Origin of the sequence: Wolbachia endosymbiont (group A) of Melieria omissa (genome assembly GCF_964031125.1) — a bacterium.
Classification (GTDB): domain Bacteria; phylum Pseudomonadota; class Alphaproteobacteria; order Rickettsiales; family Anaplasmataceae; genus Wolbachia; species Wolbachia pipientis.
Genome location: NZ_OZ035007.1, coordinates 288,357 through 403,699 on the forward strand (window position 1 = coordinate 288,357; position 115,343 = coordinate 403,699).

Annotated in this window: 85 protein-coding genes, 2 tRNA genes and 12 pseudogenes (1 of these 99 only partly in view); 63 read left to right on the forward strand and 36 right to left on the reverse strand. The window is 35.2% G+C overall.

From position 1 onward, the window contains the following. Window positions 1-212: 212 nt before the first annotated feature. The 3 genes and pseudogenes from ACQH2Q_RS01265 to ACQH2Q_RS01275 form a co-directional block, all read right to left on the reverse strand. Window positions 213-716, reverse strand: coding sequence for a protein-disulfide reductase DsbD domain-containing protein (locus ACQH2Q_RS01265; protein ID WP_155968372.1), 504 nt, complete (start codon window positions 714-716; stop codon window positions 213-215). A gap of 304 nt (window positions 717-1,020) precedes the next feature. Further along, window positions 1,021-1,946: pseudogene (locus tag ACQH2Q_RS01270) on the reverse strand (IS5 family transposase). A 284-nt stretch (window positions 1,947-2,230) separates the two neighbouring features. Next, window positions 2,231-4,321: a hypothetical protein gene (locus ACQH2Q_RS01275; RefSeq protein WP_425383525.1), complete on the reverse strand. Its 2,091-nt coding sequence runs from the start codon at window positions 4,319-4,321 to the stop codon at window positions 2,231-2,233. Between the two features lie 700 nt (window positions 4,322-5,021). Between ACQH2Q_RS01275 and ACQH2Q_RS01280 the strand changes: the two are divergent. Beyond that, window positions 5,022-5,935 (forward strand): annotated as a pseudogene (locus tag ACQH2Q_RS01280) (IS110 family transposase). Window positions 5,936-6,010: 75 nt separating this feature from the next. Continuing rightward, window positions 6,011-7,384, forward strand: a complete 1,374-nt coding sequence (gene lpdA, locus ACQH2Q_RS01285) for a dihydrolipoyl dehydrogenase (protein WP_151807945.1) — start codon at window positions 6,011-6,013, stop codon at window positions 7,382-7,384. A 5-nt stretch (window positions 7,385-7,389) separates the two neighbouring features. Here the strand turns inward: lpdA and ACQH2Q_RS01290 are convergent, their stop codons facing one another. Next, on the reverse strand, window positions 7,390-7,782 hold the full coding sequence (locus ACQH2Q_RS01290; RefSeq protein WP_006279962.1) for a hypothetical protein: 393 nt from the start codon (window positions 7,780-7,782) through the stop codon (window positions 7,390-7,392). 69 nt (window positions 7,783-7,851) lie between these two features. Here ACQH2Q_RS01290 and murG point away from each other — a divergent pair, with 69 nt between their 5' ends. Beyond that, entirely contained in the window at window positions 7,852-8,883 is a 1,032-nt protein-coding gene (gene murG / locus ACQH2Q_RS01295) for an undecaprenyldiphospho-muramoylpentapeptide beta-N-acetylglucosaminyltransferase (protein ID WP_155968867.1), read from the forward strand. On the opposite strand, the gene gshB is transcribed toward murG, so the two are convergent. Together gshB and ACQH2Q_RS01305 are read right to left on the reverse strand one after the other, a co-directional pair. Then, the gene (gshB, locus tag ACQH2Q_RS01300; RefSeq protein ID WP_425383526.1) at window positions 8,868-9,797 is read right to left on the reverse strand and encodes a glutathione synthase; all 930 of its coding nucleotides are present in this window, start codon (window positions 9,795-9,797) and stop codon (window positions 8,868-8,870) included. The genes murG and gshB overlap by 16 nt on opposite strands. A gap of 60 nt (window positions 9,798-9,857) precedes the next feature. Beyond that, window positions 9,858-10,454: a BON domain-containing protein gene (locus ACQH2Q_RS01305; RefSeq protein WP_006279461.1), complete on the reverse strand. Its 597-nt coding sequence runs from the start codon at window positions 10,452-10,454 to the stop codon at window positions 9,858-9,860. A gap of 140 nt (window positions 10,455-10,594) precedes the next feature. Here ACQH2Q_RS01305 and ACQH2Q_RS01310 point away from each other — a divergent pair. The 8 genes and pseudogenes from ACQH2Q_RS01310 to ACQH2Q_RS01345 all read left to right on the forward strand — a co-directional run. Further along, window positions 10,595-10,676, forward strand: a tRNA-Leu gene (locus ACQH2Q_RS01310). A gap of 158 nt (window positions 10,677-10,834) precedes the next feature. Then, entirely contained in the window at window positions 10,835-12,169 is a 1,335-nt protein-coding gene (tig, locus tag ACQH2Q_RS01315) for a trigger factor (protein ID WP_264339575.1), read from the forward strand. An 11-nt stretch (window positions 12,170-12,180) separates the two neighbouring features. Further along, a complete protein-coding gene (clpP, locus tag ACQH2Q_RS01320) occupies window positions 12,181-12,807 on the forward strand; it encodes an ATP-dependent Clp endopeptidase proteolytic subunit ClpP (RefSeq protein WP_006280254.1) in 627 nt (208 codons plus the stop codon). Further along, window positions 12,807-14,084 (forward strand): ATP-dependent Clp protease ATP-binding subunit ClpX, encoded by a 1,278-nt coding sequence (gene clpX / locus ACQH2Q_RS01325; protein WP_425383527.1) that lies wholly within the window; start codon window positions 12,807-12,809, stop codon window positions 14,082-14,084. The genes clpP and clpX overlap by 1 nt, the downstream gene beginning before the upstream one ends. Before the next feature lie 15 nt (window positions 14,085-14,099). Beyond that, window positions 14,100-16,553, forward strand: a complete 2,454-nt coding sequence (gene lon, locus ACQH2Q_RS01330; RefSeq protein WP_338481563.1) for an endopeptidase La — start codon at window positions 14,100-14,102, stop codon at window positions 16,551-16,553. A gap of 284 nt (window positions 16,554-16,837) precedes the next feature. Continuing rightward, window positions 16,838-18,133 carry a Na+/H+ antiporter NhaC family protein gene (locus ACQH2Q_RS01335; protein WP_264339151.1) on the forward strand — a complete coding sequence of 432 codons (1,296 nt, stop codon included), beginning with the start codon at window positions 16,838-16,840 and terminating at the stop codon, window positions 18,131-18,133. 34 nt (window positions 18,134-18,167) lie between these two features. Continuing rightward, window positions 18,168-19,427, forward strand: a complete 1,260-nt coding sequence (locus ACQH2Q_RS01340) for a cbb3-type cytochrome c oxidase subunit I (RefSeq protein ID WP_425383604.1) — start codon at window positions 18,168-18,170, stop codon at window positions 19,425-19,427. A gap of 781 nt (window positions 19,428-20,208) precedes the next feature. Further along, window positions 20,209-20,814, forward strand: a pseudogene (locus ACQH2Q_RS01345) (transposase); the annotation flags it as partial. Here the strand turns inward: ACQH2Q_RS01345 and ACQH2Q_RS01350 are convergent. Then, on the reverse strand, window positions 20,810-22,135 hold the full coding sequence (locus tag ACQH2Q_RS01350) for an IS4 family transposase (protein ID WP_264339118.1): 1,326 nt from the start codon (window positions 22,133-22,135) through the stop codon (window positions 20,810-20,812). The pseudogene ACQH2Q_RS01345 and the gene ACQH2Q_RS01350 overlap by 5 nt on opposite strands. A gap of 80 nt (window positions 22,136-22,215) precedes the next feature. Between ACQH2Q_RS01350 and ACQH2Q_RS01355 the strand changes: the two are divergent. From ACQH2Q_RS01355 to recJ, 3 genes and pseudogenes are all read left to right on the forward strand, one after another. Beyond that, window positions 22,216-22,581: pseudogene (locus ACQH2Q_RS01355) on the forward strand (IS5 family transposase); the annotation flags it as partial. Window positions 22,582-22,717: 136 nt separating this feature from the next. Further along, the gene (locus ACQH2Q_RS01360) at window positions 22,718-22,951 is read left to right on the forward strand and encodes a hypothetical protein (RefSeq protein ID WP_010962507.1); all 234 of its coding nucleotides are present in this window, start codon (window positions 22,718-22,720) and stop codon (window positions 22,949-22,951) included. A gap of 60 nt (window positions 22,952-23,011) precedes the next feature. After that, a complete protein-coding gene (recJ, locus tag ACQH2Q_RS01365) occupies window positions 23,012-24,751 on the forward strand; it encodes a single-stranded-DNA-specific exonuclease RecJ (RefSeq protein ID WP_425383528.1) in 1,740 nt (579 codons plus the stop codon). A gap of 54 nt (window positions 24,752-24,805) precedes the next feature. Here recJ and ACQH2Q_RS01370 read toward each other — a convergent pair. Continuing rightward, window positions 24,806-25,063: pseudogene (locus ACQH2Q_RS01370) on the reverse strand (IS256 family transposase); the annotation flags it as partial. Between the two features lie 79 nt (window positions 25,064-25,142). After that, on the reverse strand, window positions 25,143-26,468 hold the full coding sequence (locus ACQH2Q_RS01375; protein ID WP_264339118.1) for an IS4 family transposase: 1,326 nt from the start codon (window positions 26,466-26,468) through the stop codon (window positions 25,143-25,145). A gap of 87 nt (window positions 26,469-26,555) precedes the next feature. On the opposite strand from ACQH2Q_RS01375, the gene ACQH2Q_RS01380 reads away from it, so the two are divergent. The 4 genes from ACQH2Q_RS01380 (at window position 26,556) to ACQH2Q_RS01395 (ending at window position 29,462) form a co-directional block, all read left to right on the forward strand. Further along, window positions 26,556-27,143 carry a Fic family protein gene (locus tag ACQH2Q_RS01380; RefSeq protein ID WP_425383529.1) on the forward strand — a complete coding sequence of 196 codons (588 nt, stop codon included), beginning with the start codon at window positions 26,556-26,558 and terminating at the stop codon, window positions 27,141-27,143. 406 nt (window positions 27,144-27,549) lie between these two features. Then, window positions 27,550-28,335, forward strand: a complete 786-nt coding sequence (gene dapB / locus ACQH2Q_RS01385) for a 4-hydroxy-tetrahydrodipicolinate reductase (RefSeq protein ID WP_182309436.1) — start codon at window positions 27,550-27,552, stop codon at window positions 28,333-28,335. Continuing rightward, window positions 28,332-29,090: a phosphate ABC transporter ATP-binding protein PstB gene (gene pstB, locus ACQH2Q_RS01390; RefSeq protein WP_425383530.1), complete on the forward strand. Its 759-nt coding sequence runs from the start codon at window positions 28,332-28,334 to the stop codon at window positions 29,088-29,090. Before dapB ends, pstB begins: the two co-directional genes overlap by 4 nt. Before the next feature lie 78 nt (window positions 29,091-29,168). After that, a complete protein-coding gene (locus tag ACQH2Q_RS01395) occupies window positions 29,169-29,462 on the forward strand; it encodes a transposase (protein WP_007548709.1) in 294 nt (97 codons plus the stop codon). 30 nt (window positions 29,463-29,492) lie between these two features. Here the strand turns inward: ACQH2Q_RS01395 and ACQH2Q_RS01400 are convergent. Next, window positions 29,493-30,352 (reverse strand): IS630 family transposase gene (locus ACQH2Q_RS01400; RefSeq protein ID WP_264705388.1). Its coding sequence is split into 2 segments (ribosomal slippage): window positions 29,493-30,028 and window positions 30,028-30,352, totalling 861 coding nucleotides; the frame shifts between segments, so codons are not numbered across the junction. A gap of 63 nt (window positions 30,353-30,415) precedes the next feature. Between ACQH2Q_RS01400 and ACQH2Q_RS01405 the strand changes: the two are divergent. After that, window positions 30,416-31,198: pseudogene (locus ACQH2Q_RS01405) on the forward strand (IS3 family transposase); the annotation flags it as partial. Window positions 31,199-31,334: 136 nt separating this feature from the next. Here ACQH2Q_RS01405 and prfB read toward each other — a convergent pair. Further along, a protein-coding gene (gene prfB / locus ACQH2Q_RS01410; protein ID WP_141456981.1) for a peptide chain release factor 2 occupies window positions 31,335-32,439 on the reverse strand; the annotation gives its coding sequence in 2 pieces (ribosomal slippage) (window positions 31,335-32,363 and window positions 32,365-32,439; 1,104 coding nt in all). Between the two features lie 153 nt (window positions 32,440-32,592). On the opposite strand from prfB, the gene mgtE reads away from it, so the two are divergent. After that, complete coding sequence (gene mgtE / locus ACQH2Q_RS01415) at window positions 32,593-33,963, forward strand: magnesium transporter (protein WP_425383531.1); 1,371 nt, start codon at window positions 32,593-32,595, stop codon at window positions 33,961-33,963. Between the two features lie 255 nt (window positions 33,964-34,218). Here mgtE and ACQH2Q_RS01420 read toward each other — a convergent pair whose 3' ends face one another. After that, on the reverse strand, window positions 34,219-35,679 hold the full coding sequence (locus tag ACQH2Q_RS01420; protein ID WP_209472862.1) for a TrkH family potassium uptake protein: 1,461 nt from the start codon (window positions 35,677-35,679) through the stop codon (window positions 34,219-34,221). Window positions 35,680-35,820: 141 nt separating this feature from the next. On the opposite strand from ACQH2Q_RS01420, the gene ACQH2Q_RS01425 reads away from it, so the two are divergent. The 4 genes and pseudogenes from ACQH2Q_RS01425 (at window position 35,821) to ACQH2Q_RS01440 (ending at window position 38,603) form a co-directional block, all read left to right on the forward strand. Further along, window positions 35,821-36,681 carry a hypothetical protein gene (locus ACQH2Q_RS01425; RefSeq protein ID WP_341824294.1) on the forward strand — a complete coding sequence of 287 codons (861 nt, stop codon included), beginning with the start codon at window positions 35,821-35,823 and terminating at the stop codon, window positions 36,679-36,681. Window positions 36,682-36,746: 65 nt separating this feature from the next. Next, window positions 36,747-36,932 (forward strand): annotated as a pseudogene (locus ACQH2Q_RS01430) (IS4 family transposase); the annotation flags it as partial. Window positions 36,933-37,036: 104 nt separating this feature from the next. After that, window positions 37,037-38,176: pseudogene (locus tag ACQH2Q_RS01435) on the forward strand (IS4 family transposase); the annotation flags it as partial. Between the two features lie 10 nt (window positions 38,177-38,186). Continuing rightward, window positions 38,187-38,603 (forward strand): hypothetical protein, encoded by a 417-nt coding sequence (locus ACQH2Q_RS01440; RefSeq protein ID WP_338481534.1) that lies wholly within the window; start codon window positions 38,187-38,189, stop codon window positions 38,601-38,603. A gap of 79 nt (window positions 38,604-38,682) precedes the next feature. On the opposite strand, the gene ACQH2Q_RS01445 is transcribed toward ACQH2Q_RS01440, so the two are convergent. Continuing rightward, on the reverse strand, window positions 38,683-39,699 hold the full coding sequence (locus ACQH2Q_RS01445) for a substrate-binding domain-containing protein (RefSeq protein ID WP_264339338.1): 1,017 nt from the start codon (window positions 39,697-39,699) through the stop codon (window positions 38,683-38,685). Window positions 39,700-39,839: 140 nt separating this feature from the next. Here ACQH2Q_RS01445 and dcd point away from each other — a divergent pair, with 140 nt between their 5' ends. Then, window positions 39,840-40,397 (forward strand): dCTP deaminase, encoded by a 558-nt coding sequence (gene dcd / locus ACQH2Q_RS01450; RefSeq protein WP_006280485.1) that lies wholly within the window; start codon window positions 39,840-39,842, stop codon window positions 40,395-40,397. A 353-nt stretch (window positions 40,398-40,750) separates the two neighbouring features. After that, the gene (locus tag ACQH2Q_RS01455) at window positions 40,751-43,954 is read left to right on the forward strand and encodes a glycoside hydrolase/phage tail family protein (protein WP_341824271.1); all 3,204 of its coding nucleotides are present in this window, start codon (window positions 40,751-40,753) and stop codon (window positions 43,952-43,954) included. Here ACQH2Q_RS01455 and ACQH2Q_RS01460 read toward each other — a convergent pair. Then, window positions 43,941-45,266: an IS4 family transposase gene (locus ACQH2Q_RS01460; RefSeq protein ID WP_264339118.1), complete on the reverse strand. Its 1,326-nt coding sequence runs from the start codon at window positions 45,264-45,266 to the stop codon at window positions 43,941-43,943. The genes ACQH2Q_RS01455 and ACQH2Q_RS01460 overlap by 14 nt on opposite strands. 225 nt (window positions 45,267-45,491) lie before the next feature. Here ACQH2Q_RS01460 and ACQH2Q_RS01465 point away from each other — a divergent pair. The 5 genes and pseudogenes from ACQH2Q_RS01465 (at window position 45,492) to ACQH2Q_RS01485 (ending at window position 50,606) form a co-directional block, all read left to right on the forward strand. Further along, a protein-coding gene (locus tag ACQH2Q_RS01465; RefSeq protein WP_264705388.1) for an IS630 family transposase occupies window positions 45,492-46,351 on the forward strand; the annotation gives its coding sequence in 2 pieces (ribosomal slippage) (window positions 45,492-45,816 and window positions 45,816-46,351; 861 coding nt in all). Window positions 46,352-46,378: 27 nt separating this feature from the next. After that, window positions 46,379-46,597 (forward strand): annotated as a pseudogene (locus ACQH2Q_RS01470) (hypothetical protein); the annotation flags it as partial. Between the two features lie 183 nt (window positions 46,598-46,780). After that, window positions 46,781-47,944, forward strand: coding sequence for a multidrug effflux MFS transporter (locus ACQH2Q_RS01475; RefSeq protein ID WP_425383532.1), 1,164 nt, complete (start codon window positions 46,781-46,783; stop codon window positions 47,942-47,944). A 133-nt stretch (window positions 47,945-48,077) separates the two neighbouring features. After that, complete coding sequence (locus tag ACQH2Q_RS01480; RefSeq protein WP_264339347.1) at window positions 48,078-49,358, forward strand: ankyrin repeat domain-containing protein; 1,281 nt, start codon at window positions 48,078-48,080, stop codon at window positions 49,356-49,358. A gap of 33 nt (window positions 49,359-49,391) precedes the next feature. Further along, a complete protein-coding gene (locus ACQH2Q_RS01485) occupies window positions 49,392-50,606 on the forward strand; it encodes an ankyrin repeat domain-containing protein (RefSeq protein ID WP_425383605.1) in 1,215 nt (404 codons plus the stop codon). Between the two features lie 259 nt (window positions 50,607-50,865). Here the strand turns inward: ACQH2Q_RS01485 and tkt are convergent, their stop codons facing one another. After that, the gene (gene tkt, locus ACQH2Q_RS01490; protein ID WP_338481528.1) at window positions 50,866-52,917 is read right to left on the reverse strand and encodes a transketolase; all 2,052 of its coding nucleotides are present in this window, start codon (window positions 52,915-52,917) and stop codon (window positions 50,866-50,868) included. A gap of 113 nt (window positions 52,918-53,030) precedes the next feature. Between tkt and rpsD the strand changes: the two genes are divergently transcribed. The 8 genes from rpsD to ACQH2Q_RS01530 all read left to right on the forward strand — a co-directional run bounded on the left by rpsD (window position 53,031) and on the right by ACQH2Q_RS01530 (window position 57,842). Beyond that, the gene (gene rpsD, locus ACQH2Q_RS01495) at window positions 53,031-53,645 is read left to right on the forward strand and encodes a 30S ribosomal protein S4 (protein WP_010962555.1); all 615 of its coding nucleotides are present in this window, start codon (window positions 53,031-53,033) and stop codon (window positions 53,643-53,645) included. 9 nt (window positions 53,646-53,654) lie between these two features. Continuing rightward, window positions 53,655-53,741: transfer RNA gene (locus tag ACQH2Q_RS01500), tRNA-Leu, on the forward strand. Between the two features lie 30 nt (window positions 53,742-53,771). After that, entirely contained in the window at window positions 53,772-53,972 is a 201-nt protein-coding gene (gene iscX, locus ACQH2Q_RS01505) for a Fe-S cluster assembly protein IscX (protein WP_007552114.1), read from the forward strand. Between the two features lie 438 nt (window positions 53,973-54,410). Beyond that, on the forward strand, window positions 54,411-54,752 hold the full coding sequence (locus ACQH2Q_RS01510) for a DUF721 domain-containing protein (protein WP_010082513.1): 342 nt from the start codon (window positions 54,411-54,413) through the stop codon (window positions 54,750-54,752). Between the two features lie 37 nt (window positions 54,753-54,789). Further along, the gene (gene rpmB / locus ACQH2Q_RS01515) at window positions 54,790-55,104 is read left to right on the forward strand and encodes a 50S ribosomal protein L28 (protein WP_006279619.1); all 315 of its coding nucleotides are present in this window, start codon (window positions 54,790-54,792) and stop codon (window positions 55,102-55,104) included. Beyond that, the gene (lipA, locus tag ACQH2Q_RS01520) at window positions 55,097-55,960 is read left to right on the forward strand and encodes a lipoyl synthase (protein ID WP_264339352.1); all 864 of its coding nucleotides are present in this window, start codon (window positions 55,097-55,099) and stop codon (window positions 55,958-55,960) included. The genes rpmB and lipA overlap by 8 nt, the downstream gene beginning before the upstream one ends. 53 nt (window positions 55,961-56,013) lie before the next feature. Next, window positions 56,014-56,730 (forward strand): bifunctional demethylmenaquinone methyltransferase/2-methoxy-6-polyprenyl-1,4-benzoquinol methylase UbiE, encoded by a 717-nt coding sequence (gene ubiE, locus ACQH2Q_RS01525; protein ID WP_264339354.1) that lies wholly within the window; start codon window positions 56,014-56,016, stop codon window positions 56,728-56,730. Further along, the gene (locus tag ACQH2Q_RS01530) at window positions 56,727-57,842 is read left to right on the forward strand and encodes an FtsW/RodA/SpoVE family cell cycle protein (RefSeq protein ID WP_264339356.1); all 1,116 of its coding nucleotides are present in this window, start codon (window positions 56,727-56,729) and stop codon (window positions 57,840-57,842) included. Before ubiE ends, ACQH2Q_RS01530 begins: the two co-directional genes overlap by 4 nt. A gap of 281 nt (window positions 57,843-58,123) precedes the next feature. Here the strand turns inward: ACQH2Q_RS01530 and ACQH2Q_RS01535 are convergent, their stop codons facing one another. Next, complete coding sequence (locus ACQH2Q_RS01535; protein WP_264339357.1) at window positions 58,124-58,987, reverse strand: Rpn family recombination-promoting nuclease/putative transposase; 864 nt, start codon at window positions 58,985-58,987, stop codon at window positions 58,124-58,126. An 811-nt stretch (window positions 58,988-59,798) separates the two neighbouring features. Between ACQH2Q_RS01535 and ACQH2Q_RS01540 the strand changes: the two genes are divergently transcribed. The 5 genes from ACQH2Q_RS01540 (at window position 59,799) to ACQH2Q_RS01560 (ending at window position 64,320) form a co-directional block, all read left to right on the forward strand. Beyond that, on the forward strand, window positions 59,799-61,505 hold the full coding sequence (locus ACQH2Q_RS01540; RefSeq protein WP_338481526.1) for an ABC transporter ATP-binding protein: 1,707 nt from the start codon (window positions 59,799-59,801) through the stop codon (window positions 61,503-61,505). Between the two features lie 195 nt (window positions 61,506-61,700). Continuing rightward, window positions 61,701-61,919 carry a hypothetical protein gene (locus ACQH2Q_RS01545; protein ID WP_010962563.1) on the forward strand — a complete coding sequence of 73 codons (219 nt, stop codon included), beginning with the start codon at window positions 61,701-61,703 and terminating at the stop codon, window positions 61,917-61,919. Window positions 61,920-62,014: 95 nt separating this feature from the next. After that, entirely contained in the window at window positions 62,015-63,721 is a 1,707-nt protein-coding gene (gene argS, locus ACQH2Q_RS01550; protein ID WP_425383533.1) for an arginine--tRNA ligase, read from the forward strand. Window positions 63,722-63,815: 94 nt separating this feature from the next. Then, complete coding sequence (locus tag ACQH2Q_RS01555; RefSeq protein WP_010962565.1) at window positions 63,816-64,040, forward strand: hypothetical protein; 225 nt, start codon at window positions 63,816-63,818, stop codon at window positions 64,038-64,040. Then, a complete protein-coding gene (locus ACQH2Q_RS01560) occupies window positions 64,018-64,320 on the forward strand; it encodes a type II toxin-antitoxin system RelE family toxin (protein WP_233395579.1) in 303 nt (100 codons plus the stop codon). Before ACQH2Q_RS01555 ends, ACQH2Q_RS01560 begins: the two co-directional genes overlap by 23 nt. Before the next feature lie 1,000 nt (window positions 64,321-65,320). Here the strand turns inward: ACQH2Q_RS01560 and ACQH2Q_RS01565 are convergent. The 3 genes from ACQH2Q_RS01565 to ACQH2Q_RS01575 form a co-directional block, all read right to left on the reverse strand. Next, window positions 65,321-66,616 (reverse strand): Na+/H+ antiporter NhaC family protein, encoded by a 1,296-nt coding sequence (locus tag ACQH2Q_RS01565; protein WP_264339364.1) that lies wholly within the window; start codon window positions 66,614-66,616, stop codon window positions 65,321-65,323. 1,097 nt (window positions 66,617-67,713) lie between these two features. Next, entirely contained in the window at window positions 67,714-68,337 is a 624-nt protein-coding gene (ccmA, locus tag ACQH2Q_RS01570; RefSeq protein ID WP_182309299.1) for a heme ABC exporter ATP-binding protein CcmA, read from the reverse strand. Between the two features lie 3 nt (window positions 68,338-68,340). Then, window positions 68,341-68,772 (reverse strand): hypothetical protein, encoded by a 432-nt coding sequence (locus ACQH2Q_RS01575; protein WP_338481519.1) that lies wholly within the window; start codon window positions 68,770-68,772, stop codon window positions 68,341-68,343. Window positions 68,773-68,968: 196 nt separating this feature from the next. On the opposite strand from ACQH2Q_RS01575, the gene aspS reads away from it, so the two are divergent. Both aspS and ACQH2Q_RS01585 read left to right on the forward strand, forming a co-directional pair. After that, entirely contained in the window at window positions 68,969-70,771 is a 1,803-nt protein-coding gene (aspS, locus tag ACQH2Q_RS01580; RefSeq protein ID WP_007548818.1) for an aspartate--tRNA ligase, read from the forward strand. Window positions 70,772-70,832: 61 nt separating this feature from the next. Further along, complete coding sequence (locus ACQH2Q_RS01585; protein ID WP_006280528.1) at window positions 70,833-72,095, forward strand: MFS transporter; 1,263 nt, start codon at window positions 70,833-70,835, stop codon at window positions 72,093-72,095. A gap of 7 nt (window positions 72,096-72,102) precedes the next feature. Here ACQH2Q_RS01585 and ACQH2Q_RS01590 read toward each other — a convergent pair whose 3' ends face one another. Continuing rightward, window positions 72,103-73,026, reverse strand: a complete 924-nt coding sequence (locus tag ACQH2Q_RS01590) for an RluA family pseudouridine synthase (protein WP_155968382.1) — start codon at window positions 73,024-73,026, stop codon at window positions 72,103-72,105. Between the two features lie 408 nt (window positions 73,027-73,434). Then, entirely contained in the window at window positions 73,435-74,415 is a 981-nt protein-coding gene (gene pdhA / locus ACQH2Q_RS01595) for a pyruvate dehydrogenase (acetyl-transferring) E1 component subunit alpha (protein ID WP_425383534.1), read from the reverse strand. A gap of 55 nt (window positions 74,416-74,470) precedes the next feature. On the opposite strand from pdhA, the gene hemJ reads away from it, so the two are divergent. Continuing rightward, window positions 74,471-74,899, forward strand: coding sequence for a protoporphyrinogen oxidase HemJ (gene hemJ / locus ACQH2Q_RS01600; protein ID WP_010082641.1), 429 nt, complete (start codon window positions 74,471-74,473; stop codon window positions 74,897-74,899). Between the two features lie 316 nt (window positions 74,900-75,215). Here the strand turns inward: hemJ and ACQH2Q_RS01605 are convergent. Beyond that, window positions 75,216-76,156 (reverse strand): annotated as a pseudogene (locus tag ACQH2Q_RS01605) (IS5 family transposase). A gap of 770 nt (window positions 76,157-76,926) precedes the next feature. Here ACQH2Q_RS01605 and miaB point away from each other — a divergent pair. Then, window positions 76,927-78,246: a tRNA (N6-isopentenyl adenosine(37)-C2)-methylthiotransferase MiaB gene (miaB, locus tag ACQH2Q_RS01610; protein ID WP_010962578.1), complete on the forward strand. Its 1,320-nt coding sequence runs from the start codon at window positions 76,927-76,929 to the stop codon at window positions 78,244-78,246. Between the two features lie 139 nt (window positions 78,247-78,385). Here the strand turns inward: miaB and ACQH2Q_RS01615 are convergent, their stop codons facing one another. Further along, window positions 78,386-79,852, reverse strand: a complete 1,467-nt coding sequence (locus ACQH2Q_RS01615; RefSeq protein WP_007548626.1) for a peptide MFS transporter — start codon at window positions 79,850-79,852, stop codon at window positions 78,386-78,388. Between the two features lie 117 nt (window positions 79,853-79,969). On the opposite strand from ACQH2Q_RS01615, the gene ACQH2Q_RS01620 reads away from it, so the two are divergent. The 3 genes from ACQH2Q_RS01620 (at window position 79,970) to ACQH2Q_RS01630 (ending at window position 87,024) form a co-directional block, all read left to right on the forward strand. Next, a protein-coding gene (locus tag ACQH2Q_RS01620) for an IS630 family transposase (RefSeq protein ID WP_264705388.1) occupies window positions 79,970-80,829 on the forward strand; the annotation gives its coding sequence in 2 pieces (ribosomal slippage) (window positions 79,970-80,294 and window positions 80,294-80,829; 861 coding nt in all). Between the two features lie 151 nt (window positions 80,830-80,980). After that, window positions 80,981-84,235, forward strand: coding sequence for a class I tRNA ligase family protein (locus ACQH2Q_RS01625; RefSeq protein ID WP_425383535.1), 3,255 nt, complete (start codon window positions 80,981-80,983; stop codon window positions 84,233-84,235). Window positions 84,236-84,303: 68 nt separating this feature from the next. Beyond that, window positions 84,304-87,024, forward strand: a complete 2,721-nt coding sequence (locus ACQH2Q_RS01630) for a hypothetical protein (RefSeq protein WP_264724188.1) — start codon at window positions 84,304-84,306, stop codon at window positions 87,022-87,024. Here ACQH2Q_RS01630 and pheT read toward each other — a convergent pair. Together pheT and ACQH2Q_RS01640 are read right to left on the reverse strand one after the other, a co-directional pair. After that, window positions 87,015-89,354, reverse strand: coding sequence for a phenylalanine--tRNA ligase subunit beta (gene pheT / locus ACQH2Q_RS01635; RefSeq protein WP_264339382.1), 2,340 nt, complete (start codon window positions 89,352-89,354; stop codon window positions 87,015-87,017). The two genes, ACQH2Q_RS01630 and pheT, sit on opposite strands and share 10 nt — an antisense overlap. A 120-nt stretch (window positions 89,355-89,474) precedes the next feature. Beyond that, window positions 89,475-89,762 carry a hypothetical protein gene (locus ACQH2Q_RS01640; RefSeq protein WP_077188073.1) on the reverse strand — a complete coding sequence of 96 codons (288 nt, stop codon included), beginning with the start codon at window positions 89,760-89,762 and terminating at the stop codon, window positions 89,475-89,477. A gap of 229 nt (window positions 89,763-89,991) precedes the next feature. Here ACQH2Q_RS01640 and ACQH2Q_RS01645 point away from each other — a divergent pair, with 229 nt between their 5' ends. Genes ACQH2Q_RS01645 through ACQH2Q_RS01670 form a run of 6 tightly spaced genes read left to right on the forward strand, consistent with a single transcriptional unit; the run spans window position 89,992 to window position 94,817 of the window. Further along, window positions 89,992-90,717 carry a F0F1 ATP synthase subunit A gene (locus ACQH2Q_RS01645; RefSeq protein WP_425383536.1) on the forward strand — a complete coding sequence of 242 codons (726 nt, stop codon included), beginning with the start codon at window positions 89,992-89,994 and terminating at the stop codon, window positions 90,715-90,717. Window positions 90,718-90,776: 59 nt separating this feature from the next. After that, window positions 90,777-91,004, forward strand: coding sequence for a F0F1 ATP synthase subunit C (locus ACQH2Q_RS01650; RefSeq protein ID WP_006014985.1), 228 nt, complete (start codon window positions 90,777-90,779; stop codon window positions 91,002-91,004). Between the two features lie 3 nt (window positions 91,005-91,007). Beyond that, complete coding sequence (locus ACQH2Q_RS01655) at window positions 91,008-91,487, forward strand: hypothetical protein (RefSeq protein WP_425383537.1); 480 nt, start codon at window positions 91,008-91,010, stop codon at window positions 91,485-91,487. A gap of 8 nt (window positions 91,488-91,495) precedes the next feature. Further along, window positions 91,496-91,972: a hypothetical protein gene (locus tag ACQH2Q_RS01660; RefSeq protein ID WP_065094793.1), complete on the forward strand. Its 477-nt coding sequence runs from the start codon at window positions 91,496-91,498 to the stop codon at window positions 91,970-91,972. 14 nt (window positions 91,973-91,986) lie between these two features. Further along, a complete protein-coding gene (locus ACQH2Q_RS01665; RefSeq protein WP_425383606.1) occupies window positions 91,987-93,585 on the forward strand; it encodes a glycosyltransferase family 2 protein in 1,599 nt (532 codons plus the stop codon). Next, a complete protein-coding gene (locus tag ACQH2Q_RS01670) occupies window positions 93,543-94,817 on the forward strand; it encodes a COX15/CtaA family protein (RefSeq protein ID WP_265023896.1) in 1,275 nt (424 codons plus the stop codon). Before ACQH2Q_RS01665 ends, ACQH2Q_RS01670 begins: the two co-directional genes overlap by 43 nt. On the opposite strand, the gene ACQH2Q_RS01675 is transcribed toward ACQH2Q_RS01670, so the two are convergent. Both ACQH2Q_RS01675 and ACQH2Q_RS01680 read right to left on the reverse strand, forming a co-directional pair. Further along, window positions 94,766-96,742: an acetyl-CoA carboxylase biotin carboxylase subunit gene (locus tag ACQH2Q_RS01675; RefSeq protein ID WP_264339386.1), complete on the reverse strand. Its 1,977-nt coding sequence runs from the start codon at window positions 96,740-96,742 to the stop codon at window positions 94,766-94,768. The two genes, ACQH2Q_RS01670 and ACQH2Q_RS01675, sit on opposite strands and share 52 nt — an antisense overlap. Window positions 96,743-96,814: 72 nt before the next feature. After that, a complete protein-coding gene (locus ACQH2Q_RS01680; protein WP_353286438.1) occupies window positions 96,815-97,570 on the reverse strand; it encodes an ankyrin repeat domain-containing protein in 756 nt (251 codons plus the stop codon). Between the two features lie 149 nt (window positions 97,571-97,719). On the opposite strand from ACQH2Q_RS01680, the gene gltX reads away from it, so the two are divergent. Next, complete coding sequence (gene gltX, locus ACQH2Q_RS01685; RefSeq protein WP_264339388.1) at window positions 97,720-99,150, forward strand: glutamate--tRNA ligase; 1,431 nt, start codon at window positions 97,720-97,722, stop codon at window positions 99,148-99,150. An 867-nt stretch (window positions 99,151-100,017) separates the two neighbouring features. Beyond that, window positions 100,018-101,823 (forward strand): succinate dehydrogenase flavoprotein subunit, encoded by a 1,806-nt coding sequence (gene sdhA / locus ACQH2Q_RS01690; protein ID WP_425383538.1) that lies wholly within the window; start codon window positions 100,018-100,020, stop codon window positions 101,821-101,823. On the opposite strand, the gene ACQH2Q_RS01695 is transcribed toward sdhA, so the two are convergent. The 5 genes from ACQH2Q_RS01695 to ychF all read right to left on the reverse strand — a co-directional run bounded on the left by ACQH2Q_RS01695 (window position 101,795) and on the right by ychF (window position 109,560). Beyond that, window positions 101,795-104,332 (reverse strand): ankyrin repeat domain-containing protein, encoded by a 2,538-nt coding sequence (locus ACQH2Q_RS01695; RefSeq protein ID WP_341824300.1) that lies wholly within the window; start codon window positions 104,330-104,332, stop codon window positions 101,795-101,797. The two genes, sdhA and ACQH2Q_RS01695, sit on opposite strands and share 29 nt — an antisense overlap. Before the next feature lie 285 nt (window positions 104,333-104,617). Beyond that, window positions 104,618-105,223, reverse strand: a complete 606-nt coding sequence (gene gmk, locus ACQH2Q_RS01700) for a guanylate kinase (RefSeq protein ID WP_425383607.1) — start codon at window positions 105,221-105,223, stop codon at window positions 104,618-104,620. Continuing rightward, window positions 105,207-107,012 carry a pentapeptide repeat-containing protein gene (locus tag ACQH2Q_RS01705; protein WP_425383608.1) on the reverse strand — a complete coding sequence of 602 codons (1,806 nt, stop codon included), beginning with the start codon at window positions 107,010-107,012 and terminating at the stop codon, window positions 105,207-105,209. Before ACQH2Q_RS01705 ends, gmk begins: the two co-directional genes overlap by 17 nt. Next, entirely contained in the window at window positions 107,005-108,198 is a 1,194-nt protein-coding gene (locus ACQH2Q_RS01710) for an ankyrin repeat domain-containing protein (protein WP_265023891.1), read from the reverse strand. The genes ACQH2Q_RS01705 and ACQH2Q_RS01710 overlap by 8 nt, the downstream gene beginning before the upstream one ends. A gap of 267 nt (window positions 108,199-108,465) precedes the next feature. Next, a complete protein-coding gene (gene ychF / locus ACQH2Q_RS01715) occupies window positions 108,466-109,560 on the reverse strand; it encodes a redox-regulated ATPase YchF (RefSeq protein WP_425383539.1) in 1,095 nt (364 codons plus the stop codon). A 117-nt stretch (window positions 109,561-109,677) separates the two neighbouring features. Here ychF and ACQH2Q_RS01720 point away from each other — a divergent pair, with 117 nt between their 5' ends. Beyond that, window positions 109,678-110,610, forward strand: coding sequence for a hypothetical protein (locus tag ACQH2Q_RS01720; protein WP_341817406.1), 933 nt, complete (start codon window positions 109,678-109,680; stop codon window positions 110,608-110,610). Window positions 110,611-110,685: 75 nt separating this feature from the next. Continuing rightward, on the forward strand, window positions 110,686-111,861 hold the full coding sequence (locus tag ACQH2Q_RS01725) for a CCA tRNA nucleotidyltransferase (protein ID WP_213862916.1): 1,176 nt from the start codon (window positions 110,686-110,688) through the stop codon (window positions 111,859-111,861). Here ACQH2Q_RS01725 and ACQH2Q_RS01730 read toward each other — a convergent pair. Further along, a complete protein-coding gene (locus ACQH2Q_RS01730; RefSeq protein ID WP_425383540.1) occupies window positions 111,845-112,114 on the reverse strand; it encodes a hypothetical protein in 270 nt (89 codons plus the stop codon). The genes ACQH2Q_RS01725 and ACQH2Q_RS01730 overlap by 17 nt on opposite strands. On the opposite strand from ACQH2Q_RS01730, the pseudogene ACQH2Q_RS01735 reads away from it, so the two are divergent. Beyond that, window positions 112,011-112,283: pseudogene (locus ACQH2Q_RS01735) on the forward strand (CCA tRNA nucleotidyltransferase); the annotation flags it as partial. The gene ACQH2Q_RS01730 and the pseudogene ACQH2Q_RS01735 sit on opposite strands and share 104 nt — an antisense overlap. Here ACQH2Q_RS01735 and ACQH2Q_RS01740 read toward each other — a convergent pair. Both ACQH2Q_RS01740 and ACQH2Q_RS01745 read right to left on the reverse strand, forming a co-directional pair. Continuing rightward, window positions 112,267-113,031 carry a hypothetical protein gene (locus ACQH2Q_RS01740; RefSeq protein ID WP_425383541.1) on the reverse strand — a complete coding sequence of 255 codons (765 nt, stop codon included), beginning with the start codon at window positions 113,029-113,031 and terminating at the stop codon, window positions 112,267-112,269. The pseudogene ACQH2Q_RS01735 and the gene ACQH2Q_RS01740 overlap by 17 nt on opposite strands. Next, complete coding sequence (locus ACQH2Q_RS01745; protein ID WP_425383542.1) at window positions 113,028-113,285, reverse strand: hypothetical protein; 258 nt, start codon at window positions 113,283-113,285, stop codon at window positions 113,028-113,030. Before ACQH2Q_RS01745 ends, ACQH2Q_RS01740 begins: the two co-directional genes overlap by 4 nt. A 100-nt stretch (window positions 113,286-113,385) precedes the next feature. Between ACQH2Q_RS01745 and ACQH2Q_RS01750 the strand changes: the two are divergent. Continuing rightward, a pseudogene (locus ACQH2Q_RS01750) lies at window positions 113,386-114,192 on the forward strand (IS4-like element ISWen1 family transposase); the annotation flags it as partial. 14 nt (window positions 114,193-114,206) lie between these two features. On the opposite strand, the gene ACQH2Q_RS01755 reads toward ACQH2Q_RS01750, so the two are convergent. Then, window positions 114,207-115,343 carry the 3' portion of an IS4 family transposase gene (locus tag ACQH2Q_RS01755; RefSeq protein WP_264339118.1) on the reverse strand. It continues 189 nt past the right edge of the window, so only the last 1,137 of its 1,326 coding nucleotides appear in the window; the start codon falls outside the window, past its right edge — the gene reads right to left on this strand; it ends in the stop codon at window positions 114,207-114,209.

A 115,343-nucleotide genomic window follows, 5' to 3' on the forward strand; every position in this document is an offset into this window, starting at 1 on the left:
GAATTTCAATGCTTTAGCTATTTTCAATAGAATTAAATTTATTAATATAAATAACAAATTACTATTCTTAAATTTGATCAGATTGATTGCAAAAAAACAAGATTTTCAATAAGTTGCTTATAATCCTAATTATAGTTAGCCTTTCATAAGTAGCGATGCAACAAAGCCATTCCAGTGTCACGCGCTGGAATGACACCTACCCCATGAGAACTCTATTTTTCATACCACTCATTTATAAGTTTATTGATATCAGAATCTATAAAATCCTTTAATGGTTGCCTGATTTTTATCTCAACATTTTTAGGGATGCACCTATCTTTACATATCGCATAATTTATATGGAAGTTAAGGTCAATATACCCTTGATTTAAAAATATATTCATCTTAAAGGGAAATAATACCATACCCTCATATACGTTACTTACAAACGTCTCTCTCCCTACTTTATCTTTATGTTCCTTTGGAATAGGCCAGTGAATATTTATATCTGATGCATTACCTTTGTAACTAATAGACGTGGGAAGGCCAAAATCTCCAGGATCTTTATAATATATGTGCCAGCCTGGTTCTACTGTAACCTTTATTGCACCTTTAAGAGTGAAGCTTGCTTCATTTATCTCGCCAATAAGTAAATCAAATTTTGCAATTTCCTCGTCAGCATATAGTTGAGTGCAAGAAAAAAATAAAAACAATATTAAATATATATGTATTTTCATTAAGGTAAATTTCTCCTTTTATAGAGAAAGTAATTTAGATTTTAATTATTATATTTAATAGTATTATATAGATTATTTATTAATATAGCATTATGCTATAGCTAAACTGACTTACGACAATCTGAAAAACGACAAATTCGTCATTCCGCTACTTGTTAGCGGAATCTATGCCGAGATACCGCGAATGAATCCACAACTGTACGAACATTGTGATTTTGGCCCATAAGGAGGGTGTCATCCCAGTGCTTGACACTGGGATGGCTTTGTTGCATCACACTTTATGAGATGGTGATTTATGGTAAATTCATGTAACTATCTCAAATTTAGCCATACCAATATCAGTGAATTTATTAAGCAAATAGCATTTAGTTCTTTTTCTCGATTTATCTCAGATTTATTCCTAAAACTAAATCCGAATATTTGCTTTAATCTTGAGAAAAACCCTTCAATATAAGATCTTTTCCCATAATTTACTTCTTTTTTCCATTCTTTCATGCCATCTTCACCGTATAATTTTATTAACCTAATAGCAGCATTCCTGTTAGACATATAATCTATTTCTGGATGTTCTGCCGCATTGTTTATTGGTGGAATTTTTGTCTTTATATCATATTCGTTACACAACTTATAAAACTTGTGCCTATCACATGCTCTATCTGCATATAGTGCTTTTATGGCATGCTGAAAATCAACTTCTTTTAGCAAATCACAAGCTCCATAGTGATCAGCCGTTACTGTATTTTACAGCTATGGCTTTTTTGTTGTTTATATTCAACATTACGTGCAATTTTCTCGTTTGCTCATAGCCACGATATTTTCTGTCAGTGCTATTTTCCTTGCTGTGTGTTGTTGTATATACTAATTCCTGTACTGTCTATAGCAATTTCGATATCTTCCATATTATTTTCTGCAATCATTTATCTTAATATTAAGTTTCTTAAACCTTCTTGATGCTTGTGAATAGCTGATAACTGCCAAATCTCTTCCTATTTGTTACAAATACCCTTTTATAAACCCGACTGTTTGTCTTAAACCAATTCTAAAGAAACTGACGATTATATGCACCAAAATCACAACTTTATCACTATAAATATAGTTGCCGCCCTGCATTTTTGGACAATTCTCGTACCAATTTTCTATGGCGTCATTGATATAACAAAAAATGCTTCCTCTTTCTTGGAGAAATTTGTTATATTCATGGCAGTTACTGACTCTCATTTTTTGTGGCATATTTTTTCTTCAACAGTTAAATGGCTATTTATAATGAATTTTGTCAGTAACTGCCAGTTCTTTTCACTTGAGCGATGCAACAAAGCCCACTGGGATCCAGGAATTTTATTAAGTTGGTAAGCATAAAAATAGCTGTTTTTTGTTAAAATACAATGTTTTGATGATTATGGAAATGCTGGATTCCAGTGTCAAGCACTGGAATGACATCACAGGGGCACTGGAATTTTTGTTTCAATATTTGTACATTAGCCATGCATCTGAACAGATACTGTAAATTAGCTATATTACATTAGCCCATCAGATGAGTTGTAATGGTTATAATTGTCTGATAAGTGATCTCTAACATCGTGACCTAACTCATTGGCATCAGGCCTAACTTCGTGATCTAACTCATTAGCATCGAGCTTAAACAAAGAAGGATTATCATCAGATTGTTGATTAGACTCTTTCTCTTTCGACCCAAATAACCATGAAAAGAGTGATGAGATAGAATCAATAATGGATTTAATTGCTGAAAAAATATTGGATAAGAAATTACTGGGTTGCTGAGTATCCTCTTCGGCTGATTCTGGTTCAGGCTCTTTTCCTGCTCTGTCATCCACATCTTGTTCAGGCTTACTTCTGCTTATGAGTGTCTTATCTAACCATTTGGACATATTCTTGTCTGGATTATGAAAATACATTTTCTCTATGTCCTTGTTTTCATCAACAAAAATTACTACAGTTGCATTCTGACTTAATGACCCTTCATTTAATCTATAACGTTCACTAACGAGCGATTCATGAGAGTTCTTTATATCTTGAATCAATCGAAGTTTTTCTTCTTCTACTAAAAGGTAACCTCTGTGTTGTATAGCATAATTGGTCCCTTTGTACTTAAATTGCAACATTCCTGTAACCTCTGTGTAGTCATCACCTTTTTGTTCTTCTTCTGGCTCTGGATTCGTGCGGTTTTCATTTACCTCTTCTTCAGACTTACTTCTGCTTATAAGTGTCTTATCTAGCTGTTTGAATATATTTTTGTCGGAGTTTCGAAAATACATTCGACTTATCTCCTTATTTTCATCAACGTGAATCGATAAAACTGTATTCTCATTCCCCAATCCATCACATTCACTAACGAGCGATTCATGAGAGTTCTTAATGTCTTTGATAAATTGAAATTTTTCTTCTTCTGAAAAGTACTTGCATCTTACGTTATAAGTGGTGCCTTTGTATTTAAAACTAAATATCCATCCATGGTCTTTATATTCATCTACTAGTTCATGAATATTCTTGACATTTTGTATAGCTTTAAATTTTTCATCTTCTGAAAAGTCCTTGTATCTTACGTTATAAGTGGTGCCTTTGTATTTAAAACTAAATATCCATCCATGGTCTTCATATTCATCTAGTCCAGAATTCTTGACACGTTGTATAATTTGAAATTTTTCATCTTCTGAAAGGTCCTTGAGGTATATACTACCAGTTGTATCTTTATATTTAAATTTAAACATCCATCCATGATCTTCATATTCATCTACTAGTTCACGAATATTCTTGACATTTTGTATAGCTTTAAATTTTTCTTCTTCTGAAAGGTTCTTGTGATATTTATAAAGTGTACCTTTATATTTAAATTTAAACATCCATCCATGGCCTTCATATTCATCTACACCCATCTGCTTGCAAATAGCTTTATAATTTTTTTCTTCTACCTCTCGTCCAATGACATTCGCTATGAGTTCAGTATCCAGAATATTCAAAGTTTGGACTGTTGCCGATGGTGAAAAACGCAATTGAAATATGTGGCCTAGCTCATGACCTAGAACAAAATCCATGGCACTTTGCTTATATGTCAGAATATTCTGACAATCTGTTACTCCTCGTGTAATATATCCTGGACCACCATCTTCATCTATGCCGAGAAGATTGTTATACTTTGTATAATCGCTTCTATTATTAAAAATGTGAACCGTTATATTGTAACTTGCATTACTATTTTTCAAGCAAAACTTTTCTTTAAATGCTTCATAGGCAGTTTTAATGTCTGTTTCTATTTGGTTTTGTTCCTGCTCAGATAAGTTGTCGTATTTTATAGTACAATTTATATACCCGTATTTAACGGTAAAGCTGTTAGACAAAACATCATGTATATTTGTGGAAAAATAATTGAACTGCTTTGACTCAGCTTCCTTATACAATTGATGCCCATATTTATCCCTAGAATACTTTGGTAGTTTAGGTACTTTGGCAATTAAGTTTTTGTTACTATCAAAAAAAGAAATATCAGAATTACCAATCCTAAAATCCTTTATAGATTGCCCGCAAGTGCCATCATTTGCACAATCATGATTATCTTTCTTATTAAACCATGCGTTGGTGTATTTTTCCATTTTGATACCTCACTACCAAACCTTACTATATTATTATCTTGGTAAAAATCATAATAATTCGTTAACTTGTATTTTAAATCTGTATCAAATGTGCTTTTCTCGTAAGGTATCAATTGTGAAGTAATTAACTTTATTTGTTTAAAATTTTGCTAAAATAGCTCTTTTTATACTATGTTTTATATAGCTAAACTGACTTAGATTTACTGACAATTTGAAAAACAAAAATTCGTCATTCCGCTACTATAGTATTTTCTAAAACGAATGATAAACGTCTAAAATGGTATTACCAACTAAAAGGTGTAAGTTTGTACATTGATGCATTAGAGGTCTGAGGCGACTTTTGATGGTGTGCCAACAATGCTCTATCGGATTTAGATCTTACTATTACCCACAAATATAAATGTTTGTTGCATAGCTCTTAATGGCATAACTTTTGCTTGGAATAACTGTTTATATGGTGCAATTTACAGCTTTTAGTTGCTAAAATTATAACTCTTAGTTTAATAATTTTAATCTAATAAGCTTTCAGGTTAATAAAATTAAATTATTTGAGTAAATACAATACTATGTTTTTATTTGTGGGTAATAGTAAGGCTTAAAGCAAAATGTAGTACGAACGGTAGGTGGATCTAAAAGATCGAATTACAATCCTGTATACAGCATTTTGCATTATTGTTTGATTATATTTATAGGTACAAAAATGGCTAGAATAATTTTCATGGGAGTAGATGTTTCCAAGGAAGCATTGGACATCTCAATTAATGGCAAGCATAAGCGCATAGCAAACGTGAGTGATGCTATATCTAAGTTTATAGAAACAAATATAGTCGATTTACCCATCAAGTTATGTGTAAGCTGGTGGCTATGAAAAGCTCATTATAAAATTGTTGCAAGATAACTGTCCATAAAGCTCACCCGAATCGGGTATATGCATTTGCCAAAGCTTGCAATCATTTTGCAAAAACTGACAAGTTAGATGCTAAATTACTGGAAAAATACGCTGAATTTGTCAGTAAAGACGGTGAAGTAAAAGGATGTATAATTTCACAAAAGCAAGAGGAATTAAAGGAGCTGGGGGCAGTTGAGCGTAATTTAAATGATGCAATTCATGCAAACAAGTGTCGCCTGCAAAGTGCGACGGGAAAAGCTAGAGAATACATAGAAAGACAGATAGGGTTTGCTGAAAAACAATTGAAAGAAATTAGGCAAGACATAGAAGACGCAATAGCTGAATTGAAAGGAAAAAATGAGCTTTTAATCAGCTATAAAGGTATTGGATCAAAGACGGCGAGCGTTCTACTGACAGAGGTGCCTGAGCTTGGTAGATTAGAGAATAGAGAAATTGCATGCTTAGTTGGAGTTGCACCTAAAACTAGTGAAAGTGGAAGAAAAGTTGGCAAAGCTCAAATCAAAGGAGGCAGGTTTTATGCAAGGAAAGCACTATACATGTCAGCTCTTGTTGCTATGCGCCACAACAGAAAAATGAAAGCGTTTTATCAGCGTTTGGTTGATTCTGGCAAAGCTGCTAAGGTTGCATTAGTTGCTGTCATGAGAAAAATTATCGTTTGTTTAAATGCCATGATAAAAAATAACAACTTTTATCTTGACTCTTAAGACGGTAGATGACAGACCATTGATTGTATGGGTTCCATCTGTTATATATAATCTTTTTGAATACGAAGAAAACTGATGAATGAGTATGATATTACGGTTATAGGTAGCGGTCCTGGTGGTTATATAGCGGCAATTAGAGCGGCACAGCTTGGGTTTAAAACTGCAATTGTGGAAAAAGAAAAAAATTTAGGCGGTATATGCTTAAATTGGGGATGTATACCAACAAAATCACTGCTTAGAGCATCTGAGGTTTATAGGCTAATAAAAAGATCAAAAGAGTTTGGTATAGAAGTAAAGGGAGCGAATTTTGATATACAATCAATAGTGAAATACTCAAGAAACGTTGTTGATAAATTGTCAAGCGGTGTTGCATATTTGATGAAAAAAAATAATATCAAAGTTCATCAAGGTTTTGGTAAACTTGCAGGCAATGGTACTATAAAAGTCGTTAGCGATAAGGAAGAACAAGAAATTGTTTCCAAGCATATCATTTTAGCAACAGGCGTGAGGGCACGGAATCTGCCTGGAATAGAGGCAGATGGAGATTTAATATGGAATGCGCAGCACGCTATGACTCCAGAGAGATTACCAAAATCGCTACTAATTATAGGGTCTGGTGCAATTGGAATAGAATTTGCAAGTTTTTATAGTACTTTGGGTGTTGATGTAACAATCATAGAGATAAAGAGCACTATTTTGCCGCTGGAGGATAAGGACATTTCAGATTTAGCACAAGAAATATTCACAAAACAGGGGATAGAAATATATACAAGCAGTAGCGTAAAAGCTCTTACTAAAAGTAAAGACTCTGCTCAAGTGCTACTAAGTAGTGGTGAGAGCAAAGAATTTGAGAGGGTGATTGTTGCGGTTGGAATTCAAGCAAATATTGAAAATATAGGTTTAGAAAATACAAAAATTAAATTAAGCCCTTCTGGCTTTATTGAAACGAATGAATGGTATGAAACTAGTGAATCAAATGTGTATGCAATAGGTGATGTAGCTGGCCCACCATGTTTAGCACATAAAGCGAGCCATGAAGCCGTGATCTGCATTGAAAAGATTGCTGGTAAAAATGCTCATGCGTTAAAAAAAGAATGCATACCAAATTGCACTTATTCTCATCCACAAATAGCGAGCATCGGCCTTACTGAGGAACAGGCAATAAAAGGTGGGTATGATATAAAAATAGGAAAATTTCACTCTAACTTTAATGGTAAGTCTGTTGCACTCAGTGAAACTGAAGGGTTAGTGAAAACGATTATAGATAAAAAAACCGGAGAAATTCTGGGTAGCCACATGATAGGTGCAGAAGTAACGGAGTTAATTAGCAATTTTGCTCTTGCAAAGCAACTAGAAGGAACAGACTTCGACATAAAATCTACGATTTTTCCTCATCCAACCATTTCAGAGATGATACATGAATCAGTGCTTGCTGCAGATGTTAAATAGTTGAACTAACGTTCCATCGTTTTAGAGTTGTCAATGTCTTGAGTAGTAGTTTGATTAGGCACTTTAGTTTCAATAGATTGATTACCACCAGCATCAGAATTCTGTAACTCTTCTTTCAATCCCTTAGCTGCTTCTTTAACTTCAAGCTTTGCCTTTGGATGAAGATCTTCTGGGCCTTTTCCTTTAGTATCCAAACCTTGTTGTAGATTAGTGCTTTTCATTTTATTATGCTGCTCGTGCTCAGGTAGGTCAACGACCGAATTGAAAAGAATTTTTATTATATTTTTTAGCAGTTCTAAAAAACCTCCGCTTCTGCCTTCTCTTTGTTCTTGAGGTTTATTTTTCTCATTAGGTTCTTTTTTACTATTACTTTTAGGCATTTTTAACTCAACTATCATAACGCTTAATAAAATTCTACGTGCAAATTGTTAAATAACAGTTAACAATCTAGGATTTATTATTTACAGATGGATATTATTTTAGCAACAGGTGGCACAGGCGGACACATTTTTCCAGCTATAACTTTAGCAAGAGCACTAAAGGCACAAGGATATAGTTGCATAGTATTTACTGATAAAAAAACAAATAAAAATACTGACGTGGGAAACTACACCTTGCCATTATGTAAACCAAGCAGCAACAAATTTAAGTTTTTCCTTTTCTTGATATACAGCTCTATGTTAGCACTGTATCAAGTAAGAAAATTAAAACCAAAATCGGTCATTGGTTTTGGTAGCTATGCTTCTTTTCCAACTCTTCTTGCAGCAAGAGTTCTTTCTATACCTATAATTTTACATGAACAAAACACAGTTTTAGGGAGAGTAAATAGATTCTTTTTCAAGAGTGCAAAATTAATTGCAACCAGCTTTCCGGAGACTAAATATGCAGAGGGCAATAAATGTATTTTTACAGGAAATTTTGTTGATATAAAAGCACAGAGCCATTCTAGCACTGAGAAAATCCTAAATATATTGGTCATAGCAGGCAGCCAAGGTGCAAATTTTTTTGATGATGTAGTAAGCAGCGTAATTTGTGATTTACCTATTAAAATGAAAAAGAAAATTAGAGTGACGCAGCAATGTACGAAGAAAAATGTAAACAAGGTCAAAAGTCTATACAAAAGTGAAAAGATCGATTGTGAATTGAGTGAATTTTTTGATGATATGGAGAATAGACTGGCCAATGCTCACTTGGTAATTAGCAGAGCAGGAGCAACTTCAATAGCAGAGATCACTCTTGCTAGGCGTTCTGCTATATATATTCCTTACCCTTACTCAAAAGATAATCACCAATTTTATAACGCAAAATATATTGAAGACTCGAGAGCAGCTATAATAGTTAAGCAGAATAGTGAAGCAAAAAAAAATCTAACAGAGGTACTATTTGATCTATTAAATAATTCTCAAAAATTGCGTGATATGACCAATAGTACAGAAAAAACAGGGATAAAGAATGGGACTACTGAGTTTGTTAAGGTGATTGTTCACAGGTTTAGTTGATGGCTGCTTGCTTTTTCTTCAAACACGTCCCAAAGATCCTTTTCTAGCGATATATTATACAATTTATTGATATAAACTACTCCCGTGGGTGAAGTTGTGTTAATTTCGAGCAGGAAGTCATCTATAATATCAATACCAACAAATATTAGCCCTCTTTTCTTTAATTCAGGACCAATTTTGTTACATATTTCATTGTTTCTATCGTTCATTTGAGCGGGCTCAAAACTTGCTCCAAGTCGCATGTTTGTTCTGATCTCTCCACTGATTTTTGGAATTCGTTTCATTACACCAATTGGTTGGCCATAAAGTAGCAATATTCTTTTATCTTCATCTATATTTTTACAAAATGATTGTGCAATCACAGGGCATTCGTATTTTGCTATCATGAGATCCACTACTACTTGAATACTATTCTCATCTTGTATTCTTATCACATCGTTTCCTCCATAACTATACAATGGCTTCAGAATAATATCTTGATAGTTGTAGTAGAAATCTCTAATCATTGATATATTTTCAGTAATCAAAGTTGGCGGAATTAGCTCTGGAAATAATGAAGTTATCAATTTTTCAGGACAATTTCTTATTTCTGTTGGATTGTTAATTACCAATGCGCTGGTTTTTTCTAAGATATATGTTGTTGTAATATAACGCATATCAAAGGGTGGATCCTGTCTGATAAATATGATGTCCATTTCATTCAAGTTGATTGCTACATCCTCTTTAGAGATAAAACTAAAATCATCAACGCTGACTTTCTGAGCCAGAGCAATTGGATGGTTTAGCTTTAGTGCTAAATTGTTAGGAGCATAGACAAAAACTTCGTGCTTCCTCCTTTGTGCTTCCTTTATTAGCACGAATGTAGTGTCAGTTTCAAAATTTATATTTTCATCCATCTGAAAGGCAACTTTCATTTATGTTCTCTACCTATTGTCACAATTGTACAAATGTTATAATTTGAAAGCGATTTTTGCCTAATGGCGTAACTTACTGTACCTATATCGTACATAACTTACAACTTGTTTTACTCCCTTTACTTTTCTTGCAATTGCTATTACAGCTTTTAATTCCGCTTTATTTTGGGCTATACCCATCAAATAAACAACTCTATCAACCGTATTAACGCTATAATTAATTGACTTAATATTTCTTTTTCCCAGGAGTCTTGTTCTTATTTCCGCTGTTATCATGCCATCTACAGTGGTGTCTAGCATGGAAGCCATTTGAATTGGTATTACTCTTATTTCATTTATCACTTCTTTAATTTCTTTTTGCTGCCAAGCTATTTTTTCTGCTGTAAGTTGTTTTTCAGGAGTGTCAACACTTCCAATGAGCAATACTCTTCCTTCACTTACTTTAACCTTTATGGATGAAAATAGCCCATGTTTTAAGAGCCCCTTATTAATTCTGATGACCATAGTCGTATCATCAATGATATTTCCCAAGGATTTGTCCTGCATTGTTATTGCTGTTGCTGTCGCTGTAGCCACCACACCACCTATTATAAGGGTTGTGCAACCACTTTGTGTAATCAAAAAAATTGCGAGTAAGAAGCTTGTTATTAATCTCATTATTGATTTTCAGGGTTTAGAGCTTTCATTAAGAAATGTTAATAAGCTTTTTTGATTGTGTAAATACCATAAATTAAGTAAGACTTTAAACCTTGAATATTTTTAATGGAATACCTATAATAGGGTACTGAAAATTTCTTGCGGATATGGCGGAATTGGTAGACGTGCCAGGTTTAGGTCCTGGTGAGCTTGCTCGTGGGGGTTCAAGTCCCTCTATCCGCACTTTAAAGTCATGTAACTTAGGTTTTAAGGGAAAATTTATAATCACTAAATACACTTTTGTTTGTGTAAAAACCTGTTCTTAAGGATTGTGTTTAACTTAAATTCTGGTAAAATGACTCTATTAAGATATGAATTAAAATGTTAATAAATGAATTATGATGTCTAATAATATACCTCAAAATACAGTCGAAGTAAGTAGCGTATATACCTACAAAGAGCTTAGTATAGATAAACTAAAGTATGAGTATGAAATCACAGTTGGTAGTGATTATATAAAACAAAAGGTAAATTCCAGGTTGCAAGAGATAGCAGAAAATGCAAAATCACCTGGATTTAGGGCTGGAAAGATGCCCTATGACCTTGTTGTTGCAAATTATAAAAACGAGGCTTTGGAATATGTGATAAATAATACAATTGATTATTGCTCAAGTGATTTGATGAAAAAAATTGAAGTCAAGTCTCACATTTATCCTAAGGTTGATGTTATATCATTACCAGATCTGGGCAAAGAAAATGAGGAGGGCAATTTTGTATACAAGCTATCTTTTGAGTCGATGCCTGAAGTACCGATGATAGATCTTGACAAAATAAACTTAAAGAAAATTGAAGCAAAGATTGAAGAGGAAGATATAAAAGAATTTATTGATTCTATCAAAACAAAGTTCCCCAATTTTGCCTCTGTTGATGATGCTTCTTATCAAGCGAAAGATGGGGATAAATTGATAATTGATTTTGAAGGGCGGATTAGGAATAAGCTCTTTCAAGGTGGAAGTAGCAAAGATTTTGCCGTTAATTTAGGGTCTGGCACATTTATTAATGGTTTTGAAGATCAATTAACTGGTATGAAAAAGGGAGAAACAAAGAACTTTAAGTTGAAATTTCCTGAAAATTACCAAGCCATTTCCCTTGCAGGACAGGAAGCTGATTTTTCTGTGCGAGTTAATGAGATTCAAATTGCCAAAGATTTTGAAAATGATGATGAAATAGCTAAGAGTATTGGGTTTAAAGATTATTCTTTGCTAATAAATCATGCAAAAAAAATGATTGGTGATCAGTGCACCGAAATGAGAAATCTCTTAATTAAAAAGGAGCTGTTTGATTATTTGGATGCTAATTATAGTTTTGATTTACCCACAGACATAGTAAAACAGGAGCAACAAAGAATGGAAGGAGAATTGGGTGCTCAAAATGATTCTCGTAAAGAAGCTGAAAAACGTGTAAAGCTTGCTATGTTATTTATGAAATTTAGTGCAGAACATAAAATATCATTAACTCAAAATGATGTTTTGAGTGTTCTTGTAAATCAATATGTCAGTAAAGATGTGCAATTTGACAGAGTACTTAAGCATTTTGAATCAAATAAACAATTTCAAGAATTAGTTAGAGGGCAAGCGCTTGAGTATAAAGTGACAGATTATATAATAGAAAAAGTTAGTAAAGAAGAGCAGATTGTTTCTGTGAAAGAATTAAAGGAATTATTTGATAATATTTAATAGGAAAAGGTATGACTCTTATACCAATTGTAGTTGAACAAACTAGTCGCGGTGAGCGCGCTTATGACATATATTCAAGACTAGTGAAAGAAAGAATAATTTTTGTAACAGGTCCTATTGAAGACAATATGGCCAGTGTAATAGTAGCACAGCTTTTATTTTTAGAATCGGAAAATCCCGATAAAGACATTTGTATGTACATCAACTCACCAGGTGGTGTTGTAACTGCTGGTTTGTCGATCTACGATACAATGCAGTATATAAACCCAGACGTTTCAACTTTATGTATAGGTCAAGCTGCGTCTATGGGTTCTTTATTGCTTGCAGCTGGTACAAAAGGTAAGCGCTACTCTCTACCTCATTCAAGAATTATGATACATCAGCCATCTGGTGGTTATCATGGTCAAGCAACTGATATAGAAATACATGCTAATGAAATTTTGCGGGTTAAGAAAAAACTAAATCAAATTTATGAAAAACATACTGGAAATTCACTGAAGAAAATTGAAGGAATGATGGAAAGAGATAAATTCATGGATCCTGAAGAAGCAAGGAAAATTGGCTTAATTGACAGGGTGATAGCTGAGCGTACAGATATTGAAATTGAAAATATTAAAGTTAAACAAAAGGTGGGTTAATGGATAACAATAATGATTTACACTACTGTTCTTTTTGCAACAAGGCGCAAGATGAAGTAGATAAATTGATTACTAACTCTTCGGATGGTTTAAAGGTGTTTATTTGTAATGAGTGCATAGAATTATCCCATAAAGCAATAAGTCAAAAGAAAGATAGATCTTTTAATTCAGATCGTATATCTGATATGAAGCTATTACTAAAGAAACCTGAGGATATAAAAAACTTTCTCAACAAGCATGTTGTAGGTCAAGAACACGCGCAACACGTTTTATCTGTAGCTATGTATAACCATTGTCAATCCATGGTACAATTTCATGCTATAAGTGATATTGAAATCGAGAAGTCAAATATAATGCTTATTGGTCCCACTGGTTCTGGTAAGACTTTGCTAGCCAAAACACTTGCTAAAGTTTCAGATGTGCCATTTGCTATGGCTGATGCGACAACTTTAACTGAGGCAGGTTATGTGGGTGATGATGTAGAAAGCGTGTTGTCGCGTTTATTACAAGCTGCAAATTATGACGTTGTAAAAGCACAGCGTGGTATAGTGTTTATAGATGAAATAGACAAGATTACAAGAAAATCTGAAAGCACTTCAATAACCCGTGACGTTTCAGGTGAAGGGGTCCAGCAAGCTCTGCTTAAGATTATGGAGGGTACAGTTGCTTATGTTCCGCCACAAGGAGGGCGAAAACACCCACAACAAGAGTTTATACAAGTAGATACTAGTAACATACTGTTTATTTGTGGAGGAGCTTTTGAAGGCCTCGATAAAATTATTGAAGCGAGAAAAAAGGGAACGTCAGTTGGCTTTGGAGCAGATATAAGTCAGTCTAAAGAGCAAAAGAAAAAGAATGCTTTACATGATGTTCAACCTGAAGATTTAATCAAATTCGGTTTAATACCCGAATTTGTAGGGCGGGTTCCAATAACTGCTGTTTTAGATGAGCTGGATCATGAAGATTTAATACATGTGTTGACAGAGCCAAGGAATGCACTAATAAAACAGTACAAAGCATTGCTTGCGTTTAGCAAAGTAAACCTTGAGTTTTCAGATGAAGCAATATCAGCTATTGCTAAAAAGGCTATAAGCTACAAAACAGGTGCAAGAATGTTACGTGCTATCTTGGAGTCACTTTTGCTTGACATTATGTATACATCTGGAAACGGAGGCTTTGAAGGTAGCACTATAGTAATCACTAAGAAAATGGTAGAATTAGGAAAAGCAACGGTTAATCATAATAACAATGGCAATGTTATAACGGTTAATGATTAATTTGAGGCATATATTATGAACATTGAACGTGCTGTAAGCTCTAGTTTTACTGCATTGCCAGTATTACCTTTAAGAGATGTAGTAATTTTTCCAAATATAATGGTGCCTTTATTCATAGGCAGAGAAAAATCTGTTAATGCACTAGAGTATGCAATAAGTAGTAGTAATCACCAAAATGAGATTTTTCTTGTAGCACAGAAAGATGGCTCTGTTGATAATCCAGAGCCTGAAGATCTTTATGAAGTAGGTGTGTTAGCAAGCATTGTACAACCGTTAATAAAATTACCTGACAATGCAGTAAAAGTTATAATCCGGGGGATAAGAAGGGGAAGAGTTGTAGAATATATTAGCTCTCATACTTTATTACAAGCCAGGGTAGAGTTAGACAGTCATTATAAAGAAGATGAAGACAATATTGACTTAGAAGCTTTAAGGCGATCTGTTGTAGACGCGTTCGATAGCTGGTGTAAGCTAAACAAGAAAAATCAGCCCGAGGTTGCCATTAACTCCATTGATCAAATCAAAGAAGTTGATCAACTTGTAGACACGGTAGCTTCACATTTAAATATAAAAGTATCAGATAAACAAAGCATACTTGAGGCTTATGACCCAGAAGAGCGTTTAAAAAAAGCTTTTGCTTTTATTGAGAGAGAAATGAGTATTTTGAACGCACAAAACCGTTTATATAAGACAATTAAATCGCAAGTTGAAAGCACTCAGAAAGTTTACTACCTTAACGAGCAATTGAAAGCTATACAGAAAGAATTAGGCGAATTTGAGAATGGTGATGAAGGGAATATACTCAATGAATTTGAAAAAAAGATAAATGAAACAAAGCTTTCTCAGGAAGCAAGAGAGAAAGCTATAACTGATTTGAAGAGATACAAGAAAATGAATCCCATTTCTCCTGAAGCTACAGTTATATCTAGTTACTTGCATTGGTTGCTTGAGTTGCCATGGGGAAAGTACAAAGATGCAAAAATTAACTTAAATGCAGCTAAGAAAATCTTAGATGAAAATCATTATGGCATAGAGAAAGTAAAAGATAGAATAATAGAATTTTTAGCGGTATTAAAAAGAGTAAAAGAGATAAAAGGTCCTATACTTTGCTTAGTTGGACCGCCAGGTGTTGGTAAAACTTCTTTGGCTAAATCTATGGCAAGAGCAGTAGGAAGAGATTTTGTTCGTATAGCTCTTGGTGGTGTGCGTGATGAGTCCGAGATACGAGGGCATAGGAAAACTTATATTGGCTCAATGCCTGGTAAAATCATTCAACACATGAAAAAAGCTAATTCATGCAACCCGCTTTTTCTGCTTGATGAAATAGATAAGATGGGTTCTGATTCGCGTGGCGATCCTGCGTCTGCATTACTTGAGGTTTTAGATACTGAGCACAATAAACACTTTACGGATCATTACTTGGAAGTTGAGTTTGATCTTTCAAGTGTAATGTTTGTAGCTACGGCAAACAGCTTAAATTTACCACATCCTTTGCGTGATAGGATGGAAATTATACAATTGTCCGGGTATACTGAAGATGAAAAAATCAGTATTGCTACACACCACCTTATTCCGAAGTTAAAGAAGGAGCATGGTTTGTATCAGAAGGAATGGGACATAACTAATGAGGCGTTATACGAGTTGATACGTTTATATACACGTGAAAGTGGTGTGCGGAGTATGGAAAGGGAGCTTGCAAAGCTCATGAGAAAGGCAGTTAAAGAAATATTGACTGATAAAAATAAGAAAATATCCGTAGGGGTTGACAATTTACAAGATTATTTAGGGGTACGTAAATATACCTTTGGCATTGCGGAAAATGAGAGTTTAGTAGGAATAGTAACTGGGCTCGCCTATACTGAAACAGGTGGTGATATTTTGATGATAGAATCAGTCCTAATTCCGGGCAAGGGAGAAATAAAATACACAGGAAAGCTTGGAGAGGTTATGCAAGAATCTATAAAAGCTGCGTATAGTTATATTCGATCAAATTGTTTGTTTTTTGGTATAAAGCCCGAAAAATTCCAAAATAATGATATACATTTGCATGTACCTGAGGGTGCTGTACCAAAAGATGGCCCTTCTGCTGGCGGCGCGGTATGTACGTCTATTGTTTCTCTTATGACAAATATACCAGTTAACAAAAATGTTGCTATGACAGGCGAAGTGACATTGCGTGGTAGAGTTTTAGCTATCGGGGGCTTGAGAGAAAAATTGCTTGCAGCGCTCAGAGGATCAATCAAAACTGTGATTATACCAAGTGAAAATGAGAAAGATATGCAAGAAATTCCGGCAAGCATCAAAGAAGGGATCAACGTAGTTTTTGCTAAGAATATTGATGAAGTTATGAAAGTTGCTTTAATGCACCCTACTACTCCAATTAATGGTGATGATAATCAAAATAGTGTGCCTTCCTCTATAGAAAATAAAGATGATACTTTTCCTATGTCGGAAACATTGAAGCATTAGATTAAGAAGGTATTATACAATCTCCACTTCTTTTTTATCCGGCAAAAACCCACCAACTTGTGTGTCCCATAAGGATATGACTTGCTTTGTTGTTATGTCATTCATATTTTTTACTTATTCTATCTCCCAGTTTAATTCAAGTAGATGATATATTATAATAGTCCTTTTCATGGAAACCTTTTCTGGTAGATTGCTTTCTAGAAAAACATTGGTCAAGGTGCCAACTGTGGTTTATAATAATATAAATTATATCATAGTTGATTTGCGTTTATCAGAGCTGAGGTATGTTTTATTTTACAAATTTTTTGCCTATTTTACTGTTCCTATTTCTTTTTGTAGGAAGCGGCATATATTTTACTGTTCTTGGCGTGTCAAATGCTTTTTATCAGTTATCTCCACTAGTAGCCATTGTTCCTGCCATAGCTCTGGGTTGGGTTTTATACAAGGGCAATACTGAAGAAAAAATGTATGCCTTTCTAGATGGGGTAAGAGATCGTAATATTATCACTATGTGCATCATTTTTTTACTTGCAGGTGCATTCAGTGAAGTAACTAAAGCAATCGGTAGTGCTGATGCCACAGTTAATTTGGCTCTTTCATTTATACCAACACAATTTTTACTCATAGGATTATTTTTTGTAGCAGCTTTCATCTCCACTGCTATTGGTACATCAATGGGCACCATTGCAACAATTGCTCCTATTGCAGTTGAACTGACACAAGCTGGGATTTCTCCTTCCTTAGGAGTGGCAACCGTTGTAGGAGGAGCAATGTTTGGCGACAATTTATCTATTATCTCTGATACTACAATTGCATCTGTGATGTCTCAAAAGGCTGATATAAAGAAAAAATTAAAACTGAATGCAAAAGTGGCACTAATTGCTTCTATATTCACAATAATTATATTATTTTATAGCTCAAGCAATAGTGCTGCTATTTCAGTTAAGGAGTATTCTTTATTGCTTGTGGCTCCTTACATCATACTTATATTGCTTGCAAACTTTGGAATCAATGTATTTACGGCATTGGTTTTAAGCATAACTTTTGCTGGAATTATTGGATTTATAAATAACAACAATCATGGTTTATTGTTTTTAAGCCAAAACATCACCAAAGGGTTTATGAGTATGCATGAAATTATGCTACTGTCATTGATGGTTGGCGGGCTTTCAGGACTAGTAGGTAAAAATTCTAAGGAGTTTGCAGATAAACTTTCATCTTGGGTTATGATACAACGTGGTGGACAAAAAACTGCACAGTTATTTATTGCAAAAATAGTCAGCATATTTGATATTTTACTTGCAAATAATACCATCGCTATAATTTTTAGCGGTGAAATTGCTAGAGATATTGCTAAGAAATATGAAATACCGCCTCACTATAGTGCAGCATGGCTAGGCATATTTTCTTGTGTATTTCAAGGATTAATACCGTATGGCGCTCAATTGCTTTTGGCTAGCACTATTGCTGGAGTTTCACCTTTGGCAGTCATGCCACACGTATACTATTGCTATGTTTTAGGTATTATTGCAGTGTTATATATTGTATTGAACAAAATTGAGAAAAAAGATTGTGCTTAATATACAAGACAACGCTCCGCTCTGTAGAAAATGGATGTTCTTGGCAGTATGTGCTCTTGCTTGCTCTGGGTTACTGTCAATAATTGTTATTTTTCTACGATTGCCTTTTATCTCCTCTCTTGTTCCTTCTGCACAATATATTTTTGATAATGCGCTGGTAATACACGTGAACTTGTCAATTTTAGTGTGGATGTGCTCTATAATATCTCTGCTCTTTATCATAAACCTACAAAATACCAATAGTTGGTTTAACTTTTCATGGGTTCTATCAACCCTTTCGATGCTGCTCATGTTTATATCCGCATTCGTTCCAAACACTGAAGTTATCAAAAGTAATTATATTCCCGTGTTACAAAACAAATTATTTTTGTTTGGACTCAGTTTGTTTATTGCCAGTATATTAGTAAATACAATGCTAGCATACACATCAAAAAAAGAGGTTTCATTTCTCTCTGTTGGGCAAATTGGGCTAGTTATTATACTTGTATCGTCATTTCTTTGCTTTGTTTTAGCATATAATAATATGCCTCCAGGTCTATATCACTCAGATAATAATTTATTTTACGAATATCTCTTTTGGGGAGGCGGACATTTATTGCAGTTTGCTTTTACTCAAGGAATGTTTTTAGTCTATTTAATAATGCTAAGTTCCAATGATATTAGTCTAGCTTCAAGCAATAAAATTACTATTTTACCACTATTTATAAACACGATTTTAGCTGTAGGCGCACCGTTTGTATATTTTGTTTATCCAGTTGATAGTGCCAAGTTAATACAGTTTTTTACTTGGCATATGAGGATTGCTGGAGCAGTTTTGCCGTGCTTTTTGATAATATTAGTGTGCTACAACATCAGAACTTTTATTAATGATAAAAGCAACTATTTATTACATTCATTTTTGTTGTTCACTTATGGAGATGTGCTCGGAGTGTTGACTATTGAAGGTAATGTCACGATTCCTGCTCATTATCACGGTTCTGTAGTTGGGATCACTATAGCTTTTATGAATTTCATTTATTGGCTGTTACCCAAATTAAACTTTAAAGAGGTAAAAAACTCCATGGTAAGATTACAGATTTATGCCTACAGTGTAGGGCATTTTCTCCATATTACTGGCCTTGTGTGGCTTGGTGGAGATGGTGCTTTAAGGAAGGTTGCAGATCTGCCAAGCATTTCGTCAATGTTAGCACGCACGTGCTTCATTATAGGTGGCGCTATATCAGTTGTTGGTGGAATGTTGTTCGTAATAATTGTGCTTTTACATCTGTTAAAAGGCAAAGCGCGTACCAACTGACCCATAGAAACGAAAAAACTTCCTTGACAAACTCCGCCAGCGCCCTTATCATGATACTGAAGGTATTCAGTTATCTTCATCTGTGCAGATTAAACAGCAAGAAAACAACGTAGTTGGCGTCTTATTTTTAATTTTTTGCACTATGTGCACCTTATGTCTTCACAACATTTTTAGGTTTTTACCTATAAAAGCTGAAACGCGCTTATAAGTCGTTTAAGACAGTATAGTACGCCAATTTGCAGGATTAGAGAGTGAACACTAATTACCACGGGGTTTCTTTTGCCTTTTTTTCTGCTTAGTAAATTTCTTAAACATTTTAGCTAAAGTTAGTTGCACTTAAAAGCAGCTAAATTGCAGCGTTTAAGACTTAAAAAACGCCAAATACTGAAAATAGACAATGACTAGGGTTTCTTTTGCCTTTTTTTTTGTTTAGTAAATTTCTTAATGTTTATAGCTAAACGACAACCGTCATCCCGCTGCTTGTTAGCTGATGAGATACCGCGGCGGTATGACGTAGGACTGCTGTCATTCCAGTGCTCCTTTTTTTGTCATCCGAGTAGCTGACACTGTCCTCCTTTGTCATCCCAGTGCCCAGACACTGGGATCCAGCATTTCACGCAATCCCATCAAGAACGTTGTATTTTACATAACACTTTTATGCTTACCAACTTAATAAAATTCCTGGATCCCAGTGGGCTTTGTTGCATCGCTCAAGTGAAAAGAACTGGCAGTTACTGACAAAATTCATTATAAATAGCCATTTAACTGTTGAAGAAAAAATATGCCACAAAAAATGAGAGTCAGTAACTGCCATGAATATAACAAATTTCTCCAAGAAAGAGGAAGCATTTTTTGTTATATCAATGACGCCATAGAAAATTGGTACGAGAATTGTCCAAAAATGCAGGGCGGCAACTATATTTATAGTGATAAAGTTGTGATTTTGGTGCATATAATCGTCAGTTTCTTTAGAATTGGTTTAAGACAAACAGTCGGGTTTATAAAAGGGTATTTGTAACAAATAGGAAGAGATTTGGCAGTTATCAGCTATTCACAAGCATCAAGAAGGTTTAAGAAACTTAATATTAAGATAAATGATTGCAGAAAATAATATGGAAGATATCGAAATTGCTATAGACAGTACAGGAATTAGTATATACAACAACACACAGCAAGGAAAATAGCACTGACAGAAAATATCGTGGCTATGAGCAAACGAGAAAATTGCACGTAATGTTGAATATAAACAACAAAAAAGCCATAGCTGTAAAATACAGTAACGGCTGATCACTATGGAGCTTGTGATTTGCTAAAAGAAGTTGATTTTCAGCATTCCATAAAAGCACTATATGCAGATAGAGCATGTGATCATACGCGTCAAGTTAAGAGATTGTGAGCAAATTTAGAGAGGTTAAAGTGGATACTCTAGCCCTTCTACGTTTGTCTTTTAATGAAAATCGCGACCAAGTTATAGTGAGTTTTTTAAGAAATGCTTTTAAACTATTAATTTTGGTTAATACTAAAAATAACTCTCTAACCCGCCTTTTTAGCTCAATAAATGCCTTTGTTAAGCTAAGTTCTGTATTCTTTTTCACTTCTGTGCAACCAACTATGCCGTGAAATATAAGAATTGCGCACAATTTAGCATATAGTTCACATAATACTCTGCATGGCTTTCCTTTTAGCTTATCAAGCCTGATATGGCTTTTATACAATTTAAATAATAACTCAATTTGCCACCTTACTCTGTAAATCGTTAATACTTGCTCAGCACTAATTTTATTTTCTGGAACATTAGTTATAAATATTGACCAGTTCAACAATTTTTGATTTCTTTTAGAGGATGTATATCCCTGCGATCTTGCTAATCTATTAGCTTTCCTTCTTCTGGCCATAGACTGTTCTTCAGTTAGTTTCTGACATATAATTCTTACTCTAATTTTTGCTTCTTTTCCTAACAATACCTCGTTTTCTAAAAATAACTTATCCTCTAAACATTCTAATAACTCCATTTTTTGATTTGTTTCTACATCATATATGTTGGTATCGGATTTATAACGACTTATGAAATAAGCTCCTATTTCATTGATTTGTTTAAAAGAACTTGGCACAAAATAACCGAGATCAGATATTAGCAAATCATTGCTTAATATATTACTTAAATGTTTCCTATATCCCTGGTCTGATCTTACCCCCTCCGTTAAATTAAGTTGGTCTATTATCTGATTCATGTAGTCGAAAACTAATTGTAACTTTATTCCAGACTTAGTATTGCTTTCATAGCCACTGTAGCTAGTACCATAACCTTTATACATCTCTTCCATACTGTTAGGTAGAGTAATATAGCTACTGTCCAATAATTTAACACTATTAAATTGCTGTAAGATTTTGCAATCAACTTGCAAGATATTTTTAAAGAGAATCACAGATTCATTATACATCCTTTTCATAAATTCCACTGCTTCTTCAGTAAATCTAAAATCCAAACCTTGTTTTGTTATATCTATCGAGTCCTCGTTTAGTAATTGACACATTGTTTCTACGCTACAATTATCAACTCCTATATTACCCAAGACCATGGCTTTTACGAATGATGAACCTTTTAGCTTTCTCTTTCTTTTTATAAACCTTGTTGTAATTGAGATTTTCTCTGCTTTTTCATTAAAAAATTCTTTGAGCTTTTTTGATAAGCAAGTTATTTTATTCATTGGTTCTCTCACTAAAAGTATATCTGGGAGAACTTATACCTTATTATTCTATCTCTTTCATACCTTTATTTCCTTAACTTGACGCGTATGGAGCATGTGATAGGCACAAGTTTTATAAGTTGTGTAACGAATATGATATAAAGACAAAAATTCCACCAATAAACAATGCGGCAGAACATCCAGAAATAGATTATATGTCTGACAGGAATGCTGCTATTAGGTTAATAAAATTATACGGTGAAGATGGCATGAAAGAATGGAAAAAAGAAGTAAATTATGGGAAAAGATCTTATATTGAAGGGTTTTTCTCAAGATTAAAGCAAATATTCGGATTTAGTTTTAGGAATAAATCTGAGATAAATCGAGAAAAAGAACTGCTAATCAAATGCTATTTGCTTAATAAATTCACTGATATTGGTATGGCTAAATTTGAGATAGTTACATGAATTTACCATAAATCACCATCTCATAAAGTGTGATGCAACAAAGCCATCCCAGTGTCAGCTACTCGGATGACAAAAAAAGGAGCACTGGGATGACAGGAGAGGGAGGCTACTTGGATGACATCATAGGGGCACTGGGATGACACCATTCTTTTTCCTGGATCCAAATAGTCAAGGCACTGGAATGACAAAAAAAGGAGGCACTGGAACGACAAAGTGGAGTGTCTGCTTCTGTCATCCTATGATAGCTAAAAAGACCTGGTCACGCGCTGGAATGACACCGAAGGGGCTACTGCCCTCTTGGATGGAGACCAGTGTCAGCTACTTAGATGATACCTTTTTTCTACTTAGTTTAGGTTATGCAGAAGTCTAATACAATTATAGAACAAGCTTAAAAATTCTGGTAAAGTAGTTTTATTTACAAAGAAAGAATATGCTACTTGAAATTGAAAAGCGCAGCATAACAAATGCATTGTGGAAGTTGCAAGAAGCAGATCAAAGGCAAATCTTAACTCTTACACAGAGATTTGAGTTACCAGAAATATTAGCAAGAATATTGGTTACTCGTGGTGTTAACATAGAAAATGCAAGCGACTTCTTATATCCACTAATCAGATCGCTATTACCAGATCCCTTTCACCTTCTTGATATGGATAAAGCTGTTTCTCGTATAATACGGGCAATAAAAAATGATGAAAACCTTGCAATATTTGGTGACTATGATGTTGATGGTGCAACGTCGTCAGCATTGATTAACAGGTACCTGAGAGCAATCGATATACACTCTATAATCTACATTCCAGATCGTGTTGATGAGGGTTATGGATTAAACACAGATGCTTTATTACAACTTAAAAAGAATGGAATTGATTTATGTATTTCCGTTGATTGTGGTACGCTTGCATATCAACCAATAGAAGATGCAAAGGCTTTTGGTCTTGATATTATAGTTGTTGACCATCACCTTGGTACGGAAAAATTACCAAGCGCCTTAGCAGTTGTGAATCCAAACCGCCTTGATGAGAGCTCTCCTTATAATAACCTAGCAGCAGTTGGAGTGTCATTTCTGCTAATTGTTGCTCTTAATAAAAGCCTACGTGAGCAAGGATTTTTTACCAACAAAAAAGAACCAGATTTATTTGATCTGTTGGATTTGGTTGCCCTGGGAACTGTCTGTGATGTTATGCAGATCACAGGCCTCAATAGAGCACTTGTCTCACAAGGATTAAAAGTTATGTCAACAAGAAAAAACGTTGGCTTGCGTGTTTTATTTGATGCTTTGGGAATCCTTGAAAAACCAAGTGTTTCTCGATTAGGGTTTAGTATTGGGCCATGCATAAATGCTGGAGGAAGAATTGGAGAAGCATCGCTTGGTGCAAGGTTGCTTTCCACCGATGATGATGAAGAGGCACATTCAATCGCGCTAAAATTAATAGATTTGAATAATGCAAGAAAAGTGTTAGAAAATGAGGCTCTCTTGGAAGCTACAGCACAAGCGGAAAAGTCTGCCCAATCAGGTGCGAATTTTATAATGATAAGTGGCAATTGGCACCAGGGAATAATTGGTATAATTGCATCAAGGCTAAAGGAGCAGTTTCACTTGCCAACAGTAGTGATATCTTTAAATAATGGAATAGGAAAAGCAAGCTGTAGATCAATTTTGGGAGTTGATATCGGTGCTGCAGTCCTTTCCGCAAAGTTTATAAATTTGATTATTGAAGGTGGTGGCCATAGTATGGCGGCAGGATTTTCAATTAAAGAAGACAAAATAAATGATTTGCATGATTTTTTTACTGAAAGATTTTCAAACTCTATAAATGAGAAAACTTTAAAAGCTGATAGTATAGTAACTGCTAAAGCAATAAATTTGTCTTTATGGAATCAATTGCAACGCTTGGGACCATTTGGAGTTGGAAATCCTGAACCAAGGTTTATTATCCAAGGAGCAAAGATAAGAAAGCCTGAAGTTATAGGAGTTGACCATATAAAATGTTTTATTGCTGATGATAATGTTATGGTAAGAGCTATTGCATTTCGTTCTGCAAATACTCATCTTGGCTCTGCTATCATGCAGGGTAATGTTAAAGCTATTTTGGGTAAAATCTCTATGAATTACTGGAATGGCAATGAATTTGTACAATTTTTAATAGAAGATGTATTGACCATTAGTTGAGTGTATCTGTTCAGCAGAGTGGCAAAATAGGTAGACAAGATAAACCAAAAAATCAAGAAGAAGTGAGTGTGCACTTGTCCGTAAAGTCTTTCCATTTCTCCCATTTCTTCGATTATTCTCTTCACTTTCAGCTAATAAGTGATTTTCTATTTCACCTTCCAAACTTGCCTCCAGCAGCTTTTTTATAAGTGGTGTAAATGCTCCATCCCTTCCTGTTAATGGTCTGCCTTCCCTTATTGATGACAGTATATTTGCTTCCAGTTCTTTGTAATCTACCAAACCGGTAGTTCTGTTTACTACTTTCTGACTCATTGTCAAACCTCCATTTTTTTATATCAATTTATTACTTTTTTTTCGGTTTGACACACTTTTTTGAACCATACGCGTCAAGTTAAGAGATTGTGAGCAAATTTAGAGAGGTTAAAGTGGATACTCTAGCCCTTCTACGTTTGTCTTTTAATGAAAATCGCGACCAAGTTATAGTGAGTTTTTTAAGAAATGCTTTTAAACTATTAATTTTGGTTAATACTAAAAATAACTCTCTAACCCGCCTTTTTAGCTCAATAAATGCCTTTGTTAAGCTAAGTTCTGTATTCTTTTTCACTTCTGTGCAACCAACTATGCCGTGAAATATAAGAATTGCGCACAATTTAGCATATAGTTCACATAATACTCTGCATGGCTTTCCTTTTAGCTTATCAAGCCTGATATGGCTTTTATACAATTTAAATAATAACTCAATTTGCCACCTTACTCTGTAAATCGTTAATACTTGCTCAGCACTAATTTTATTTTCTGGAACATTAGTTATAAATATTGACCAGTTCAACAATTTTTGATTTCTTTTAGAGGATGTATATCCCTGCGATCTTGCTAATCTATTAGCTTTCCTTCTTCTGGCCATAGACTGTTCTTCAGTTAGTTTCTGACATATAATTCTTACTCTAATTTTTGCTTCTTTTCCTAACAATACCTCGTTTTCTAAAAATAACTTATCCTCTAAACATTCTAATAACTCCATTTTTTGATTTGTTTCTACATCATATATGTTGGTATCGGATTTATAACGACTTATGAAATAAGCTCCTATTTCATTGATTTGTTTAAAAGAACTTGGCACAAAATAACCGAGATCAGATATTAGCAAATCATTGCTTAATATATTACTTAAATGTTTCCTATATCCCTGGTCTGATCTTACCCCCTCCGTTAAATTAAGTTGGTCTATTATCTGATTCATGTAGTCGAAAACTAATTGTAACTTTATTCCAGACTTAGTATTGCTTTCATAGCCACTGTAGCTAGTACCATAACCTTTATACATCTCTTCCATACTGTTAGGTAGAGTAATATAGCTACTGTCCAATAATTTAACACTATTAAATTGCTGTAAGATTTTGCAATCAACTTGCAAGATATTTTTAAAGAGAATCACAGATTCATTATACATCCTTTTCATAAATTCCACTGCTTCTTCAGTAAATCTAAAATCCAAACCTTGTTTTGTTATATCTATCGAGTCCTCGTTTAGTAATTGACACATTGTTTCTACGCTACAATTATCAACTCCTATATTACCCAAGACCATGGCTTTTACGAATGATGAACCTTTTAGCTTTCTCTTTCTTTTTATAAACCTTGTTGTAATTGAGATTTTCTCTGCTTTTTCATTAAAAAATTCTTTGAGCTTTTTTGATAAGCAAGTTATTTTATTCATTGGTTCTCTCACTAAAAGTATATCTGGGAGAACTTATACCTTATTATTCTATCTCTTTCATACCTTTATTTCCTTAACTTGACGCGTATGGTTTTTGAAACAGCCTCTCCATTTGAGACAGCAACACAAATGCAAGAACTTATTTATTGGACTAGCCAGCAATTAGAGGTGAAATCGTTACACCCTCTATTAATTATTGGCATTTTTATAGTTACTTTTTTAGCTATTCATCCCTTCCAGGATGGAAATGGCAGATTATCACGCATTCTCACAACTTTCTTGTTACTAAAGTTAGGGTATATCTATGTACCTTACAGTTCCCTTGAAAGTAATAAGGAGAGTTACTACTTAGCTTTGCGTCGTACTCAACAATCCTTGAAGACGAGCAGCTATGATTTTAATCCATGGCTTATATTCTTTTTAAGGTCACTACAAAAGCAAAAATTTCATCTCGAACAAAAGGTGTCACATGAAAAAGTGTTAAATCTCTATTTACCACCACTTTCTGCTAAAGTATTAGCACTACTCAGCAAACATGGACGTCTTACAATTAAGGATTTGGAAAATATTACTAAAGCAAACTGCAATACCTTAAAGAAGCACGTATCTAATCTCGTAAAGAGTAATCACATCACTCAGCATGGAAAAGGCAAAGCAACCTGGTATGTAATATAGAGCTCAATAGGATATGTATTCATTTTGAATTGTTAAATTATTCAGCTATAGAATATAGATCACAGCTGTACAAACATTGTAGTTTGAGCCCACTAGATCCCAGTGCCCTATTCTTGTCATCCCAGTGCCTTCTCCTGTCATCCCAGTGCCCAGACACTGGGATCCAGAAAAGTTTGCTTGTAAGCAAGCAAACTAGCATAGAAAGTGGTTACAACGTTTTCGATGAGATTGCAGAAAGGCTAGATTCCAGACTGGAATGACATCGTTCACTATGTACCATATTGCAATAGTTGTGGTCAAGGCACTGGGATCTGAAATTGCAGTGTTCGTACAGCTATAGAATATAGATCAGAAGTGACAGAGCTTAAAAAAAGGCCTAACATTCTTAATAAACGTAAAAAGCTTTATGAAAATCAGAGTTGGAGTAATAGGCTGCTTAGGCAGAATGGGCAAAAAAATACTCAATGAATTAATTACAAATACCAAAGTGGAAATAGCAGGTGCTGTTGCCCGTTCAGGTAGTAAGTACATAGATTCAGATATTGGACCAATTATAGCCAATCTAGGAATTAAAGTTACAAGTTCTATTAGTGGCATATTTGAGTCATCTGACGTTGTAATAGATTTTACAACTAAAGAATGTATGTTAGACTGCCTTAAAGCGGCTGTAAAATTTAAAACACCGCTGGTTAGTGGCACAACTGGAATAGAAGGTGTCGATTTGAAAGAATATGCTGCTGAAGTTCCAATATTATGGTCAGCAAATATGAGTGTTGGGGTTAATGTGTTGCTGAAATTGGTAAAAAAAGCTGCTGAGCTTTTAGGTAATGAATATGACGTTGAGATTTGGGAAATGCATCATAACTTAAAAAAGGATTCACCATCTGGAACAGCTATAGAACTTGGCAAAACAATTGCTAACGCTTCAAAAATGGATTTTCAGTCCAATCAATATTTACATAGTGGTTCAAACATAAGAAAAAAGGGGGGAATAGGTTTTGCAGTATCTCGTGGAGGTGGAGTAATAGGAGATCACAGCGTGATGTTTGTTAATTCTGATGAACGGATAGAACTAAACCACAAAGCAATTGATCGCACAACATTTGCTAGAGGAGCTGTTCAAGCAGCAGTATGGCTATACGAAAATAAAAGAGAAATTCCGGGGCTCTATTCAATGCAGGATGTGATATGAGCAATACACGTGCCTCTGTTAAAGATTTAAATCTCTGGTACGGCTCTAAGCAAGTTTTATTCGATATAAATTTGAATATTTATAAAAGAAAAGTTACTACTTTTATCGGACCATCCGGGTGCAGTAAATCAACATTTTTGCGTTGTTTTAATCGTATGAATGACTATGTACCAGGTTGCAAAACTGTTGGTGAATTAGATATCGATGGGCTGGGTGATATATATTCACGCGATATGGATGTTGTACTACTTAGAGCAAAAGTTGGTATGGTATTTCAAAAGCCAAATCCTTTTCCAAAATCAATATATGATAATGTTGCTTGTGGGCCAAAATTGCATGTTATGGCGAAGGATAAGCAAAAATTGAATGAGATGGTGGAAAATAGTTTAACCAAGGTTGGTTTATGGGAAGAATTGAAGGACAGATTGCAAGATAGCGCACTCAATTTATCCGGTGGCCAACAACAGAGACTATGCATTGCTCGCGCAATTGCAGTGAAGCCAACTATTTTATTAATGGATGAACCGTGCTCCGCTCTTGATCCAATGGCAACCAATGCAATCGAAAATCTTATACAAGAGCTGAAATTAAGATTTACTATAATTATGGTAACTCATTCAATGAAGCAAGCTAAGAAGTTATCTGATAGTGTGATTTTCTTTCATAATGGCAGAATTGTTGAGTCTGGAAGCACTCAAGAAATATTCGAAAATGCTCAATCTCCCTTAACAAAGGAGTATATCCTGGATCATTAAATTTCTGACCTTACCCAGAAAAAGTGGAGAGAAAGAAAAGAGTTTTTTTGGGTAAAATAAAATTTTGGAGGATTAGAAATGGTAAGAGAATATACAGCAGAATTCAAATTGGAAGCTGTTAAACTGGCAAATGAACAAAGAAAGGTAGGTCAACCAGTTGCAAAAGTAGCAAGAGATCTAGGAATAAGGGATAGTGTATTAGGAAAATGGATGAAGAAATATAACGAAAAAAAGTCAGCGGCAAATGCATTTCCAGATGTAGCACCTTATGACAAAGAGAGGTTTGATTTACAAAGCAAGAGTAACAAGGGAAAGAGACATTTAAAAAAAAGCCCTGGCCAGTCAAAAAGAGTAAAATATTTTTTTATATAGTATAGCATTTCTCATAATAGTCCGAACAGGTCATAGGAAGGCAGAATCAACAGCACGACGAAAGGATTCGAATAGAGGAATGTTTTTCCTGGCTCTGTTTTTTATAGCAAACCAATGATGCTCAATTTTGTTGAAATCTGGAGAATAAGGCGGCAGATACAAAATTTCTGCACCAACCCCTTTAGCAAGCTCGATAATCTTATCAGACTTATGAAAAGTAGCATTGTCAAGAATGACAGTCTGTCCAGGTTCCAAGATCGGTGTCAAAAATTGCTCAAACCATCCATTAAAAACATCCATATTACAGTGGCCTTCAAAGGTTAACGGAACAACTATCTTTCTTCCACTTAAGGCTGCAACCATACTGATTCGTTGAGTTTTCTTTCCAGATTTTAAGGCATAAAACCGCTGTCCTTTCTGGCAATATCCGTAGGGGTAGTCTTCGGTGTTATCAATGCCAGACTCATCTATATACACTAAGTTTTTAGGTTCTTTTGTCGCTATAATTTTCAAAAATTCAGCACGTTTTTCTTCGTTTCTTTCCTTGTATCCATATGTCTTTTTTTGCGCGTAAATCCAATTTTTTTAAGGGCTCGATAGATCGTTTGGATACTAACGTTGTTCCAAAGTTTAGCCATTTCCGATAGAGTCTTTCCTCCGTGTTCTCTGGCAAATTTGGCAAAGGTATCCCAGTCGGTAATTTTGTGATTGTAACCCCCATTTCCAAGTTTTTTTGATTGAAAGTCTCCTGTTTCTTTTCTTCTTTGCTGCCACTCCCATAAAGTAGTTCTTCCAATCTTAAATCTTGCTGCCACTGTTTCTCTGCTTTCTCCTTCGTCTAGCGCTTCCATTGCTTTTTTTCTTAAATCATAACTATATGCTGCTGGCATTCAACCTCCTTATCATCATCTACCCTTATCCTATCACATCCGGACTTTTATGGAAAGAGCTATAACTGCTATAAAGTACAGGAATTATGTAGGATTTTCTGCTAGTGGCTACTATAAGTGGACCACAAGAAAAATAAGCAGTAGAGAATCAGCAAATAAAGAGCTACTCGAAGCTATTCAAAAAATATATCAAGTTTCTAAATGTAGATATGGAGCTCCTAAAATTCATGCTGAATTGAAGGCTTTGGGTAAAAGTTGCAATTTGAAAACGGTGCAAAGTATTATGCAGAAAAATGACATCAGGGCTATACTGAGAAGAAAGTTTAAAATTAAAAAACAACAAACAGATAATAGAGCTGTAGCTCCCAATATATTAGACCAAAACTTTATTGTTGATCAACCAAATAAAGTATGGGATTACTTACATCAAAACCAAGGAGGGATGGCTATATTTGGCAGCAATAATTCTCACGTATGGTAGTTAATGAGTAGTGCAATAAATAAACAATTGGTTATGAACTCTTTATTAATGGCCATTAATAGGCGTAAACCTGTTAAAAATCTACTGCTGCACAGTGACCAAGGTTCACAATATACTGCGCAAGGGTATCAATATCTCTTAGCTGTAAAGAATATAGATGAGTAATAAAGGCTGTTGTTACGACAATTCTGTTGCAGAAAGCTTCTTTAGCTCATTGAAAAGAGAAATACTTATTGATACTTCACAACACTCTGCTCAACAAACTAGAACTGCAATATTTGAATACATAGAAATTTTTTATAACAAACAACGTCACTATTAACTATTGCATTCCAGAACAATTTGATGCATCATTCTTTTTGTAAAAAACATTCCAAACTTTCTCTCCACTTTTTCTGGGTAAGGTCACTTTTCCACTGATCATATTTAATCGCCATAACTTTACTCCTACTTTAACAATATTTTAATTATCATATATTATGGCAAGAAAGTCAACCCTACCTAATTTTGCTTAGTAAGCACACTAACTATGAAACAATCTATATTACCATCAAAAACAGAATTTATATTGCCCACTTCATGTCCGGTTCTTAAATCCTTCACCATTTGATATGGATGCATAACGTACGATCTGATCTGATTACCCCAGCCTATATCGCATTTTTTACCATACTCTTCAGCCATTTTCTGTTCTTTTTTTTCCAGTTCAATTTGGTATAAACGTCCTTTAAGTAATTTTAACGCCTCATCTTTATTTCTATGTTGAGAACGACCATTTTGGCATTGAACTACAACACCAGTTGGAATATGCGTAATGCGTACTGCACTTTCAGTTTTGTTCACATGCTGACCGCCTGCTCCAGAAGCTCGGTAGGTGTCGATCTTTAGATCCTTTTCATCCACAGCAATATCAATTGAATCTTCGATCACTGGAGTTACTCCTACACTTGCAAAACTGGTATGACGTTTACCATTTGCATCAAATGGCGATATTCTAACCAGCCTGTGAATTCCACTTTCACTTTTTGCCCACCCATAAGCTTTTTCTCCAACGATTTTTATCATTGCAGACTTTATACCAACTGACTCTCCTTCTAATTTTTCTACAACTTCAACTTTAAAGTTGTGATAAATTTCTGCCCACCTTATATACATGCGCATCAGCATTTCAGCCCAATCATTGCTCTCGGTTCCGCCAGCTCCTGAGTGGATTTCTAAAAAGCAGTTATTATTATCTGCTTCACCAGTAAATAAGGACTCTGTTTCTTTATACTTGATTAATTTCTCTAGCTTAGCTAATTCATTTTCAACTTCAGAGAAAAATTCTTCATCATTTTCATCAATAGCAGACTTCATTAAGCTGATGGCATCGTTGTAATCGCTTTCCAGCTTTAAAAACGACTCTACGTCATTCTTAATTTTAGAACGTTCTTTTAAAACTTCTTGTGCTTTTTGGTTATCTTGCCATAGGTCATCATTCGACGCTTGGGAGTCAAGCTCTTCAAGGCGCAACTTTAATTTTTCTATGTCAAAGACACCTCCTGATAAGAGAAATACTTTTATTTAAGCTTTGAAAGTGTTCAAGAATTTCTGGATAAGTTTTCATTATACTTTAGATTTTAATATATTTACTATCAATAACAATAACAGTAAACAAAATAGAAATTTAACCATATGATAGTTAATTTAAATAATTTCATTATACTTTAATGTTTAAGGAAATCAAGCGCGTATATTTATTAAAAAACAAGGTAAAGTAATGAATATTGAAATAAGTTCCCATTATGGTTTAGACAAAAAGGCTATTGATGACTTAATAGAGTCACTTGATAACGAGGAGCTAGAGAATGTTCGTAATATTGTAAAAACGATAGACAGTGTTCAGTTAGCTTATTTTTTATCTACTTCGATCAGTGATCACAGGGAGAAATTAGTTAATATCCTCGATCAACATTTGTTAAGTGATGCCCTAGTGCATGTAGTGCCAGATTTACAAATAGAGATCATAGAAACATTGGGAATAGAAAATACAGCAAAGTTACTAATGCTCCTTGATGTAGAAGATATAGTAACCATAGTGAAAGATTTAGATAGAAAGTCTGTAGAAAATATACTTTACTATTTGCCCAGCAAAACTCAGAAATCGGTAGAGGAGTTGCTATCATATCCAGAAGAAAGTGCAGGAAGGTTAATACATAAAGATATGGTTATAGCTCCATATTATTGGACAATAAATCAACTGACAGAATTTGTGTGCAACTATAAAAAAATACCAGAAAAATTTCACCAGATATTCATTATCAACTCAAAATTAGAGCTTATAGGCAGTGTTAATTTAAATAAGGTAATATCTCACTCAGGAGACACAATAATAAAAGAGATAATGGATCATGACATAAAAATCATTAAAACTGGAATAGACCAAGAGGAAGTAGCAAGAATATTTAAAGATTACTCTCTATTATCGGCTCCGGTAGTAAATAAGAATGGTAAAATTATTGGTGTGATCTTAATTGAAGATGTAATAAAAGTTGTTCAACAAGAAACAGAAGAGGATGTACTCAAAATAAGCGGTGTATCTTCTAAAGCCGATATAAATGCCCCTATACATAAAACTATAATTAAAAGGCTACCTTGGTTACTGTTTAACCTCTTAGCTGCAACAATGTGTTCCATAGTAGTTGGCTTTTTCGATGATGTAATAAAAAGTTTTATAGTGCTGCCAATAATCATGCCGATAATTGCATCAATGAGCGGAAATGCAGGATCCCAAACAGTAACGCTAACCATCCGGGCAATCGCAACAAAATATCTAACTGAGCAAAATGCAAAAAGAATACTGATGAAAGAATTTTTAATAGGTCTTATAAACGGGGTGATCTTATCTACTATTTCATTAGTAGTGTTAGCAATAAGGTTTCACAACTTCAAAGTGGAGATGATTTTTGTGGTCTCCATGATTATGATGTCAATTATTGCAACGTTCATCGGAACTTTCATTCCTATAATGCTTCACCGTTTAAAGTCTGACCCTGCCGTTTCTTCTTCAATCCTAACATCGGCAACAACTGATATTCTCTCAGCTTTTATATTTCTTGGTTTAGCTACGATCTTTTTATTAAATAGCTAATACTATCTATAGCTATACCGCCGCGAACCGTCATGCCGCGATTCATTCGCGGTATCTCTTAGCATAGATCCCGCTAACAAGTAGCGGGATGACGAGAAAGGGGCTACTTGGATGACATTCTTCCTGGTGTGCCCAAATCACAATGTTCGTACATCTGTGGATTTATTCGCGGTATAGATTCCGCTAACGAGTAGCGGAATGACGGTTTTTCAAATTGTCGTAAGTCAGTTTAGCTATAATATCAAATTTTACCAACTATTTCTTTCTATTAAATAAGAATAAATTGCCTATACAAAAATAGATTGGCAATATTTCAAGTCTGCCAAGCAGCATTAAAAACGATAGAAATAATTTTACTTCATTACTGAAAGAGGAATAATTACCCGAAGGACCTATTAAATTACTAAATCCCGGGCCAGAGTTTGTAAGCGTTGCAGAGACTGAACTGATGCTAGTTATAAAGTCTGCATTGCTTAAGTAAGACATCACTATTGATGAAATGGTAAACGTTAACATGAAAATTGCAAAAAATATAAAGACAGAGTGAACTTCATCATTCTCCAGGGTTTTTCCATTGAATTTTACTCCATTGTCTGCATCAGGGTTTAATAAAAGGTAAAAGTAATTTCTTATAGACCTTAAAAGAACAATCAAGCGGAAGATTTTGACACCACCACTTGAAGAACCACTACATCCACCAACAAAGGTGAGAAAAAAAGCTAAGACTGAAATGAAACTCCAATCTATATGATTACAGATTGCATAACCAGTTGACGTAATCAAGGAAGTGATGGTAAATGTGCTGCATCTAAATGATAATGACACTCCTAAATCAACATTTTTATACAACCAAAAACAAGCAAATAAAGATGAAACAATAGCTATCTTAAAAAAGTAAGAGACCTGCTCATCATAGCAAATGTCTAACCGTCTTATGATTTTTAAATAGCTAAGAAAAGGCAGAGAACCCAAAATCATAAAAACGATCGTTATGGCTTCTAGTATGGGATTATTATAGTGCCCTATAGAATCATTATAGTTAGCAAATCCACCAGTTGATACAGCAGACATTCCGTGACATATTGCATCAAATAGTGGCATACCAGCTAGATAATAGGAAAATATACATAACAAAATTAAGCCATAATATATTGCCGTAACATGAATCACTACGCTTCGCGTATTCGGCAACTTCCTTTTGGTAGCATCTGAATACTCAGAATAAAGTAAATTATTTAGGCTGAGAACCTTAAACATAGGAAAAACTGCAATTCCTAAAGTGATTACACCAAAACCCCCCATGCCATGTAGCATTGCTCTCCATAGCAGTATTCCTGGAGATTGTTTTTCAATATCATTAAATATAGTTGCTCCTGTGGTTGTGATGCCAGATATCGTTTCAAACAATGCATCAACATAGCTCAGATTATCAAAATAGAAAGGAATAGCTGCAAACAGAGACAAGGCAATCCAGGTGCAACTAGTAATCGCAAAAATTGCTGGCATTCCATGCAATCTACTTAATTTACCGAGTAAAATAAAAATTGCGCCAGATGTGCAGGTAATTATGAATCCAGCGAGGAAATTTTTCCATTCGTAGCTGAGATACTTATTGGTAATAGCAGGAATAAGCATTGCTAAGCTAAACAGCAATAGGAATATTCCCACAATAAATACAATTGAACGCAAATTTTGTAAACGTTGATGATTTTTCATAGAATTACTTCCTCGCTATACAAAGCCATAAAAGCTACTCTAACGTCAAGCATTTTGTTGGCCTTTATTAACAGTTATTAACAGTATGCTTGATTTACTTGTAAATATGTGTGATAATTAAATTTTTATTAGAGGTAAGATATGGTTGAATTAACTAATGCACAAGAAGAAATTCTAGATTCATTAAGACAGGCAGTCTGGAATGGCAATTTTCAGGAAGTCCAGAACGTACTCGACAATAATGAACATAATGATATACAAGCAGTTTTGAGCCACGAGGGGACTTTGACTAGTGACAAAGGTACCATTTTAGATTTTGTTATGTGTTGTAGCATTACAATTAAAGCTCAAGTAGAGATCATTGAACAAATTTGGAAGGAAGCTGATCAAAAAACTCGTGATTTTTTGTGTAATACAGAATACGATCTAGCAGGAGGTGATAGTGTTAACACAATAAATATGCTTAGAGGCCTGCAAGAAAGGACCAACGATTCTAATAACGGACCTGTTCTTGGAAAAGTTATTCAAAAAATAGAAGATCACAAGTGGGTAATGGATCTTGATTCCAACTTACAAGAAGCAATAGAAAACCTTGATATTGATCAAGTTAAAGCAGCATTAGAGAATTGTGGTGAAGATGTAGAAAGGGTTTTAGAGCGAGAGGTATATTGGAGTAGTGGAAGAGTAGATGCCCTTTTAGTTTATCCTCTGAAAGTTGAATATAGTGAAGAATTGAACCAAGAAGATGTGGAAAAGATAAAAGAAAGCTTTAAATTAATGTTTGATGCTGCTTCTCCAGGGCTCCTTGGGTTCGAGCCCAATGGAAATAACTATGTAATGGATAAACTTACATGTGCACAAAAACGTTTTGCTAAAATACCTGGAGTAGGTGAGCAATGCTTTCAAGATTTGATTCAAGAATTTGAGGAAAAACTTAGTAAAAATGAACTAGATAATGCCAAGACTGATGATCAGATCATACGCGTCAAGTTAAGGAAATAAAGGTATGAAAGAGATAGAATAATAAGGTATAAGTTCTCCCAGATATACTTTTAGTGAGAGAACCAATGAATAAAATAACTTGCTTATCAAAAAAGCTCAAAGAATTTTTTAATGAAAAAGCAGAGAAAATCTCAATTACAACAAGGTTTATAAAAAGAAAGAGAAAGCTAAAAGGTTCATCATTCGTAAAAGCCATGGTCTTGGGTAATATAGGAGTTGATAATTGTAGCGTAGAAACAATGTGTCAATTATAGCTCTTTTTACAATAATCCGAACAGACCGTAATATGCTACTGGCCTGCTATAGCCATAAACACATATCTTATCGCATTCGGACTATTATAAGAAAGGCTATACTAAACGAGGACTCGATAGATATAACAAAACAAGGTTTGGATTTTAGATTTACTGAAGAAGCAGTGGAATTTATGAAAAGGATGTATAATGAATCTGTGATTCTCTTTAAAAATATCTTGCAAGTTGATTGCAAAATCTTACAGCAATTTAATAGTGTTAAATTATTGGACAGTAGCTATATTACTCTACCTAACAGTATGGAAGAGATGTATAAAGGTTATGGTACTAGCTACAGTGGCTATGAAAGCAATACTAAGTCTGGAATAAAGTTACAATTAGTTTTCGACTACATGAATCAGATAATAGACCAACTTAATTTAACGGAGGGGGTAAGATCAGACCAGGGATATAGGAAACATTTAAGTAATATATTAAGCAATGATTTGCTAATATCTGATCTCGGTTATTTTGTGCCAAGTTCTTTTAAACAAATCAATGAAATAGGAGCTTATTTCATAAGTCGTTATAAATCCGATACCAACATATATGATGTAGAAACAAATCAAAAAATGGAGTTATTAGAATGTTTAGAGGATAAGTTATTTTTAGAAAACGAGGTATTGTTAGGAAAAGAAGCAAAAATTAGAGTAAGAATTATATGTCAGAAACTAACTGAAGAACAGTCTATGGCCAGAAGAAGGAAAGCTAATAGATTAGCAAGATCGCAGGGATATACATCCTCTAAAAGAAATCAAAAATTGTTGAACTGGTCAATATTTATAACTAATGTTCCAGAAAATAAAATTAGTGCTGAGCAAGTATTAACGATTTACAGAGTAAGGTGGCAAATTGAGTTATTATTTAAATTGTATAAAAGCCATATCAGGCTTGATAAGCTAAAAGGAAAGCCATGCAGAGTATTATGTGAACTATATGCTAAATTGTGCGCAATTCTTATATTTCACGGCATAGTTGGTTGCACAGAAGTGAAAAAGAATACAGAACTTAGCTTAACAAAGGCATTTATTGAGCTAAAAAGGCGGGTTAGAGAGTTATTTTTAGTATTAACCAAAATTAATAGTTTAAAAGCATTTCTTAAAAAACTCACTATAACTTGGTCGCGATTTTCATTAAAAGACAAACGTAGAAGGGCTAGAGTATCCACTTTAACCTCTCTAAATTTGCTCACAATCTCTTAACTTGACGCGTATGGATGATCAGATAGCATGGGATAAAGAGTATGCGACTCGATTTTCACAAGAAATCAATCAGGATCCGTCTGAGAATGATGATCTTAACTTTATAGATGACACTGATCTAGATCAAAACACCGTAAACTCTGCACCAACTGCAGACAACAAAACCCCAGAAAAAAACGATACAAACTTCTGGAGTGAACACAAAGGGAAGATCGCTCTGGGCGTTGTTGGACTATGCGTAGTTGGTGCTATTGCAGCCTATGTGCTGGCATATCCTGTAGTTGCATTAGTTTTAGAAGTTTTAGCAGTTTCAGCATTGGCTGTACTAGCTTATATTGGAGGAGTTTGTGAGAAATCAGAAAGCCCAAATACGAAAAGCTCGGACCCGGTTGTTTCTGGGGTGTTGCAACAACGCAGAACTGTCTAATTAGTAATCCATTGTCATCCCAGCGCGCCGCGCTGGGTCTGACTACGCTAGAACAAAGAATATAAAAGAAACGTTGCCGTCACGTTATATCATAAACCTTTGCTGAAGCTTTCTTTATATCTTCACTTGAAAGTGGAATTAGACCAAGCCTAGATAGGTACCCATCTTCAATGCTGATCGAATCTATAATTTCTTTTATGAATTCTCTTAATCCATCAACAGTATCCAGGTGTTCTTTCTTTATATAAAGGTATAGAGGTCTTGCTAATATATATTTTCCCGATGATATATTTTCGTAAGTTGGCTCAATTCCTGCAATTGTGCTCCCTTGTATTTTATCTTGATTCCTCATTAAAAAGCTAAAACTAAATATCCCTAAAGCGTTCTTGTTACTTTTCAATTTTTGTATTATTATGTTTTCATTAATTCCAACTTCTATATACCTTCCGTCATCCCTTATATTACCACATGCTTGCTTTCTTTCTTCCTGATCTTTATAATTCTCTTTGAAAATTCTCGAGTTCATGCATGAATATTGATCAAGCATAATAGAATTAACCAAAGTTTCGTATGTGCCTGTATTTTGATGTGGACCATAAATTTCAATTTCTGTTTTTGGTAAGGCTTGATTTACATCAGACCAAAACTTCTTATTATTTTTTACTAATTTATCATTTTCTTGAGAATATGCAGATAAAGTTTCAAATAAGTCCTTCTTTGTGAAATCAAATCTATGGCTTTGATTTGAATTTGCAATGACAACTCCATCATAGCCAATGATGATTTCTATCACTTCATTAATTTTATTCCTTTTACATAGTTCTCTTTCTACTTCCTTCATAGGGCGAGATGAAGTGGTGATGTCTGGAGTGTCTTCCCCTATTCCTGAGCAAAACATTTTGAATCCTGATCCACTTCCTATCGATTCCACAACTGGAGTCTTAAAGGAGAATACACGGTTGAACTCTTCGGCTATAAACGAGATAAAAGGAAAAACAGTTGAAGATCCAACAATTCTGATGTATTTCCTGGCATCAGCATTTGATAGCGGCGTGAATAATACGAATACAAAAATCAGGAGAAAGTTTCTAAGCATTATTTTTAGTTAAGAACATAAATCTAATTATTATAACAAAAATCAAACTGAAAAGCTTTAATTGCATGACAAAAGCTACAGTTTACATTTAAATTTTATTTTATATTATTGTAAGTATTACACAACTTTAAGGGGCAATTATGGCAGTTATGCCAGATAAATGGATAAGAGAAAAAGCTGAAAATTTTGGAATGATAGAGCCTTTTGTGAATCACAAAAGCAGCAAAGGTGTTATATCTTTCGGACTATCATCTTATGGTTACGATGCAAGAGTGGATAATAAATTTAAAATTTTTACTAACGTTAATTCAGCTATCGTGGACCCTAAAAATTTTTCTGAGAATAGTTTTATAGATAAGGAAACAGATGTATGCATAATTCCACCAAATAGTTTCGTACTTGCAAGTACAGTGGAATATTTTCGTATACCAAGGAATGTACTGGTCATTTGTGTTGGTAAATCAACTTACGCAAGGTGTGGAATTATAGTAAACGTTACTCCCTTAGAACCTGGATGGGAAGGTCATGTCACACTCGAATTCTCAAACACCACTCCGCTTCCTGCGAAAATTTACGCTAATGAAGGCGCATGCCAATTCGTATTTTTAAGCGGCGAAAGTGAATGCGAGAAATCATATGATGATATGAAAGGAAAATATATGAATCAGCATGGTATCACTTTGCCGCTGGTGAAGTGATTGCCATGAGAGTGGTAATTTTTCACTTCCGTACTTTTTCATTGTTGCTTACAATGATTATAGCTACATCATGTGCTTTTCTTAATTAAAAACTTCAATTATTTATTGTAAATTATTGAATTTGCTACTATTTAGTAGCAAATTGTCATCCAAGTGGCTGTAAAATGACAAATTCGTCATTCCGCTACTAGTTAGCGGAATCTATGCTAAGAGATACCGCGAATGAATCGCGGTATGACGGTTCGCGGCGGCATAACGATAAGCTCGTCATCCCGCTGCTTGTTAGCGGGATCTATCCGCTGCGGCATGACGTAGAGCCTACATTAGCTATAGAAACAAAAAGGAGGATCATTATGTCTACAATAATTTTATCATCAATTTTTGGTCAAGCAGGCAGCATTTTTGGGCCAATTGGCCAGATTATCGGCTCAGAACTCGGTGCTCTTCTTGGTGCGCAGCTTGATGGTGCGATGTTTGGCCTTGATGCCGAGCAAAAAGTAACGCATGGTGCGAGGCTAAAAAATCTGCAAGTTCAAACCTCAACCTATGGCAGAACAATTCCAATTATCTATGGCACTGCTCGTGTTGCAGGGAACATTATTTGGGCGCAGCCAATAAAAGAAGAGGCGATAACCACCAAAAGTAAAATTGGAAGAGGTATGAACGTTACATATAATTACTATGCAACGCTTGCAATTGCGATCTGCAAGGGGAAAGTAGAAAAATTAAACAGAATCTGGGCAGATACAACATCACTTAGCTTTGATGAAATAGATTATACTTTTTACAGCGGCAGAGAAGACCAAAATCCTGATCCATTTATGTCATCAATTGAAGGAGAGGGGAATGTGCCGGCTTATAGGGGAATATCTTACATAGTCATCAAGAATTTTCCTTTAGCAGACTATAATAATCATGTTCCGGTATTTACGTTTGAAGTGCAAACTGCATTAAAGCCCGTTGGGTTTTCAATAGCGGAAAATATTCGGAATATCAATATCATACCAGGTTCAGGTGAGTTTGTATATGATACAAAAATACAGAAGAAAATCGCGCAAGAGAAAATAAGCAGCAACCAATATATCCCATATGGGCTGGCGCAAAGGGTAAATCACAACAACCACACTAAAAAGAGCGATGCAATGCTTTCTTTGGATCAATTAAAGGGAGATTTACCAAATGTTGAGTGGGTATCGGTAGTAGTCAATTGGTTTGTGAATGATCTGAACATTAAAGATTGTAAAATATATCCTGCAGTTGAATTTCAAGATGATTCCGCAATATTACCTGATGATTGGCAAGTAGGGGGTGTAACCAGAGATAATGCTCAGCTAATTTCAAAAGATGCGAGTGGAAACCCAAGGTATGGTGGCACAGTTAGTGATGCAGCGTTGATAAGATACATAGAAGAGTTACGCAGCAGAGGCTACAAGGTGATGCTCTATCCAATGCCCTTGCTTGACACAAAGAACAAAGAGTGGCGAGGAAAATTGAGCGGGACTCCTGGGGATATAAGTGATTTTTTTGAGAATCAATATAACAAATTTATAGAGCATTATGCAAGCATTGCCAAACAAACTAAAGTGGAAGGGTTTATCATCGGTTCTGAACTTGTGCGGCTTACCAAAATTAGAGATGAACAAGGTAATTACCCTGCCGTTATAGAGCTAGTTAAGCTTGCAAAGCGAATAAAACTTCAGCTTGGAAAAGAAGTAACGGTAACTTACGCTGCGGATTGGAGCGAATACCATTCATATGATGGTTGGTATAATATGGATGAGCTTTGGTCTTCAGAGTACATCGACGTTATTGGCATAGATGCTTATTTTCCACTGACTGATGGTCCAGAGCCTCCTTTTGGCTATTCTGCGGAAGATGTAATGGGTGGTTGGAGCAGTGGAGTGGGGTATGATTATTTCTATGATTACTCAAAAAGTGAGCCTGAAAAAGTAAAGTATAACGACAGCAGGTATGCGTGGAAAAATATAGAGAAATGGTGGAGTGAAACTCACATAAATCCAGGTGGTAGCAAAACAAAATGGCAACCAAAAATGAAAAAAATATGGTTTACTGAATATGGATTTCCCAGTATGAACGGCTGCACTAATGAACCAAATGTGTTTGTTGACAAAGGCAGCATAGAGAGCAAATATCCACGATATTCAAACGGAGAGGTGAGCTTTCTTTCGCAAAAAATTGCAATTGAAGGAACGTTAAAAAAGTGGCAAAGCTCGGAAATGGTAGAAAAAATGTTTCTCTGGGCGTGGGATGCAAGGCCATTTCCTTACTTTCCCAATTTATGTGATATGTGGACTGACTGCCATAATTGGCAGACAGGACATTGGATTCAGGGAAAGCTTTCACAGCTTAATATTTCCGATGTTTTATCGGATCTATTACAAAAAGCAGGTTTAAAAAGCGATCAGTTCGATACAAGCAACGTCAAAGGGTTATTGTCTGGGTATGTGATAAACGACCAGCAACCCGTACGTTCTATTATTAAAATGCTGCAAAGTTGCTATTTTTTTGATGTGGTTGAACAGGACTCTAAACTGAAATTTGTTCAAAAGGGCAGGGGAGTTACAACTGTAATGCCAATTGGTGAAACGGTTTTCAGTAACAATTCAAAGCAAATGCAACTTGTTAATATTAGTCAACTGGATTTAAACAATAAAGTTAACGTCGTTTATTTTAATCGCAATTTTGGCTATCCAATTGATGTTAAATATGCTGAGTTGCCAAAGCAAGGCACTGCTATAACAGTTGAAATACCGCTCATTATGGAGGAGGGAGAGGCGCAAAATATAGCTGAGGTTTTACTTTATTCTTCGTGGCAAGAGAGAAATATATACAATTTCAAGCTGCCGATAAGATATGCGTGGCTTGCGCCAAGTGATGTAATGACGATTTTAGACGGTGAGAAAAAGCATACGGTGAGAATTATAAAAACAAAATTTGAAAGCATGTCCATTCAAGTAAGTGGTGTTGGTTATGACAGCTCCATATATAAGCTTTCTTTTCCTTCAACAAGGTCTCTTATGCTGAAGGAATACCCTCCTTCTCATATCAGCAAAACCATCGCAGAAATGATAGATTTACCGCATGTTAAAGGTAATATTGCAAGCTTTACTTTAATTGGTGAGGAAAGGAATTGGAAGGGAGCAACGCTCTTTATTTCGTACAACGATAAGGATTATAAGCCTATCGCAAGCACAAATAAGCAGTCTACTTACGGATATGTAATGGAATCTACCGACGAGGGGCTTATAGTAGTGTTACGTTTTGGAAACATAACTTCAATTGCGAACTCAAATTTAGCACTGGTTGGAAAAGAGGTAATAAAATTCCAGAATGCTGAACTTATAGATAAAAATAAATATAAGCTTAGCAACCTAATCAGAGGACAAGAAGATACTAAAGAATATGATCATGCCACAGGTGAAAAATTTGTTCTACTTGATGATTCAATAATATCTTTCGAAGTGCAAATGGGGAAAAAGTTTTACCTAAAAGCAGTGACTTACGGTGACCATACGCGTCAAGTTAAGAGATTGTGAGCAAATTTAGAGAGGTTAAAGTGGATACTCTAGCCCTTCTACGTTTGTCTTTTAATGAAAATCGCGACCAAGTTATAGTGAGTTTTTTAAGAAATGCTTTTAAACTATTAATTTTGGTTAATACTAAAAATAACTCTCTAACCCGCCTTTTTAGCTCAATAAATGCCTTTGTTAAGCTAAGTTCTGTATTCTTTTTCACTTCTGTGCAACCAACTATGCCGTGAAATATAAGAATTGCGCACAATTTAGCATATAGTTCACATAATACTCTGCATGGCTTTCCTTTTAGCTTATCAAGCCTGATATGGCTTTTATACAATTTAAATAATAACTCAATTTGCCACCTTACTCTGTAAATCGTTAATACTTGCTCAGCACTAATTTTATTTTCTGGAACATTAGTTATAAATATTGACCAGTTCAACAATTTTTGATTTCTTTTAGAGGATGTATATCCCTGCGATCTTGCTAATCTATTAGCTTTCCTTCTTCTGGCCATAGACTGTTCTTCAGTTAGTTTCTGACATATAATTCTTACTCTAATTTTTGCTTCTTTTCCTAACAATACCTCGTTTTCTAAAAATAACTTATCCTCTAAACATTCTAATAACTCCATTTTTTGATTTGTTTCTACATCATATATGTTGGTATCGGATTTATAACGACTTATGAAATAAGCTCCTATTTCATTGATTTGTTTAAAAGAACTTGGCACAAAATAACCGAGATCAGATATTAGCAAATCATTGCTTAATATATTACTTAAATGTTTCCTATATCCCTGGTCTGATCTTACCCCCTCCGTTAAATTAAGTTGGTCTATTATCTGATTCATGTAGTCGAAAACTAATTGTAACTTTATTCCAGACTTAGTATTGCTTTCATAGCCACTGTAGCTAGTACCATAACCTTTATACATCTCTTCCATACTGTTAGGTAGAGTAATATAGCTACTGTCCAATAATTTAACACTATTAAATTGCTGTAAGATTTTGCAATCAACTTGCAAGATATTTTTAAAGAGAATCACAGATTCATTATACATCCTTTTCATAAATTCCACTGCTTCTTCAGTAAATCTAAAATCCAAACCTTGTTTTGTTATATCTATCGAGTCCTCGTTTAGTAATTGACACATTGTTTCTACGCTACAATTATCAACTCCTATATTACCCAAGACCATGGCTTTTACGAATGATGAACCTTTTAGCTTTCTCTTTCTTTTTATAAACCTTGTTGTAATTGAGATTTTCTCTGCTTTTTCATTAAAAAATTCTTTGAGCTTTTTTGATAAGCAAGTTATTTTATTCATTGGTTCTCTCACTAAAAGTATATCTGGGAGAACTTATACCTTATTATTCTATCTCTTTCATACCTTTATTTCCTTAACTTGACGCGTATGGTTTGAAAAACCGTCAATAAGACCCGCAGGTCAATTAAAAGCTGGCTTTGACTATCGCATAAACGAAGATGTATAGCTCTTTCCATAAAAGTCCGGATGTGATAGGATAAGGGTAGATGATGATAAGGAGGTTGAATGCCAGCAGCATATAGTTATGATTTAAGAAAAAAAGCAATGGAAGCGCTAGACGAAGGAGAAAGCAGAGAAACAGTGGCAGCAAGATTTAAGATTGGAAGAACTACTTTATGGGAGTGGCAGCAAAGAAGAAAAGAAACAGGAGACTTTCAATCAAAAAAACTTGGAAATGGGGGTTACAATCACAAAATTACCGACTGGGATACCTTTGCCAAATTTGCCAGAGAACACGGAGGAAAGACTCTATCGGAAATGGCTAAACTTTGGAACAACGTTAGTATCCAAACGATCTATCGAGCCCTTAAAAAAATTGGATTTACGCGCAAAAAAAGACATATGGATACAAGGAAAGAAACGAAGAAAAACGTGCTGAATTTTTGAAAATTATAGCGACAAAAGAACCTAAAAACTTAGTGTATATAGATGAGTCTGGCATTGATAACACCGAAGACTACCCCTACGGATATTGCCAGAAAGGACAGCGGTTTTATGCCTTAAAATCTGGAAAGAAAACTCAACGAATCAGTATGGTTGCAGCCTTAAGTGGAAGAAAGATAGTTGTTCCGTTAACCTTTGAAGGCCACTGTAATATGGATGTTTTTAATGGATGGTTTGAGCAATTTTTGACACCGATCTTGGAACCTGGACAGACTGTCATTCTTGACAATGCTACTTTTCATAAGTCTGATAAGATTATCGAGCTTGCTAAAGGGGTTGGTGCAGAAATTTTGTATCTGCCGCCTTATTCTCCAGATTTCAACAAAATTGAGCATCATTGGTTTGCTATAAAAAACAGAGCCAGGAAAAACATTCCTCTATTCGAATCCTTTCGTCGTGCTGTTGATTCTGCCTTCCTATGACCTGTTCGGACTATTATGAGAAATGCTATACTTCTTACCATTCCTAAAGAGCTAAAAAACTACAAAGTAAGTGGTAAGAATTTGTTTGATGTTATTGTTGAATATTTTCAGAAGCTTTGCGAAAAATTGGGCTTTAAATTTGAGACAAAAGTGGAACATAGCCTTGGTGAACCACTAAAGGTAGTAAGTGAGGCAAATGCATCTTCTGTTGAAGACTTAAAGCTTAAAGTGAATAATCAAAGGTAAGATATTGAAATTCGTGCTTTTCATGATTTTAGCTTAAGATTTCAGTGTCCGCTACTCGAATGACATCGTTTACTATGTAACATTGTACTTATACTAATGAAAAAAATACATTATAATTAAGTATATTTACCAATAAATCATTAAGTGAAAACAGCTCTTTCGCAAAATATCATCTCTCTTATTATGATATTGTCTGTAGCAATTGTCGATATGGCAACTGACCTATACTCAGTTGCACTACCAAGCATTGCCAATTATTTTAAAGTAGAAGGCAGTGTAGTGCAGCTTACAATTAGCTTGAATCTAGTTGGATTTGCGGTGTCTGGATTAATTTATGGTCCATTATCGGACCATTATGGTAGGCGTCCAATGATGCTGATTGGTATGACAATTTTTACTTTGGCAAGTGTCATGTGTTATATAGCCGACAGCATTGCGCTCTTGATACTAATTCGCTTCATACAAGGAACAGGGGCTGGTGTTGCAGGTGTTGTTGGGTATGCAGCAATAAGGGATATGTACTCGGGTAGTGAATACTCGAGAGTCATTTCAAAATTAAATATGGTTGTGGCACTCTCACCTGGAATAGCTCCAGTGGTGGGCAGTTATATAATTTCACATGGGTATCATTGGAAATTTTTGTTTTTTATTATATCACTTGCAGCAATTGCTATACTTATTTTTATCTACTTTAAGTTACAAGAAACACTCACTGTAAATAAAAATGAAACCAGTATAACTAACATAACTACTAATATCTTCAAGCAATATATATCAATATTTAGAAATTATCGTTTCCTTGGGTTTTCAGCCATTCATGGATTAACTTTCATGTGGCTTTGGGCATACATTGCTAACTACCCGTTCATATTTGAATCGATGGGCATTGAAGTACAGTATTTTGGCTACCTCATATCGATCATAGTCATATTCTACATAATTGGAACTTTAATTAATAGAAGGTATGTACCAAAAGTAGGGGTTAGCAAAATGCTAATAATAGGTTTGGTGTTACCGATAATATCCGATAGTTTATTGGTATATTTTTATTTCGCGGACAAGTTGAATATATTAATTCTTCAAGTCGCCTGGATTCCAGCCAATATCGGACTTGCATTAATAATAAGCAATAACGTAACTGCTGCTTTAGAAACGATCAAAGGTATAGGGCTTGGTAGTGCAGTTCTCTCATTCTGCAATATGATGTTTGGGGCTATTGGAATATATATAGTAGGAAAATTTTTTCGCTATGGTATTTTACCAAATTTACTATTAACAATAGCATGCTCTACAATTGCAATTCTTATGTACAGCCAGCTCAAATGTACTGAAAAACACAGGGAATAACCATTATTTGCGTGATCCAGAGCTCATGGGTTATTAATGACTTTATCATGATAATATAATTTTACAGGGGGTGAGAGCTCATAGATTATTAACGGCTTTATTATAACAATATAGTTTTACAAAGAGGTGTAGGATGAGTAGTTCACAAAGTAGAGATAATTTTTTTAAGGCTGTTGAAAGAGGTGATATTGATGCAGTAAACCGTCTAATAAGTGAAGGAGCAGATGTTAATGCAGTAGATGTACATAACAACACTCTTTTACATTATGCTGCTGGAAATGGCTATGCAGAGATAGTAAAAGATCTATTGGATAATGGGGCAAATGTTAATGCAGTAGGATTTGCAAATATGACTCCTCTACATCGAGCTGCTGAAGAGGGCCGTAAAGAGGTAGTAGAAGTTTTACTAAATAATAGGGCAAATGTTAATGCAATAGATGAACATAACAGCACTCCTTTACATAGGGCTGCTGAAGAGGGCCATCAAGAAGTAGTAGAAGCCCTACTGAAAGTAAATGGGATCGATGTTAATGCACAAGATAAATATGAAGGTACTCCTTTACATTTTGCTGCTGCACATGGCCATAAAGAGGTAGTAGAAGCCCTATTGGACAAAGGGGCAAGTGTTAATATAACAGATCAAAATGGAAAGACTCCTTTACATCGGGCTGCTGAAAATGGCCATGCAGAGATAGTAAAAGATCTATTGGAAAAAGGGGCAAATGTTAATGCAAAAGATGAAGGGGAAAATACTCCCTTAAATTTAGCCGGTGATGACGGAATAAAAACTCTATTGCAACCCGCAGAAGAATCTGATGATGCTAGTCCAGTATTGCAAAATGATGAAGAAGAAAGCCAAGTTCCACAAAATGCTGCTTTATTTGAGGCTGTTAAAAGAGGTGATATTGATGGATTAAAGCGTCTAATAAGTGAAGGAGCAGATGTTAATGCTTTAGATGGAAACAGATTTACTCCTTTACGGCATGCTATTGTCAAAGGAGACAAAGATATGGTCTCGCTTTTAATTGATAACAAAGCAGATGTTAATGCACAGTCTGAAAATGGACGCGCTCTTTTACATGTTGCTGTTGAAAAAGCCAACAAAACGCAACCACTCGATACAAGTATAATAGAAGCTCTATTAGAAGCAAAAGGGATCAATGTTAATATAGCAAATGAAAATGGAAGGACTGCTTTACATGAAGCTGCTAAAAGTTACGATAAGAAAATAGTAACAGTTCTATTAGAAGCAAAAGGAATTTGTGTTACTCCACTAGATAATACTGACAGCATTCCTTTAAAGCTTGCCTCTCAACAAGGCAGGCAACATATAGTAAAAATTCTAGAAGAAACGCAAAAGGATATCGAAGCTTTGTATTCAGCCGTTAAAAGTGATAATTATAAGGAAGTTTAAATTCTATTAAGTAAAAAAGTAAACGTTAATTCAATAGACAGCAATGGAAAAACTCCTTTACATGAAGCTGCTGCAAGTGGCCATAAAGAAATAGTAGACGCCCTAATAAAAGCAGGAGCAGATGTTAATATAGCAGATAAAGAAGGAATGGTTCCTTTATTTGAAGCTGCTGCAAGTGGCCATAAAGAAATAGTAGACGCCCTAATAAAAGCAGGAGCAGATGTTAATATAGCAGATAAAAATGGAATGGTTCCTTTGTTTAAAGCTGCTTTCTATGGTCATAAAGATGCAACTGAAGTTTTATTAAATAGTGGAGCAAAGGTTGATACAGTAATGGAATCACTTCTTCAGAGTATGATGGAATATAATTACAATAGTAGCCATAAAGATATAGTTAAAGCTTTATTAAACAAGGGAGCAAATGCTGATGCAGTAGATTCATATGGACATACTCTTTTGCATTGGGCTGCTAGAGAAGGTTATACGGATATAGCAGAACTTTTATTAGAAAAAGGAGCGAATGTTAATATACAAGATAACGATCTATGGACTCCTTTACATTTTACTACAAAAAATAAAATGTTTATGGGTTATGCATATCGTCCAGCAAACGCCTCTGCGGAAACAGTAAAATTCTTAATAGAAAAAGGAGCAGATGTTAATATAGAAAATGAAGATGGAAATACTCCTTTCAAATTAGCCACTGATGAAGGAATAAAAACTCTATTGCAACCAGCAGAAAAATCTGATGATGGTTCAGCGGGTGGATCATCGACAGATAGTGAAGGGGGTCAAGAGGAAGAAAAACGAGTAGGTGATGATACTGAACTACAATCAGATAATAGCAAAGAAGGGGAAAAAACCAGCACCACCAGTGCAGAACAAGGAACTGGTGTAAGCAACGGTAGTCAACCTACTGGATCTACACAAAATAAGGGAGGACAAACCAGCACCACCAGTGCAGAACAAGGAACTGATGTACAAGACAACGATGTAGGTCCTGTTGCTTCCACAGAACCTGCACAAACAGAAGAACAGCCGAGCTCTTTTTTTGGTAGTTTGTTTAGTATACTTATGAAGCCTTTTTCATTAGTTGCATCATTTTTTGGTGGTTTTTTTTCATGGTTGTTTGGGTCTGACGAAGAAAAGTCTGACACACAACCTTATGATGATTCTTCTTCACCTGGGGTCGATCAATCAGTTGAACAAAATAATGGTGATCATAATGACCAGAGCAATGTGATTTGATAGTGATCTTCTACCGGAAAAGGTGTCATCCCAGTGCTTGACACTGGGATCTCATTTTACTTTATGATGATGTCATGAAAGTAGCTGACATTGGGATCCAGAAGACTTAATTTCAACCAAATAATAAAGGCTAGATCCCAGTGTCACGCACTGGGATGACAAAAAAAGGAGCACTGGAATGACACCATCTTGGATGGAAATAACGTCACGCGCTGGAATGACAAAGAAGAGTGGGCTTTCATATGGTTATGCAAGAAGTCTACTGAATATAAACCAGTTTCTCACACACACATTTTACTACGTGATCAGCACTGATATTAAAATGCTCATAGAGTGTTTTATAAGGTGCTGATTCTCCGAAGCTTTTCATGCCAATAAATATACCGTTTGAACCTATGTATTTATGCCAACCCATTTCACTTCCGGCTTCAATTGCAACTTTAATGCTGTCATTATTTAATATTGCCGCTTTATATTCATCGCTTTGCTCGTCAAAAAGCCTCCAGCATGGCATAGAAACAATCCTTGTACCTATACCCTTTTCCTGCAATTTCTCCCTTGCTTCAACTGCAATTTCAACCTCGGACCCCGTAGCAAATATCGTCACTTTTAATTCTTTTGAACATTCACACAAAATATATGCACCAAACTTCGATAAATTAGCAGATTGATCGATATCAGAGTAGAACTTGCGCATGTAACTTACGTTTTGCCTTGAGAGCGCAAACAGTGCAGGTGATTCTTTTTTTTCGAGTGCAATGCTAACACACTCTAGAGTTTCAACTGCATCGGCTGGCCTAAAAACATATAGATTTGGTATAGCACGCAAAGAGGCTAAATGCTCTATTGGCTGATGAGTTGGGCCATCTTCTCCCACTCCAATTGAGTCGTGAGTCATGACATACATAACCTGCTGCTTCATCAGAGCTGAAAGACGTATAGCAGGACGACAATAGTCGGAAAATACCAAAAAAGTGCCGCCATAAGGAAGAATCGCGCCGTGAAGTGCCATACCATTCATACAAGCTGCCATAGCGTGCTCTCTCACTCCATAGTGGACATAAGAGCCACTATAATTATTGCTATTTATTACCTGCATGTGCTTATATTTAGTGCAATTTGACCCAGTAAGATCAGCAGAACCGCCGATTAATTCCGGCATAGACTCAGTTAAAAGTTCCATTACTCTGCCGAAAGAAGATCGAGTAGCTTCGTTTGGCATTAGCTCACATATTTGTTTCTTCAGGTCAGCTAAAACACCAGCGATATTATCTGGTAGATGTTTATCTAACCGTCTTTGAAGTTCTGCATGATACCCTGTCATCCCAGCATTCTCTTCTGTCATCCCAGTGCTTGACACTGGGATCCATTCTTTTTCTTCTTTCCTGGTCACGCGCTGGAATGACATCGTGTAGTTTTGTTTTGCTCTCTCAACAGTTTTCTTCCAGGCATTTTTCACATCTTCTGGTACATGGAATGGTTCATAATTCCAGTTTAATTTCTCTCTCATCTGTTTTATGTCTTCCTCCGAAAAAGCACCACTGTGAGCAGAGGATGTGCCAGCACGGCTTGAAAATTTTCCGATAATAGTTTTGCAGCAGATCATTGTAGGTTTATCAGACTTTTTTGCTTGCTCTATTGCAAGGGATATGGCATCAAAATCATGGCCATCAATTTTGTCAACATTCCATCCATACGCTAAGAAGCGTTTCTCTACATCGTCAGAACAGGAAAGGCAAGTAGCGCCATCTATAGAAATATCATTATCATCAAAAAGAGCTATAAGCTTATTCAATTTAAGATGCCCAGCAAGTGATGCTGCTTCATGGCTTATTCCTTCCATAAGACAGCCATCCCCTAGCATCACGTAAGTGTAGTGATTAATTAAGCTATCTCCAAATTGTTCTTTAAGAATCGATTCAGCAAGTGCCATGCCAACAGCAGTGGCAAACCCCTGACCGAGCGGGCCTGTTGTTGCCTCTACTCCGGAAGTCAAGCCAAACTCTGGATGACCTGGGGTCTTGGATCTCATTTGCCTAAAGTTTTTTAGCTCATCTATACCGATATAACCTGTCAAATATAATATTGAATATAGTAACATTGACCCATGACCGTTTGATAAAACAAAGCGATCTCTATTGAACCATTTAGAATCATCAGGATTATGATTCAGATATTTAGCAAACAAAACAGTTGCAACATCTGCCATGCCAAGTGGCATACCTGGGTGTCCAGAGTTTGCTTTTTGTACTGCATCAATTGATAAAAAACGGATGGCGTTTGCCATAGATTTTAAATGTGAATGATTCATGTGTTAATAGAAAAACTTAAAAATGAAGTATAAAAGATTATATCAGCAAAAACAAGTTGACACTGAGTGCTAAAATCCTTAATAATCTAAAGTTAAATCGTGAGAGTTTTTATATGACAACTGTTATCACTAGAAAGTATAGGATTAGCCGTAGACTTGGTGTAAATTTATGGGGTAGAGCTAAAGACCCAGTAAACAAAAGGAAATACCCTCCAGGTCAACATGGTATTCTTGGATTCAAGAAGTTATCCGACTTTGGTAAGCAGTTTGCTGCGCATAAGAAATTTAAGTTTTACTATGCGATTTCAAGTAAGCAGCTCAGACGTACATTTTTAGATGCTTATAACAGAAAGGGTTATACGGCTGATAATTTTATCGGTATCTTAGAATCGAGATTAAGTTCTGTTTTATACCACTCTGGTCTTGTTCCAACAATTTACTCAGCAAAGCAGCTCATATCTCACAAGCACGTTACAGTTAATGATAAGGTGGTTAACATATCGAGTTATCGAGTGAAGCCAGGTGATATAATAAAAATAAGAGAAAGGGCAGCAAAAATCCCTGTAGTAGTAGAGGCTGAACAAAAACAAGAGCGCAAGGCTCCGGATTATTTAGAAGCAGATAGTAAAGAGCATTCAGTGAAGTATTTGAGGTCACCTCAATATTCTGAGGTTCCTTATTCAGCAGACATGGAAGTCAATTTAGTAGTAGAGTTTTACTCTAGATAGATAAAAAAAGCCCGTGTGGCGGAATCGGTAGACGCAGCGGACTTAAAATCCGTGGGTTTTGCGACCTTGGGAGTTCAAGTCTCCCCATGGGCACCAATTTAACTTAGCAGATAAATACAAAAAAGTATGAAATGGCTTGATATAGAAGATATTGTGGAAGCTCTGGAGGAAAAATTTCCAAATGAGAATATAATTAGTATCAGATTCACTGAGCTTAAAAAAAAGGTCTTGAGTTTAGAGGAATTTGATGATGATGAAAAACGCTGTAACGAAAAAATACTCGAAGCTATTCAAGCAGCTTGGATTGAGGAAAGATTAACCGCATAGCAATAAACCATACGCAAACGTGATTTCTATTACAATTTGCATATTGATTATGCTATTTTTTGGATCTAGCCTGGCAAGTTAATAATAATTTAACTAATTACAATTAAAACAGCTATAAGGTTAATTATGAGGCAAAACAAAAATTTTTGAATGGAACGATCTTGACAAGTCCTACGTTGAGATAAGTTTTGCATAAAAATACTGCTTTTACGGTGTGAGGCTAGAGGTTTGTAAAGCAGTTAGCAGGTTGTCATCTAAGTAGCGTGACCAGAGCTAGATTCCGCGAACACGCCGCGGAATGACGACTATGCAATATGCGTTGCGGAGTGACGATTATGGTCATACCGTCACGGTATCTCACAAACATGTAGCAGTAATGACAAAATCTCAAGTTATATGTATACTTTTATATTATCTACCTACTAAAAAAACAGAAAAATGCTCAAACGTAGCGGTCCAAAAAAATTAAAGTCTATAATTGAAAACTATGCATTAAAATGCATGAAAAATAAGATTAGTAAAAATGAAATACGTCTTATTTTAAACTGGCGAAATATAGTAGGGAAAGAAATAGCAGAGTGTACAAAACCGAAAAAGATCTCATATGCACAGAATATAAATTCGGGTGTGTTGCATCTGGTAGTAACAAATGGCAGCAAAGCATTGGAAATTCAGCATATGATTTCTCTTATAATAGAAAAAATTACGATATTTTTTGGTTATAAAGCAGTATATGGTATAAAAATTAAGCAAGAGAGTATTGACTATTTGACTATATAAGGTAATCTAAGTACATAGAATAATTTGGTATATTGAAGTGAGTAGAGTTTGTGAATTAACAAATAGAAAAAAATCTTTTGGTAATAAGGTATCACATTCGAATCGTAAAACAAAGCGTACCTTTCTTTTAAATTTACATAAGGTTACGTTAACAAGTGATATATTGAATAAAAAGTTTAGATTTCGTGTGGCAACAAGAACTTTGAGAACTATAGATTACAAAGGTGATTTAGATGCTTTTTTGCTCAACACAAGAACGATTAAACTAAGTGAGAAAGCGCAGAAGATAAAAAGAAGGTTGAAAAAAGTTTTAGTAAAGCAAGAGGTAGAGTTAGCAGTTTCAGATGCATAGTAAGCCTCCATGGCTCAGAGCAAAAGCTCCGACCGGTGAAGTATTCAATGAGACCTTAAACATCGTTAAACTGCATAACTTGCATACAGTGTGCGAAGAGGCTGCATGTCCAAATATTGGTGAATGTTGGAATAAACGTCATGCTACTGTGATGATTCTTGGTTCTGTTTGCACTCGTGCTTGTGCATTTTGCAACGTTGCAACTGGCATTCCTGATAAACTAGACCCTCATGAGCCAGAAAATTTAGCAAAAGCGATAAAAAAGTTAAACTTAAAACATGTTGTCATTACTTCCGTTGATCGTGATGATTTGCCAGATGGTGGCGCAAATCAGTTTATACAGTGCATAGAAGAAATTAGAAAGATAACTTCAGAAACAACAATAGAGATTTTAACTCCTGATTTTTTAAATAAGAAAGGAGCATTTGAAGCAATCGCTGTTGCATCACCTGATGTCTATAACCACAATATTGAAACAGTGCCGAGATTGTATGCAAAAATAAGACCACGAGCTCGCTATTTTCATTCACTATATTTGCTGAAGATGGTAAAGCAGATTAATCCTAAAGTTTTCACAAAGTCGGGGCTTATGGTTGGTCTTGGAGAAACAAAAGAGGAAATATTTCAGGTTATGGACGATTTGCGCAGTGCTGAGGTTGATTTTATTACAATTGGTCAATATCTACAACCAACTCCAAAACATGCAAAACTTGATAGATATGTTACCCCAGAAGAGTTTGAGCATTATAAATATATCGCTTACTCCAAAGGGTTCCTAGTGGTTGCATCAAGCCCACTAACTCGGTCATCATACCACGCTGAAGAAGATTTTAACAGGCTCAAGGCCTGTCGTTGACATTTGTGTTAATTCAAATTAATTTTTACTAATTATAAAGGAGTTTTTACGTAATGTCTACTATAAAAATCGAGAAGAAATCACAATTAGTTAAAGAGGTATTCGACTCCGTGGCAAATCGCTATGACACCATGAATGATATAATGAGCCTCGGAATGCACAGATTATGGAAAGATAGGATGGTAAATAGTGTGCATTTTACAAAAAACTCTAAGGTTTTAGATGTTGCTGGAGGAACTGGAGATATAGCAATAAGAGTAGTAAGAAAAGAGCCAAGTGCTAAGGTTACAGTATGCGATATAAATCAAAACATGCTAAGCAGAGGACGTGATAAAGCTATAAATTCAAACCAAATTAATTTTGATTGGGTATGTGCGAACGCAGAAAGTTTACCATTTGAAGACTCCGAATTTGATTATTGCACAATAGCTTTTGGCATTCGAAATGTTTCTGACCGTAAGAAGGCTTTAAATGAGGCGCACAGGGTATTAAAACCACATGGAAAATTTATCTGCTTAGAATTTGCCCCTATGCACTATCAAAATGAGATATTTACCAAACTTTATGACTTATATTCATTTAAAGTAATTCCTAAAATTGGCAGCATAGTTGCTAAAGACAAGAGTTCTTATGAATATTTAGTGAAGAGCATCAGAGAATTTCCAACTCAGGCTGATTTTAAAATGGAGATTGAAGAGGTAGGTTTTAAGAATGTTGAGTTTCATAATATGAGCTATGGAATAGTGGCATTACACATTGGAACAAAATGAATATTAAACTCTGGTATAGAACGCTGGATTATTATCTCATCCTTCCAGTGTTTTTTTTGCTCACTATAAGCTTCATTCTTGTTTATTCAGCAAGCCCTGTAATTGCGCAGCGTCTTTCTTTACCACAAGATTATTTTATACGGCGTCACACAATTTATATAGTCCTGTCACTAATTACCTTGGTGACATTTTCTTTTCTCAACACAAGAACTATACTTAACCTCTCGTTCGCAGGTTTCATTTTATTTACTATTCTAGTAGCAATTGCGATAATACTTGGTATAGAGGTAAAAGGTGCGAAACGATGGTTACATATTGTCAAAATTTCAGTTCAACCATCTGAGTTCGTAAGGCCATTTTTTTCTGTTGTTATAGCTAGTATCTTGGCCAGCGAAATGAAGTTTAAAATACACATATCAATCATAATATTTCTGTTAGTTTTTGTGTTGTTACTTTTGCAACCTGATTTCAGTATGTCTATGCTTTTAACATATTCTTTTATCGGTCAAATGTTTATTGCATGTATACCATTTTTATACTTTCTATGCATAATAGGAATGGCCACAACTGGAACTACAATAGCTTACTTATGCCTCCCACATATAAAGCAAAGGATTTACAATTTTGTCTTTTTTACGCAGCGCGATAACTTTCAAGTCACAAAATCATTAGAAGCATTCAAAAGAGGTCAATTAACTGGAGTTGGGCCTGGTGAAGGTAGCGTAAAAGCCTCTCTTCCTGATTGCCATACAGATTTTGTGTTTTCTGTTTTAGCAGAAGAATTTGGTTTGATTACGTGCTTAGCCACATTGATGTTATTTGGCATCATTTCCGCCCGCTTGCTTTACATTGCATATAGGGAAAATGAATTATTTAATCTGTTGGTGATTCTCGGTATCTCAATTCAATTCATCACACAATTCATAATAAACATAGGGGTAACATTGAGTGTTTTTCCAACCACCGGCATAACCCTGCCGTTACTTAGCTATGGTGGTTCTTCTCTTTTATCTTCGAGCATCGCACTTGGCATAATGCTGTCTTTCAGTAGAAACCAAGCTATCGCATTAAAGTTTCGTGAGCGTGTTATGCTTGGAAGGTATATGGACTAAACTTGTACCGCTCACAACTATTATTGGTATCCCTCCAAAATGGGTATCTGTTCAGATGAGTGGCAAAATAAGGTAGACGAGAAAAGCAACTATAGGAACAAATGGGTGTCATGCAAGTAGCTGACACTGGGATGACAAAAAAAGGAGCACTGGAATTTTTGTTTCAGCATTAGCCATGCATCTGAACAGATACCAGAAAATATTCCACTGACATGCTGAACAACAAATACATCACTATGTCGTTTATCGCAAAAACTTATATTTTTCGTAACCATTCACACTTAATTCTGCAATTCTTTGATCTCACTCATAGAAAGACCAGTAGTTTGAGCTATAATATTAAAAGAAACACCTGCTTTAAGTAGATTCTTTGCGACTTCAATTTCCCTCTCTTTTCTACCTTCCTCTTTAGCAAGATCAAGTCTGTATTCAAGAATGGCTTCTTCTTTGCGCAGATCCATTATTCTTTCTTCATAAGTTATTAGATCTTTTTCATTCCAGTGAAACTTATCTAATTCATCATATGCTAGCTTTATTATTGGTGATTTTTCCGCAATTTTTCTGAGATCTTCGTCCGTTGTTTCATCTGCATATTTGAAAAAAAATAGCCAACGGTCTACTACACTTTCTAGTTGTTCTTCTCTACTCTTAGGAAATTTTGGCAGCTCTATGAAGATAAATTGAAAATCTTTTAAGTCATGCTCATTGGTTTTTTCATCTCTTATGGTATGGCTAGATATATAGTCAAGCTTATCAGGGAATAAGGTACAATTTGAAATCGCGATAAAGAAAATCTTCTTTAAATCAACGTATTTACCAGATTTATCAGCTTGTCTTGAGTAAGCCTTAGCAGCATAAAGTTGTGCGCGTTTTTCAAAGCCTTTATCACGAGCGAGCTGCATCTCAATTATATACCTGTTCCCACTAGAATCTCTGCAGAGAACATCAACAATGCTTTGTTTATCAGAAGCAATTTCAGGGTCCATAATGGTGCTTAAGAATTCTACTTCTTGTATAGTGTTGACTTCAGTACATCCTAAAATATCGTTTAAAAAATGGATAAGAATATTCTTATTTTTTTCAGTGCCAAAGATTTTCTTAAATGTTAAATCTAACTTTGGATCGAGAAATTTAGAAAGAGCCATAGTAAAAATACTGAGAAAAGATTAATAATTATACACTATTATTAACAACTATTCAACCATATTTTTAAGTATAGCTATACCGCCGTGGCGCTAACACGTAGCGGGATGACGAGGTTATCGTCACGCCGCCACGAACCGTCATACCGCCGCGGTATCTCTTAACATAGATCCCTTACTTAACCGTCATACCTTAACATAGATCCCGCTAACACGTAGCGGGATGATGATTGTCGTTTAGCCATAAATACTTAAGAAATTTACCAAACGGAAAAAAAGGCAAAAGAAGCCCTAGTCATTGTCTATTTTCAGTATTGGCGTTTTTTAAGTCTTAAACACTGCAATTTAGCTGCTTTTAAATGCAACTCACCTTAGTTTAAATGTTTAAGAAATTTACTAAGCAGAAAAAAAGGCAAAAGAAACCCCGTGTTAGCTAGTTGTCACTCTCTAATCCTGCAAATTGGCGTACTATACTGTCTTAAACGACTTATAAGCGCGTTTCAGCTTATATAGGTAAAAACCTAGAAATGTTGTGAAGACATAAGGTGCACATAGTGCAAAAAATTAAAAATAAGACGCCAACTACGTTGTTTTCTTGCTGTTTAATCTGCACAGATGAAGATAACTGAATACCTTCAATACCATGATAAGAGGACTGGCGGAGTTTGTCAAGCAAGTTTTTCGTTTCTGCGGGCTACTACCCTTTCTTGGTGGACTATAACAGCTGCAGAACCTAAATTGCTTCATACTACACCTTTCCCCTTTCCCCTGAAACTAAAATCTATATACTTAACTTTAGAAACTTTAAAATAAGATGCGATCTAATATTAGGCAGTTATTTTACTATATAAAGCCTAATCTATCCTATTTTGTCATAGCTTTTATTGCAGTTTTATTTTCAGCCTTAACGATCCTCCTCTTTGGCAGAGGCTTAAGCAATATAATTGATTCTGGCACAGAGCACGATTTTACTACCAAACTATTAGTTGCAATACTTATAGTTTTAGCCATTTCTCTCACTGCATTTACTCGGTTATATTTCATTGGCATTGGCAGCGAGAAAGTTATCGCAAGAATCAGATATGACTTATATAGCAGTATCACTAACTTGCAACCAAGTTTCTTTGAGAACACAGGCGTACAAGATGTTATCTCAGCGTTAATTACTGATACCTCTGTGCTGCAATCAATAATAAACAGCAGCTTACTAACCATATTACGAAATTTTGTGATTCTGATTGGCAGTGTTGCTATGTTATTATATACAAATATACAACTAACTGCGTATGCAGCCGCAATAATACCTATACTACTCATTATCATGACCTCACTTGGAAAAAAAGTGCGTAGCTATGCACGCTTTGCTCAGGATAAATTAAGTGAGCTTGCGTCATTTAGTGAGGAAAATTTTAGATCTATAGTGACTATCAAATCGTTTGTACTCGAGGAAAACGAAAAAATCCGTTTTAAGGAACATTTAAACTCAGTATCAAAATCATACGTAAAATTAGTACTCTTGCGTGCTATTTTAGTAACTCTAGTTATCACGTGTGTGATAGGTTCACTAGTTGTTTTGCTCTTTTTTGGTATTAAAGAAGTCTTAAGCAATAATATAACTATTGGAGAACTCTCCTCATTTGTGTTTTATTCAGCGCTTGCGGCAGGAGCTATAAATAATTTGAGCGATAATATCAGTGATTTACAACGAGGTCTTGGAATAGTAGAGCGTTTATTTGAATTTAAAAATATGAAAAGCTCTATAGCAGATCCCGATGATCCTATAAAAATTTGTAGTGTTCAAAAGGGAATTTCGTTTAATGGTGTAACATTTTTTTATGCTGATAAGCCAGCATTAGATAACGTATCATTTTCTATAGAGGCAGGTCAAGCAGTATCAATTGTTGGACCATCTGGCAGTGGTAAAAGCACCATTTTAAAGCTTCTGCTCCGTTTTCATGATCCAAACAAAGGTAGCATTACTATCGATGGGCACAACATTAAGTCAATTGCGCTAAATGACCTCAGATCGTTGTTTGGCTTAGTGCCACAAGATCACATGATATTCTCTTGCTCAATAATGGAAAATATACTATATGGCAAACCAGGTGCCGAATATGAGGAAGTAAAGCAAGCAGCCATCAGCGCTTATGCAATGGAATTTATTGATAAGCTGCCTGATAAATTTGATACATTTGTAGGAAAAAGAGGATTAAAACTTTCTGAAGGACAAAAACAACGTATTGTAATAGCAAGGGCCATACTCAACAATCCTCAGGTTTTAATACTGGATGAAGCAACCTCTGCCCTTGATTACAAAAGTGAGAACCTCGTGCAAAAAGCATTGAGCAAGTTAATGCAAAACAGAACAACAATCGTAATTACACACAGGCTATCAACCGCACTCAAGACTGACAAGATTATAGTAATTAATCATGGAAAAGTAGAAGAAGTAGGAACTCATGACTCTCTAATGAGTAAAGACGGGCTGTATGCAAAACTGGCGAAGATACAGTGGAATTGAAAGAAAATTTAAATCATACCGTTAGTTGATATGCTAGATTTATAATTAAAATTATTAAATTTTTAATTTTATTATTTTATAATGGTTCCATAGTTATCCGGAAATTTCGTGATCTGTAGTTTCTTTCATTCACGTTATATTCATAGCTTGTTCTATCTTAATGTAATTCCAATTTTGACTGTATAGGGGGTCTCTATGTTAAAACATAACTATAGTGATAAAATCAATAATCGCTATTCATATACTAACAAATTTTCTTATAGTGATGAGGGTGTAGATGAGACGATCAAGGATAAAATCACAACTGAAGATCAGGTAGTAACTGATGATGTTGAAGAGCCTGATGCTGGTAATGATGGTTACAGTGAAGGTATGGCTTTCTCTTACCATGGTTACGGCAACGACTTAATATAAACTCTGATCCAGGAAGATAAAATAGTTAAGATAAACCTTCAACTAGCCCCACTTATTCGCTATATTGTTGGAGGTTTTCATAGTTTTTCTAGTTGATGAACATTTTCAAAAGGGCTTCTTCCTTAATTTTGAGTAAATTAAACGAGTTGAAGCAAAGGGGTATTATAAATACAGATACAACAAACTTTATCGTAGAACCCCCAAGTAACAGAGCACATGGAGACATTTACACAAACGTTGCTATGGTGCTCGCAAAGCATGAAAAGAAGAATCCCATTGAAATTGCAGAGGTTTTAGCCAAAGAATTTGAACTTTTTGATGAAGTTGCAAAAGTGGAAATAGCGGGCCCTGGTTTCATCAACATACACTTAAAAATAAAAGTATGGCATGGGATTTTAAAACAAATAAATGAGCTAAAAACAGAGTTTGGCACCCTAGATATAGGGAACAATCAGGCCATTAATGTTGAATTTGTATCTGCAAATCCAACTGGTCCACTGCATATTGGTCATGCAAGAGGGGCAGTATTTGGTGACGTTCTGGCAAATTTATTGAAAAAAGTTGGTTATAAAGTTACTAAGGAATACTATATTAATGATGCTGGAGCGCAGATAGATACGCTAATTCGGTCAGTATATTTGCGGTATAAGGAAGCTCTGGGAGAAAAAATCAGCATCGAAAAAGGTTTATACCCAGGTGAATATTTAAAACCAATAGGGACTGGGCTGGCCAAAAAATATGGCGCAGAGCTTCTAGAAAAGCAAGATAATCAAGTGATTAGAGACTATACTTTAAGTTCTATCTTAGAAATCATAAAGGAAGACATGAACTTACTTGGAGTACATCATGATGTTTTTACTTCAGAGTATGAGCTACAAAAAAGTGGCAAAATTGAAGAGAGTATAAAGATATTGTCTGACAAGGGTCTAGTGTATGAAGGGTATCTGGAGAAACCAAAAGGCAAAGAAAGCGAAAATTGGACTTCCAGAAAAGAGATGCTATTTCGCTCTACAAAATTTGGTGATGACGTTGACCGTGCATTGAAGAAAGAGGACGGCAGTTGGACTTATTTTGCCTCGGATATCGCTTACCATTTTGATAAGATATCGCGTGGTTTTAACAATATGATCGTAGAGCTTGGTAGTGACCACGGCGGTTATGTCAAAAGACTCAAAGCAGTCGTCTCTGCGCTCAGTGATGATCAAGCAAAAATAGAGGTAAAACTGCATAATATTGTGAATTTTTTCGAGAACGGCAAACCTGTTAAGATGTCCAAAAGATCAGGAAACTTCCTAACAGCAAGAGATGTAGTGGAAGAAGTTGGCAGGGACATAACTCGTTTTATAATGCTAACACGCAAGAATGATATGGTCTTGGACTTTGATTTTGCTAAAGTTAAAGAACAGTCAAAAGACAACCCTATTTTTTACGTGCAATATGCGCATGCTCGTGCTCATTCGTTAATGCGTAATGCTCCAAAAGAGCTCCCAACAGCAGATCCTTCACTTTTAAGGACAGGTGGAGAGCTCTTCCTCATAAAAACCTTAGCAAAGTGGCCAGATGTGGTAGAAATTGCAGCAAGGCTTTGTGAGCCACACAGAATTACTTTCTACTTACTTGAAGTTGCAGAAGCGTTTCACGTTTTATGGGGGTATGGCAAGAGTGATTTAAACATGCGTTTCATACTGGAAGACAACTTAAACCTCACCGCTGCAAGAATGTTTCTCGTGCAGGCCTTAGCACACGTCATCGCTTCTGGACTTTCTATCTTCAATATAGAGCCTTTGGAAGAGATGAGTTGATTTTTTTATGCAAGATTGTTTTTTCAACGAATAGAGAAGTTGACAAAATTAAGTAAAAATGTTATAGTTTATAGTAGTATTTTCTGGTTAATATATGGCTCACAGTCAAAAAAAGCTCAATGTTAATGTAAGTTTTGACAGTAAATTGGCTCAGTATCTTACAGAAATGGCAGAGACTCAAAATAAAACTATTCCTGAAGTTTTAGTAGATTTAGTGGAAGAAGAGTTCGAAGAAGATGTAGAGCTATCCAAAATAGCTGACGATCGCCTCTCTGAAGGTGAAGAAGAAGTAGAGGATGATGAAAACATCTGGAAATAAAACTTACACTATAAAATTCTTAAAAAATGTTATTGAAAAAGAAATTCCAGCTCTTCCGGCAAAGATTAAATTAATGGTTCAGGAGGCCATAAAGAAACGCCTTACAGTTGATCCTTTTAATCTAGGAAAGCCTTTATGTCATAGCTTTAGAGGGCAATATAGGATAAGGGTTAGCAACTACCGTATAATTTACATCATAAATCATTCAGAACGTAAAGTACTTATTACTGCAGTGGGGTATAGAAAAAACATTTACAAACACAGAAGATTACACAATTAAAAATATAAGAAAGATCTCACCGCTGCAACTTGTCCAAGCCTTAGCACACGTCATTGCTTCTGGACTTTCTATCTTTAATATAGAGCCGTTAGAAGAAATGAGTTGATTTTTTTTTGTTACAATATGTAATGATCAAAATATTATTCAAAGTAGGGTAAAGTTATGACGATCAGTTTTAGGGAGTATTCAACTGTATTCACTGAAGTTGCGGAACAGACAGATTTAAATGGAAATAACATAATTGAAAGAATAAAAGGGCATTAGCATAGATCCCGCTAACAAGCAGCGGGATGACGGTTGTCAGGGTGTCAGGCTAGTACCTTCTCTTGTCATCCCAGTGCCCAGACACTGGGATCCAGAAAAGTTTGCTTGTGAACAAGCAAACTAGCATGGAAAGTGGTTACAACATTTTCGATGAGATTATATGGAAAACTGTATTCCAGTGTCAAGCACTGGAATACATCACAGGGGCACTGGAATGACACCCTTTACGGGCTCTTAAATTGCAACTATAAATGTTTAAGAAATTTACCAAATAAAAAAAAAGGCAAAAGAAGCCCCGTGGTGGTTGGCTATTTACCATGTACTAAAATACCGGCGTTTTTTTATTCTAAAACGCTTGATTAAGAGCGATTTAGCTGCTTTTAACTTGCAACTAACCTACACCGCAAGTGTTTAAGAAATTTACTAAGCAGGAAAAAAGGCAAAGAAACCCCGTAGTAGCTAGCATTCAAATTCTCCCTTGTCAATTTGACGTTTTTTGCTGTCTTAAACGCTTTGTAAGCGCGTTTCGGCTTATATAGATAAAAACCTAAAAATTTTTAAAGACATGCGATGCACGTAGTGCGAAAAATTAAACATGAGACGCCAAATACCCTAAGTTTTTTGTCATTAACCTGCACAGATTGCGAAGATAAATAAATAGCTTCAGTTTCATGATAAGGGGGTTGGCGAAGGGTGTCAAGTAATTCCGTTCCTTATGGGTAAAAAAAGAGAAACTCTAAGTTGCAGCCGCACAATGTTTCTCTTTTCTGCTGTTGATGATTATTTCGCCTATTGTAACTGCCGCTAGAATAAAGCAATAATATACCTGTGTTAATAAAGAAATAGGTGATACAGAGGCGATGCTACCTGCTAGCAATAGTTGGGAACCATAAGGTAAGATACCTTTTGTAGCACAAGCAAAAACATCTAATAAGTATGCGCTGCGATGTGGCGCAATACTGTGTTTTTGTGCAAGCCTTTTTGCAATGCCACCACTTAGTAAAATAGCAATGGTATTATTGGCAACTAAGGTAGTAAACATAGACGCAATTCCTGCTATCACAAATTCAGCTTTAGTTTTTGTGATATTGCTTTCATCGATGAGTTTATGCAACGCTTTTTGACCTTGCTTGTACATTATATGGCTCAATCCACCGATAAATAGAGCAAATATCACTATTTCGTTTACTTTTTTGAAACCGTCATACACGTCATGAGGAAATTGAATGATAGCATAGTCAAAAAAAGTTATTCCTAGCACACCAGCAATAATTATGTTTATAGTTATTGTTACTAAAGTGGCGACTTCAAGCAGCCCCATGATTATTAAAGAAATGTAAGGAATAATTTTTATTATAGAATAATAATCTAAATTTGATATAGAAATAATTTTTGTACTATTTGAGGCAACTGCTAGGTAGATGAGTGTTATAATGCTGGCAATAAGTGCAACTTTAGAGTTCATTTTAAGTTTATCTTTTGCTGAAGCTTCCTGTGAAGAAACAGATGCAATGGTGGTATCAGATATCATCGAAAGGTTATCGCCAAACACGGCACCACCTACTACAGTTGCAGTTCCTATTTCGAGACCAAAAGCTCCACTTTTTGCCAGATTAACAGCTATAGGTACCATCAGCGCAACAACTCCCATAGATGTGCCAATTGCAGTTGAAATAAAAGCAGAAGCCAAAAATACTCCAGGCAGCAGTAATCTTGCTGGAAGGAAATTAAGAATTAAATTAGCAACAGTGTCTGCGCTACCAATTGATTGAGTAACTGCAGAAAATGCTCCAGAAAATAAAAAAATTAAACACATAGTAAGGGTATTTTTGTCACCCATGCCCTCGATAACAGTATCGATGTTATGCTGAGTTTTATTTGTACCACGTGAGACAGCAAAAAATAGTGCTGGTAACAAGCATATTACTGGTGAAACCTGATGAAGTGGATTATCAGTTCCGATAAAAGAAAAATAAGCACCACTTCCAAGATACAAGATTAAAAAAATAATCAAGGGGACAAAAGCTGTCATTTTACTGTACCTAAACTTATAACTATAACTAATTAAGTGGTTTTAAGCAAGTTTGGTTTTCACTAGTTCTACAGGAAGTCAATAGCAGAGTTTTAAACTTCATATTTAATCTACTAAATAAATAGCACATGTAGCTTATTGCTTGACAATAGGATCTAATTGTTGTCTAGATTCCAGCATCACGCGCACAACTGTACGAACATTTGTTTGCGAAGAAATGTTATAGCTGGTTTTGCCTCAAACACAAAGATGTCATCCGAGTAGCTGACTACTTGGATCCAGAAAATTTTGCTGCGAGTAAGCAAATTTGTTTGGTGAGCATAGAAAGTGGAATGTGTAAGCGCAGCCTCAACAGGGTGTCATCCAAGTAGCTGACTACTTGGATCCAGATTGGATACTGAGTTGGTGAGTATAAAAGTATAGCTAACGCGAGCTCTACGTCATACCGCCGCAGAATAATTAACCGTCATACCGCGATTCATTCGCAGTATCCCTTCGCGGTATCCCTTAGCCGCTAACAAGCAGCGGGATGACGAGCTTATCGTCATGCCACCGCGAACCGTCATACCGCGATTCATTCGCGGTATCTCTAGATCCCGCTAACAAGCAGCGGTATGACGGTTGTCGTTTAGCCATAAACATTAAGGAATTTACCAAATAAAAAAAAAGGCAAAAGAAGCCCTAGTCATTGTCTATTTTCAGTATTGGCGTTTTTTAAGTCTTAAACACTGCAATTTAGCTGCTTTTAAATGCAACTCACCTTAGTTTGAATGTTTAAGAAATTTACTAAGCAGAAAAAAAAGGCAAAGAAAACCCGTGTTAGCTAGTTGTCACTCTCTAATCCTGCAAATTGGCGTACTATACTGTCTTAAACGACTTATAAGCGCGTTTCAGCTTATATAGGTAAAAACCTAGAAATGTTGTGAAGACATAAGGTGCACATAGTGCAAAAAATTAAAAATAAGACGCCAACTACGTTGTTTTCTTGCTGTTTAATCTGCACAGATGAAGATAACTGAATACCTTCAGTTTCATGATACGGGGACTGGCGAAACTTGTCAAGGAAGTTTTTCGTTTCTAACGGTTGTTGCCAAAAACTATACAAGAAGTCTATTGAAATCGCGTATATCAATCGTTGTAAAATCACACAATTGCTCTGTAGAGCTATGCCCTGTAATAATTACTATACCATTTTGCTCAGAGCGTATTGAGATTAAGTTCAGCACTAATTCACACGTTGCACTATCAAGATTACAAAATGGTTCATCTATCAGCCAAACGTTTGCATTAGAAATCAAGAGGCGAGCAAGCGCAACTCTCCTTTTCCAGCCTGCAGAAAGTTCGCCATATCTAATATTAAGTACAGGTTGCAACTGCAAACAACAAATAGCTGCCATAATCAATTCCCTAGTATTTCGTATTCCTGCCCAGAATTCTATGTTTTGAGCAACAGTTAAGCTGTCCTTGCAGGCGTTTTTATGCCCTATATAGACCATAAAAGATATGTAAGATTTTGGGTCATCATATATGTCTTTCCCACAATGCTTTATACTGCCTGATACCGGCGGTAAAAGTCCAGATAAACTTCTAATTAAGCTGGTTTTACCACTACCATTTGGACCAGTGATTAGAATCTTTGATTTTAGCTCAGCTTTAAAACTGAGATTCTTAAATAGTACCTTATTATTACGAGCGCAGGATAAATTTTCACATTCAAGCATGGATTATCTGCCCTTCCCCTTATGTTTACCTTGAGTTGAAGCCTGAGCTTTAACAAACAGCTCCCAAAATCCTTTCTGTCCGCCTTCGCTATGTATCAATTGTGCAAAACGCTTCATTAAACCATTACCCATCATAACCATCTTTGTCCATTTACCTACCGGTTTTGCTATGTCAACTATTTCTGGATCTTCTTTATAAACTTGCACATCTTTTTGCTTCTCGCGCAGTATTTCCTGTTGTTTCATCAATTCTTTTTGCTTGTTTTTTTGATACAATTCATTGAATTTTCTGTCTTCTTCCCACTCTTCTTTAAAAACTTTTCTAGGAAATATGATTTTTCTAATGCGATTTTTGTATATTTTTCTCAAAAAGAGAAATACTGCAGCTACAGCAAGTAATGTTACGCTATATAATATGATCTGTGTAAGTGGCATTTCCTGTATCTAATTCATTAAAAATACCCTTACTATTATACCATAATTATAGAAATTGTGCAATTTTTTTGCGGGTAAAGACAATATAAAAGCAGTACTGCTCTATTTCGAAAATTGCGCAAATATCTGACGAACGGGCTTGTATGTAATAAGGTTTATTTCTATACTTCTTAAAGAATTTAGAAGTAAAACAAATATGAACTGCTATAAAACTCATACGTGCAATGAACTGAGGAAGAACGACGTAGAAAAGGAAGTTACCCTTTCTGGATGGTTATATCGTAAGCGCGACCATGGTAACCTAATTTTTGTTGATTTAAGAGACTTCTACGGAATCACTCAGCTAGTATTTAATAATGACAAAGACTTTTTTGATGAGATATCAAATTTAAAATTAGAGAGTGTAATTACTGTTACAGGAATAGTTGAAGCTAGAACTGAAGATACGGTAAACAGCTCTATTTCTACCGGAGAAATCGAGGTGATAGTCAACAATTTGCGCGTTGAGTCGGAAGTTGAGTTCCACTTTGATGAAGAAATAGCAAAAGAAGAAAGAAGTATATTGGCAAGCATTACCGGCGAGCAAGAATACCCAGAAAACATGAGATTTAAATATCGATTTCTTGACTTAAGACGTGAAAAAGTCCGCAACAATATTATTTTGCGCTCACAAATTATTGCAGAGCTCCGCAAGCTCATGATAGAGCGAGGATTTTTAGAGATTCAAACTCCAATACTCACTGCTTCCTCTCCTGAAGGAGCACGCGACTACCTAGTGCCAAGCAGGCTAAATCCTGGCAAGTTCTATGCATTGCCACAAGCTCCGCAGATTTTCAAACAGTTGCTCATGGTTTCAGGGTTTGATAAATATTTCCAAATTGCACCGTGTTTTCGTGATGAAGACGCAAGGGCTGACCGTTCTCCGGGAGAGTTTTATCAGCTAGATCTTGAAATGTCTTTTGTAACTCAAGAAGACATCTTTCAGATTATTGAGTCTACCTTATATAGAGTGTTTGCTAAATTTTCTCGTAAGTCTGTTGATAAAGATTTTCCACGTATTACATATAAAGAAGCAATGCTTAAATATGGTTCTGATAAGCCAGATCTGCGCAATCCACTATTAATCAGCGATGTTACAGAAATTTTTCGTGATTCAGGGTTCAATATTTTCAAAAGCAATATTGAGCGTGGTATGGTAGTGAGAGCCATCCCTGCACCTAAAACAGCAGAGGAACCACGCAGCTTCTTTGATAAAAAGATAGAACATGCGCAAAAAGAATTCGGTGCTAAGGGTCTCGGATATATAACGTTTGATAAAGATGGAACTGCGAAAGGCCCAATTGCTAAATTTCTTGATGAAAATAGGCTAAACCACATAAGAGAAGCAACAAACATAGAGCCAGGAGATAGTGTATTTTTTGCTTCTGACAAAGAGAATGAGGCGGCAAACATTGCAGGAAAAGTACGCACTCTTTTAGGGTCAGAACTCAGTCTTATAGATGATAATATCTTCAAGTTTTGTTGGATCATTGATTTTCCATATTTTGTATATGACGATAAAAGTAAAAAAATCGATTTCTTTCATAACCCATTCTCCATGCCACACGGTGGTCTGAAAGATTTAGAGGACAAAAATCCACTGGATATCCTTGCTTACCAATATGATCTTGTTTGCAATGGAATAGAACTGTCAAGTGGGGCGATTCGTAATAACAAACTGGATATCATGTATAAAGCTTTTGCCATTGCAGGTTATAGCCGGGGAGAAGTTGATACAAGATTCGGTGCACTTGTACGTGCATTCAGATTTGGTGTTCCTCCTCATGGTGGAATAGCACCAGGAGTTGATAGAATAGTTATGCTGCTTGCTGATGAGCCAAATATTCGTGAAGTAATCTGTTTTCCTATGAACCAGCAAGGTGAAGATGTTCTAATGGGTGCTCCTTCCAAGGTGGAGGATAAGCATTTACGTGAATTATCCTTGAAGGTTATTGAATGAAAAATTTTATAGCAAGGAGCACCGGTTAATGATATATTAGGTTATGTTAAATTGAAAGACCATGAATAATATCCAAAAAGCAATACTATCGGGCATGATCTGTAACATGATTGTGTGGTATGAACTCACTCTTTTTGGAGTATTAACAGATACAATCATCAACGTTTTTTTCCCATCAGAAGATCATTATTTGAGTACACTCAAATTCCTTGGTGTTTTTGCAATTGGTTTTGCGTTTAGACCAATTGGTGCAGTAATTTTTGGTTATATGGGAGATAAGTATGGCAGAAGAAAGACTTTACTTACTTCAGTAATATTAATTTCAATATCATCCACAATTATGGGAATTATACCTGGGTATAAAGAAATAGGGTTGCTTTCACCTGTATTGCTTGTGTTTTGTAGAATAGTGCAAGGAATAACTGCAGGAGGTGAAACAAGCATTAATACAGCATTTACGATAGAGCATTCAAAAGATAAAAAAAATCTAGGTTTCTTAGGAAGTATGAAGCCCTTTAGCGGAGCCCTTGGAACGCTCTTATGCATAACAATGATATTTATCTGCAAAAGAGTTACAGGTGAGAACTATGAAATATGGGGATGGAAGTTGCTTTTTTATTTTTGCTTTTTTTTGGGGACAATAGGTTTTTTAACTAGGTACATATTAAAAGAAAGCTTAGCATATAAAACTAATAAGTACGCTAATAATTTAGCACATTCACCATTGTTAGAACTAGTAAGAAACTATAAAAGACCGCTTATTATTTCAATCAATCTGGGAATTGCTCAGAATGCAATTGTCTACGCAGCAATAATGTTTTATAATATATCAATAAAAGAGCTAGTTATTTTATCTATTAGTGTTAAAGATTTAATGAGGATAGTAATACAGGTTGTATTTGCAGCATCTGCGGTACTTTTTGCAATTTTATCTGATAAAGTTGGAAGAAAACGCGTAATGATTCCTGTACTGATTATGCTATCTCTGATTGGTACATGTGTATTACCATTATTATCTTCCGTTAACCACTATGTCGTAATCATAACTTACTTATTGATTACTATACCAGTAGGTGCATCTTTTGGAATATATGGTTCTGTTATTTGTGAACTGTTTCCAACAAAAGTAAGATGCACTGGCGTAAGCTTAGCAAATAATATATCTGCAGGAATTTTTGGTGGCCTTTCTCCATACATATGCATGTGGCTTATAGAAAAAACCGAAACAAAACTTGCAGCAGGCATTTATCTTACTGCCTGCGCATTAATTAGCCTAATATCTGTGCTTCAAATTAAAGCCAAAGACAGAAAAGTTGATTGGTGAAATCGTTTCAGTCGAAAAATAGCGCTTCAATGGATTTTTCGATGTGTTTAGTGATAGGAGCGGTGATAGTGATTTCTTTATTGTTTGGCAGTTTTAAAGATAAAGAATGCGAATGAAGGTGAATTTTATTTGCTATCCCATCAATAAAAGCTTTTTTACCACCATATTTACCGTCACCAAGAATAGGGCAATTTATATGAGCTAAATGTGCACGTAACTGATGGGTTCTGCCGGTAATTGGTTGTAATTTTAAATAAGCAACATTGTGTTTGGATTTTGCTATAATTGAAAAATGCGTAGTGGCATTCTGAGGTGAATTTTCATCAACGACCACTTTTTCTTGACCTGAAACATATTTTTTCACCAATGGATAGTCTATTGTTCCACTATCCTTGCTCGGTATGCCAGAAGTTAATGCTAAATAAGTTTTTTTTACTCTTCGTCCTTTAAATTCTTCCATAAGGTATCTGGCAACATTAGCGTTGCGTGCGAATATTATCACTCCACTCGTATCTCTATCTAGCCTATGGACAATTTTAAATGTTTCTCCCTCTCTTATTTGGTCAAGCAAATCACTCATGCTAATCTTTACTTTTACGCCACCTTGAACGATGACCCCTGCGGGTTTGTTTATAGCTAGTATATATTCGTCTTCATATAATATGTTCTCTCTTAGTAGATTCACTAACTTTTCATTATATTTGCGATCAGAATTAGCGTTTTCAATATAATGCAAGTGCTTCAGCGTTATAGTTTGCCCAGAATTTACTCTATCACTGGACTTTGCTTTGCAATCATCAACTTTGATTAATCCTTTCCTTAAAGATTTTTCAATTACAGATTGCTTTAGATCAGGAAAGATTCTTCTGATGTACCTATCCAGCCTAACGTTATCGTCTTCTATTAATATGGTTTTTATACTTTGTAGCATTCCATTATTTATAATGAATATCTAGTGAAATGTCAATTATTGGTGTCATTCCAGTGTCAAGCACTGGAATGACACCGAAGGGGCTACTGCCGTCATAAAGGAACCAGTGTCAGCTACTCGGATGACAGGAGAAGGAGACTACTGAGATGACAGCTAGCCTGACAACCGTCATCCCGCTGCTTGTTAGCGGGATCTAGAGATACCGCGAATGAATCGCGGTATGACGGTTCGCGGCGGCATGACGTAGAGCTTGCGTTAGCTATACTTTTATACTCACCAACTCAGCTGGATCCAAGTAGTCAGAGCACTGGGATGACAAAAAAAGGAGGGCACTTGGATGACGGGAGAAGGAGCTATTTGGATGACATCGTTTACTATACAATGTTTGTACAGTTCTGGATAAAAAAATTAGCTAACAAATTTATAAACATCAGTATACAGCTCATCAACGCTTGGTTCTTTACTATTTTTGGCAAAATCTTCCGACTTTTTTACTAAATCACGTATTTCCTTATCAATTACTTTGCACTCTTCTTCTGAAGCCATTTTATTATCTGTCATGTATTTCTTTAAAGTGCTTATAGGGTCATGATTTTGCTTCATATCTTCAACTTCTTCTTTTAAGCGATAAGTAGCAGGGTCTGACATTGAGTGACCGCGATATCGATATGTCTTCATTTCAAGCAGGATAGGCCCTTTTCCGCTGCGTGTGTGTTCCGCTGCTTCGCTTGTAGCCGCATAAACAGAGAAAAAATCCATTCCATCAACTTGTTTTCCAGGAATACCAAAGTTTTCTCCTCTTTTGTACAGCTCAGTTACTAAAGTTGATCTTTGCACAGAAGTTCCCATTGCGTATTCGTTATTTTCTATGATGTAAACCACAGGCAACTTCCACAAAGCTGCCATATTAAATGATTCATATACTTGTCCTTGATTTGCAGCACCGTCACCAAAATACGTGAATACCACGGTATCTTTTTTCTTGTATTTATTAGCAAATGCTATTCCTGTGCCAATTGGAACTTGTGCTCCCACTATTCCATGTCCGCCGAAAAATTTTTTTTCAACGTTAAATACGTGCATCGAACCACCTTTACCTTTTGAACATCCCGTTTCTTTGCCGGTGAGTTCTGCCATTACAACATTTGGATCAGAATCACATGCGAGCATTAAACCATGGTCTCTATAACTTGTGATAAAAGCGTCACCTAATTTTGATGCAGCTTGAGTTCCAACTGCAACTGCTTCTTGTCCTATTGATAGGTGACAGAACCCGCCTATTAATCCCATCCCATATAATTGTCCTGCTTTTTCCTCAAATCTGCGTATGAGTAGCATTTTCCTGTAGAATCCAATTATCTGTTCTTTAGTGAAATTTTCTGCTTTCATATCGATTTCTTTTTCATTAAACTAACACAATACCAGGAATTTTAAATTTTTGCTAATGAACTATTACCACTGGCTTGAGGCTTTTCACGTTATCTCTGTTATCATGTGGATGGCAGGTATGCTTTATTTACCCAGGCTTTATGTCTACCATGCAACTGTAAAACCGGGATCGGAAAATGATAGCTTGCTTCAAACAATGGAAAAGAGGCTACTTAGATATATCATAAACCCTGCAATGCTTTTCTCACTTGGTCTTGGAATTACACTAATGGTTATTAGGGAAGCATATCGTGAAGGATGGTTTCATGTAAAAGCATTTGCAATACTTTTGATGTTAATTATTCATATGCTACTTGCAAAATATAGGAAAAATTTTGCAATGGGTTCGAATAAGAAGTCACATATTTATTTTCGCGTTTTAAATGAAGCAGTTACAGTATTGATAATAGTTATAGTTATTATGGTTGTTGTAAAACCTTTTTGACTGACCTTACCCAAAAAAAGCAGAAAGCTTGTATCTGTTCAGATGCATGGCTAATGTACAATACTGAAATAAAAATTCCAGTGCTCCCTTTCTTGTCATCCCAGTGCTTGACACTGGGATCCAGCTTTCTTTACAAATTCACCAAAAGTGCTTCATTCTATAACGCAAAACCCATACTTACCAAACTCAATGCATTACTTGCAATTAAGTTTCCTGGATGCCAGTGTCAAGCTACTCGGATGACACCGTTCTTTTTCCTGGATCCCAGTGGGCTTTGTTGCATCGCTCTTCGGATAGTAGGTAACGCACAATAAATTTATGAAGCTATCTCAAATTTAGCCATACCAATATCAGTGAACTTATTGAGCAAATAGCATTTAACAAGTAGTTCCTTCTCTCTATTTGTCTCAGATTTATTCCTAAAACTAAACCCGAATGTTTGTTTCAGTCGCGAGAAAAAACTTTCTATATAAGATCTTTTTCCGTAGTTTGTTTGCCTTTTCCACCTCTTCATTCCATCTTCGCTGCATGATTTTATTAGTCTAATTGCAGCATTTCTCTCAGCCATATAGTCTAACTTTGGATGCTCTGCTGCGTTGTTTTTCGGAGGAATTTTCGTTTTTATACCATATTGATTACACAGCTTATAGAGCTTTTCTCTGTCATATGCCCTATCTGCATATAGTACTTTTATGACATACTGAAAATCGACTTCTTTTAGCAAATCACAAGCTCCATAGTGATCAGCCGTTACTGTATTTTACAGCTATGGCTTTTTTGCTGTTTGTATTCAACATTACATGCAATTTTCTTGTCTGTTCATAGCTGCGATACTTTCTATCTTCGCTATTTTCTTTGCTATGACCAGGAGTGTTGTTGTATATACTAATTCCTGTACTGTCTATAGCAATTTCGATATCTTCCATATTATTTTCTGCAATCATTGATCTTAATATTGAGTTTCTTAAACCTTCTTGATGATTGTGAATAGCTGATAACTTGCAAATTTTTCCCAATTTGCTCAAGGTATCCTGCTATAAACCCAACTGTTTGCCTCAGGCCTATTCTAAATAAACAAGTTATTATGTGCACCAAAATTACAACTTTATCGCTATAAATATTGTTGCCACCTGGTATTTTTGGACCATTCTCGTACCACTTTTCTATGGCTTCGTTGATATAATGAAAAATATTTCCTCTTTTTTCTAGAAATTTGTTATATTCGCTATGGTTACTGACCCTCATTTTTTGTGGCATATTTTTTCTTTCAAGGTTAAATGGCTATTTTATAATGAATTTTGTCAGTAGCCACCAGATTTTTTCAGTTGCTATGCAACAAAGCCATCCCAGTGTTAGCTACTTGCATGACACCATTCTTTTTCCTGGATCCCAGTGGGCTTTGTTGCATCGCTAGCTATGATGGATAAAGATAAAAAAGGTAGAGAATATCAGTAGCTTATTATTCTGGTATTTATAACAAGAACGGTCAGTGAATACCTAAATTTGAGTAAAAGAAATTTCACTACCACTCACTAATCCGGCTAAAATTCAAGAATTTCAATGCTTTAGCTATTTTCAATAGAATTAAATTTATTAATATAAATAATAAATTACTATTCTTAAATTTGATCAGATTGATTGCAAAAAAACAAGATTTTCAATAGGTTGCTTATAATCCTAACTATAGTTAGCCTTTCATAAGTAGCGATGCAACAAAGCCATCCCAGTGTCAAGCACTGGGATGACAAGAAGAGGGCACTGCCCTCTTGGATGGAAGCCAGTGTTAGCTACTTTCATGACACCCTGACAACCGTCATCCCGCTACTTGTTAGCGGGATCTAGAGATACCGTGATGGTATGACGTAGGGGTTGCCGAGAACTTGTCATCCCAGTGCTTGACACTGGGATCCAGTTTTTCGTATAATTTTGTCAAAATCTATTGTGCTAGCAAGTTCACTAGCGTCACGCGCTGGTCTGTTAGACATTTACGTGTAGGGTGAAGAAATTTTGAAAAAGACATACCAAATATGAAAGGCCTATATATTAAAACTTACGGCTGTCAGATGAACGTTTATGACTCCGTTTTAATGGAAAATGTAATTAAACCTTTGGGGTTCAACGTTGTTAGTGATGCAGGGAAAGCCGATTTAGTGATACTGAATACTTGTCACATTAGAGAGAAGGCAGCAGAAAAACTTTACTCAGAGCTTGGGAAGATTCATTCGTTACGAAAAGAAATGACTATAGTGGTGGCTGGGTGTGTAGCGCAAGCAGAGGGAGAAGAAGTGTTCAGAAGGGCTCCTTTTGTTGATATTGTTGTTGGTCCGCAGAGTATCGCTACCTTACCGGAGCTGATAGTCAAAGCAAGCAGAAGTAAAGGTCATGTAATAAACACTGATTTTCCTGAAGTTGCAAAGTTTGATAAATTGCCAGATGAATGCTATGGCAATAGCCAGGGGTCTTCTGCGTTTCTTGCCATACAAGAGGGTTGTGATAAATTTTGTACGTTTTGTGTAGTGCCCTATACTCGTGGAGCTGAGTATTCACGGCCAGTGAATGAAATATTTCGTGAAGCATTGAAATTAGTTGCAAATGGGGCAAATGAGATCAATTTGCTTGGTCAGAACGTCAATGCTTACCATGGGGAGTGCGAAGGGGAAGTGTGGGATTTAGGAAAATTAATTAGTCATATTGCTAAAATTGAAAAGCTAGAGAGGATTCGTTATACAACTTCTCATCCAAGAGATATGCATGAATCTCTCTACTTGGCACATGCGGAAGAGCCAAAGCTCATGCCGTTTGTTCACCTGCCTGTGCAGTCTGGTTCGAATAAAATATTGCACGCGATGAACAGGAAACACACTGCAGAGGAGTATTTGGAAATAATAGACAGATTTCGCAAATTGAAACCTGAAATCGAATTTTCTTCTGATTTTATTGTTGGTTTTCCTGGAGAAACCGAAAAAGATTTTGAAGAAACTATGAAATTAGTAGAAAAAGTTAGATATGCTCAGGCTTATAGTTTTAAATACAGCCCAAGACCAGGCACACCGGGAGCGGAAAGAAAAGATCAAGTACCAGAAGAGGTTAAAACAGAGCGCCTTCTTCGTTTACAGAAATTAATTAGTAAGCAACAACTTGAGTTTAACCAGAGTATGGTAGGTAAAACTATACCTGTTCTATTTAGCGATAAAAAAGGTAAACACCAAAACCAAATTATTGGTAAAAGCCCATATATGCAATCAGTGTGCATTGATGATTCTGAAGATAAATACAGGGACAAAATAGTAAATGTGAAAGTGTTGGAAGCTCGGCAGAGTAGTTTGCTGGGGTGTGCATTTCACTGATTTTAAGCAGCGTTAAATATAAATCTTAAGCAAAGAGTATTGAAAAAATGCAATCATAATCTTTTTCAAAAGTTACAAAGTTTAATTGCTACCTCTGCTGAACGGGTACCTTAAACCTACAAATTTGAGCTTACCTATATCAATTTTTTGTACAAGATGAGTTAGTAACAACTTTATGTATAAAATTGAAGAAGAATAAAAATACAATAACGAGCATTAAATTAAATATTCCCACCTTTAAAAAACCCTCTTTATATATTTCTAAAGATTCTAAATAATTTATTTTACCATTTACTGAAGGAACTGACATAAATTTTGATATTGCAACTCCGGCTAGGTTAGAAAACGCTAATGACAGCATTACTATACCCATCACTACTCCTCTAAGGTTTTTGGGGGCTAGTGTAGTTGCTTGTTCTTGGACTAATGGAGCAATACATAATTCTCCCAGTCCCATAAAGGAGATAGCAATTATTAAATATAAGTATTCTACTTTACCTTCAATGTTAGAGTTTAAACATCCTATGTACAGTGTGAAAAAACACATAGCCATTGTCAGAAGGCCAAGGGTAAACATGGAAGTTGCATATTTTTGCTTAAACTTCATGTATGTTCCAAAAAGAAAGCCAAATATTATAATTGACAAAGGATTTATGGCTTGAGAAACTGAAGCTGGGATTGTTATACCTAATACATTGTTAATAACGTTTCTTTCGGTGAATAAGTTAACCAAAGAGCCAAGCTGCATTTCTAAAGCAAAAAAACACAAGAAAAATACCACAAGAATAGATAATGCCACTAATTTTCGTCTTTGTTCTGCTGATAATTTAGATATTATATAGATAAATATGCCCAGAGCTGTTATTCCAATAAATATGAGCATATTAGTAAAAAATTCACTATGTATAAGCATTTTAGCAATTATTGATGATGACAGAAAGCTTCCTATCAATACTATACCAAAAATTTTAATCCCTAATATGCGCTTATTCATAAGCTCTGGATAAGGAGAAAGGCCGCTATCTCCTAAAAGATTCTGAAATTTGAGAAAAAAGATTAGCCCTATAGACATCCCAATACCAGCTAAACCAAAGCCGTAGTGCCAGCCAAACAAGTGGGCTACATAACCACATGAAATAGAAGCCAATATTGCTCCAATATTCACACCTACGTAAAATAAAGTAAAGCCTCTGCTACGTTCAGGATCGTCTTTGCCATAGCATGAACTAAGTAAGTTAGTTACGTTCCCTTTAAACATACCAGTACCTATGGCTATTAGAGATAAACCTAAATATAATAAACCTGGTTCAAACTTAACCAATGACATGCAAGCATGACCTGCTATCATCACTATCCCTCCAAGCAACACCATGTTGCGGAATCCCATCAACTTATCAGCTAAAAAACCTCCAAGTATTGGTATAGCATAACCTGTTGCAGCAAATAATGAGTAAATAGTAAAGGCCCTCTCATCAGTGAAACCTAAGTGAGAAGTCAAAAATAGGACCAAAAGTGCCCTCATTCCATAGTAAGAGAAACGTTCCCACATTTCAACAAAGCACAACATTTTTAAAAATTGTGGAAACTTATCTGTCTTCTGATCCATAAAATACCCCTAAAGCTTGGGTTAATGTTAAGTAAAACAATAAAAACTGCAAGTATAGCTCTTTCCATAAAAGTCCGGATGTGATAGGATAAGGGTAGATGATGATAAGGAGGTTGAATGCCAGCAGCATATAGTTATGATTTAAGAAAAAAAGCAATGGAAGCGCTAGACGAAGGAGAAAGCAGAGAAACAGTGGCAGCAAGATTTAAGATTGGAAGAACTACTTTATGGGAGTGGCAGCAAAGAAGAAAAGAAACAGGAGACTTTCAATCAAAAAAACTTGGAAATGGGGGTTACAATCACAAAATTACCGACTGGGATACCTTTGCCAAATTTGCCAGAGAACACGGAGGAAAGACTCTATCGGAAATGGCTAAACTTTGGAACAACGTTAGTATCCAAACGATCTATCGAGCCCTTAAAAAAATTGGATTTACGCGCAAAAAAAGACATATGGATACAAGGAAAGAAACGAAGAAAAACGTGCTGAATTTTTGAAAATTATAGCGACAAAAGAACCTAAAAACTTAGTGTATATAGATGAGTCTGGCATTGATAACACCGAAGACTACCCCTACGGATATTGCCAGAAAGGACAGCGGTTTTATGCCTTAAAATCTGGAAAGAAAACTCAACGAATCAGTATGGTTGCAGCCTTAAGTGGAAGAAAGATAGTTGTTCCGTTAACCTTTGAAGGCCACTGTAATATGGATGTTTTTAATGGATGGTTTGAGCAATTTTTGACACCGATCTTGGAACCTGGACAGACTGTCATTCTTGACAATGCTACTTTTCATAAGTCTGATAAGATTATCGAGCTTGCTAAAGGGGTTGGTGCAGAAATTTTGTATCTGCCGCCTTATTCTCCAGATTTCAACAAAATTGAGCATCATTGGTTTGCTATAAAAAACAGAGCCAGGAAAAACATTCCTCTATTCGAATCCTTTCGTCGTGCTGTTGATTCTGCCTTCCTATGACCTGTTCGGACTATTATGAGAAATGCTATAAAACTTAAAAAAAGGTATTGGAAGCTCGGCAGAATAGTTTGTTGGGGTGTGAGCTACGGAAATATTTTTGAATTTGTAATTTTTCAGAAAGCCCTATATTCTTTAGTTTTACATAGCGAACATGAAGTCAAAGCATTATCCTGATACAGTAAGTAGTCCTGATTTTTTATCGTTAGAAAAGGAAATCATAAAATTTTGGCAGGAAAACAAAGTTTTTGAGCGGTCAGTTGAAGAACGTTCCAAGGATAATTGTTTTGTCTTTTACGATGGGCCTCCGTTTGCAAATGGACTTCCGCATTATGGACATTTACTCACTGGTTTCATCAAAGACGCATTTGCAAGATATCAAACTATGCTTCAAAAAAGGGTTGAACGTAGATTTGGCTGGGATTGCCATGGATTGCCGGCTGAGATGGGTGCAGAAAAAGAACTTGGAATATCTGGTAGAACTGAGATAGAGAAGTTTGGTATAGATAAATTTAACGATCATTGCCGTACTTCTGTGATGAAATTTTCATCAGAGTGGGAGAAGTATGTAAATAGGCAAGCAAGGTGGGTAGACTTTCACAATGACTATAAGACTATGGATAAATCATTCATGGAGTCGGTCATGTGGGCATTCAAGCAGCTTTATGATAAGGGTCTGGTGTATGAATCAGTGCGCGTTGTACCATATAGCTGGGCATGCGAAACTCCATTATCTAATTTCGAAACAAGGCTTGATAACGCGTATAGAGAAAAAGTTAGCAAAGCTGTAACTGTTGCATTTGAGCTTTTAGAAAACCCACAGCAATTTAAAAGTGTTAAACGAAAGTGTAAATTACTTGCTTGGACTACAACTCCTTGGACGTTGCCGAGCAACTTGGCTTTAGCAATAGGAAAAGATATTAAGTATTGTGCAGTGTCAGTCCACCCTTTGATGTCATTCCAGCGCGTGACGCTGGAATCTATTTCTGGATCCCAGTGTCTGGGCACTGGGATGACAGGGAGTAGTGAAGGAAGTTCAATGAATGGTGAAATATACATTTTTGCTGAAAGCTACTTAGAGAAATTTATCAGCCACTCTGAACAAAACAATATTCCATATGAAAACTGCAATATAAAACTTAAAGCGAATGATCTTGCAGGTCTTTCTTACAAACCACTGTTTGACTATTTTAAAGACACAAAAAATGCATTTCGCGTTTTTATTGCTGATTATGTGACGGAAGAAGATGGTACTGGCGTTGTGCATACTGCTCCTGGATTTGGTGAGGAAGATTTTTACCTTTGCCAAAGCCATGATATTCCAGTTATTTGTCCAATTGATAACAGTGGAAAATTTACTGCTGAAATTTCAGATTTGGCAGGGGTTCATGTTTTTGATACCAATGATACAGTAATAAAAAAATTAAAAGAGCAAGGGAATTGGTTTAAAACTGAACAATATATTCACAATTATCCACACTGCTGGAGAACTGACACTCCTTTGATCTATCGCACTATGCCTTCTTGGTATGTTGCTGTTACAAAATTCAAAAGCAGAATGGTAGAGCTAAATAAGAGAGTTAATTGGATACCAAACCACATTAGAGATGGTCAATTTGGAAAATGGCTTGAAGGGGCACACGACTGGTCAATTTCACGCAATCGATTCTGGGGTACACCAATCCCTGTATGGAAATCAGACGATGCGAGATATCCAAGAGTAGATGTATATGGTTCAATAGAAGAACTGGAGAGAGATTTTAATGTTAAAATAGACGACTTGCACAGACCATTTATCGATACTTTAACAAGACCAAATCCTGATGATCCAACAGGAAAATCAGTTATGCGCCGTGTACCTGACGTGTTTGACTGCTGGTTTGAATCTGGCTCGATGCCATTTGCGCAAATCCACTATCCGTTTGAAAATAAGGAGTGGTTTGAATCTGCGGATTTTATCACTGAATACATAGCGCAAACCAGGGGGTGGTTTTATACGCTCTTTGTATTGTCCACTGCTTTGTTTGATAGGGAACCATTTAAGAACTGCATATGCCACGGTGTTGTTTTGGATGTAAAAGGGCAAAAATTGTCCAAAAGTTTGAATAACTATGCAGATCCAATGGAGGTTTTTGATAGATACGGTTCTGATGCACTGCGTTTTCTTATGCTTTCTGGATCTATTGTTTGTGGTGGTAATTTGCTACTCGATAAAGAAGGAAACTCAATACGAGATGTTCTAAAAAATGTAATAAAACCTATTTGGAATAGTTATCACTTTTTTACTATGTATGCAAATGCAGATGGAATTAAAGCTGAAGTGTGTAAGGACTATAGAAGCACTATTGATCGTTACATGATTTCCAAGTGTTTTGAAGCTGTAGAAGGTATCCAAGCTTCTATGAACAACTATAACTCCCAAGAGGCTTGCAAAATTTTAATGAACTTTTTTGAAGTGCTAAATAATTGGTATATTCGTCGCAGTCGCGAGCGTTTTTGGAAAGGTGATTTGGATCAGGATAAAACTGATGCTTATAATGTTCTATATACGGTTTTTTATTACATACTAAGAGCTGCAGCTCCTTTGTTGCCACTTATAACAGAGAATATATGGCAAGGGCTTAAGTATGAAGAAACATCTGTTCATTTGGCTAATTTTCCACAATTAGAGAAGTTTGATAGTCAGCTCATTGCCAAAATGGATCTAGTGAGAGAGATATGTAACTCTGCACTCTCTATTAGAAACACTTTTAACATACGTATCAGACAGCCACTTGGCAGTATGAGGATTTATCATCAGTCTTCCTGTGGTTTTCTTGAAGGTGAATATCAAGAGATGATAAAAGATGAGGTAAATGTAAAAGAATTAGAAATAGTGGATAAGTTGAAAGAAGTTGCATCACTAGAGTTAAAACTCAACTTCCCTGTGCTTGGAAAGAGAGTTCCAGGCAAGATCAAGAAATTAGTTCAATACGTCAAAGAGGGAAAATGGAGGCAAGTTGGAAATGAACAGATATTTCTGGGAGACGAAACAGAGAACTATACTATAAAAAAAGGCGAATATGAACTATTATTAAAAGCAAACAGTGAATTCTCCTCTGTATTTGATAACAACAAAGGGGTTGTTATCCTAAACACTACTTTAAATGATGAATTGATTCTAGAAGGGCTAGCGAGAGATGTCGTGAGGCTCATTCAGGAAACTAGGAAACAAGCTGATTTTCATATATCAGATAGAATCAGAGTAATAATCAAAACAGAAGATGAGAAAATTAAGGAAGCAATAAATACGTGGTTTGAATATATAAAAGAGCAGACCCTTGCCTTATCTTTGGACATTAATACAGAAATTGGAACTAACTTCTATTCTAAGGAATATCAGGATTTAAGTGTTAGTATTGAGCGTTAAATTTTTAATAAAGTTGCAAGATTGTCAGTATTTATGCTATACTTAAGGTAATTGGATAAGGTTATAATATGAATAAAGCTGTTGCAGATGATTATGAAGAAGTTGTTAACAATAGTGGTGGTTTAGGTAAAGCAGAATCTGTTGTTACTTTGGAGGAGGAAGAAGAGTTTTTTGATGCTATGGAAGCTGTTTCTAATGTAGAAGAAGGGAATAATTTAGGTCTTGCTACTTCAGAAGAGGAAGAAGAATTTTTTGATGCTGTGGAAGAACAAGAGCCGTTAGCTAATTTTAACGTTCCACTCAGTATATTTCATTATAAAGATTATAACTCTGATTTTTTTACTTCCTGGTATAATATATCAAGCGAAATATTTAAGGAAATAAATAGAACTTGCCCAGAAAAGAAAATATTAAATTTAGCTCTGTCAGTTTTAATGCTTCCTTATATTGCTTTTACTGCACTGGGATTAGTCGTATGCAGTAGATTTCAAGCAAACAGCAAGACACAAGACAGTGTAGGGGAAGATAAGACAAAAAAGAGTGAAACTGGCGTGCCAAAAAGATTGGCATATGGTGTTCTTGCTGCAATAGCAATTTTTGTTAATATGGCTGTACTTGTAGCCTTAGTTGTTCCTGCAACAATTGCTTTGGCTACTTTTTATCTTTTGAATAGAGATTTATCTCACTCTTTAGTTACTGCTCTTAAAATAAGTATGGGGCGGTATTCTAATAAGCATCAAAATATTGAGGTGTCTTTTCATGAAAAGGAAGTTACTGGACCAAATATTGCGTGGGATATGGAAATAGAATTTCCACCGCAATTTAAACGATTGCTTAGAGATTTGTATGAAAATGAAAATAACAAGTGGTTTGATGTGACGCGGGATTCAGAGCATAGCATCGTACTGAAATTGTCAACTAACATCAATTTAAAAAATGGTCTTAAGCCCTTACGCAATGAAATCAAGGATGTGCTTGCAACTTCTATTCAGGAATTTGCGAAGACTATGGAAGAACTGATAAAGCTAGAAAAGAAAGAGATTACATATGATAAATTGAAGGAATTATTGAACGAATTCAAGTCGAAAGTGGTAGATAGTATAGGTCCTAATTTGACAAGTCACTTAATACAAAGTGCTTATCAAGTTGCCTTTATACAAGCAATTAAGTTTCAGCGAGATAGACGGGGAGAAGATTTTTCGCTGGAAGATGAGATAAAAAATTCTTTAGTGAGACAGGAATTAGAGAGCCAAGGTAAGGAATTACCAAGTAGAAAAGAGATTATAATAGAAGATTTGAAAAACGCAGGAATGGAAGTAGAAGACTCAAAAGATGATGAATTTTCTGTACATGAGGCGGAATGGAAAAAGCTTATAAAGGAAGGCGAAATAGTTAAAAGGACAGTAATTGATATTTATAAAAATAAGCATCTCCAAGCAACAGAGAAAGCCTTAGGTAATGCGAAAGAAGAAATTGAACGTTTAAGAGGAATAGGTCAAACAAGGTGTAACAATATATATAAGAAATTAAAAGAAATACATGAAAACAGTAGCTTAACAAATGACACCTTAAAAAGGGGGTTAGAAGACCTTTTTAAATTCGAATATGATGATCAAGAGATTGAGCGCAGGCTGATAAAATCAGTAATGAAAAAAGTTCAAGGTAAGTTAAGTCAATCAGATATACCGGATAAGGAGAAGCAAAGCCTAAGGAAGCAGCTTGAAGATTTAGAAAAAAAAGTAAAGGTTCCATCGGATAAGGAAGCTTCAGCTAAAATAAATGACTTTATAGAAAAGATGTATTTAGAAATAAAAAAATATAAAGTGCAAAGGTTACTTCGAGAACAAAAAAAGGGTGTTTTACGTTTATGCAAGAAATTAAGAAAATATGGTGAATCAGGTCTAGCAGAAATAATTGAAGCTTTTCGCGTGCAAGATGAAGGACATTTAGAAAAATCTACATTAGAACAAACACTCAAAGATCAAAATAAGCGTTTACAAGCTGAACAAAATAACAGGGAAAAAGGGCATCCGGGTACAAGATCAATAGAAGTGCTCTTAAAAAGGAATGAAGAAATTCTGAAAGCATTAAAACAGTTAGAATTAGGCAAAAAAGAATTATTGATAAATGAAGAAACAAAAAATGATTATAAAGAAGAACTAACGTCTCGTGAAAAAATAAAATTTGCAGTAATAGAAGATGATTTACTGAAGGTATTCAAGCTTGAAACTTTTGATGAAAAAGAAATCAAGAAGTTATTAGAAAGAGCAGAACTGGAGTACTGTTTAGCAGAAAAACGCATCAAATATCCTGTAATTAAAACAAAAGATAATATCAAACATTTTAGTCAAAATTTATTGTCTCCTTTGATAGACAATTTGACAAAAAATATAATAAATAATATACCAGGAAATAGTGAAGGTTGTATACAGAAAGTTAAGAACTGGAGTAAAGTTATGTTTGGTGCAATAAAGATTGGAGCATCAAATGCTTATAAAGAGACTACAGAGAGAAAAGCGTTAAATGTGGCACATAATACTTATAAAGAAGGAGAGACATTTCTTCAATGTTTTCAGTCAAATTATGAAGGTATTGGAGCCTTTTTAGGTAATTTATTTTCTGATGATGGGGTAACATTTAAAAATGATGTGTGGCCTAAAATAGAAGAGCATTTGCATGGAATGTGGGATAGATTTTTCAAGGATATTGAATTCAATATTGGAAATAAATTGGATGAAGTAAGTGTGACACAGCAACGGCAGGAAACTATGATTGTGACTCAACGATAAGTTCTCAAAGTTCCTCCGGTATTTTCACATACTAAATTAACTATAGCACTTGATTCTTTTTGGATCTCTTTTTCAGTTAAAGTGTGGATTGGAGAGCAAAAAGTAACTGACAACGCTATAGACATCTTATTCGGTTCTATATTATTTCCATGGTATACATCGAATATCAAAACTTCTGTGATGAGCTCTGAGCTTTTTTTTATCACATTGATTATGTTACCTACTTCCACATCCTTATTTACTATAAATGCAAAATCACGTTTTACACTTTGGTATTTATAATCGATAAATTTCTTTCTACTTACAGGTAAATTTTCAATATTTTCTAGTATTACCTCAAAACCTACAACTTTTTGCTTGATATCAAAAAGATCTAATATATTAGGATGCAACTCTCCAAAATAACCTGCTACTTTATTCTTAAAAGAGAGAGTGCCTGACTTTCCTGGGTGGTAATGTTCTTTTTCTGCTTTCTCTATCGTTAAATTATCACAATTAACGTTAAAAAACTCCAAAGCTGCTATGCAATCAGCCTTTGCGTCAAAAACATCTACTTTCCTATCAGTATTATAATGGTTTCGCGGTAAATTATTTCCTGACCTAATTCCACTTAAAACATACTTAGACTGAGCTTCACCATCGTAAATCGGCCCGATTTCGAAGATTGCAAGATCAGATATTCCATGGGCAATATTATCAGCAGTAACTTGCAATAAATTTGGCATAATACTTGGTCTCATTATATTAAAGCTATTGTTAAACGGATTATCGATGATAAATAACTTATTCGAGTAACCAAATTTTTCAGCTGTTGATTCACTCATAAACGACCAGGTTAGCACTTCATGAAACCCTCTGTTTGTCATCAAAATACGCAAATTGTCGTATGTACTATCTACTTCTTCAACATTATTTGGTAGTGGTTCTTCTTTTATTTTGTCATAGCCGTATATCCTTGTTACTTCTTCGATTAGGTCAGCCGGTATTGTCACGTCCGGTCTCCAGCTTGGTACTTGTACATTCCAATTGCCTTCGGTTTTTTTATCAATACTAAACCCTAGTTTCGTTAAGATATCAAGCACCTCATCAGGCGATACAGACACACTTCCAAACTTGTTCACATCCTGATAATCAAAGCTCACCTTGGTGTCAGCACTATCTAAACTGCCAGCAGACACTACGCTTGAGGTTTCTCCACCACATAAGTCCAGAATCATTTTAGCTGCAAGGTTGAGTCCATCAAAAGTAAATCCAGGATCAACTGAACGTGCAAATCTGTAACTAGCGTCTGTGGAGATGCCGAGCTGCCTTGAAGATTTAGTAATAGAGATGGGATCGAACCAAGCAGACTCTAAAAAGATATCAGTAGTTTCAAGAGTACATTCACTGCACTTACCACCTATAATTCCAGCAATTCCATGAATATTTTTATCACCTGCAATGACGCTTATGTCTTTGTTTAATAAGTATTCTTTACCGTTCAAACCAGCAAATTTTTCTCCGTCGTTTGCTTTGCGTACTGTGAGCTCTCCTTCTATTTTTTTTGCATCATACGCGTGCATTGGGCGGCTGAAAGATATCATAATATAGTTCGTGATATCAACTATTGCAGAAATGGAGCGCATTCCTATCGATTCCAGCCTATCTTTTAACCATTTTGGGCTTTCTTGATTTTTTACATTGGCGATGTATATTCCACTAATAAAACTTTCCCCGTCAGTAACTTCAACATCGATTGGTGAATTTATGGAGCTGGTAAGTTGTGGAATGCTTAAAGTCTTTAATGTCCCAATTCCAGTTGCAGCAAGGTCGCGAGCTATTCCATAAATGCCTAAGCAATCTCCACGGTTTGGAGTAACATTTATATCAATTACAGGGTCACAATTGAAAAATTTATCCCCTACTTTATAATCATCGGAAAGCTCGATTATTCCTTCACTTTCCTCTTGAACCAGCGCAAGTTCAGAAGCAGAGCAGAGCATCCCTTCACTTAGCATTCCTCGTATTTTTGTGGACTTAATTGTGAGATCACTTTCTGGCAACGTGCTACCAAGAGATGCAAGTACAGTTTTCATACCTTCTCTAACATTGTTTGCTCCACAGACTATTTGTAGAATTTTACTTCCATCATTTACTTTACATAATTTTAATTTATCAGCATTTGGATGAGGTACGACTTCTAATACCTCTGCAACAATAAACCCAGTCAATCTGGAATTATCGATCACATCTTCTACTTCTAACCCTATGTGAGTTAATTTATCGGTAATTTCTTCTAAACTAGCATTGGTTTCTAAGTGTTCTAATAACCAAGATAATGTGAATTTCATGGACCTAAAAAGAAGTGAAAAAGTTATTGTAATGTAAAATGTAGTGATTTTAAAGCTTATTGTAGTGGAATGAAAAGTGACTTCTGTATCACAAGCAATGATGCAGAAGTTTTTGTAACTTTATATCTTCTTGTAAAGAGAATTTATCTTCTTTATATCACCTTTTAAATCTATCTCCGTAAAGGATTTAAGATTCATATTGTGGGTATCTGCATGGAAGCTATGAATGTAGCCATCTATAGTTAAGTCTCCTATCATATTATGGCTTTCATCTAGTATTTCGCTTCCTATTTGATAATGGCCAGTATATTCGTTAAAGGAACCATCTGTCAATTTGATGTATCCGTTACCAAATTCCTGCTCTAAATTTAAAGGATGATTAGCGTTAATAAAATCTATTTCGTTCATTATATACCTCACTAAAAATTAAATTATAATTAAAATAAGATGTTAAGTTAAATAATTTAATAAGATTAGTAAATTTTAAAATACAGAGCTGACTGTAATTAACACTCTAATTACATATTTTGTTAATGTATCAATGTTATAATAACACAGAGCCTTATCTTAACCCTTGACTTTGTCCTATAAAATTCATACTTTATTTACTGTTATAGTTCAAGTACATAGGGTCAAAATGGCGTTAAATCCGCTAGAGCAATTTAAAGTATATACAATAATAGAGTTACCTAGGTTATTTGGGTATGACGTAAGCTTTACCAATTCATCTTTTTTCACGATGATTTCGGTGATATTGATGATACTCTTTTTGCTTTTTGGAATAAAGAAGGGGGCAGTAATACCAGGATATTTGCAAGCTGCAGTTGAGTATGTATATGATTTTGTCATTTCAATAATAGAAAATAACACTGGAAGCAAAGGCTTGCAGCACATTCCATTGATATTTACAGTGTTTATTTTCATTTTATCGTGTAATTTAGTTGGTGTTCTTCCTCATAGTTTCACGGTCACAAGTCATGTGATAGTCACCTTCGCTTTATCGATGGTGGTTTTTATTTATATAACGATTGTTGGATTTAAAGAAAGGGGAGTAGAATTTTTACGCATATTGCTACCAAAAGGAACTCCTTCGTGGCTTGCACCTATAATAATTATTATTAAGTTGTTTGCTTATTTAGTAAGGCCGGTTAGCCTATCAATAAGGCTTGCAGCAAATATGATTGCTGGTCATACAATCATCAAAGTGATAGCAGGGTTTATTGTAAATATGAACATATTTTTCACTCCTGCGCCGTTTTTGTTCATAATTGCATTGATAGGATTTGAAGTATTTGTTGCAATTTTACAAGCTTATATATTTACTATATTAACATGTGTATATTTGTCAGATGCAGTAAAGTAATTGACTTCCTTGTAGAATATTTTACAATTATATTATAAAGAAATAATTAAAGGTAATATATGGATTTAGTAGCTTTAAAATTTATAGCAATTGGTTTAGCTGTGTTTGGAATGCTCGGTGCTGGTTTAGGTATAGCTAATATCTTCTCTGCTATGTTAAATGGGATTGCGAGAAACCCTGAATCAGAAGGTAAAATGAAAAGTTATGTTTATATTGGTGCTGCCATGGTTGAAATCATGGGATTGCTTGCGTTTGTACTTGCAATGTTATTAATATTTGCTGCTTAACAGATGCCACAGCTTGATGTTTCAACCTTCTTTTCTCAAGTTTTTTGGTTTTTAATTTTTTTCTCTTCACTTTTTTTCGTAGTAAGTTGTTTATTTTTGCCAAAGTTAGATGAAATAATAAGCACTAGAAGTAAAGAAGTATTGGATTCTTTTAATAGTTCTGTTCATCTTTTAAGACTCACGGAAGATCAGGTTGCCAAGTATGATGCCGCTTTAAACCAAGCTAGAATACAGGCAAAAAAAATCATAGATGATGCACTTGCTCAGGTAGAAGAAATGAGAGCTAATGTTAAGAATATATTAGAAGAGGAAGATAAAAAAAAGAGCAAGCTTATTGAAAAAAAAGTGGCAGAATTTAAATCTGAATATACTGATCAGTTAAAACAAATGGCTACTAGTATTGCTTTAATTTATTATACTAAATTGACTAATTCTGAAATTGAAGAGGAATTTATTGCTGACTTGGTGTCCAAAGAATTTTAGGGGTTTTTATGTCTACATCACTGATTATCGGTCTTGCCTTCTTGGTAAGTTTTGTCCTTTCGTATAAATTGCTAAAGAAAGTGATAAAAAATGCGCTTAACAATAAGCGTAACAAAAGCAAATTTTCAAGTGAAGAAACTGAAAAATTCAGGAAAGATATGTTGGAGTATTACAAAAAATCTTCTAAAAAATACAAAGAATTAGATGCAGAAGTTAATAAAATGATGAATGAAGCACTTGATAAAGCTAATAGTATCATTAAGCACAATAGACAGCAGCTAGATCAGACATTAGATGACAATGCCCATTCTAACTTGAAGAAAGTCACTGACCAAGTTGAAAAAGCTCTTGGAGATTTACAGGCTAACACAGCGAATATAGCTGCTGATGCTGTAAAAAAAATAATGCATGAACGTAAAGATGATAAGCGTAGTAGCGAGGTCATATCTTCATTTTCACGTGACTTAAATAAAAAATTGCATTAGGTTCAATGCAACAATTGCCTATACTTCAAGCTGATAATGTAGAAAAAATTAAGTTTGATTCTAGTTTGTGCAAAGAGCCAGAGAAACTTTTTTACTATAAATTTAATATAATTCCTTGGCAAAAATTAAATAATACTACTTTTTTTATGGTTGAAGACACAAGCCGAGATATCAACCGTTGGGTCGAAGCTCATTACGGTATTGACTATGTATTAATAAAAGTGGATAGCGAACAGATTTTAAATCTTCTTAACTCGCACTTTGGTATTTCAGAATTTGCAAGCAACTACTTATATTACAAGAATCCTAATTTTTCAGCCAAAAGCATTAAACTAAGCTCAATATTTTTTGCTTCTTTCTTTATTGTAACTTCAATTTTAACACTAACAGAGAAATATACATATTTTGCTTTGATGTTGATATTTATAATCGGATGTTCTAGCTATTTATTCAAGTTTATAGCTACAATTTTTAACTTATGTGAAACCTCCAACCAAAAAGTGGATTATAGTAAGCTGAGTGAAGAAGATTTTCCTATATATACTATTTTATTGCCTGCTTTTAAAGAAAGTGCAGTGATAGAGCAATTGGTTGAAAGCATTGAAAGTTTGGATTATCCAAAATCAAAATTAGATGTGAAGCTTCAGGTAGAAAGTGATGACCAAGAAACGCTAGCAGCTATAGAAAAGTACACTTTACCGCAGTATTTTGAAGTAATAAAAGTGCCTTATTCTTTGCCTAGAACAAAAGCCAAGTCATGCAATTATGCTATGAGCTTTGCTAGAGGAAAGTATGCAGTAATATATGATGCGGACGATAAACCAGACCCATTGCAGTTAAAAAAAGCACTGATTGAATTTAATAAGGGCGACGATAAGCTTGCCTGTGTACAAGCAAAATTAAATTACTATAATTGTGATTATAATTTTCTTACACAATCCTTTTCTCTGGAGTATATGAACTGGTTTCAATACTTATTGCCTGGATTCCAAAAAATGAACATGCCAATGCCTTTGGGTGGTAGCAGTAATCATTTTTCAGTAAAAATTCTAAAAAAAGTGTTTTTCTGGGATGCTTACAGTGTTACCGAAGATGCTGACCTCGGTTTGAGACTTGCGCAAATGGGATATAAAACCAGGATGATTGACTCAGAAACATTGGAAGAGTCACCAATTGTTGTATTTGCTTGGATTAAGCAAAGAGCGCGCTGGATCAAAGGCTATATGCAAACTTATATTGTTCATTTAAAAAATATAAAGTCACTTTATAAACACACTGGATTTAAGGGAATTTTGCTATTGAATCTTTTTGTTGGTTCTGCAGCTTTTATATTTTTTACTACTCCATTTTTACTGCTTTTATTGATATTAACTAAAGTTTTAAATGAATTATTTTTGTACTACTTTGTAGTGGTATACGTTACTAACCTGATTCTTTTGGTAATAGCTGTCAAACAGCAAAAGATGCCTTTTTATTTTTATATAGTATCGATATTTTTTCCGGTCTATAGTCTGCTACATAGTGTTGCAGCTTTTCTTGCCTTATGGGAATTTATTCTTTACCCTGAGCGATGGAACAAAACTCAGCATGGTTTATGGAAGCAAAACCTGTAGCTATTTGGCTTTTTCTCTGCTCGGTCATGGTAATTCTCATGGTAGGGATTGGTGGATTTACCAGACTTTCAAAAGCAGGATTGTCAATCACGGAGTGGAAACCAATTACTGGAACATTACCACCACTGAGTGAACAAGACTGGCTACAAGAAAAATTAAAATACGAAGCTACACCTGAATATAAAGCACTTAACTATGGTATGAGTATGGAGGAGTTTCGCGCTATATACTTAATAGAATATGTACACAGATTGGTTGCAAGACTAACAGGTTTAGTTTTTGTCCTGCCATTTATATATTTTACATTAAGAAGAAAAATATCTAAAAAGGTAGTAATAAAGCTATGTGTGGCATTATTATTTGGAGCTTTACAAGCTTTTGCTGGTTGGTATATGGTTAAAAGTGGTTTAGTAACTGAACCTCATGTTAGCCACTATAGGCTTGCACTTCACTTATTATTAGCATTAATTATCTTTGCATTATTGTCATATCAATTTTTTGATTACCAAATATGGATCCCAGTGTTACGTACACAACTATACGAACATTGCAGTATAAGAGTAATTTTCACCAAGAAAGATGTCATCCCAGTGCCCAGACACTGGGATCCAGAAAACTTAACTTTAAATAAGTGGCTGCATAGTAAAAGCTGGATTCCAGTGTCAGCTACTTTCATGACACCATTTGCTGTGCAATTTATTTTCAAAAGTAAGCGTTCGTACAGTTATGTGTCAGCTACTCGGATGACAGGATTTCAATCTACTAACAGTAGTATATATTACACAATACTTATTCTGATTCTAATTGTAATACAAATAATTTTCGGCGCATTTGTTGCGGGATTAAATGCTGGTTTGATTTACAATACCTTTCCACTAATGGACGGACAAGTCGTTCCAGAAGATTTATTTTTCTTACAGCCTATATGGCTGAATATCTTTGAGAACAGAGCGACAGTGCAATTTATACATCGAGCACTGGCATTGCTAATACTAACTTTGGTAGTAATACTCACAGTAAAAAATGCTAGCGTAAAACCGGTATATATTATGCTGCTCTCCATCATCATTCAGATAATTTTAGGAGTGGTTACTCTTTTGTTACACATACCAATAGCCATTGCCATAGCTCATCAAGTGTTTTCATTTATCTTGTTTGGGTCAAGTTTGTACTTCTTGTGTTATTTAAGAAAGCAGACTACATCACCGATCTGCACATTTTTTCCTTCTTGAACGGGAATATTTTTTATCACCATTGCTGCTTCAGCACATATGATATTTTCCATTTTCATTGCCTCCACCACAAATAAAGGTTGTCCTATTTCCACCTGATCTCCTACATTTACGTGTAATTTAACTAATAAACCAGATATTGGGGATTTTACAGCATCTGCTGAAATCCCTTCTGTTTCATTATTTAGCATTAACTTACTTAATTCAGCTACATGAGGTTTAAATATACAACACTCAGCTTTCATACCTGCATGTCTTATGAAGTATTTACTGCCTTGTTTTTCTACTTTAAATGTTATATCAGCATCATCATTAATTGTAATATATAGTAACTCATGACTTGATTTCCACTTACCACTTACAGAATATACGTTATGGTTGTATATTGTTATTAACGTATTATCTTGGTACTTTACGTTTACAGAGTACTCATTGTCATTTATTACAACTACAAGCGTTTCATTCACTGCCTTATGATAATACCTTTCTTCATTTTCTAAATGAACATATAACGTAGTGAAAATAAATATTTTAATATACTCTTCTGTAATAAAATCGCCGTGAAACCCACTAGGGTAATGATCTGGAATGAATCTCGTATGGAGCTTTGCTGCGATAAAATTTGGGTGATGGAAGATGGATTCTAGAAATTCTATATTATTTGTTACTCCTTCTATATAGCATTCAGACAATGCTTTTTGCATTCTGCTAATCGCTTCTACTCTATCTTTTCCATATGTTATAACTTTTGCAATCATTGAGTCATAGAACGTGCTAATTTCTGAACCTGCAGCAACTCCATCATCTATTCTTACATAATCATTTTCACCCGGTTTATCGTAATATTTTATTCTTCCGCTGGAAGGGAAAAATTTCTTCGATGGGTCTTCAGCGCAAATTCTACTTTCTATTGCAGAACCAGTAAGTTTAATATCATCCTGATTGAATCTCAATTTCTCTCCACAGGAAGTTCTAATCATTTCTTCTACTATGTCTATTCCAGTTATAAATTCTGTTACTGGATGCTCAACTTGCAATCTCGTATTTACCTCAAGAAAATAGAAGTTTTGGTCTTTATCTACAACAAACTCAACAGTGCCTGCTGAAAAATAGCCAACTTGCTTTGCCAGAGAAACACATTGAACATACATTTTTTGTCTTACTTCTTCACTAATGAATGGACTTGGCGTTTCTTCTATTATTTTCTGATTATTCCTTTGTATCGAGCATTCTCTTTCTCCAAGACAAACTATATTGCCATATTTATCTGCTATGATTTGTATTTCAATATGTCTTGGTAGTTCTATATATTTCTCTATAAAGATACTGCCATCCTTAAAACTTTTCTCTGCTTCATTTGTTGCTGATGTGAACGCTAGTTCAATTTCTTTTTTGGAATTTACAATTCGCATTCCTTTGCCACCACCGCCTGATGCAGCTTTGAGCATAACGGGAAAACCGATCTCTTCAGCAACTTGAGCTGCATGGGCAGCATCGCTGATCTTACCCATATATCCTGGCACTACATTTACTCCAGCTTTTTTTGCCGCTTCTTTTGCTGTTATTTTGTTGGCTGTAACTTCTATTGTTTCTGCACTGGGGCCGATGAAGTCTATATTATGTTTTTGAAGAGCACGTGGAAAATCTGGATTTTCTGCTAAAAAACCATAGCCAGGATGAACCGCCTCAGCACCTGTTTCAACTGCTACTTCACATATTTTTTCAATGTTTAAATAACTGAGGCAAGATGGCGAAGGGCCGATATATCTTGACTCATCTGCTTGTCTTACATGCACAGAATTTACATCTGCATCCGAGTATATGCACACACAAGATATACCCATCTTATGGGCAGTTCTGATAATCCTGCAGGCAATCTCTCCTCTGTTTGCTATTAAAATCTTACTGTACTTCTTTTCTATCATCGTATGAGTATACTTTCTGAAGTTAAGAAAGTAAATTTCTATATCATTGCCTGCAAGTAATTTCTAGCTTCATCAAACACCCAAACTTTCTCCTGCAAGTTGTACATTAGCATTTTCCACTAAAGTGCTTTCGTTATGCAAGGCATGTATCTCGCTACATGCTTTAACTGACAGGTATGTGACTCCGCCAGAAGCTATTGCAACCATCGAGCTTAGTGCAAAAGATTGAGAAACTAAAAATAAAAAGTATAAAGACAAACATAAAGCAGCGATACATGCTATCGCTCCTATTATATATAAGCACAGGTGAAACTTCTGGTTACATATAAAGCTGTCTTTTATGCCTGCGATTTGCTTAATTTCTTTCTGTTGTGCAGCATTTAAGTAATAAAGAGGAGTTTCCCTCTTCTTATTAAAAGCATAGCCTTTACTGCAGAGCGCATCTTTAATATATTTTTTATTACATTTGAGTTCCTCTTTCAATCTGCTTACTTCTTTCCGATCTCCAGCTTCTTCTGCTTTCGTAATTTTGTTATTAGCTTCCTTCTCTAAGTCATTCACAATCTCTTGTACTGCAGGCAGCAAAATTCCACTTCTTGCTGCTTCATGAAATGGATTATCTCCATATTCATTATGCGCAGTTACAGAAGCAATGTTCTTCTTACAAATGTCTACAAATTTACCTTTGTTTTGTATTCTTGCAGCTAAATGCAGGAGATTATCTGCCTGTACTCTTTGTTTTGTTTTATCAAAAGGGCCGGTGTAACGCCAATTGATATTAGCTTCATTATCTGAAAGCAATTTTGCTATATCTACAAGTCCATCCATAACTCACCTCGCTATATTCAACCAATACTAAATTATACAACACAATTTATGAAAAACAAGTAAATTTTATCTCTCAGAACAAATAAATTCTAAATTGTTACAAACATAAATTTTAGCTATCATCATTTACATTACTGTAACAGACAAATATGCCAGGTATAGTCACGAGATTTGCTCCATCACCAACAGGATTTTTGCACATTGGAGGAGCTCGTACTGCGTTATTTAATTGGCTCTATGCAAAGCATCATGGTGGCAGGTTTTTGCTAAGAATTGAGGACACCGACAGAAAACGTTCAACACAAGAAGCAATTGATGCAATTATAGAAGGGCTAAGATGGCTCGGTGTGAGCTGTGATGGGGAAATAGTATATCAGTCAAAAAGAATAGAGCGGCATAAAGAAGTAGCAAACCTTTTAGTTGAGAAGGGTAGGGCGTATCACTGTTATTGCCCTGAAGATGAAGTTGCAGAAAAGAAAATAAAAGCAAGAGAAGAGGGCAAGATATACAAGCATAAATGTACTACAAAACCTCCTTCTTGTCATCCAAGTAGCCGACACTGGGATCCAGAAGAAAATATGTGGTCACGCGCTGGAATGACATCCGGTGTGAGGTCAGTTATCCGTTTCAAAGTGCCAGACTCACAAGAGATCGTCATTGATGATAAAATATACGGCCAAATCAAAGTAAATAGCAACCAGCTTGATGATATAGTGATCTTACGCTCTGACAACACTCCAACATATATTTTTGCTGTCGTAATTGACGATCATGATGCTGGAATAACTGATATAATACGCGGTTCTGACCATCTCACTAATACCTTTAAACATCTGCTAATATACCAGGCTCTTGATTTTGACATTCCACGCTTTGCACATGTGCCGCTTATCCATGGGGAAGATGGGAATAAGCTATCCAAAAGGCATGGTGCCACAAGCGTTTGCGATTATGAAAAGATGGGAATATTGCCAAAAGCGATGCGTAATTACTTGCTGAGACTTGGCTGGAGTCACGGCAACGATGAGATTATTAGCGATGAGCAAGCAATAGAGTGGTTTAATTTAGAAAGTATTGGTCGTTCACCTGCACGGCTCGATTTCAAAAAACTGGAGCATTTGAATAACCACTATATTAGTAATATGAGCAATGAAGATATTCTGACTCTAATGCTTAGAGAAAATACTCTAACTGACAAAAAAAAGGGCTATTTACTGCAGGGACTGACAGAGCTAAAAAAAAGAGCAAACTACCTGACCGAATTATTGGATTTAGCAAAATTTTATATTCAAGATCCGCCACTTGATTTAAGTGAAGAGGCTGAGCAAATTGTCAAATCTAACCTCGATATAATCAAGTTACTCGCGTCATTTCTGTCAAAGATCGGTGATGAAAATTGGAATAAGGGTTTTTTATCTTCTCAGATCAAGGAATGTGCAAAATTGCACGATATGAAAATAAGCGATGTATACCACTCATTACGCGCCCCTATAACTGGAGTAATGGATGCACCTGGAATCATTGATATCATGGTGATTCTTGGTAAAGATGAGTGTATAAGAAGGTTACAAGCAATTTAAATGAAATAAGAAAATTTCTTGACAAGCTTTGCCAGCCCCTTTATCATGACAGTGAAGCTATTGTATTTGCTTTCGCCAATCTGCAGATTAAAAGGTAAGGATTACTTAATGTATCGGCGTCTTATGTTCAATTTTTTGCAGTATATAGATACTGTATGTCTTTACAAAACTTCATCTACATCTAGATTTTTATCTAAATAAGCTGAACGCGCTTATAAAGCGTTACAAGACATCAAAAAATGCCAATACTCGACAGAGATAGTAAAAGACTAGCTAACTCGGGGATTCTTTGTCTTTTTTTCTGCTTAGTAAATTTCTTAAACATTTGCAGCGTAAGTTAGTTGCAATTAAAAGCAGCTGAATTTCGCTTGTCAAGCGTTTAAAACATAAAAAACGCCAATATTTTAAAGCGGATAATAACCACGGGGCTTCTTTTGCCTTTTTTTTCGTTTGGTAAATTTCTTAATGTTTATAGCTAAAAGAGCCCAAGAGAGGTGTCATTCCAGTGCCTCTGTGATGTCATTCCAGTGCTTGACACTGGAATCCAGTTTTCCATATAATCTCATCGAAAACGTCGTATTTTAACATAAAACAGCTACTTTTATACTCACCAACTTAATAAAATTCCTGGATGCCAGTGTCAAGCACTGGCATGACACCCTACTAGTAGCACAATGTTCGTACAGCTGTACGTGTGACCAGAAAAAACATAGACCCCAAGTGTCAGCTACTTTCATGACACCCCGACAACCGTCATCCCGCTACTTGTTAGCGCCGCGGCGGCATGACGTCTTAACTATAGAAAACTTGTATAGATTTTTTCTACTTCTGTGATATCATAAGCCTGTAATGATAAAATAAGTAAATATGGATAAGTCAGCGTATGAGATCATAGAACATGAGTATGACGTGGTAGTAGTAGGTGCAGGTGGAGCAGGGCTCAGAACAACGCTTGGGATGGCTGCAACTAATTTTTCAGTTGCCTGCATTTCTAAAATTTTCCCTACACGAAGTCATACAGTTGCAGCACAAGGCGGAATTAGTGCAGCTTTAGGTAATATCGGTGAAGACGATTGGCGCTGGCATGCATATGACACAATAAAAGGTTCAGACTGGCTTGGTGATCAAGATGCAATAGAATATATGTGTAAAAACGCTGCTAAAGCTGTTATTGAACTTGAAAATTTTGGCGTACCTTTTTCTCGTACAGAAGATGGCAAAATATACCAGCGTTCCTTTGGTGGAATGACAACTCACTTTGGTAAAGGAAAATCAGCGCAGCGCACTTGTGCGGCAGCAGATAAGACTGGGCACGCAATCCTTCACACTCTATATCAGCAGTGTCTTAAATTCAACGCTGAATTTTTTGTTGAATACTTTGTGATTGATTTAATTATGGATAGCGAAACCGGAGCATGCTGCGGAGTTCTTGCTTGGTCGCTATGCGACGGCACATTACATAGATTTCGTGCGCATAGAGTGGTGTTAGCAACAGGTGGATATGGACGTGTTTATTTCTCTGCAACAAGTGCGCATACCTGCACAGGTGATGGTAATGGCATGGTAGTAAGGGCTGGATTACCACTTGAAGATATGGAATTTGTACAATTTCATCCAACAGGAATATATGGCTCAGGGTGCCTGATGACAGAAGGATGCCGTGGTGAAGGGGGGTACCTCGTTAATTCTCAGGGCGAGAAGTTTATGGAACGTTACGCACCAAAAGCAAGAGATTTAGCTTCCCGTGATGTGGTAAGTCGCGCAATAACAATTGAAATTAGAGAGGGAAGGGGGGTTGGACCAAAAAAAGATCATATGTATTTAACTATAGCGCATCTTGATCCGGAAGTAATAAAACTCAGATTGCCGGGCATCAGCGAAACCGCAAGAACTTTTGCTGGAGTTGATGTCACTAAAGATCCAATACCGGTCATTCCGACTGTTCACTATAACATGGGTGGCATTCCAACCAATTATTATGGAGAAGTGATCACGCTGAAGCAAGGTAAGGAAGAAGTGGTAGATGGACTATTTGCAATTGGAGAAGCTGCATGTGTTTCTGTGCACGGTGCAAATCGACTTGGTTCTAACTCGCTTCTTGATCTTGTGGTTTTTGGTAGAGCTGCAGCGCTCAGAGCAAGAGAGAAACTAAAATCCGGTACACCACATAAAAAATTGCATTCAGACTGCACAGACTGGATAGTAGATAGATTTAATAAAATGCGATTTGCCTCCGGTGGGCTAAAAGTAGCAAAAATACGCAGCGAAATGCAGAACACTATGCAAAAGTACGCATCAGTGTTCCGTGTTGCTGAAGTTTTAGAAGAAGGCAAAAAAGCTATAAAAAAGGTAGCAAAAATGATGCCTGATATTTCACTTGAGGATCGCAGTATGATGTGGAATAGTGATTTAGTTGAAGCACTGGAGCTTGCTAACATGATCCCACAAGCGGTTATTACCATGGAATGCGCAGCTAATCGCGAGGAAAGCAGAGGTGCCCATGCTCGTGAAGACTTTCCTGAACGTGATGACAAAAACTGGATGAAGCACACTATAGCGTGGCTTGAAGAAAAGAAAGGGCAAATTAACGTAAAAATTGATTATAAAAAAGTGGCTGAAAAAACTCTGAGCGGTGAGATTGATTTCATAGCGCCAGAGAAGAGGGTTTACTAGTTACACTATCCCTACACAATTTTTCAACGAGTTTTATTGATATGGCACTCATTTTAGTGTCTGGAGGACTCTCAGTATGCTCTGATTGATTTGATGATTTTTGCACCTCTTGCTCTTCTAAATCGTTGGACTTATTTTCTATATCTTTAACAGAGTTATTGCATTGTGTATCATTTTTTGGTGCGTTATCTTGAAGTGTAAGTTGCTTTTCTTCAGTAAACTTTCCTTTAATTTTTCCAAATCCTTCATAAATATTTTCTAAATTCAAGTAAATAAGATAACAAACTCCAATAACTGCTATAATAGATGAGGCAGTTGCAATTGTAATAATTCCTTGAGAAGCACTGAATATTGCTGCACAGGCTAAAGCAGCAAATACAAGCGTTGTCACTGCTTTACAAGCAACATTATTGATGTACTTCACAATATCGCGTGCTTTTAACTTCCTGCCAAAGTTGCACTTCAGTTCAGTTCTCATATCATCTGGAATAAGCGCTCTACCCATTGATTTCTCTATTCCTTTTATAGTTTTATAATACTCTTTGCTCCATAATCTTTCGGGTAGTATTAACTGCTTTGGGTCAACACCATTTTGCAATAATTTTACACAGAACTTGATCGTGTTATCACGGCTCTTAGGATTGACCAAATTATGTTTATCTTTTGTCGTCTTAGTAATTAGCGCTACTTGTAGTGGTGTGCGTTCTTTTTCGTTAGCGGCGTTTGCAGCTTTACTAAATTTCTCTTTTTCCACCGAATTTAAAATCAACTCTAAACATGTAACTTTTTGTTCTCCTTTGAATGAAGCAATATAGTGCAGAGCATTTTTTTCATCTTTATCTTGCACAGTAATATCTGCACCATTTTGTAAAAATAACTCTAAGGCTTTATATCTATTTGTTTTTTCAAATTTTCTATCTGTACATGATCGATCCTCATTCTTTTCTTTTATATGCTGAAGCAACTGATGAAGAGGTGTTTGCTCTTTCCCGTTAACAGCATTTATAGCCTTACTAAATTCATCCTTACCTAAAGTCAACTTCAAACATGCAACTTTTTGTTCTCCTTTGAATGAAGCAATATAGTGCAGAGCATTTTTTTCATCTTTATCTTGCACAGTAATATCTGCACCATTTTTTAGCAATAGTTCTAGGGTTTCATACCTTTTAGTTTTTTCAAAATTTTTACCTGTACATGATTGTTTCCCGCTCTTTTTTTTTATATACTGAAGTAATCGGTGAAGAGGTGTTTGCTGTTTGTTTCGAGTATTTACCAGTTCTTTGTTTTTTTCTAGTATAAGCTGAGTAAAGTTACACTTTGCTTCTTTCTTTAATGTCACAGCACAGTGTAAGACCGTATCACCATCTGCATTTTTAGTAGTAATATCATCACCTCTCTGTAGCAAATCATTAAATCTATCTATATTTTTATCTGAAACTGCTTTATGTAATGGGTAACCACCGTCGGTAATTTTCGCGATTTTAATTACTACCGAGTTTTCTGTCTTTTGGTCTAACTTAGACTTCTTTACTGACTCTGCTAATTTTTCTAAGAAATTACGATAGTATGTCTTTTGCTCCTCTTTTAAGTTTTGTAATTCTTCTGTAGATAATTCTAAATTATCAGAGCTGGCTCCATGCTCTAACAATTTTGTAAGAAACTTAAGTGTGTTATCGTTACTTCGAATTGTATTAGACTCATGTTTTTCTTTTGTTACCTTGTTAATTAGTGCTACCTGAAAAGGGGTCTGATTTTCACTATTAATGAGTTGTGCTAGATCTTCCTTGGTGACCGTTTTTATTAGGGTACCTAGAAACTTGCATTTCTGTTTCTTTTCCAATGACACGATAAGGTGTAAAATATTATTTCCTTTTTCATCTTTTATGCTGCTAATATCCGTACAATCTTTTAGATATTTTCTAAATTTCCTGTTATTTCCATTTTTGATCGCTTTTAGTAATTGAACATTATTATGCGTTGTTCCGTTGCTTTTCTCTACTTCTTGATCTTCATTTGCTGTATTAGGGTTACTGATTGAATGTTTCTCATAATCATCACCAGCATCGCTACTGTAGTCACTTTCAATTCCACTGTCCCTACGATCATTTTGGTTACAATATTTGCTATTATAAGTAATTTCTGAAATTGCTTGCTTTACTCGCTCTTTTGTTTCATTTGATATTTTTTTCGATCGTTCTATTGCTTTATCTAGCACTGGAAGGAAGCATTGGACATAATACCTATAATATTTTTCTTGTTCTCTAAGTGATTCTTCTAATTTAGTTAATACTTCAGGACTAGCATCTTTTTCAAATAACCTTTTACACTTCTTGAGGGTTCCATCTTGACCTCTTGGTTTTTCACGCTTGTGTTCTTCTTTTTTTACCTTTCTCTCTATAGTGCAGTGCAATTGCTCGTCTTTTCTATCCTGCTCTTGCTTTTTATTTTTATCTATGCATTCACCTAATTTATCTGCATTAGTAGTTAGTGCAGTTATATCTATACCCATACTAAAACCTCAATATTAAAAGCTATTTAAGTTGTCAGCACTAAACTAACAACCAAGAAGTTTGACTTTTAAATTGAGCTAAACGTTGTATATGTATAGGTGGAAAGGCAGAAAATTAATTTCTGTGAGAAAATTTGCCGTCATAGTTAAACCTCACTTGAACAGTTGCTACTATTTTAACCATTTAATCTTAAAAAATAATAAATATAGCTAAACTGTGAAATGTGCTATTGGCTAAAATAGGATAAGAAACTATAGCTGCAAATATCCAAATTGATGTTTTTATCAGTCTTCCAGACTTGGTTTTTCTTTTAGTTTTTTAAGTCTTTCTTTATTTAGTATGGAGCTTATCTCTTCTACACTTTTATCAATATCATCATTGATTATTACATAATCATATTTATCACGTTTGCTTATCTCTTTTTGAGCTTCGGCTAATCTGCGCTCTATTTCGCTTGCATCATCACTATTACGCTTTTGCAAACGCAACCTAAGCTCTTCCATTGAAGGGGGAAGTATAAAAACACTCACAACTTTTTTTCTCATGAGCTTGAATAAGTGAAATGCTCCTTGCCAGTCTATGCTGAGTAAAACACTTATTCCATTGCTTAAGTTTTGCTCTATAAAATTTCTTGGTATACCATAAAAATTCTCAAAAACTTTGGCGTATTCAAGCATTTGGCCAGCTTTGCATAACTCGTGAAATTTTTCTTCGGTAACGAAAAAATAGTCTTTTCCATTTCTTTCGCCGGGGCGAGGCTTGCGTGTAGTCATAGAAACAGACCTAACTAAATTAGTTGATTGCTCAAGTAATTTTGCTGATATAGTAGTTTTTCCAGCTCCAGAAGGGGAGGATAGAACCAAGAATACGCCCTCACTTTTTACGGTCATTTTTCTTTGCATTTTTTAACATGGTGCTTTTTGGATCAGAGTTTAAAAAGCTAGAACCTTCTAAATTAGAATTTGATAAGTTGGTGCCAATGAGAGAAGAGTTATCAAAGACAGTATAGCGCAAATCGGTCTTTTCAAAATTTGCCTTATTCAAATTAACGTTTACAAACTTTGCTCTACTCAATGTTGAATTAGAAAAATCGGCATTTTCTAAATTCATATTCTTAAATTCAAAGTAAGAATAATTTACATTAAATTTTTCACCCTGTGATATTTTCTCTTGCAAATCTTTAATCGAAGTTATAGCATTTTCTGAACCTGCAAGTTTTTTCTGTCCTTTATTGTCAATCAAAATTGAATTATCAAATTTGCAACCTGTTAAGTGAGCATCAACAACTGAACTTTTATATATGCTTGAAGAGAGAAAAGACATATCACTAATTGTTGAATTACTCAAATTGCTAAGAAAAAAGCTAGTTTTCCTAAAGGCATTAGCGTGAAGCAAAGAAGATCTGAAATCGCTTTCAATAAAATTTGAATTAGTTACTTTTAAATTGGACCAGCTCGAATTATCAGCTAATAAATTAAAGAATGTTGAATTTTCTATTTCACTGGAATCAATATTATGGCGAGAAAGTGTACTGTTATAAACTTGAGAGTCTTGGATTTTTATCTTATACATTGAAGTTGTAGAAAGGTCTGAATCTTCTATCTTCGCAGAGGTGAATAGTGAATGGTCAAAAGATGAGCCATTCATGTTAGAATTTGCAACTTTAGTATTATGAAACTTTCCGTGACGAATGTCAGCATTAGAGACATTAACTTGATGCAGTTCACTAAAACTAAAATCAATATTGGATAAATCAGCATCATGAAGATTTGCTTCAGAAACATATGCATGTTTTATCTTGGAACCATTTAGTATAGATTGAACAAAACTTGAATTATCGTCATTCACATAGGAAATTTGTGTGTTGCTTAAATTAGCCTCGTCGAAGTTACTGTTAATTATGATAGAAGAATTAAGGCAGGCATCGGAAAGATTGCTACCTGTAAAGTCTGATTCTTTTAACTCTGCACCATATATGTTAGCATTTTTTAATGAAGAAAATTGTATCTTTAATTTATATGCATCCACTCCAAAGAAACTTGCATTATCAAGGTTGTTTTTCTGCATAACAGTATCGTTTATTTCACTATCACTAAAATTTACGTGGCTAACATTCGAGTTTGATAAGTTGGAGAAATTCATTTTCACATTCGAGAAATTAGTATGCAAACCAATTACGTTGTGCATACTTACTTTTTTGAGATCGGAACTGATAAAATCAGCATAACTAACATTAGACTGATCAAATACGATATCTGTTAAGTTTGCAGAAACAAATTTTGTAAAACTCAAATTTGTACCTTTTATTTTAATGCCATGTAAATTAGCATTGGAAAAATTACCACCACGTAAATCAACATCAATGAAAGACACATCGGATAAATCGGTGTTAGAAAAATCGGCACCAATCAGACTTACTCCATCAAAAACAGATTTACTTAGGTACAGTTGGTTAAAATTAGCTCCATTTAAGTTAGAACCAAAACCTTTCTTAAAATCTTCTGGCACGCCCTCTTTGTGGCACTGCACCAAAAATTCAGCAAAGTCTTTTTTACTGTAAGATACGTATTTTACATCATGCAGAGCTTTTAAAAAATCACTAATCTGATTTTTTTCATCATTTGTTTCGTTTCCATAACATAAATGACCAACTAAAATTAATATCAAAAATCTAATCATCTTGCTTATCACACTGCGACTCATTGTTTTCTTTCGTTTTCACAGCCCAATCGTACATTGCTGAGCTTTCTTTATTGTCTATTTTTCTATCCTCCAAAAGGTGTGGCATCATTTCGGCAATCGCATTTATTATATTGATCTGCTTTTTTTCGATTGCTATATCAATTGGGGATTGAAAATTATTGTTAACTACTCTAAGATCAGCACCTTGTAATAAGAGAAAGCGCACTATGTCTACCTCACCTTGTTTAACTGAATAAATGAGAGGAGTATCACCCAATTTATTTCTAAACCTTAGTATCTCTTGAATTGTTAATCCAATTTTTTCTAGCTTACTTATTACTCCTCTTAAGCAAGTTAAGTTGTTCTTCTTAATGCAGTAAAAAAATTGCTTACTGTAATCATCAATAAACACAGTTGTAGGAAGATGCTCATTAAGGCTATCATATTGTCGTTTATATATTGACTTGCTTTGTATGTCTTTATGACCCCATTCTTTTATTGGTTCTCTGTTTAGCTTTGTCCATTTTTGTAAATTTTTCTTTTCACTTTCATCTTTTTTAGTTATAGGTTTTACTCTATTGCGGTCCTTGGAATTACTGTTTGTTTCTTTCACTTTTTTTTCTTCAAACTGACTCTCTACTTTTTCTTTTTTTTCCTCTAATAATTGACTCGCATCACTTTTTGAAAGTTCATTATCTTTTATATCAATCTTCTGATCAGCTTGTAGATTTTTTTGCGGGTTAGCTGTATTCTCATTTAAATCAGCACTTAAAGGCAAAGGCTCTGGTTTCAAATCTTTATTCACTTCTTTATTGGCCACATTTGGTAAATTTTGAGCAAATTTGTCTGTGCTTCCTTCTAGCTGGTCATTTGGCAAATCTTTATCAATCCTTTCACCTTCACTTATAGTTTTTTCAACCACGAAAGCTTTGTTCTCGTTGTGTTGCAGTTTCTCTTTATCGGTAGTGCCGTCTAATCTTTTGCTCTCAGCCTCTTGTGTTTGTTTAGCATCGACGTTGCTTTTCAACTCATCTTTTTGATTTGTGCTATCTTGCTTCCTTACACCTACATTTTCGTTTTTATGAACTGATTCAATTTTCTTTTCTTCAAGCTGCTCTACGGCAAACAGGATGGGTGATCCGAATACGACAGCTAATAATATAAAATATAAAATATTCTTCATAAATATCCCAAGCATAAGCTTAATTAAAATGATACTATAATCAAATGATTAATCTACAGTAAAAAATGCCTTAGGATTTAATTTATAAAAAAACAATAGATTTTTTGTATCTGTTCAGGGGCATCGCAAATATTGAAGCAAAGTGGTCAGTGCTTACTGTACGAACATTGTGATTTGAGAGCAATCTCCGCTAGGGAGGATGTCATCCCAGTGCCCAGACACTGGGATCCAGAAAACTTAACTTTAAATAAGTGGCTGCATAATAAACTACACATTAAACCTAAAGTGCATTATATCACCATCTTGCACGATGTAATCTCTGCCTTCAAAGCGAATTTTTCCTGCGTCTTTACAAGCCGGTTCACTTCCATACTTTATGTAGTCTGCAAAGCCTATCGTTTCTGCTTTTATAAAGCCTTTCTCAAAATCAGTGTGGATTACACCTGCTGCTTTATCGGCTGTTGACCCTATTTTTACTGGCCAAGCTCGTGCTTCTTTTGGCCCTACAGTAAAGAAAGTTATCATACTCAGCACTTCATACATAATACGCGCTACTCCATCAAGCCCTGATTCTTGTAAGCCAAATTCTGATAAAAAACTCTGTTTTTCCTCTTCACTATCAAGATTTGCAATATCTGCTTCGAGTTTTGCTGAAATGCAATAAAATTTGCTTTTATTTTCCTCTGCCATTCTCTCTACCTTTTTAGATAATTCATTGCCAGTTATAACATTTGTATCTTCAACATTGCAAACGTACATAACGGGCTTTGTTGTCAGCAATTGAAGCAACTTCATCTCATCTCCATCGATATTCTCCAAACTTCTTGCAGGTTTACCTAATTTTAAAGTAGCTAATACCTCTTGCATTAATTCAAGTTGTCTCTTTAGCTCTTTATCACCTTGCTTTGCTTTCTTTTCCAATTGAGGAAGCCTTTTTTCTATGCTATCAATATCAGCTAGGATTAATTCCATTTCTACCACTTTAGCATCTGATATTGGATCTATTTTACTGTGTATATGGCTGATATCGTCATCCGTAAAGCACCTGAGCAGATGAACGATGGCATCAACTTCTCTGATATGGCTTAAAAATTTATTGCCGAGCCCTTCGCCTTTACTCGCACCCTTTACCAGACCTGCAATATCTACAACTTCTAATTGGTTGTAGATTACCTTCTCTGAGCCTGCAATTGCTGCGATTTGTTTCAAACGTTGATCTTTTATCGAAATCTTGCCTATATTTGGCTCGATTGTGCAAAAAGGATAATTTGCAGCTTCGGCTGCACTTGACTCTGTAAGCGCATTAAATAAGGTTGATTTTCCTATGTTTGGTAACCCAACTATACCGCAGTTAAAACTCATATTTGCTATGTAAAATTATAACTATTGCATAATTTAAAAATTTCTGCTATACTTAATTAGTCGCTTATTGACAATTTTGTTGGTATAGTAATATATAGCTTAAATTAAGGTAAAACTATGACTACAGCTAAGAAACGGAAACTACCAAGTGACTTTCATGATGTTGAGGTTGGAATAAAAAGGCCCAGGATCTCAGGGCAAGAAATAACTCTTTTAAATAGTAACCCTTACCCTGACAATTTCTATGTAGGACAAGCAATTGGTAATGGAAGCTGTTTTTTTGACTCGTTCAGGCAAAGTCTAGAACAACAGACAGGAGAGCAAGTTACTGCCGAAAAATTAAGAAATGATTGTAGGGAATTTGCGCAAAAGAATCCACCAAAGTGGTTTACAAATGCAATTGTCAATAGTCATGATAACAATGGCCAGCACCGTAGTGAAACTGTAGATGATTATACAGCAGACATTATGCGTAACAGTAGGTGGGGTGATCCTGACGTTGAAGGCAGAATACTTTGTGAAAAGTATAAGGTAAAGCTACATGTTATAGAGAACCAGACTGTTGATAACCAAGATCTGTCTTTGCATGAATTAATAGACAATTCAGGTTCAAAAAGTGCAGGTGAATACAATAAAGTTGATTATGATGATAGTAGTATTGTGCATATAATAAACAAAGGCGGATTGCATTTCGAACCATTGCTTGATAGAAATAAAAGTTTAGCAAAACAACTGCAAGAGGAAACCAAACTTAAACAAGAGCAAGAACAAGAAGATTTCCTATTAGCAAAAAAACTGCAGCTAGACGAGATCTTAGAATATTGTAACCTTTCAAAGGATATCTCTGAGAGAGCAGAGGTTGAAAAGGGATTTGATAAGTTATTGGCAGAAAATGCTGATGGAAAAATTGGTGATGTTGTAGGGCAGTGCGTTAGTGATATAAAGCAGCGCATAGAGCAGCAAAACCCTTCAAGTTTACTAAGATGTGGTACGGAATCGATGGCAGAACCATTTCATCAACAACGAGCACCACAACTTGTAAAATCTTAATAGCCCTGTATATTTTTATATAGGGCTTTTGCAAGCATTTCATATAATATGAACTTGCAGTACGTACTAACCTAAATGCAAGTTGACCATGAGACTAGTTTAATTATTGATGCCATAGAGGAATTTGGTGGTGAGGCTAGGCTTGTCGGCGGGTGTGTGAGAGACTCAATTTTGCAGCGTGATGTCCACGACATCGATTTAGCTACTAATTTGCTTCCCAATCAAACGATTAAAGCGCTAAAACTCCGTAATATAAAAACTATTCCAACTGGCTTAAAACATGGAACTATCACTGCGGTTCTAAATCAAAGATCTTTTGAGATCACAACACTAAGGCATGATGTGAAATGTGATGGTAGGCATGCAAAAGTAGAATTTACCAATAATTGGCAAGCGGATGCTTCAAGGCGCGACTTTACATTTAATGCTCTGTATGCAGATAAGCATGGCCATATATATGACTACTTTGGTGGTATAGAGGACTTAAAAGCGCGAAGGTTAAACTTTATAGGCAACGCTGAAGATAGAATTAAAGAAGACTATCTACGTATTTTAAGAGCATTTCGTTTTCATGCAAAAATATGTGTCGGAGATTTGAGTGATGAAATACTAAACGTATGCAAAAAGCATTCGCATATGATTCAAAACCTCTCTGGAGAGAGAATAAGAGATGAAATACTTAAATTGCTGGAGTGCAATGATCCTTTTCCAACACTTAAGAGCATGCAAGAATCTGATGTTTTGCAAAAGATTATCCCAAAAGAAGTAAAATGCGAAATTCTGTCTTCGCCACTTCTTTTGGGCACTGATGCACTAGTAAAATTAGCGTTACTCCTTAGGACTACTAAAAAAAATGACAGGCTAAGTCTTGGAGAATATGTAAGCAAATTTTTACGTCTTTCGAACAAGCAAAAGAAAAAGCTGCTATTTTTACTATCCAACGATATCAAAACAGAACTCTCAGAAAAAGAGCAAAAAAAATACATATCTTTATTTGGTAGAGAATTATATTGTGATTTAGTGAAAATTTGTGGTGTTGAGTCTGGAGAAAATGTTGATGAATACATTTCATTTGCTAACACATTCAATATTCCAAAATTTCCTTTATCTGGCGATGATTTAATAAGTATAGGTCACCAGCCAGGAAAAAGTTTAGGTAGAAACTTGGAATTGCTAAAACAACATTGGGAAGATAGCTCCTACACTTTAACAAAAGAGGAGCTGGTGCTTTATGCTAAGAGCCTATTCTAACTGCTTTCTGACTGTTCAATGAATGTATGCTTGCAATATTAGGGGAACTCATAGAGGAATTAGGTATATGTTCTTTTTTAGCTTTTTCTGTTAATTGATATTCGTTTACTCCTCCTTGAGTTTGATTACACATTCCCTGATCTGGAGATAAAAATTTATCTCTATTTGGTAGAGAATTATATTGTGATTTAGTGAAAATTTGTGGTGTTGAGTCTGGAGAAAATGTTGATGAATACATTTCATTTGCTAACACATTCAATATTCCAAAATTTCCTTTATCTGGCGATGATTTAATAAGTATAGGTCACCAGCCAGGAAAAAGTTTAGGTAGAAACTTGGAATTGCTAAAACAACATTGGGAAGATAGCTCCTACACTTTAACAAAAGAGGAGCTGGTGCTTTATGCTAAGAGCCTATTCTAACTGCTTTCTGACTGTTCAATGAATGTATGCTTGCAATATTAGGGGAACTCATAGAGGAATTAGGTATATGTTCTTTTTTAGCTTTTTCTGTTAATTGATATTCGTTTACTCCTCCTTGAGTTTGATTACACATTCCCTGATCTGGAGATAAAAATTTATCTCTTATGCTTAATGCCAGTTGTAACTCTTGAATCTTATTTGAAAAACATTTCATTTTAGCCTCTGTTAATTTTCCTGTAACAATTTCTTTAAGCAATTCTCCTGAGTCGTTATTATTATTATTCTTGCTATTAAAGCTGTGCAAGATAGAGTCTACAATCTTATTTACCCCTTCTTGTTTGTTAAATTCTAATTTTTTTACGCATTTTCTAACAGAAGGTGACAACTTGGCTTTTAACGTGTCATCTCGTAGTTCTTTACCCATATTTTTTCCAATGTTACAATGTTCGTTGACAACTTCTTTAACCTTAGCTTCTATGATCTCCCTTGCGGATTGTTTCAAATTACTTTCTAATAATTCAAGCAGCTTACTGCTTTCAAATTTGCCATCATCTTGATTTGATAGAGACTTTATAGTTTCATTAAGCACGTTATGGCAAAAGTGTTTCTCTTTAAATTCAGGAAAACCTTTTTTTAACTCCTCGTTTTTCCCAGATAAAAAGTTATTGAGACCCTTATCCCTAGAAAGCTTATTGGGCAAGTTTCGTAATTTTGAAAGAGTTGATTTTGCAGTAGATACTGTACTCACTGCACTGCCTTTTTAGCCAATTGACCTTCTTTTGCTTCCTGTAGTTTCTTAGTGTCAGCTTTCAATTGACCTTCTAAATCAATCTCCAATTGTTGTTTAGATTCTTGAACACTTTGTAATTGCTTCCCCAAGTTCTCCATTTCACCCAATTGAGCAGTCAATGTATTCACACTTAATCGTAGAGCTTTGTTTTCATGACCTAAGTCACTGACTTTATTTTCTAATTCAGTATTTTTGTCTTTAGCCTGACACAATTTATCAGTCCATACGCGTCAAGTTAAGGAAATAAAGGTATGAAAGAGATAGAATAATAAGGTATAAGTTCTCCCAGATATACTTTTAGTGAGAGAACCAATGAATAAAATAACTTGCTTATCAAAAAAGCTCAAAGAATTTTTTAATGAAAAAGCAGAGAAAATCTCAATTACAACAAGGTTTATAAAAAGAAAGAGAAAGCTAAAAGGTTCATCATTCGTAAAAGCCATGGTCTTGGGTAATATAGGAGTTGATAATTGTAGCGTAGAAACAATGTGTCAATTACTAAACGAGGACTCGATAGATATAACAAAACAAGGTTTGGATTTTAGATTTACTGAAGAAGCAGTGGAATTTATGAAAAGGATGTATAATGAATCTGTGATTCTCTTTAAAAATATCTTGCAAGTTGATTGCAAAATCTTACAGCAATTTAATAGTGTTAAATTATTGGACAGTAGCTATATTACTCTACCTAACAGTATGGAAGAGATGTATAAAGGTTATGGTACTAGCTACAGTGGCTATGAAAGCAATACTAAGTCTGGAATAAAGTTACAATTAGTTTTCGACTACATGAATCAGATAATAGACCAACTTAATTTAACGGAGGGGGTAAGATCAGACCAGGGATATAGGAAACATTTAAGTAATATATTAAGCAATGATTTGCTAATATCTGATCTCGGTTATTTTGTGCCAAGTTCTTTTAAACAAATCAATGAAATAGGAGCTTATTTCATAAGTCGTTATAAATCCGATACCAACATATATGATGTAGAAACAAATCAAAAAATGGAGTTATTAGAATGTTTAGAGGATAAGTTATTTTTAGAAAACGAGGTATTGTTAGGAAAAGAAGCAAAAATTAGAGTAAGAATTATATGTCAGAAACTAACTGAAGAACCATACGCGTCAAGTTAAGAGATTGTGAGCAAATTTAGAGAGGTTAAAGTGGATACTCTAGCCCTTCTACGTTTGTCTTTTAATGAAAATCGCGACCAAGTTATAGTGAGTTTTTTAAGAAATGCTTTTAAACTATTAATTTTGGTTAATACTAAAAATAACTCTCTAACCCGCCTTTTTAGCTCAATAAATGCCTTTGTTAAGCTAAGTTCTGTATTCTTTTTCACTTCTGTGCAACCAACTATGCCGTGAAATATAAGAATTGCGCACAATTTAGCATATAGTTCACATAATACTCTGCATGGCTTTCCTTTTAGCTTATCAAGCCTGATATGGCTTTTATACAATTTAAATAATAACTCAATTTGCCACCTTACTCTGTAAATCGTTAATACTTGCTCAGCACTAATTTTATTTTCTGGAACATTAGTTATAAATATTGACCAGTTCAACAATTTTTGATTTCTTTTAGAGGATGTATATCCCTGCGATCTTGCTAATCTATTAGCTTTCCTTCTTCTGGCCATAGACTGTTCTTCAGTTAGTTTCTGACATATAATTCTTACTCTAATTTTTGCTTCTTTTCCTAACAATACCTCGTTTTCTAAAAATAACTTATCCTCTAAACATTCTAATAACTCCATTTTTTGATTTGTTTCTACATCATATATGTTGGTATCGGATTTATAACGACTTATGAAATAAGCTCCTATTTCATTGATTTGTTTAAAAGAACTTGGCACAAAATAACCGAGATCAGATATTAGCAAATCATTGCTTAATATATTACTTAAATGTTTCCTATATCCCTGGTCTGATCTTACCCCCTCCGTTAAATTAAGTTGGTCTATTATCTGATTCATGTAGTCGAAAACTAATTGTAACTTTATTCCAGACTTAGTATTGCTTTCATAGCCACTGTAGCTAGTACCATAACCTTTATACATCTCTTCCATACTGTTAGGTAGAGTAATATAGCTACTGTCCAATAATTTAACACTATTAAATTGCTGTAAGATTTTGCAATCAACTTGCAAGATATTTTTAAAGAGAATCACAGATTCATTATACATCCTTTTCATAAATTCCACTGCTTCTTCAGTAAATCTAAAATCCAAACCTTGTTTTGTTATATCTATCGAGTCCTCGTT

Excerpts from the sequence above, each read along its gene's own strand:
- dapB (WP_182309436.1), top strand. The coding sequence starts at position 27,550 with ATGAAAATCAGAGTTGGAGTAATAGGCTGCTTAGGCAGAATGGGCAAA.
- ACQH2Q_RS01585 (WP_006280528.1), top strand. The coding sequence starts at position 70,833 with ATGAATAATATCCAAAAAGCAATACTATCGGGCATGATCTGTAACATG.
- ACQH2Q_RS01725 (WP_213862916.1), top strand. The coding sequence starts at position 110,686 with ATGCAAGTTGACCATGAGACTAGTTTAATTATTGATGCCATAGAGGAA.
- ACQH2Q_RS01565 (WP_264339364.1), bottom strand. The coding sequence starts at position 66,616 with ATGACAGCTTTTGTCCCCTTGATTATTTTTTTAATCTTGTATCTTGGA.
- hemJ (WP_010082641.1), top strand. The coding sequence starts at position 74,471 with ATGAACTATTACCACTGGCTTGAGGCTTTTCACGTTATCTCTGTTATC.
- ACQH2Q_RS01275 (WP_425383525.1), bottom strand. The coding sequence starts at position 4,321 with ATGGAAAAATACACCAACGCATGGTTTAATAAGAAAGATAATCATGAT.
- tkt (WP_338481528.1), bottom strand. The coding sequence starts at position 52,917 with ATGAATCATTCACATTTAAAATCTATGGCAAACGCCATCCGTTTTTTA.
- ACQH2Q_RS01575 (WP_338481519.1), bottom strand. The coding sequence starts at position 68,772 with ATGCCACTTACACAGATCATATTATATAGCGTAACATTACTTGCTGTA.
- ACQH2Q_RS01530 (WP_264339356.1), top strand. The coding sequence starts at position 56,727 with ATGAATATTAAACTCTGGTATAGAACGCTGGATTATTATCTCATCCTT.
- ACQH2Q_RS01540 (WP_338481526.1), top strand. The coding sequence starts at position 59,799 with ATGCGATCTAATATTAGGCAGTTATTTTACTATATAAAGCCTAATCTA.
- ACQH2Q_RS01305 (WP_006279461.1), bottom strand. The coding sequence starts at position 10,454 with ATGAGATTAATAACAAGCTTCTTACTCGCAATTTTTTTGATTACACAA.
- ACQH2Q_RS01290 (WP_006279962.1), bottom strand. The coding sequence starts at position 7,782 with ATGATAGTTGAGTTAAAAATGCCTAAAAGTAATAGTAAAAAAGAACCT.
- recJ (WP_425383528.1), top strand. The coding sequence starts at position 23,012 with ATGCTACTTGAAATTGAAAAGCGCAGCATAACAAATGCATTGTGGAAG.
- ACQH2Q_RS01475 (WP_425383532.1), top strand. The coding sequence starts at position 46,781 with ATGATATTGTCTGTAGCAATTGTCGATATGGCAACTGACCTATACTCA.
- pstB (WP_425383530.1), top strand. The coding sequence starts at position 28,332 with ATGAGCAATACACGTGCCTCTGTTAAAGATTTAAATCTCTGGTACGGC.
- ACQH2Q_RS01590 (WP_155968382.1), bottom strand. The coding sequence starts at position 73,026 with ATGCTACAAAGTATAAAAACCATATTAATAGAAGACGATAACGTTAGG.
- ACQH2Q_RS01535 (WP_264339357.1), bottom strand. The coding sequence starts at position 58,987 with ATGGCTCTTTCTAAATTTCTCGATCCAAAGTTAGATTTAACATTTAAG.
- ACQH2Q_RS01265 (WP_155968372.1), bottom strand. The coding sequence starts at position 716 with ATGAAAATACATATATATTTAATATTGTTTTTATTTTTTTCTTGCACT.
- ACQH2Q_RS01675 (WP_264339386.1), bottom strand. The coding sequence starts at position 96,742 with ATGATAGAAAAGAAGTACAGTAAGATTTTAATAGCAAACAGAGGAGAG.
- ACQH2Q_RS01630 (WP_264724188.1), top strand. The coding sequence starts at position 84,304 with ATGAATAAAGCTGTTGCAGATGATTATGAAGAAGTTGTTAACAATAGT.
- clpX (WP_425383527.1), top strand. The coding sequence starts at position 12,807 with ATGGATAACAATAATGATTTACACTACTGTTCTTTTTGCAACAAGGCG.
- ACQH2Q_RS01545 (WP_010962563.1), top strand. The coding sequence starts at position 61,701 with ATGTTAAAACATAACTATAGTGATAAAATCAATAATCGCTATTCATAT.
- ACQH2Q_RS01560 (WP_233395579.1), top strand. The coding sequence starts at position 64,018 with ATGATGAAAACATCTGGAAATAAAACTTACACTATAAAATTCTTAAAA.
- clpP (WP_006280254.1), top strand. The coding sequence starts at position 12,181 with ATGACTCTTATACCAATTGTAGTTGAACAAACTAGTCGCGGTGAGCGC.
- ACQH2Q_RS01695 (WP_341824300.1), bottom strand. The coding sequence starts at position 104,332 with ATGGGTATAGATATAACTGCACTAACTACTAATGCAGATAAATTAGGT.
- iscX (WP_007552114.1), top strand. The coding sequence starts at position 53,772 with ATGAAATGGCTTGATATAGAAGATATTGTGGAAGCTCTGGAGGAAAAA.
- ACQH2Q_RS01705 (WP_425383608.1), bottom strand. The coding sequence starts at position 107,012 with ATGATTAGATTTTTGATATTAATTTTAGTTGGTCATTTATGTTATGGA.
- ACQH2Q_RS01680 (WP_353286438.1), bottom strand. The coding sequence starts at position 97,570 with ATGGATGGACTTGTAGATATAGCAAAATTGCTTTCAGATAATGAAGCT.
- tig (WP_264339575.1), top strand. The coding sequence starts at position 10,835 with ATGTCTAATAATATACCTCAAAATACAGTCGAAGTAAGTAGCGTATAT.
- ACQH2Q_RS01720 (WP_341817406.1), top strand. The coding sequence starts at position 109,678 with ATGACTACAGCTAAGAAACGGAAACTACCAAGTGACTTTCATGATGTT.
- ACQH2Q_RS01640 (WP_077188073.1), bottom strand. The coding sequence starts at position 89,762 with ATGAACGAAATAGATTTTATTAACGCTAATCATCCTTTAAATTTAGAG.
- ACQH2Q_RS01350 (WP_264339118.1), bottom strand. The coding sequence starts at position 22,135 with ATGAATAAAATAACTTGCTTATCAAAAAAGCTCAAAGAATTTTTTAAT.
- ACQH2Q_RS01455 (WP_341824271.1), top strand. The coding sequence starts at position 40,751 with ATGTCTACAATAATTTTATCATCAATTTTTGGTCAAGCAGGCAGCATT.
- rpsD (WP_010962555.1), top strand. The coding sequence starts at position 53,031 with ATGACAACTGTTATCACTAGAAAGTATAGGATTAGCCGTAGACTTGGT.
- murG (WP_155968867.1), top strand. The coding sequence starts at position 7,852 with ATGGATATTATTTTAGCAACAGGTGGCACAGGCGGACACATTTTTCCA.
- aspS (WP_007548818.1), top strand. The coding sequence starts at position 68,969 with ATGAACTGCTATAAAACTCATACGTGCAATGAACTGAGGAAGAACGAC.
- ACQH2Q_RS01660 (WP_065094793.1), top strand. The coding sequence starts at position 91,496 with ATGTCTACATCACTGATTATCGGTCTTGCCTTCTTGGTAAGTTTTGTC.
- ACQH2Q_RS01710 (WP_265023891.1), bottom strand. The coding sequence starts at position 108,198 with ATGAAGAATATTTTATATTTTATATTATTAGCTGTCGTATTCGGATCA.
- ACQH2Q_RS01375 (WP_264339118.1), bottom strand. The coding sequence starts at position 26,468 with ATGAATAAAATAACTTGCTTATCAAAAAAGCTCAAAGAATTTTTTAAT.
- ACQH2Q_RS01420 (WP_209472862.1), bottom strand. The coding sequence starts at position 35,679 with ATGAAAAATCATCAACGTTTACAAAATTTGCGTTCAATTGTATTTATT.
- ACQH2Q_RS01655 (WP_425383537.1), top strand. The coding sequence starts at position 91,008 with ATGCCACAGCTTGATGTTTCAACCTTCTTTTCTCAAGTTTTTTGGTTT.
- ccmA (WP_182309299.1), bottom strand. The coding sequence starts at position 68,337 with ATGCTTGAATGTGAAAATTTATCCTGCGCTCGTAATAATAAGGTACTA.
- ACQH2Q_RS01340 (WP_425383604.1), top strand. The coding sequence starts at position 18,168 with ATGTTCTTGGCAGTATGTGCTCTTGCTTGCTCTGGGTTACTGTCAATA.
- gshB (WP_425383526.1), bottom strand. The coding sequence starts at position 9,797 with ATGAAAGTTGCCTTTCAGATGGATGAAAATATAAATTTTGAAACTGAC.
- lpdA (WP_151807945.1), top strand. The coding sequence starts at position 6,011 with ATGAATGAGTATGATATTACGGTTATAGGTAGCGGTCCTGGTGGTTAT.
- ACQH2Q_RS01555 (WP_010962565.1), top strand. The coding sequence starts at position 63,816 with ATGGCTCACAGTCAAAAAAAGCTCAATGTTAATGTAAGTTTTGACAGT.
- ACQH2Q_RS01335 (WP_264339151.1), top strand. The coding sequence starts at position 16,838 with ATGTTTTATTTTACAAATTTTTTGCCTATTTTACTGTTCCTATTTCTT.
- dcd (WP_006280485.1), top strand. The coding sequence starts at position 39,840 with ATGGCAGTTATGCCAGATAAATGGATAAGAGAAAAAGCTGAAAATTTT.
- ACQH2Q_RS01360 (WP_010962507.1), top strand. The coding sequence starts at position 22,718 with ATGACACCATTCTTTTTCCTGGATCCAAATAGTCAAGGCACTGGAATG.
- ACQH2Q_RS01650 (WP_006014985.1), top strand. The coding sequence starts at position 90,777 with ATGGATTTAGTAGCTTTAAAATTTATAGCAATTGGTTTAGCTGTGTTT.
- ubiE (WP_264339354.1), top strand. The coding sequence starts at position 56,014 with ATGTCTACTATAAAAATCGAGAAGAAATCACAATTAGTTAAAGAGGTA.
- ACQH2Q_RS01395 (WP_007548709.1), top strand. The coding sequence starts at position 29,169 with ATGGTAAGAGAATATACAGCAGAATTCAAATTGGAAGCTGTTAAACTG.
- sdhA (WP_425383538.1), top strand. The coding sequence starts at position 100,018 with ATGGATAAGTCAGCGTATGAGATCATAGAACATGAGTATGACGTGGTA.
- gltX (WP_264339388.1), top strand. The coding sequence starts at position 97,720 with ATGCCAGGTATAGTCACGAGATTTGCTCCATCACCAACAGGATTTTTG.
- ACQH2Q_RS01625 (WP_425383535.1), top strand. The coding sequence starts at position 80,981 with ATGAAGTCAAAGCATTATCCTGATACAGTAAGTAGTCCTGATTTTTTA.
- pdhA (WP_425383534.1), bottom strand. The coding sequence starts at position 74,415 with ATGAAAGCAGAAAATTTCACTAAAGAACAGATAATTGGATTCTACAGG.
- ACQH2Q_RS01440 (WP_338481534.1), top strand. The coding sequence starts at position 38,187 with ATGGATGATCAGATAGCATGGGATAAAGAGTATGCGACTCGATTTTCA.
- lipA (WP_264339352.1), top strand. The coding sequence starts at position 55,097 with ATGCATAGTAAGCCTCCATGGCTCAGAGCAAAAGCTCCGACCGGTGAA.
- ychF (WP_425383539.1), bottom strand. The coding sequence starts at position 109,560 with ATGAGTTTTAACTGCGGTATAGTTGGGTTACCAAACATAGGAAAATCA.
- ACQH2Q_RS01615 (WP_007548626.1), bottom strand. The coding sequence starts at position 79,852 with ATGGATCAGAAGACAGATAAGTTTCCACAATTTTTAAAAATGTTGTGC.
- mgtE (WP_425383531.1), top strand. The coding sequence starts at position 32,593 with ATGAATATTGAAATAAGTTCCCATTATGGTTTAGACAAAAAGGCTATT.
- gmk (WP_425383607.1), bottom strand. The coding sequence starts at position 105,223 with ATGACCGTAAAAAGTGAGGGCGTATTCTTGGTTCTATCCTCCCCTTCT.
- lon (WP_338481563.1), top strand. The coding sequence starts at position 14,100 with ATGAACATTGAACGTGCTGTAAGCTCTAGTTTTACTGCATTGCCAGTA.
- ACQH2Q_RS01460 (WP_264339118.1), bottom strand. The coding sequence starts at position 45,266 with ATGAATAAAATAACTTGCTTATCAAAAAAGCTCAAAGAATTTTTTAAT.
- ACQH2Q_RS01445 (WP_264339338.1), bottom strand. The coding sequence starts at position 39,699 with ATGCTTAGAAACTTTCTCCTGATTTTTGTATTCGTATTATTCACGCCG.
- ACQH2Q_RS01380 (WP_425383529.1), top strand. The coding sequence starts at position 26,556 with ATGGTTTTTGAAACAGCCTCTCCATTTGAGACAGCAACACAAATGCAA.
- ACQH2Q_RS01670 (WP_265023896.1), top strand. The coding sequence starts at position 93,543 with ATGGAACAAAACTCAGCATGGTTTATGGAAGCAAAACCTGTAGCTATT.
- ACQH2Q_RS01480 (WP_264339347.1), top strand. The coding sequence starts at position 48,078 with ATGAGTAGTTCACAAAGTAGAGATAATTTTTTTAAGGCTGTTGAAAGA.
- ACQH2Q_RS01645 (WP_425383536.1), top strand. The coding sequence starts at position 89,992 with ATGGCGTTAAATCCGCTAGAGCAATTTAAAGTATATACAATAATAGAG.
- miaB (WP_010962578.1), top strand. The coding sequence starts at position 76,927 with ATGAAAGGCCTATATATTAAAACTTACGGCTGTCAGATGAACGTTTAT.
- ACQH2Q_RS01510 (WP_010082513.1), top strand. The coding sequence starts at position 54,411 with ATGCTCAAACGTAGCGGTCCAAAAAAATTAAAGTCTATAATTGAAAAC.
- pheT (WP_264339382.1), bottom strand. The coding sequence starts at position 89,354 with ATGAAATTCACATTATCTTGGTTATTAGAACACTTAGAAACCAATGCT.
- ACQH2Q_RS01425 (WP_341824294.1), top strand. The coding sequence starts at position 35,821 with ATGGTTGAATTAACTAATGCACAAGAAGAAATTCTAGATTCATTAAGA.
- argS (WP_425383533.1), top strand. The coding sequence starts at position 62,015 with ATGAACATTTTCAAAAGGGCTTCTTCCTTAATTTTGAGTAAATTAAAC.